The sequence below is a fragment of the Mesorhizobium sp. P2_A12 genome (assembly GCF_056405075.1).
Genome location: NZ_JBFUCU010000022.1, coordinates 1 through 100,320 on the forward strand (window position 1 = coordinate 1; position 100,320 = coordinate 100,320).

At 59.5% G+C, this 100,320-nt stretch carries 98 protein-coding genes and 17 pseudogenes; 55 read left to right on the forward strand and 60 right to left on the reverse strand.

Going from position 1 to position 100,320, the window contains the following annotated elements:
• Both AC1DZU_RS29960 and AC1DZU_RS29965 read left to right on the forward strand, forming a co-directional pair.
• A pseudogene (locus AC1DZU_RS29960) lies at positions 1 to 138 on the forward strand (IS630 family transposase); the annotation flags it as partial.
• Positions 139 to 353: 215 nt separating this feature from the next.
• Entirely contained in the window at positions 354 to 494 is a 141-nt protein-coding gene (locus AC1DZU_RS29965; RefSeq protein WP_457155277.1) for a hypothetical protein, read from the forward strand.
• A gap of 586 nt (positions 495 to 1,080) precedes the next feature.
• Here the strand turns inward: AC1DZU_RS29965 and AC1DZU_RS29970 are convergent.
• On the reverse strand, positions 1,081 to 1,353 hold the full coding sequence (locus tag AC1DZU_RS29970) for a hypothetical protein (protein ID WP_477290354.1): 273 nt from the start codon (positions 1,351 to 1,353) through the stop codon (positions 1,081 to 1,083).
• Positions 1,354 to 1,456: 103 nt separating this feature from the next.
• On the opposite strand from AC1DZU_RS29970, the gene AC1DZU_RS29975 reads away from it, so the two are divergent.
• Entirely contained in the window at positions 1,457 to 2,326 is an 870-nt protein-coding gene (locus AC1DZU_RS29975; RefSeq protein WP_477290356.1) for an ATP-dependent DNA ligase, read from the forward strand.
• 12 nt (positions 2,327 to 2,338) lie between these two features.
• Positions 2,339 to 2,521, forward strand: a complete 183-nt coding sequence (locus AC1DZU_RS29980) for a hypothetical protein (RefSeq protein WP_457155793.1) — start codon at positions 2,339 to 2,341, stop codon at positions 2,519 to 2,521.
• A gap of 1,720 nt (positions 2,522 to 4,241) precedes the next feature.
• Here the strand turns inward: AC1DZU_RS29980 and AC1DZU_RS29985 are convergent.
• On the reverse strand, positions 4,242 to 4,532 hold the full coding sequence (locus AC1DZU_RS29985; RefSeq protein WP_477290358.1) for a hypothetical protein: 291 nt from the start codon (positions 4,530 to 4,532) through the stop codon (positions 4,242 to 4,244).
• Complete coding sequence (locus tag AC1DZU_RS29990) at positions 4,529 to 4,972, reverse strand: Ros/MucR family transcriptional regulator (RefSeq protein ID WP_477290360.1); 444 nt, start codon at positions 4,970 to 4,972, stop codon at positions 4,529 to 4,531. The genes AC1DZU_RS29985 and AC1DZU_RS29990 overlap by 4 nt, the downstream gene beginning before the upstream one ends.
• A gap of 537 nt (positions 4,973 to 5,509) precedes the next feature.
• Here AC1DZU_RS29990 and AC1DZU_RS29995 point away from each other — a divergent pair.
• The 3 genes from AC1DZU_RS29995 to AC1DZU_RS30005 all read left to right on the forward strand — a co-directional run bounded on the left by AC1DZU_RS29995 (position 5,510) and on the right by AC1DZU_RS30005 (position 7,001).
• Entirely contained in the window at positions 5,510 to 5,719 is a 210-nt protein-coding gene (locus AC1DZU_RS29995) for a hypothetical protein (RefSeq protein ID WP_477290362.1), read from the forward strand.
• Between the two features lie 252 nt (positions 5,720 to 5,971).
• The gene (locus tag AC1DZU_RS30000; protein WP_477290364.1) at positions 5,972 to 6,304 is read left to right on the forward strand and encodes a hypothetical protein; all 333 of its coding nucleotides are present in this window, start codon (positions 5,972 to 5,974) and stop codon (positions 6,302 to 6,304) included.
• Between the two features lie 520 nt (positions 6,305 to 6,824).
• Positions 6,825 to 7,001, forward strand: a complete 177-nt coding sequence (locus AC1DZU_RS30005) for a hypothetical protein (RefSeq protein WP_477290366.1) — start codon at positions 6,825 to 6,827, stop codon at positions 6,999 to 7,001.
• Between the two features lie 3 nt (positions 7,002 to 7,004).
• On the opposite strand, the gene AC1DZU_RS30010 is transcribed toward AC1DZU_RS30005, so the two are convergent.
• On the reverse strand, positions 7,005 to 7,193 hold the full coding sequence (locus AC1DZU_RS30010) for a hypothetical protein (RefSeq protein WP_457155345.1): 189 nt from the start codon (positions 7,191 to 7,193) through the stop codon (positions 7,005 to 7,007).
• Positions 7,194 to 7,496: 303 nt separating this feature from the next.
• Here AC1DZU_RS30010 and AC1DZU_RS30015 point away from each other — a divergent pair, with 303 nt between their 5' ends.
• The 3 genes from AC1DZU_RS30015 (at position 7,497) to AC1DZU_RS30025 (ending at position 8,808) form a co-directional block, all read left to right on the forward strand.
• Positions 7,497 to 7,736 carry a hypothetical protein gene (locus tag AC1DZU_RS30015; RefSeq protein WP_477290368.1) on the forward strand — a complete coding sequence of 80 codons (240 nt, stop codon included), beginning with the start codon at positions 7,497 to 7,499 and terminating at the stop codon, positions 7,734 to 7,736.
• A 138-nt stretch (positions 7,737 to 7,874) separates the two neighbouring features.
• Positions 7,875 to 8,081: a hypothetical protein gene (locus AC1DZU_RS30020; protein WP_477290370.1), complete on the forward strand. Its 207-nt coding sequence runs from the start codon at positions 7,875 to 7,877 to the stop codon at positions 8,079 to 8,081.
• Positions 8,082 to 8,466: 385 nt separating this feature from the next.
• The gene (locus AC1DZU_RS30025; protein ID WP_477290372.1) at positions 8,467 to 8,808 is read left to right on the forward strand and encodes a c-type cytochrome; all 342 of its coding nucleotides are present in this window, start codon (positions 8,467 to 8,469) and stop codon (positions 8,806 to 8,808) included.
• Between the two features lie 19 nt (positions 8,809 to 8,827).
• Here the strand turns inward: AC1DZU_RS30025 and AC1DZU_RS30030 are convergent, their stop codons facing one another.
• Positions 8,828 to 9,055 carry a transcriptional regulator gene (locus AC1DZU_RS30030; RefSeq protein WP_477290374.1) on the reverse strand — a complete coding sequence of 76 codons (228 nt, stop codon included), beginning with the start codon at positions 9,053 to 9,055 and terminating at the stop codon, positions 8,828 to 8,830.
• Positions 9,056 to 9,170: 115 nt separating this feature from the next.
• Between AC1DZU_RS30030 and AC1DZU_RS30035 the strand changes: the two genes are divergently transcribed.
• Complete coding sequence (locus tag AC1DZU_RS30035) at positions 9,171 to 10,235, forward strand: NAD(P)H-dependent flavin oxidoreductase (protein WP_477290376.1); 1,065 nt, start codon at positions 9,171 to 9,173, stop codon at positions 10,233 to 10,235.
• On the opposite strand, the gene AC1DZU_RS30040 is transcribed toward AC1DZU_RS30035, so the two are convergent.
• From AC1DZU_RS30040 to AC1DZU_RS30060, 5 genes and pseudogenes are all read right to left on the reverse strand, one after another.
• Positions 10,232 to 12,262 carry an acyltransferase family protein gene (locus AC1DZU_RS30040; protein ID WP_477290378.1) on the reverse strand — a complete coding sequence of 677 codons (2,031 nt, stop codon included), beginning with the start codon at positions 12,260 to 12,262 and terminating at the stop codon, positions 10,232 to 10,234. The genes AC1DZU_RS30035 and AC1DZU_RS30040 overlap by 4 nt on opposite strands.
• Positions 12,263 to 13,261: 999 nt before the next feature.
• Positions 13,262 to 13,561, reverse strand: a complete 300-nt coding sequence (locus AC1DZU_RS30045; RefSeq protein ID WP_477290380.1) for a hypothetical protein — start codon at positions 13,559 to 13,561, stop codon at positions 13,262 to 13,264.
• Positions 13,562 to 14,158: 597 nt separating this feature from the next.
• Positions 14,159 to 14,521 (reverse strand): RES family NAD+ phosphorylase, encoded by a 363-nt coding sequence (locus tag AC1DZU_RS30050; RefSeq protein ID WP_477290382.1) that lies wholly within the window; start codon positions 14,519 to 14,521, stop codon positions 14,159 to 14,161.
• On the reverse strand, positions 14,421 to 14,684 hold the full coding sequence (locus AC1DZU_RS30055; protein ID WP_477290384.1) for an RES family NAD+ phosphorylase: 264 nt from the start codon (positions 14,682 to 14,684) through the stop codon (positions 14,421 to 14,423). Before AC1DZU_RS30055 ends, AC1DZU_RS30050 begins: the two co-directional genes overlap by 101 nt.
• Positions 14,681 to 14,893: pseudogene (locus AC1DZU_RS30060) on the reverse strand (hypothetical protein); the annotation flags it as partial. The pseudogene AC1DZU_RS30060 and the gene AC1DZU_RS30055, both read right to left, overlap by 4 nt.
• A 482-nt stretch (positions 14,894 to 15,375) precedes the next feature.
• On the opposite strand from AC1DZU_RS30060, the gene AC1DZU_RS30065 reads away from it, so the two are divergent.
• On the forward strand, positions 15,376 to 16,023 hold the full coding sequence (locus tag AC1DZU_RS30065; RefSeq protein ID WP_477290386.1) for a type IV secretory system conjugative DNA transfer family protein: 648 nt from the start codon (positions 15,376 to 15,378) through the stop codon (positions 16,021 to 16,023).
• A gap of 639 nt (positions 16,024 to 16,662) precedes the next feature.
• Here AC1DZU_RS30065 and AC1DZU_RS30070 read toward each other — a convergent pair.
• Complete coding sequence (locus AC1DZU_RS30070; protein ID WP_477290388.1) at positions 16,663 to 17,364, reverse strand: Crp/Fnr family transcriptional regulator; 702 nt, start codon at positions 17,362 to 17,364, stop codon at positions 16,663 to 16,665.
• 466 nt (positions 17,365 to 17,830) lie between these two features.
• Between AC1DZU_RS30070 and ligD the strand changes: the two genes are divergently transcribed.
• Positions 17,831 to 19,729, forward strand: a complete 1,899-nt coding sequence (gene ligD, locus AC1DZU_RS30075; protein ID WP_477290390.1) for a DNA ligase D — start codon at positions 17,831 to 17,833, stop codon at positions 19,727 to 19,729.
• Between the two features lie 107 nt (positions 19,730 to 19,836).
• Complete coding sequence (locus tag AC1DZU_RS30080; RefSeq protein ID WP_477290516.1) at positions 19,837 to 21,498, forward strand: PHP domain-containing protein; 1,662 nt, start codon at positions 19,837 to 19,839, stop codon at positions 21,496 to 21,498.
• Positions 21,499 to 21,518: 20 nt separating this feature from the next.
• Here AC1DZU_RS30080 and AC1DZU_RS30085 read toward each other — a convergent pair.
• Both AC1DZU_RS30085 and AC1DZU_RS30090 read right to left on the reverse strand, forming a co-directional pair.
• Positions 21,519 to 22,156: pseudogene (locus AC1DZU_RS30085) on the reverse strand (hypothetical protein).
• A 303-nt stretch (positions 22,157 to 22,459) separates the two neighbouring features.
• Entirely contained in the window at positions 22,460 to 23,170 is a 711-nt protein-coding gene (locus AC1DZU_RS30090; protein ID WP_477290392.1) for a winged helix-turn-helix transcriptional regulator, read from the reverse strand.
• Positions 23,171 to 23,467: 297 nt separating this feature from the next.
• Between AC1DZU_RS30090 and AC1DZU_RS30095 the strand changes: the two genes are divergently transcribed.
• Positions 23,468 to 23,770, forward strand: coding sequence for a YdhR family protein (locus tag AC1DZU_RS30095; RefSeq protein WP_477290394.1), 303 nt, complete (start codon positions 23,468 to 23,470; stop codon positions 23,768 to 23,770).
• 586 nt (positions 23,771 to 24,356) lie between these two features.
• Here AC1DZU_RS30095 and AC1DZU_RS30100 read toward each other — a convergent pair.
• The 3 genes from AC1DZU_RS30100 to AC1DZU_RS30110 are packed head-to-tail and all read right to left on the reverse strand — an operon-like array spanning position 24,357 to position 28,087.
• A complete protein-coding gene (locus AC1DZU_RS30100; protein WP_477290518.1) occupies positions 24,357 to 25,790 on the reverse strand; it encodes a sensor histidine kinase in 1,434 nt (477 codons plus the stop codon).
• Positions 25,791 to 25,829: 39 nt separating this feature from the next.
• A complete protein-coding gene (locus tag AC1DZU_RS30105; protein ID WP_477290396.1) occupies positions 25,830 to 26,198 on the reverse strand; it encodes a response regulator in 369 nt (122 codons plus the stop codon).
• Entirely contained in the window at positions 26,195 to 28,087 is a 1,893-nt protein-coding gene (locus tag AC1DZU_RS30110; protein WP_477290398.1) for a PAS domain S-box protein, read from the reverse strand. The genes AC1DZU_RS30105 and AC1DZU_RS30110 overlap by 4 nt, the downstream gene beginning before the upstream one ends.
• Before the next feature lie 556 nt (positions 28,088 to 28,643).
• Between AC1DZU_RS30110 and AC1DZU_RS30115 the strand changes: the two genes are divergently transcribed.
• Positions 28,644 to 29,555 (forward strand): ankyrin repeat domain-containing protein, encoded by a 912-nt coding sequence (locus AC1DZU_RS30115; protein ID WP_477290400.1) that lies wholly within the window; start codon positions 28,644 to 28,646, stop codon positions 29,553 to 29,555.
• 604 nt (positions 29,556 to 30,159) lie between these two features.
• Here the strand turns inward: AC1DZU_RS30115 and AC1DZU_RS30120 are convergent.
• A complete protein-coding gene (locus tag AC1DZU_RS30120; protein ID WP_477290402.1) occupies positions 30,160 to 32,391 on the reverse strand; it encodes a relaxase/mobilization nuclease domain-containing protein in 2,232 nt (743 codons plus the stop codon).
• Positions 32,388 to 32,795 (reverse strand): hypothetical protein, encoded by a 408-nt coding sequence (locus tag AC1DZU_RS30125; RefSeq protein ID WP_477290404.1) that lies wholly within the window; start codon positions 32,793 to 32,795, stop codon positions 32,388 to 32,390. The genes AC1DZU_RS30120 and AC1DZU_RS30125 overlap by 4 nt, the downstream gene beginning before the upstream one ends.
• A gap of 496 nt (positions 32,796 to 33,291) precedes the next feature.
• Here AC1DZU_RS30125 and AC1DZU_RS30130 point away from each other — a divergent pair, with 496 nt between their 5' ends.
• Entirely contained in the window at positions 33,292 to 33,972 is a 681-nt protein-coding gene (locus AC1DZU_RS30130) for a nucleotide-binding protein (RefSeq protein ID WP_477290406.1), read from the forward strand.
• Positions 33,969 to 34,376 carry a hypothetical protein gene (locus AC1DZU_RS30135; RefSeq protein WP_477290408.1) on the forward strand — a complete coding sequence of 136 codons (408 nt, stop codon included), beginning with the start codon at positions 33,969 to 33,971 and terminating at the stop codon, positions 34,374 to 34,376. Before AC1DZU_RS30130 ends, AC1DZU_RS30135 begins: the two co-directional genes overlap by 4 nt.
• A 117-nt stretch (positions 34,377 to 34,493) precedes the next feature.
• Here the strand turns inward: AC1DZU_RS30135 and AC1DZU_RS30140 are convergent, their stop codons facing one another.
• From AC1DZU_RS30140 to AC1DZU_RS30165, 6 genes are all read right to left on the reverse strand, one after another.
• On the reverse strand, positions 34,494 to 34,835 hold the full coding sequence (locus AC1DZU_RS30140) for a hypothetical protein (RefSeq protein WP_477290410.1): 342 nt from the start codon (positions 34,833 to 34,835) through the stop codon (positions 34,494 to 34,496).
• A 58-nt stretch (positions 34,836 to 34,893) separates the two neighbouring features.
• Positions 34,894 to 35,217 carry a DUF736 domain-containing protein gene (locus tag AC1DZU_RS30145; protein ID WP_006205585.1) on the reverse strand — a complete coding sequence of 108 codons (324 nt, stop codon included), beginning with the start codon at positions 35,215 to 35,217 and terminating at the stop codon, positions 34,894 to 34,896.
• A gap of 707 nt (positions 35,218 to 35,924) precedes the next feature.
• Entirely contained in the window at positions 35,925 to 36,458 is a 534-nt protein-coding gene (locus tag AC1DZU_RS30150; RefSeq protein WP_127416414.1) for a hypothetical protein, read from the reverse strand.
• Between the two features lie 254 nt (positions 36,459 to 36,712).
• On the reverse strand, positions 36,713 to 37,654 hold the full coding sequence (locus AC1DZU_RS30155; RefSeq protein ID WP_127415421.1) for a DUF2493 domain-containing protein: 942 nt from the start codon (positions 37,652 to 37,654) through the stop codon (positions 36,713 to 36,715).
• A gap of 243 nt (positions 37,655 to 37,897) precedes the next feature.
• A complete protein-coding gene (locus AC1DZU_RS30160) occupies positions 37,898 to 38,947 on the reverse strand; it encodes a DUF7146 domain-containing protein (RefSeq protein WP_477290413.1) in 1,050 nt (349 codons plus the stop codon).
• Between the two features lie 12 nt (positions 38,948 to 38,959).
• Positions 38,960 to 43,513 (reverse strand): strawberry notch-like NTP hydrolase domain-containing protein, encoded by a 4,554-nt coding sequence (locus tag AC1DZU_RS30165; protein WP_477290415.1) that lies wholly within the window; start codon positions 43,511 to 43,513, stop codon positions 38,960 to 38,962.
• A 185-nt stretch (positions 43,514 to 43,698) separates the two neighbouring features.
• Between AC1DZU_RS30165 and AC1DZU_RS30170 the strand changes: the two genes are divergently transcribed.
• Positions 43,699 to 44,892, forward strand: a complete 1,194-nt coding sequence (locus AC1DZU_RS30170; RefSeq protein WP_477290417.1) for a DUF1173 domain-containing protein — start codon at positions 43,699 to 43,701, stop codon at positions 44,890 to 44,892.
• 36 nt (positions 44,893 to 44,928) lie between these two features.
• Here AC1DZU_RS30170 and AC1DZU_RS30175 read toward each other — a convergent pair whose 3' ends face one another.
• On the reverse strand, positions 44,929 to 45,612 hold the full coding sequence (locus tag AC1DZU_RS30175; protein WP_477290419.1) for a transposase: 684 nt from the start codon (positions 45,610 to 45,612) through the stop codon (positions 44,929 to 44,931).
• A 246-nt stretch (positions 45,613 to 45,858) separates the two neighbouring features.
• Between AC1DZU_RS30175 and AC1DZU_RS30180 the strand changes: the two genes are divergently transcribed.
• Positions 45,859 to 46,317 (forward strand): hypothetical protein, encoded by a 459-nt coding sequence (locus AC1DZU_RS30180; RefSeq protein ID WP_477290421.1) that lies wholly within the window; start codon positions 45,859 to 45,861, stop codon positions 46,315 to 46,317.
• A 265-nt stretch (positions 46,318 to 46,582) separates the two neighbouring features.
• Here the strand turns inward: AC1DZU_RS30180 and AC1DZU_RS30185 are convergent, their stop codons facing one another.
• The 4 genes from AC1DZU_RS30185 to AC1DZU_RS30200 form a co-directional block, all read right to left on the reverse strand.
• Positions 46,583 to 46,705, reverse strand: a complete 123-nt coding sequence (locus AC1DZU_RS30185) for a DUF1419 domain-containing protein (RefSeq protein WP_477290423.1) — start codon at positions 46,703 to 46,705, stop codon at positions 46,583 to 46,585.
• A 132-nt stretch (positions 46,706 to 46,837) separates the two neighbouring features.
• Positions 46,838 to 47,230 (reverse strand): hypothetical protein, encoded by a 393-nt coding sequence (locus AC1DZU_RS30190; RefSeq protein WP_477290425.1) that lies wholly within the window; start codon positions 47,228 to 47,230, stop codon positions 46,838 to 46,840.
• Positions 47,231 to 47,348: 118 nt separating this feature from the next.
• On the reverse strand, positions 47,349 to 49,499 hold the full coding sequence (locus AC1DZU_RS30195) for a ParB/RepB/Spo0J family partition protein (RefSeq protein WP_477290427.1): 2,151 nt from the start codon (positions 49,497 to 49,499) through the stop codon (positions 47,349 to 47,351).
• Between the two features lie 286 nt (positions 49,500 to 49,785).
• A complete protein-coding gene (locus AC1DZU_RS30200) occupies positions 49,786 to 50,982 on the reverse strand; it encodes a DUF932 domain-containing protein (protein WP_477290429.1) in 1,197 nt (398 codons plus the stop codon).
• 372 nt (positions 50,983 to 51,354) lie between these two features.
• On the opposite strand from AC1DZU_RS30200, the gene AC1DZU_RS30205 reads away from it, so the two are divergent.
• A complete protein-coding gene (locus AC1DZU_RS30205; protein WP_477290520.1) occupies positions 51,355 to 51,597 on the forward strand; it encodes a DUF982 domain-containing protein in 243 nt (80 codons plus the stop codon).
• A gap of 721 nt (positions 51,598 to 52,318) precedes the next feature.
• Here AC1DZU_RS30205 and repC read toward each other — a convergent pair.
• From repC to AC1DZU_RS30225, 4 genes and pseudogenes are all read right to left on the reverse strand, one after another.
• Positions 52,319 to 53,524, reverse strand: a complete 1,206-nt coding sequence (gene repC, locus AC1DZU_RS30210; RefSeq protein ID WP_477290431.1) for a plasmid replication protein RepC — start codon at positions 53,522 to 53,524, stop codon at positions 52,319 to 52,321.
• Between the two features lie 154 nt (positions 53,525 to 53,678).
• Positions 53,679 to 54,713, reverse strand: coding sequence for a plasmid partitioning protein RepB (repB, locus tag AC1DZU_RS30215; protein WP_477290433.1), 1,035 nt, complete (start codon positions 54,711 to 54,713; stop codon positions 53,679 to 53,681).
• Complete coding sequence (gene repA / locus AC1DZU_RS30220; protein WP_477290435.1) at positions 54,710 to 55,891, reverse strand: plasmid partitioning protein RepA; 1,182 nt, start codon at positions 55,889 to 55,891, stop codon at positions 54,710 to 54,712. The genes repB and repA overlap by 4 nt, the downstream gene beginning before the upstream one ends.
• A gap of 921 nt (positions 55,892 to 56,812) precedes the next feature.
• Positions 56,813 to 57,789: pseudogene (locus AC1DZU_RS30225) on the reverse strand (site-specific integrase).
• Positions 57,790 to 57,875: 86 nt separating this feature from the next.
• Here AC1DZU_RS30225 and AC1DZU_RS30230 point away from each other — a divergent pair.
• Together AC1DZU_RS30230 and AC1DZU_RS30235 are read left to right on the forward strand one after the other, a co-directional pair.
• Positions 57,876 to 58,265 (forward strand): MbcA/ParS/Xre antitoxin family protein, encoded by a 390-nt coding sequence (locus AC1DZU_RS30230; RefSeq protein WP_477290437.1) that lies wholly within the window; start codon positions 57,876 to 57,878, stop codon positions 58,263 to 58,265.
• Positions 58,262 to 58,780 carry an RES family NAD+ phosphorylase gene (locus AC1DZU_RS30235; protein WP_477290439.1) on the forward strand — a complete coding sequence of 173 codons (519 nt, stop codon included), beginning with the start codon at positions 58,262 to 58,264 and terminating at the stop codon, positions 58,778 to 58,780. Before AC1DZU_RS30230 ends, AC1DZU_RS30235 begins: the two co-directional genes overlap by 4 nt.
• Before the next feature lie 43 nt (positions 58,781 to 58,823).
• Here the strand turns inward: AC1DZU_RS30235 and AC1DZU_RS30240 are convergent, their stop codons facing one another.
• Positions 58,824 to 60,023 carry a site-specific integrase gene (locus tag AC1DZU_RS30240; RefSeq protein ID WP_477290522.1) on the reverse strand — a complete coding sequence of 400 codons (1,200 nt, stop codon included), beginning with the start codon at positions 60,021 to 60,023 and terminating at the stop codon, positions 58,824 to 58,826.
• 125 nt (positions 60,024 to 60,148) lie between these two features.
• On the opposite strand from AC1DZU_RS30240, the gene AC1DZU_RS30245 reads away from it, so the two are divergent.
• Both AC1DZU_RS30245 and scpB read left to right on the forward strand, forming a co-directional pair.
• Positions 60,149 to 61,105: a DUF1403 family protein gene (locus tag AC1DZU_RS30245; protein ID WP_477290441.1), complete on the forward strand. Its 957-nt coding sequence runs from the start codon at positions 60,149 to 60,151 to the stop codon at positions 61,103 to 61,105.
• Positions 61,106 to 61,107: 2 nt separating this feature from the next.
• On the forward strand, positions 61,108 to 61,803 hold the full coding sequence (gene scpB / locus AC1DZU_RS30250; protein ID WP_477290443.1) for an SMC-Scp complex subunit ScpB: 696 nt from the start codon (positions 61,108 to 61,110) through the stop codon (positions 61,801 to 61,803).
• A 213-nt stretch (positions 61,804 to 62,016) separates the two neighbouring features.
• Here scpB and AC1DZU_RS30255 read toward each other — a convergent pair whose 3' ends face one another.
• From AC1DZU_RS30255 to AC1DZU_RS30265, 3 genes and pseudogenes are all read right to left on the reverse strand, one after another.
• Entirely contained in the window at positions 62,017 to 62,307 is a 291-nt protein-coding gene (locus tag AC1DZU_RS30255) for an RES domain-containing protein (RefSeq protein ID WP_477290524.1), read from the reverse strand.
• Positions 62,304 to 62,603: pseudogene (locus AC1DZU_RS30260) on the reverse strand (hypothetical protein); the annotation flags it as partial. The gene AC1DZU_RS30255 and the pseudogene AC1DZU_RS30260, both read right to left, overlap by 4 nt.
• A gap of 436 nt (positions 62,604 to 63,039) precedes the next feature.
• Positions 63,040 to 63,733 (reverse strand): annotated as a pseudogene (locus AC1DZU_RS30265) (Crp/Fnr family transcriptional regulator).
• 556 nt (positions 63,734 to 64,289) lie between these two features.
• Here AC1DZU_RS30265 and AC1DZU_RS30270 point away from each other — a divergent pair.
• Positions 64,290 to 64,454 (forward strand): DUF3309 family protein, encoded by a 165-nt coding sequence (locus AC1DZU_RS30270; RefSeq protein ID WP_457155385.1) that lies wholly within the window; start codon positions 64,290 to 64,292, stop codon positions 64,452 to 64,454.
• A gap of 66 nt (positions 64,455 to 64,520) precedes the next feature.
• Here AC1DZU_RS30270 and AC1DZU_RS30275 read toward each other — a convergent pair.
• Both AC1DZU_RS30275 and AC1DZU_RS30280 read right to left on the reverse strand, forming a co-directional pair.
• A pseudogene (locus AC1DZU_RS30275) lies at positions 64,521 to 64,625 on the reverse strand (DUF1236 domain-containing protein); the annotation flags it as partial.
• Between the two features lie 415 nt (positions 64,626 to 65,040).
• Entirely contained in the window at positions 65,041 to 65,319 is a 279-nt protein-coding gene (locus AC1DZU_RS30280) for a hypothetical protein (RefSeq protein ID WP_457155384.1), read from the reverse strand.
• Positions 65,320 to 65,830: 511 nt separating this feature from the next.
• Here AC1DZU_RS30280 and AC1DZU_RS30285 point away from each other — a divergent pair.
• Together AC1DZU_RS30285 and AC1DZU_RS30290 are read left to right on the forward strand one after the other, a co-directional pair.
• On the forward strand, positions 65,831 to 66,013 hold the full coding sequence (locus AC1DZU_RS30285; protein ID WP_477290445.1) for a hypothetical protein: 183 nt from the start codon (positions 65,831 to 65,833) through the stop codon (positions 66,011 to 66,013).
• A 40-nt stretch (positions 66,014 to 66,053) separates the two neighbouring features.
• A complete protein-coding gene (locus AC1DZU_RS30290; RefSeq protein ID WP_477290447.1) occupies positions 66,054 to 66,464 on the forward strand; it encodes a DUF427 domain-containing protein in 411 nt (136 codons plus the stop codon).
• A 46-nt stretch (positions 66,465 to 66,510) separates the two neighbouring features.
• On the opposite strand, the gene AC1DZU_RS30295 is transcribed toward AC1DZU_RS30290, so the two are convergent.
• Entirely contained in the window at positions 66,511 to 66,930 is a 420-nt protein-coding gene (locus AC1DZU_RS30295) for an HD domain-containing protein (protein WP_477290449.1), read from the reverse strand.
• A 25-nt stretch (positions 66,931 to 66,955) separates the two neighbouring features.
• The gene (locus AC1DZU_RS30300) at positions 66,956 to 67,351 is read right to left on the reverse strand and encodes a GFA family protein (protein ID WP_477290451.1); all 396 of its coding nucleotides are present in this window, start codon (positions 67,349 to 67,351) and stop codon (positions 66,956 to 66,958) included.
• Positions 67,352 to 67,540: 189 nt separating this feature from the next.
• On the opposite strand from AC1DZU_RS30300, the gene AC1DZU_RS30305 reads away from it, so the two are divergent.
• Complete coding sequence (locus AC1DZU_RS30305; RefSeq protein ID WP_477290453.1) at positions 67,541 to 68,149, forward strand: cysteine hydrolase family protein; 609 nt, start codon at positions 67,541 to 67,543, stop codon at positions 68,147 to 68,149.
• A gap of 150 nt (positions 68,150 to 68,299) precedes the next feature.
• Here the strand turns inward: AC1DZU_RS30305 and AC1DZU_RS30310 are convergent.
• The 3 genes and pseudogenes from AC1DZU_RS30310 to AC1DZU_RS30320 form a co-directional block, all read right to left on the reverse strand.
• Positions 68,300 to 68,572: pseudogene (locus AC1DZU_RS30310) on the reverse strand (PPC domain-containing DNA-binding protein); the annotation flags it as partial.
• A 68-nt stretch (positions 68,573 to 68,640) separates the two neighbouring features.
• On the reverse strand, positions 68,641 to 68,958 hold the full coding sequence (locus tag AC1DZU_RS30315) for a plasmid stabilization protein (RefSeq protein ID WP_127262154.1): 318 nt from the start codon (positions 68,956 to 68,958) through the stop codon (positions 68,641 to 68,643).
• 75 nt (positions 68,959 to 69,033) lie between these two features.
• Positions 69,034 to 69,972: an MFS transporter gene (locus AC1DZU_RS30320; RefSeq protein ID WP_477290456.1), complete on the reverse strand. Its 939-nt coding sequence runs from the start codon at positions 69,970 to 69,972 to the stop codon at positions 69,034 to 69,036.
• A 238-nt stretch (positions 69,973 to 70,210) separates the two neighbouring features.
• Between AC1DZU_RS30320 and AC1DZU_RS30325 the strand changes: the two genes are divergently transcribed.
• From AC1DZU_RS30325 to AC1DZU_RS30335, 3 genes are read left to right on the forward strand one after another with little or no spacing between them, the layout of a single operon-like run.
• Positions 70,211 to 70,915: a DNA ligase-like domain-containing protein gene (locus AC1DZU_RS30325; protein ID WP_477290458.1), complete on the forward strand. Its 705-nt coding sequence runs from the start codon at positions 70,211 to 70,213 to the stop codon at positions 70,913 to 70,915.
• A gap of 60 nt (positions 70,916 to 70,975) precedes the next feature.
• On the forward strand, positions 70,976 to 71,128 hold the full coding sequence (locus tag AC1DZU_RS30330; RefSeq protein WP_477290460.1) for a hypothetical protein: 153 nt from the start codon (positions 70,976 to 70,978) through the stop codon (positions 71,126 to 71,128).
• 8 nt (positions 71,129 to 71,136) lie between these two features.
• On the forward strand, positions 71,137 to 71,403 hold the full coding sequence (locus AC1DZU_RS30335) for a hypothetical protein (RefSeq protein ID WP_477290462.1): 267 nt from the start codon (positions 71,137 to 71,139) through the stop codon (positions 71,401 to 71,403).
• Between the two features lie 815 nt (positions 71,404 to 72,218).
• Here AC1DZU_RS30335 and AC1DZU_RS30340 read toward each other — a convergent pair.
• From AC1DZU_RS30340 to AC1DZU_RS30350, 3 genes and pseudogenes are all read right to left on the reverse strand, one after another.
• Positions 72,219 to 72,434, reverse strand: a complete 216-nt coding sequence (locus AC1DZU_RS30340; RefSeq protein ID WP_477290464.1) for a hypothetical protein — start codon at positions 72,432 to 72,434, stop codon at positions 72,219 to 72,221.
• Positions 72,435 to 73,309: 875 nt separating this feature from the next.
• Entirely contained in the window at positions 73,310 to 73,549 is a 240-nt protein-coding gene (locus AC1DZU_RS30345; protein WP_477290466.1) for a DUF6894 family protein, read from the reverse strand.
• A 130-nt stretch (positions 73,550 to 73,679) separates the two neighbouring features.
• Positions 73,680 to 73,790 (reverse strand): annotated as a pseudogene (locus tag AC1DZU_RS30350) (Crp/Fnr family transcriptional regulator); the annotation flags it as partial.
• Between AC1DZU_RS30350 and AC1DZU_RS30355 the strand changes: the two are divergent.
• From AC1DZU_RS30355 to AC1DZU_RS30365, 3 genes are all read left to right on the forward strand, one after another.
• Entirely contained in the window at positions 73,746 to 74,132 is a 387-nt protein-coding gene (locus AC1DZU_RS30355; RefSeq protein WP_477290528.1) for a hypothetical protein, read from the forward strand. The pseudogene AC1DZU_RS30350 and the gene AC1DZU_RS30355 overlap by 45 nt on opposite strands.
• 712 nt (positions 74,133 to 74,844) lie before the next feature.
• Positions 74,845 to 75,252 carry a response regulator gene (locus tag AC1DZU_RS30360; protein ID WP_477290468.1) on the forward strand — a complete coding sequence of 136 codons (408 nt, stop codon included), beginning with the start codon at positions 74,845 to 74,847 and terminating at the stop codon, positions 75,250 to 75,252.
• A 475-nt stretch (positions 75,253 to 75,727) separates the two neighbouring features.
• Positions 75,728 to 76,105: a response regulator gene (locus AC1DZU_RS30365; protein ID WP_477290470.1), complete on the forward strand. Its 378-nt coding sequence runs from the start codon at positions 75,728 to 75,730 to the stop codon at positions 76,103 to 76,105.
• Between the two features lie 249 nt (positions 76,106 to 76,354).
• Here AC1DZU_RS30365 and AC1DZU_RS30370 read toward each other — a convergent pair whose 3' ends face one another.
• Positions 76,355 to 76,648: a hypothetical protein gene (locus tag AC1DZU_RS30370; RefSeq protein ID WP_477290472.1), complete on the reverse strand. Its 294-nt coding sequence runs from the start codon at positions 76,646 to 76,648 to the stop codon at positions 76,355 to 76,357.
• Positions 76,649 to 76,753: 105 nt separating this feature from the next.
• Here AC1DZU_RS30370 and AC1DZU_RS30375 point away from each other — a divergent pair, with 105 nt between their 5' ends.
• The gene (locus AC1DZU_RS30375; RefSeq protein ID WP_477290473.1) at positions 76,754 to 77,617 is read left to right on the forward strand and encodes an ATP-dependent DNA ligase; all 864 of its coding nucleotides are present in this window, start codon (positions 76,754 to 76,756) and stop codon (positions 77,615 to 77,617) included.
• 10 nt (positions 77,618 to 77,627) lie between these two features.
• Here the strand turns inward: AC1DZU_RS30375 and AC1DZU_RS30380 are convergent, their stop codons facing one another.
• Positions 77,628 to 77,879, reverse strand: a complete 252-nt coding sequence (locus AC1DZU_RS30380) for a polymerase (protein ID WP_477290474.1) — start codon at positions 77,877 to 77,879, stop codon at positions 77,628 to 77,630.
• Between the two features lie 230 nt (positions 77,880 to 78,109).
• Positions 78,110 to 78,409 carry a DUF1236 domain-containing protein gene (locus tag AC1DZU_RS30385; protein WP_477290476.1) on the reverse strand — a complete coding sequence of 100 codons (300 nt, stop codon included), beginning with the start codon at positions 78,407 to 78,409 and terminating at the stop codon, positions 78,110 to 78,112.
• An 811-nt stretch (positions 78,410 to 79,220) separates the two neighbouring features.
• Between AC1DZU_RS30385 and AC1DZU_RS30390 the strand changes: the two genes are divergently transcribed.
• Together AC1DZU_RS30390 and AC1DZU_RS30395 are read left to right on the forward strand one after the other, a co-directional pair.
• Positions 79,221 to 79,349, forward strand: coding sequence for a hypothetical protein (locus AC1DZU_RS30390; protein WP_477290478.1), 129 nt, complete (start codon positions 79,221 to 79,223; stop codon positions 79,347 to 79,349).
• Positions 79,346 to 79,471: a hypothetical protein gene (locus AC1DZU_RS30395; protein WP_477290480.1), complete on the forward strand. Its 126-nt coding sequence runs from the start codon at positions 79,346 to 79,348 to the stop codon at positions 79,469 to 79,471. Before AC1DZU_RS30390 ends, AC1DZU_RS30395 begins: the two co-directional genes overlap by 4 nt.
• A 381-nt stretch (positions 79,472 to 79,852) precedes the next feature.
• Here AC1DZU_RS30395 and AC1DZU_RS30400 read toward each other — a convergent pair whose 3' ends face one another.
• Entirely contained in the window at positions 79,853 to 80,137 is a 285-nt protein-coding gene (locus AC1DZU_RS30400) for a hypothetical protein (protein ID WP_477290482.1), read from the reverse strand.
• 287 nt (positions 80,138 to 80,424) lie between these two features.
• Here AC1DZU_RS30400 and AC1DZU_RS30405 point away from each other — a divergent pair.
• Positions 80,425 to 80,696: pseudogene (locus tag AC1DZU_RS30405) on the forward strand (hypothetical protein); the annotation flags it as partial.
• 445 nt (positions 80,697 to 81,141) lie between these two features.
• Here the strand turns inward: AC1DZU_RS30405 and AC1DZU_RS30410 are convergent.
• Positions 81,142 to 81,738, reverse strand: a complete 597-nt coding sequence (locus tag AC1DZU_RS30410) for a GFA family protein (RefSeq protein WP_477290484.1) — start codon at positions 81,736 to 81,738, stop codon at positions 81,142 to 81,144.
• A gap of 713 nt (positions 81,739 to 82,451) precedes the next feature.
• On the opposite strand from AC1DZU_RS30410, the gene AC1DZU_RS30415 reads away from it, so the two are divergent.
• Entirely contained in the window at positions 82,452 to 83,522 is a 1,071-nt protein-coding gene (locus tag AC1DZU_RS30415; protein WP_477290486.1) for a DUF1236 domain-containing protein, read from the forward strand.
• Positions 83,523 to 84,188: 666 nt separating this feature from the next.
• Here AC1DZU_RS30415 and AC1DZU_RS30420 read toward each other — a convergent pair.
• A pseudogene (locus AC1DZU_RS30420) lies at positions 84,189 to 84,386 on the reverse strand (PAS domain S-box protein); the annotation flags it as partial.
• A gap of 203 nt (positions 84,387 to 84,589) precedes the next feature.
• Between AC1DZU_RS30420 and AC1DZU_RS30425 the strand changes: the two are divergent.
• The 3 genes from AC1DZU_RS30425 (at position 84,590) to AC1DZU_RS30435 (ending at position 86,688) form a co-directional block, all read left to right on the forward strand.
• Complete coding sequence (locus tag AC1DZU_RS30425) at positions 84,590 to 85,195, forward strand: BA14K family protein (RefSeq protein ID WP_477290488.1); 606 nt, start codon at positions 84,590 to 84,592, stop codon at positions 85,193 to 85,195.
• A gap of 156 nt (positions 85,196 to 85,351) precedes the next feature.
• Positions 85,352 to 85,912: a DUF2062 domain-containing protein gene (locus AC1DZU_RS30430; protein ID WP_477290490.1), complete on the forward strand. Its 561-nt coding sequence runs from the start codon at positions 85,352 to 85,354 to the stop codon at positions 85,910 to 85,912.
• A 530-nt stretch (positions 85,913 to 86,442) separates the two neighbouring features.
• Positions 86,443 to 86,688, forward strand: coding sequence for a hypothetical protein (locus AC1DZU_RS30435; RefSeq protein WP_477290492.1), 246 nt, complete (start codon positions 86,443 to 86,445; stop codon positions 86,686 to 86,688).
• A gap of 385 nt (positions 86,689 to 87,073) precedes the next feature.
• Here the strand turns inward: AC1DZU_RS30435 and AC1DZU_RS30440 are convergent.
• Positions 87,074 to 87,584, reverse strand: a pseudogene (locus AC1DZU_RS30440) (Ros/MucR family transcriptional regulator).
• Between the two features lie 1,472 nt (positions 87,585 to 89,056).
• On the opposite strand from AC1DZU_RS30440, the gene AC1DZU_RS30445 reads away from it, so the two are divergent.
• On the forward strand, positions 89,057 to 90,208 hold the full coding sequence (locus tag AC1DZU_RS30445; RefSeq protein WP_477290526.1) for an extracellular catalytic domain type 1 short-chain-length polyhydroxyalkanoate depolymerase: 1,152 nt from the start codon (positions 89,057 to 89,059) through the stop codon (positions 90,206 to 90,208).
• Between the two features lie 96 nt (positions 90,209 to 90,304).
• Here AC1DZU_RS30445 and AC1DZU_RS30450 read toward each other — a convergent pair.
• Together AC1DZU_RS30450 and AC1DZU_RS30455 are read right to left on the reverse strand one after the other, a co-directional pair.
• Positions 90,305 to 90,899 (reverse strand): annotated as a pseudogene (locus AC1DZU_RS30450) (hypothetical protein).
• A gap of 25 nt (positions 90,900 to 90,924) precedes the next feature.
• A pseudogene (locus tag AC1DZU_RS30455) lies at positions 90,925 to 91,628 on the reverse strand (DUF4142 domain-containing protein).
• Between the two features lie 276 nt (positions 91,629 to 91,904).
• Between AC1DZU_RS30455 and AC1DZU_RS30460 the strand changes: the two are divergent.
• The 5 genes from AC1DZU_RS30460 (at position 91,905) to AC1DZU_RS30480 (ending at position 94,345) form a co-directional block, all read left to right on the forward strand.
• On the forward strand, positions 91,905 to 92,147 hold the full coding sequence (locus AC1DZU_RS30460) for a hypothetical protein (RefSeq protein WP_477290494.1): 243 nt from the start codon (positions 91,905 to 91,907) through the stop codon (positions 92,145 to 92,147).
• A gap of 510 nt (positions 92,148 to 92,657) precedes the next feature.
• Positions 92,658 to 92,966, forward strand: coding sequence for a hypothetical protein (locus AC1DZU_RS30465; RefSeq protein ID WP_457155907.1), 309 nt, complete (start codon positions 92,658 to 92,660; stop codon positions 92,964 to 92,966).
• A 150-nt stretch (positions 92,967 to 93,116) separates the two neighbouring features.
• Positions 93,117 to 93,563, forward strand: coding sequence for a cytochrome b (locus AC1DZU_RS30470; RefSeq protein ID WP_477290496.1), 447 nt, complete (start codon positions 93,117 to 93,119; stop codon positions 93,561 to 93,563).
• Positions 93,542 to 93,658 carry a hypothetical protein gene (locus AC1DZU_RS30475; protein WP_477290498.1) on the forward strand — a complete coding sequence of 39 codons (117 nt, stop codon included), beginning with the start codon at positions 93,542 to 93,544 and terminating at the stop codon, positions 93,656 to 93,658. Before AC1DZU_RS30470 ends, AC1DZU_RS30475 begins: the two co-directional genes overlap by 22 nt.
• 360 nt (positions 93,659 to 94,018) lie before the next feature.
• On the forward strand, positions 94,019 to 94,345 hold the full coding sequence (locus AC1DZU_RS30480; protein ID WP_477290500.1) for a hypothetical protein: 327 nt from the start codon (positions 94,019 to 94,021) through the stop codon (positions 94,343 to 94,345).
• A 180-nt stretch (positions 94,346 to 94,525) separates the two neighbouring features.
• Here AC1DZU_RS30480 and AC1DZU_RS30485 read toward each other — a convergent pair.
• Positions 94,526 to 94,675, reverse strand: a pseudogene (locus AC1DZU_RS30485) (ATP-dependent DNA ligase); the annotation flags it as partial.
• A 14-nt stretch (positions 94,676 to 94,689) separates the two neighbouring features.
• Here AC1DZU_RS30485 and AC1DZU_RS30490 point away from each other — a divergent pair.
• The 5 genes and pseudogenes from AC1DZU_RS30490 to AC1DZU_RS30510 all read left to right on the forward strand — a co-directional run bounded on the left by AC1DZU_RS30490 (position 94,690) and on the right by AC1DZU_RS30510 (position 97,753).
• Positions 94,690 to 94,926: an ATP-dependent DNA ligase gene (locus AC1DZU_RS30490; RefSeq protein ID WP_477290502.1), complete on the forward strand. Its 237-nt coding sequence runs from the start codon at positions 94,690 to 94,692 to the stop codon at positions 94,924 to 94,926.
• Positions 94,926 to 95,159, forward strand: a complete 234-nt coding sequence (locus AC1DZU_RS30495; RefSeq protein WP_477290504.1) for a hypothetical protein — start codon at positions 94,926 to 94,928, stop codon at positions 95,157 to 95,159. The genes AC1DZU_RS30490 and AC1DZU_RS30495 overlap by 1 nt, the downstream gene beginning before the upstream one ends.
• A 540-nt stretch (positions 95,160 to 95,699) precedes the next feature.
• Positions 95,700 to 96,531 (forward strand): annotated as a pseudogene (locus tag AC1DZU_RS30500) (ATP-dependent DNA ligase).
• On the forward strand, positions 96,528 to 96,728 hold the full coding sequence (locus tag AC1DZU_RS30505) for a hypothetical protein (RefSeq protein ID WP_477290506.1): 201 nt from the start codon (positions 96,528 to 96,530) through the stop codon (positions 96,726 to 96,728). The pseudogene AC1DZU_RS30500 and the gene AC1DZU_RS30505 overlap by 4 nt, the downstream one beginning before the upstream one ends.
• Before the next feature lie 806 nt (positions 96,729 to 97,534).
• A complete protein-coding gene (locus AC1DZU_RS30510; RefSeq protein ID WP_477290508.1) occupies positions 97,535 to 97,753 on the forward strand; it encodes a hypothetical protein in 219 nt (72 codons plus the stop codon).
• Positions 97,754 to 98,011: 258 nt separating this feature from the next.
• Here AC1DZU_RS30510 and AC1DZU_RS30515 read toward each other — a convergent pair whose 3' ends face one another.
• Positions 98,012 to 98,611: a hypothetical protein gene (locus tag AC1DZU_RS30515; RefSeq protein WP_477290510.1), complete on the reverse strand. Its 600-nt coding sequence runs from the start codon at positions 98,609 to 98,611 to the stop codon at positions 98,012 to 98,014.
• A 222-nt stretch (positions 98,612 to 98,833) separates the two neighbouring features.
• On the opposite strand from AC1DZU_RS30515, the gene AC1DZU_RS30520 reads away from it, so the two are divergent.
• On the forward strand, positions 98,834 to 99,055 hold the full coding sequence (locus AC1DZU_RS30520) for a DUF768 domain-containing protein (protein ID WP_477290512.1): 222 nt from the start codon (positions 98,834 to 98,836) through the stop codon (positions 99,053 to 99,055).
• 135 nt (positions 99,056 to 99,190) lie between these two features.
• On the opposite strand, the gene AC1DZU_RS30525 is transcribed toward AC1DZU_RS30520, so the two are convergent.
• Positions 99,191 to 99,643: a Ros/MucR family transcriptional regulator gene (locus tag AC1DZU_RS30525; RefSeq protein ID WP_477290514.1), complete on the reverse strand. Its 453-nt coding sequence runs from the start codon at positions 99,641 to 99,643 to the stop codon at positions 99,191 to 99,193.
• Between the two features lie 289 nt (positions 99,644 to 99,932).
• Positions 99,933 to 100,320, reverse strand: a pseudogene (locus AC1DZU_RS30530) (hypothetical protein); the annotation flags it as partial.

Here is a 100,320-nt window from a genome sequence, read left to right on the forward strand (position 1 = left end):
AAACACTGGATGCGCCAGGCTCAGAAACGCACCGTCGAGGAAACTTGGCGCCACATCGGCCACCTCGTCGAAACGATCGAGGCAGCCGAATGCAAGAACTACTTCGTAAATGCCGGATACGCTTCCGTCAAAACGTGAAGGACTCTAGCGGTTTTTCTCCGATCTTCTGGAACCACGAATTCACACCGAAATTATTCGGTCGGACGGTAACGCCTGGCTAGCTGCTCCCGCTAGCTGGCTCGCGTGCGCCCGCCATTGCACGCGAGCCACTTGCTCTGTTTGGTGGCAGTGGCTGGTCCTAGGAACTGGTTGCCAATCGCAGCGTTAGGCCTCCAGCCAATCGGAGGACAGTCATGGACGACGATCTGCGCCTGAAGTTGAAAGAACTCAGCACCACCCTGCAGACCAGGGTGGCAGAACTCGCAATGCCCGGCGGCAAACCCGATATTTCCGCGCTGATGTCTGGCATTGCAGTGACCCTTGAGGCGCTGTAGGTAATAGCCGACGAGAGCAAGACCCACGGTCTGGACCGTCGGTCGAGCCTGTAACTTCGCTAAGCTGGTTGGCTGGCAGGTGGGGATCACGGATGATGGCAAAGGCGACTGGGCTCCCAGCCCCGCAACATGCTTCAACCCACATGGAATACGAGAGAGGATGCAGAGAAGTCCTCTCGCCTTTGGTTTCAGAGATGATCGAAAGAGCAGAGGCCGCCGGATGGGATCGCAGACAGGTGGCAACGGCGCTCATGTATCTCGCGGCAAAGGAGATCAGTGCGACGTCCGTCTGAGCTGAATGCGACCGGTCGGCAGGTGACGGTGGAGGTGCCTCTGGCAAACGCGGAACTTCCTTCACTCAGCGTAGTGTGAATTAAGGCGAGCCGCGATGTGCGGCCTCTTTCCTTTCAGGCGTCCAGTTCAAGCGGCTCGTGACCCGGCTTTTCGTGCCAGATGACCTGCCGTAGGTCATGCAAATCGATTGTCTACCCGCAGGCACCGCATTTATGGAAATGATCTCGCTCGTTGGCGTGGTCTTTGCCATGCTTCTTGCTAAAGATCGGCGGGCCAAGGTCCGACAGTTTCGTCAACCCGTCACCTTCGCCGCTACAGTTTCCCTGTCCACCGTGATGATTCCGCCGCCATCCGTCCGCACTGTGATCTTGCCCTCCTCGGCCTCAATGCGCGTCACGAACCCGGTGATCTCGACCCTGTCGCCCGGCTTGGCCTTCTGCGGCGTGTCGATGGCGAAGGGGTAGTTGTAAGAGGGGATGTTGACGCTCGACAGGCCGCCCGGCAGGACTTTCATGATCGTGGCCGTAAGTGTCACTTCGTCGCCCAGCTGAAAGCCTTTGGCCATTGGTTTGCGTCCCGTTTCCCCATAAACATTCAATTCAGCTAAAATGTTCCGGAACGGAATCGAGCGTCACGGCTTGAATCGCGTTCCTGGGCGGGTTCTGTGCATGATTAAGGCCTATCGGCTGTCGTTCATTTCCCCGATGATGCCGACCTTGGTGGAGAAACCTCCCGAGGGCGGCGACTGGATTCACGAGGTCAAGTTCGACGGATACCGCTCGCAGCTCATCATCGATGCCGGCGGGACGCGGATCTTCACTCGTCGTGGTCTCGACTGGACATCGAAGTATCGCGACCTCGCAAAGGCCGGCACTGGACTCGACGTAGAGGAAGCCATCATCGACGGCGAAATCATCGTGCTGAACGATGCCGGCCTGTCCGATTTCGGAGCGCTGCGCAAAGCAATCACTCGGCGCCAACATGACCTCTATTTCGTCGCCTTCGACCTCCTGCACGTCAACGGCTACGATCTGCGAAACATGCCGCTCGAGGATCGTCGCGAGATCCTGGCAAAGATGATCCCTGATGGCAGGCGTATCCAATTCAGTCAGGTGCTGCCCGGTGATGCGGCCAGCATCTTCCACCTCGTCGACAAGGCCGGACTGGAGGGCATGGTGTCGAAACGACGAGACAGCAAATACCGCAGTGGTCCGACCACAAACTGGCTGAAGGCCAAGAGCTATGCGGTCGGCGAGTTCGATCTCCTCGGCGTCGAGCGAGAGCCAGGCAAGCCGGCATTTGCTCTCATGGCCGAGCGAGGCACAAGGCGCTATGTCGGCTCGGCTTTCATCACCTTGAACCGGGATATGCGCGAGCGACTGTGGAAGCGTGTCCAAGACAACGCAGGCACCGCGCCGAAGGGCATGAAGCATCGGGCAACGCAATGGGTTAAGCCGGGGCTGATCGGCCGCGTGAAGCATCTGCGCGGCGAGGAAGACCTACGCCATGCCTCGCTGCAGGATTTTCGGGAAGAATGAGCAAGCGCGGCGGTGATTTTCTCTACCATTGGATCGGACCATTTACCGGACGACCCGATCATCGACCCGGTGCTTCTGGTGATCGATATGACTGTGGATGCAAAACGGGCGGCGGAAACCCAGGGCATTGCCGGCCAAGAGATCGATGAGGAAATCGGCGCAATGTTCGAAGTCGTCATGCAAGGGTTGCGCTAAAGGTACCTATCACCTTCCGCACGGTGTTGGAGACAGAACCAGTGGGACGGTCCCTTTGGTCTGGCAAAGACGAACGGTGCGCGCGGGTGGCTGAGTCGCCGACACAATTTTGATGCACAGCTATCGGATCATACTGGGCCAGTACAGGGGGTCCCCGCTGGCTTCTGGGTGCCCCGTCACCTTGTTCTGACCCGGGTGACGGGCTTCTTTGTTGTTAGGAATCCACACGGGTGGTAGCGTTACCATATCAAAGAGGACAACCCGACGCGCCACGAGTGAGGGACGGCACGGTAGTTCAACGCCTTGTCAAAGAAACAGGCATTTCTGAAGCGGAAGCTCGCGAGCTTGTCAGCTTTTTGGGCGGCAGTAATTGGGCCTCGCTCGTGCGCGAAGCGCGAATGCTGAACCGAACGCGGCTATAAGGGCGTGCTGATCACGCCGAAGGTGAACCGCTGAGATTTTAGCTGCCCCCTGCCTTGCTGAATACAACAGTGCCATCATCTTTGCGAACTTCCACAGCTACGATACCGGACTTTCGATCGGTAAAGGTCGCTAGAGCGTAGTCCCGTGCCACTTTCTCCGCATCGAAGTGCGTCTTTTCAAGGATGCCCTGTTCCCGTACCAGATCACCGTGTAGGCCACTGCTGCTATCCCCTTGTGGCTTCTTCATGAGCACTTATTCAATTCGCCGGATACGGCCCTTTTCGAGGTGGAACACTCCGGAGTTACCGCCTTGCTTCTCGAAGTCGGTCTGCAGTTCATCCCGGGTGCCGAGGTACTCTCCGCAATCATCGCAAACGATCGGGGTCTCCGGGCGAGCGTCGTGCGGGATTCTCAGCCGTATTGTGAGACAGTAGGGACATTCTAATCGGTGGTTGAGGTATTGTTTCTGGGACATTGCAATGGAGAATGCACAAAGCGGGGTAACCCTGCAAGGTGCCCCATAATTGCCCGCTTCTTTTTGGGTCGAATGCGGTCAATTCTTGATCTTACCAGATTGCTCAATCTCAGCCATCAGCCTGTTGAAGGCCGCGGCGTCCGCCTCTTGCTGTGGCTGTCCCGTCCACCGATAGGATGACAGCCAGGAACGGAAAGCCGAGCATTGGCGGCCTGTAGACGGCGTATGATGGGCTCTTTTTCATAGCCCTCTAATAGCGCGTGGGTTCGCATTAGCCAACGTGGACCAAGTGCTTAGAATAGCCCCCTCGCGTTGGCGTCTTGGTCCCGCAGATGGTGGACAAGCGTTAAGTGTTCCATCTTACATCGCCTCTGACGGCGCAAAAAAGCAGTTTTCGTGCTCCTCTGTCGGATGTAGGCAGATATGGAAATTACCATCGCCAGACGGAATTACGGCATCGTAGGGAACGAAGTAGCGATTTTGGTGAGTGACTTTCTGGTGGTCGCCAGGCCTCAAAATGATGACGTAACCATCAGGTCGCGGTGTCACAGTTGTGCTGGGGATCTTCCCGCATTCACCCGTCACCGTATCGCCGTGACAGCAGGCCGGTGGATAGGTCCAACTGCCATGCGCACTGTGTGCTAACGCAGAACCATCCTCAAGCGCCGCAGCCGTGGCTATCACGCCTGCCAACCCCACCATGTGTCGTGTTCCGACCGCGTGCACTCGAATGGTCCCCGAGCGGCGACCGACGTCGTCAGAGGTATTGTACACCTAAAATAGAAATGCGCCTTGGCGCAATCAACTCGCGCTTCCCAGTCGCTAAGCGCGCTCGTCCGTCTCGCTTTCCTCGTCGATCATCCGGACCGGCAGGTAGGCGTTCGTTTCCAGCCACTCGCGCAACACGATCTGAATTAGGTCCGACCGGCCGATCTTCATTTCGGCGGCGATGGAGTTGAGCGCATCCTCCGTCGCAGGCTCCAACGGCACGCCAGCGACGTTCCTGAGCATCAAGGCAGCACGGCGAAGGATGATTTGCAGATCCGCCCGCGATATGTCCGCAATGCGGTCGGCGGCACTCTCGAGCTCTTCGGCGATAGAAAGGCGTGTCACTTTGCCTTTCGCTTCGCAGGAGCCTTCTCTACCGGAGCGGCCTTGGACCCCAAGCCACTTGCTTTCGCCAAAGCCGACCGCGTTTTAGAGTAATTCGGCGCCACCATCGGATAATCGCGCGGCAGCCCCCACTTCACTCGATACTCGTCGGGTGTCATGCCAAGTTGGCTGAGATGACGCTTGAGCGATTTGAATTTCTTACCGTCATCCAGACAGATGAGGAAATCCGGCGTGATTGATTTCCTCGGGGACACTGCTGGAACCTGGGGCTCAACGGATGGCGCAGGGGATTGGGCCAAACCGGAGAGGGCGGCGTTTACTGACGCTATCAATTCCGGCAAGTTCGCCACTGGCACCGAATTGTTGCCTACGAACGCCGAGACGATATCAGCGGTCAGCTCAGTAAGGGCTAAGTTTCGGTTATCTGCTTCGTCGACCATGCTTCAGTTCCTCTCATCAGACCTAGCTACCTATGGCCTAATTCTCGATCAAGCAATTCTGCGCAACGCGTGCGTGTTCGTGCACGTCTTCTCTTTTCAGCCTAACGCTTGGCCATTTGCAAGCCGGCGCCGATCCCCAGGATGTGCCACACGACAGCCGTTTTAAAAAAGACATCCCAAGACACTTCCCTCCCAAAAATCCTTAGGCGCAGTCCTCCAATTAATCCGCTGCCGTGGCGCTGTTTTGAACAGGCTGGTCAGCATGTCTTTTGGGTGTACCTTTGTCGAACCGTCTCTTTGCATCAAAAAGCCGCGCAAGGCCGCCGTGCGGAGATGCCCTATCAACGGCAACTTAGTACCCCTTCATCAAAGCCGGCGGTCATCTTACGGCCCCAAAGAAGTCCTGGCTGCTTCGCGCCTCGGCAGATATCATTTCAGTTGCCGAGCTCACGCAAAAGCTGTTCGCCGACGCCAAGTCGAAAGGCATCTCTAGCACAGAGATCGAGGAAGACATCGGCAGTGTCTATGAGACAATCCTTGACGCAATCGTTCACCATGATGCTGGCGTGGCGGACTGACGAGGAGCGGATGACCGACAAGCCGGCCACGACCTACATCGTCAGCGTATTCGAGAAGCCGCATTGGCGCGCTGTCCTGACCACGACGGACATAAACAAGGCTCTAGCCAAGGCAAAGGAAATCGGCGACCAGGTGCGGATCGAGCGGCGCGTTCAAACCGGTGGATGACACGAGACGGAAAACGGGTGCGGGTGAATTATACCCCTCGCCGACACACTAGGGGACTTCAGTCTTAGTTGAGCTATTGCTAATATGCGTTTAGCTTAGGCAATGCGGGGGATCCCAAACGACTGACCCGCAAGTGGCCTGTGCGGCTCGCTTCACCCAAGCATCCCATGCACCGGCCAATCCCCCCACACGGTAGGCACCAGGCTGCCAAACTGGCGCTCGGTAGCTCAAACAGGGAGTGCGGAGGCTCAAATGGCCGGCGATAAGCGCAGGCAGGATGCTATTCACGACCATCAGGTCGAATATTTCGCCTCGGAGAACGGTCTGACCCCGGACCTGGCTTGGGAGTTGATCCTAAAACACGGCAACAGCCGCAAAGCCGTGATTAAAGCTGCACAGGGTTTGAAAGGTGATGTCAGGCAACAGCGGCCGACCAGTCCTCACTTCCCGCTAGAGTCCGCGCCCGGTGACAAGGTGCGCGTCGACGCCGAAGGTGAAGCGCCAGGCTTTCTCATCGTTTCGCAAATTAACCTTGACCGAAGGAGGCAGTCATCTATCGCCAGCCATCACTTGCGTGGTTACTAATATAATGAAACGTTCCGCCCATATTGGGGAATGGGGCGATGGAAGAAAGCCCAGTTAGATTTAGTTGTCTTCTTGAGCCGACAGGCGACTGGACGGTTTGGGATGAAGTCACCGGCGAGCCGGCAAACTTGGGTGGGAAATTACTGATCGGCTGCACACGGGAGCGCGCCGAGTCTGCTCGCGACGTGCTCGCGCGGATTTACAAAAGCGGGCTGCACGCTCGACCCGCTGGCCAATCTCGCGCTTGAGAACGAATTTGAACTTGTAGGCTATGGCGGACGAAGTCTCGTATTCCTGTCCAGCGCGGACGAACGCGCGGCCGGCACATGGGCCGCCTGGCTGGCCTTTCACCTGGCCGCTGGTGTCGTGCCGGCGCTGGCTTAGCCGTTTTAGCCGGTGCCTGCGGTGCCGTGCCTTCGGCCGCCTATATTTCCTCACAAGCTCTGTGCTGGTCTCGACCGGGACGCGCCCGAGCGCAGGGGAACCAGTAACGGTAAGGGGTCATCTAAGGATTGTTCCGATGACTGACGAACAGGACAAGACACCCGGCAAGCCTAACGATCTCGTAACCCAGCGCTTGGTGAATGAAGCCGGTATCACCGAAGAGCAAGCTCGGGCGCTTATCGCCATTCTTGGCGCGCACAGTTGGTCATCGCTCATGCGGGAGGCCCGCATTATGGCCGCCCAAAAACGCTAAGACCTACTTCCGCACAATCCATTCCAGCAAGTCGGAATCAATGTCATCGCTGCCGGTAAAGTCGCGGACCATTTGCGCGGCGTAGTCCCGCCATCGATCCTCGGGAATGTTCTTTTCGATGACGGAATTTTTGAAGGCGCCGCGAATGATATCGCAGTCGAAAGACGATACCGAAACACCCAGCTTGTCCATGGTGCAACCTCCCATCCAAGGGCTGGAAACAGAATGGTGATTGGGGGATTTAATAATGCGTTCAAAGCCGCTTTCAATAGGTTTCGACTGTACGTTTTTATCCAAGGAATTGCCGGCCAACTGGCGCGCGATAGGTCCAGCGACGCGGCAACCCCTCAAGGAGCCGCAGTGACCGACGCGGTTTAGGCAATGCTTTAATCGGCAGCCGCGTCGGCCATTTAGCGACGGCTTGCCAGCGCGACCGATATCAGGAATATAATCCTCTCCGTTGCGGCGATCCACCCCTCAATATGGAGTCGCCAAATGGCCAGATCAAAGCCGTCAAAGCAGCTATCGCAGGCTGAAATCGAGCGCTTTCTGGTGGCAGCGGAAGCGCTGCACAGGAGCATCGTGAAGCCGTTCATATCGCCACATTGCGACCACTACCGGCAGACGCGCGTATTGCATGAGGTGCTGTTGAAGGCCGTGCGGGACGTCACCGGGAAGGAAGTCGAGTTCATCCCGTGGAACACTACAGGACCGGTAAGGCCGCCGCCGGCCTGACGGAACATTAGCCGTTTCGAATAGTTGAGATCCTGTTCCGGGTGTTGTCACTGGCATCCGGAATAGGCTGGTGGGCTATCAGCCGGCCCGCGTCATTGGTCACTCCGTGGCGCGGGCTTTCATCGATCGGGGGAAGAGATGACTGACAAGCCGGCAACAACCTACATCGTCTCGGTTTTCGAGAAACCGCATTGGCGCACCGTGTTGACCACCCAGGACAAACAGAAGGCGTTCGATCTAGCCAAAGAGATCGGCGACATAGTGCGGATCGAGACGATCACCCCGAAGCCGAACAGAATCGCAAAATTGTACGGAAATAACCGAGACCCGGGCTGTGGAACCTGATGTCCGCCTTCGCATTATGTCGGCCAGAAAAATAGGAGCGCCGGCTATGAGAACCTTAGGTGTATGGGTTGCAGTCGTCACGTTCGCCACGGCGCTGCTTTATCTGGTCCAGGAGTTTGGCTCGATCAAGATGTAGGGTTCTGGTAAGGCGAGCCGAAGAGGCGTCGTCATCGACGCGCCGTCGCACTGTGGCTGTCACAGCCACCAAGTCTCCGATGCCAATTCCCCGCACCATGCAGAAGATTCTGGAGCGCGAGGGGCATTAGTCAAGCGCTTGCTAATATTCGACTGGAGGCGCAAACTCGCTTGCCGTCGCTCATAGCTGGACCGCGCTCGGACAGCTCTTAGATTGAACATTTGTTTGTCAACCGATGGGAGGACTTCGATGCATAGTTTGCGTGTTGTGATCCTCCTGGCTGGCATCGTGGTCACCTCGTCATTTGCGCAGGCAGCAGGCGACAGCATCGCCGGTCAGAAAGTCATAGTGAAATGCCAAGGGTGCCACGGCACGGATGGCCTCGGCAGAGCTCTGCCCACCGGTGGCGAAGCGCCCAATCTCGCCGGGCAGAAGTACGACTATCTCGTCCACTCGCTGATGGCTTACAAGGCCGGAGAGCGCAAGAGTTATATGATGTCGTTGGTCACTAAGAGCCTGAGCGATGAAGACATCGCCAATGCTGCGGCTTACTATGCCGCGATCAAGATTACCGTCGAAGCTCCGCAGTGACAGCGCAAAAATAGCACCGTCAAGCCTTCCGCAATCTCATCCCGGCGCCGCCGCCATTCTCGGCGATGAACTCGACGCCGGCGGCTTCGAGGGCGGCGCGCACGGCGGCGAGGTTGTTGACTGACGGCCATGCCGAACACCAATGTTCCGGCAGCCGGCGAAGTGTGGCCGCTGCCCAGTCAATGGCCGCAGCCGCACTGCAGATCGAGCGCAACGCCGCCATCATCACCGCAATGGCGCTCTTCATCCTTTTAGTCTCCCTTTGCGGCGAAATCCCCGTTGATTCCGTGCCTCCTTTGGAACCACTGTCCCAAAATCGGGCAAAAGGCCGCGCCCGGATAAAGGATTCAGGGGGGAGCGCAATGCCCAACGCCTTCACCACTCTTGTCGGCATAGAATTTCCGATTGTCCTGGCGGCCATGGGTGGAGCTACTTCTCCGCAATTCGCCGCCGCGGTGAGCAATGCAGGCGGTCTCGGGATGCTCGCCCTCGGCTGGAGCCCGCCTGAAGCGGTACGCGCAGAAATTCGGGCCACCAAGGCCCTGACCAAACGGCCGTTCGGCGTCCATCTCGTGTTGACTTATCCGCAGGAGGAGCGCCTCGCGATCTGTTTGGAAGAAGGCGTGTCGGTAGTCTCATTTTTCTGGGGCCAGGCAGGTTCGCTGATGGCTGCGGCGCATCGTGGCGGGGCAAAGGTCCTGCATACGGCAGGAGGCGCCGAACAGGCTCGGATATCAGCCGCAGATGGTGCCGACGCAATCGTCGCGCAGGGCTGGGAGGCAGGTGGCCACGTTTACGGTACAGTTGCCACGATGGCGTCGGCGGTTGTTGACCAGGTCGCGCCAGTCCCCGTTCTTGCTGCCGGTTGCATTGCGGATGGACGCGGTCTAGCCGCGGCGATGGCACTTGGTGCCGCGGGCACTTGGATCGGTACCCGCTTTCTCGCGAGCATCGAAGCTCCAATCCACCCGCGCTATCGCGACCGCATCCTGACAGCTAAGGAGACGGACACAGAATACGGGACTGTTTTCGATGTCGGCTGGCCCGACGCTCCGCATCGTAGCCTTCGCAACAAAACGATTGAAGCTCGGGAGGCAGCCGGACGCCCGCCGGCGGGTAGGCTCCCCACGAAGGCGCGGTCGTTGCAAAGTCGTCATATGGCGACGTGGTTGCATACCAATCTCATACGCCGGGATTGGGTGACGAGGGCGATATCGACGCCCTTGCCCTATGGTCAGGCCAAGGCGTCAGCCTCGTCCGCCGCGTCCAGGCGGCCGCCGAGATTGTCCGCGAAATCAGCGACGAGGCGCGGGCAATCCTCGCACGGCTTGGGAACGATCCGTCTTTCTAAGGCCTGCGTGGGAAGTACCGCCGATCTCAATCGCGAACTTATGGTCCGGACCCTAGTCGAACCCAAGCTGCGCTAGTCGCCTCCGGCAGTGCCTTCGGTCCATAAAAGCCGGCAATCGTCGGGTGTAAGCACGCCTTTCGAGTCGATTTCTTTCAGGATCCTTGTGACCATTTCTTCAGTAGTGAAAGACAGGCTTTTCAGCTGGGCAGAAGAAAGTCTTGTCGATGAAGGAAGGCCAAAGTGGCTCGTGACCTTGCGGATCTGCTCGTCATTCATTCCGGTCCCGACATTGGTCAAATGCAGAGCGGAATCCTGCGATCCTTTCCATGGAAATTCTACCCAGCGCTTTTGCGTCTTTATGTATTTGCTACCGACCCGCTGGCCCATCCAGAACAGCCAGATATCATCACCTTGGGGACAGAGTTCGATGAACTTGTCTTCGTCGACCGCTTCTGGCGATAGTGACTTGGGACCATAAAGAACCCCTCCCACGCCGGTGGGAAAGAGCATAATGGGTGTGTCGGAGACGTCATATGACCAATTAACATAAGGCGCGATTTGCCCCGCATCATCGAATGCAACCGAGTGGCCTCGATGACAAACGATGGTGCTTTCTCCAGCCCTTTCGACGAGCTCTTCGAGCCACCGCTGCCCATAGTAGACATCGTCATCTGCCGTGACGATGTAGGCTTTAGGAAACGCCAGCAACGCTGGAATAATCTTCTTGTAAGAACGAATATCCTTACAAAAACGGATCTCAAGGCCATAGGCTTTCAGGTCCGTAACTGAGGGTGGCAGCTGCGCCGCATGCTCAGAAGTAAGCCACAAGACAACGCGATCTGGGGCGACCGTCTGCGACAAGAGACAGCGCAGCGTCAGATGCAGCGTCTGGAAACGCTTAGGATATGAAGTTAGCGAGACGATCAAATCGCCAGGCAACCGATGCGGCCGGCCCTGTCCTCGAAGCGGCCATCGCAAAGCGATCAGAACTTGGGCGACGTATGGCTTGGCAACGCGAATAATATCATCTCGATACTTTGCAACGCGCCAGCCAGCCCCATTTTTGAGCCATGCAATTGCGCGACCCGGTGTGCCGGCACCGGTCCCCAAGAACCACGGCGACAGCCATGGGGATCGTTTCAAAATCAGGTAGATCGCGAAAGGACCGGAGACTGCGATCATAAAGATCGCCGCCTCGTTGGAAACACCAACGTCACGAAGAGAAAATTGGAAAAATTGATGCAGGAACATGATCACCAGCGAGGCTTCGCCCAGCTTCGCCATGTGTGCTGCAAACGTCTTCAGTCTGGCTGCTTGCTGCACCCCCATGAGCAAGGCCAGGGACAGAGACAAAGCAATCAGAAGCCCCAGCACAGGCGGGCCGAAAATTGAATATTTCATGTTGAACTGGATGTCGGCTCCGCGTCCTGCTGCGGCCAAGGCCAGCGCTCCTACAATCGCAATGAAAATCAGTCGAGTTGGCGAGCGGAATTGATAAGTCCTAAGCAGATGACCAAACCAATAGCAGCAAAGCGCGATCGGCACTGCTGCGACAGCCCAAGGCGAGCGATTCATTGGCCACTCGAATGCGATCGCGTAGCCTATAGTGACGCATAACGCGACGAATCCTAGCATCCGGGTGCTGCCAGGACCTCTCGCCCAATTCGCGAACTCGTTGTAAATAAGCTGGGTAAAGAAGAGGCAGGTTACGAACCAGAAAACGCCAAAATCACGCCAGAGGCGCATGCCTCCCAAAACGTCGTTCACGGCCATTTCTCGTAGCTGCCAGCGGGAGGGAACATCGCCGAGCAGAATTCTCCTGGATATGACCGCTAACGTCAAAACCGCCAGGAACGCTACGTATGGTACGGCCAGGCTGGAGACTTTCTTCCAAAATAGCTCGGTACGTGAGGCAGGCTTATAAACGTAACCGGATACGACGAAGAACAGGGGCATATGAAATAGCAGCACAGAGTTGGCGAAAACGGAGTCCCAAGTACCGGTCCTCGCTCCGGCGATGTGGGCCGCCACCACAAGGAGAATGCCAACGCCCTTGGCGGCATCAATCCAAATTTCCCGCCATAGCTTGCCCCAGTCGCCCATCAGGGCGAACTAAACAAAGGCAAGCTAAACTAGGCGCTTCGCACCTGCAATACGAAATTGTGCAATGCAGCATGTTCCCCTTGGCGAGCCGTTAACGGATTTGCTCAGCTGCGTCGCTGACACCTGCATTGCTCAGAGGACTGATCTTCGCGCCGACCGAGTGGGGCCGGAACCCAGATAGTGCTGGTGCCTTGGTGCGGGTCCGTTTCCGACCCGCACTAAATGGGTCCGACGCCGACCCAATTAGCCCGCTGCCTCACGGTGGCGGGTTTTTAACGGGCGCTATGGGGGCGATCCGGTTTCAGCGGATGAGAGGAAGTGGGTATGCAAATAAAAATCAAAGATCGGCCACCTAAGGCCCGACCCGAAGAAGACACCTGTCCGTCGTCCCGACAGTGAAGCGTCGCCAGAGCCTAGACACGTCGATCCGCCACCACGGGACGTGGAAGAGGCGCCGGTGCCAAATCCAAACGGCGATAAGAATTCCTGATCGCAGGGGCGCGACGAAGGGCCTTCTGCTTCACGGCGGCGGGCTTTTCACTTGCCCATCGACGGCTTCTTTTGAAGCCGCAGATCTTGCAATGGTAAGCATGGTCTATCTCCACGAAAAGGAGCCACGTAATAACGCCGCGTTCCTGCCAACAGATTGGGCAGGCGTAATCGCTTCCGTACTTCGGCTTGGAGAGCAACGGGTGAACAGGCTGCGAACAAACTGCTACGCTTTTTGCAACGCAACGCTACGGTATCGTGCGGGATAGGAAGGCACGTAAGGTGCAACGTAGCCCCCCAAGACGTTGACAATAAATGACTTAATGGGATGAAACGGAAGGGGGAGGTATGCGCGTAACCGAATTTCAAGACCGGTGCCTTCAGTATGAGCGATATACAGCGGCATTAGTCGCGACCATCCCGGCCGCACTTGGAATCGCAGGAAGTGCTCATCGGCTGACCAACCGGCAAACTTGCCGCTTGATGGCCCGCAGCCTCACGGTGGCGGGCCTAGCTAATGGCCTTGATCGTCCCGCCCACAAAGCCGCCAAACAGCGCACCAATCTTCACGTATGTCGAAGGCGCAAGGTCGCTCTTCTTATTATCTGAAAGCGTTTCCACAACTGTCTTTTCATCCGGTGCGGATCTCACTTGGAGCGCTGCAATGCCTTTCGAGGTGAGCTGAACGCCTATGTAGGTGGTGCCGTGCGCCAAAGTTCGCGACACATTCATGGCTCGGATGAGGCGCTCGTCGAGCATCCACTTCAGAACGTCATCCAAGACCTTGGTGGCCTCTTTGACGTTATCCATCTGCAGTAGGTTTAGGCCGTCCCTGTACGAGTCGAAGCCTCTCGTACCGAGCCTCCTTCAAGCAGAACTTGTAAGACTCGGCCTATAGCTTCCTGATCTTTCTCCAACTTTGTCGGCACCGTTTGCTCCCGCCTTTCATGTCGCGTCCATGTCGCATGGACTTGCCGATAGTCGCAGGAAACCCTTGGAAATCAACGGTAGTGGTTTGCAACACGGTGCGACATAGACACAGCAGCAGAGGCGCGTTAGACGGCACCTAAGCGGCTGATTTAATTTGAAGAATTTTGGTAGCGGGAGAGGGACTTGAACCCCCGACCCCAGGATTATGATGCCTTGTGTCGAAGACATCGAAAAGCGCCGTGGCATCATGCCAGCGCTGAGAAGCGTACCGCCGAGCCCTGTACGGCATTCCGCCAAAGGAAGTCACCGATCCGTTTGCCATCATGAACTACGTGGCAACAACGGAACGGGTGATCCTCATAAGGCCGGAACCCGGATCGATCTCAGCCGTATCCAGTTGAACGAGCAGGTCGGCCGCTCAGTGGAGTCTCCTAAGAATTGATACGGAATGCGTATCCCTCGCGTTGGCTCATGGCTCTACTGCCATGAGGACTGATCGCGGGGCAGTCGGCCATCGGGATCATAAACTTCTATATTGTCGTCGGCCGTCAGATTTGCGTTGAATACCACCAGATTGGTGCCTCCGGCATGCCGAAGCGACGGAAAGAGCAAGCCGCGACGTCCGGCGGCGATCAGGGTGTCGGAAAGTATCCACGATGGCGGCGTCTTCTTGTCGATGCGCGCGATCCTGCGCCAGGGACAGTCCCATTCCGCCCATTCGACAGCCCAGTCGCTGGGATCATATCCTACCGACAGATCCACAACCTGATCCAAAGAGACCTTGTAGGCCGCCAGTGTCGCCGGTTGGTGTGATCGAGGCTCCCTGGCGATACTCCTCAAGTGCGGTTTGCGGCGCTCGCGCGAGATAAAGCGCTTCGACGCCTGGCCTGTTGAACCTGCCTCCGTCGATCGCCGCCCCGGCGCCGCTCGTCGGCACATGTGCCCATTTTGGCGTCAGATATCGATGGAAGACCTCGTCCGGCCCGAGGCGGACGAGCCTCATCCGCGCGCCCCGTTCTCCAGATCGCGGAGATAGCTCAGCACCGCTTCAAAATGCCCTTCCGCAACCAGTTCGGCTGCGGTCTTGTGGTCATACTCAGTGATCGGCTCGTTTCGATACCAGTAGATCGCTTTGCTGATGTCCCCGGTGAGCAGCGCGGCAGCCGTGATCGCCTTGATCATTTCGCGCATCCGGCTTTGCAGGCGCTCCGAGTGCATATATTGTGCATATATTGTGCGTATCGAGTGCAGGAGAATGGTCATGCCCATCGCTCGGATACCCAGGCTACAATGGTGTCGGGCTTCGTGGAGAGCCTCCAGGAACCTCGCACGCCCTATATTTCTCCAAAGCGCTTTTCAAGGGCGCTTGGCGTCCAGGTGACGAACCTGGCTGACCTGACCGGAGTTCACCGCAATACAGTGCTCGCGATGGAGGCTTCAGTGCTTAGTTCCAATGTAGGCAGGTTCGCACTTTGTTGCATTCTCTGTCCGCGAGAATCGCACATGTTTCCAATACTTTAGCTGACTTTTGCGCCAGACCTGTTGGATGAGCGTTGCAGTGAGGGTTTCCCCGACGATCGTTGCAATCAGGATGGAGTGTTGTCGTCGACTTTGGAAGGCAGGGCACCCATCTCAGTTAGTCTTGTGATGACCCGCCCGTAGCCGTCAAAGAAACGTCGGACGTGCAAAAGGACGTGACGCGCACCAAGGCAACGTTGTTCGACACATATTACACGCGCTCGGAGCACCGCAAGGAAGTGCGGCGGCCCCTGATGCGGCCAGATGAAATCCGTACGCTGGACAAGAACAAGGTCATCATATTGCCGCGTGGCGAACTGCCAATCCTCGGCACCCGCAATTTCTATTTCGCCGACGGCCAGCTCGCCAAACGCGCGTTCATGCCCCTGCCCGCCTTTGCCGACGCTTCGCGCACGAAAAAACCTGCGTTGGACGCTTCCGCGGCGGTTCCATCTCCTGCGCTCCCGACGATTGTGCCGACAGCACCGGCGTACCGCTCGGGCCTCTTGCAGACTCGCTTGCGGCGCGGCGCGACATTCGCCGCAAAAGCTGGCGCTATGGCTCCGCCGCCGGGCCGGCGCGCAATCGTAAAAAAACGGCTGAAAGCTACAGACGCTGCAGCCGTGCCCGCTTATGCCGCCATAGATTTTTCCGCTTTGGCGGCCAAAGCGATGACAACACGCATAGCGCCCGACAAAGAAGCGGCGGTTGCGGCGATCCTGAACAAGGTGCGGTCTCTGCGCTCCAACGCGTCCGATATCGAGGCTTTCGATCGAAATCTCGGCATCGTCGAAGATGCTTTGCCTGATCTAGTCGACGGGTAGGCTAGCATTCCGATGCGGCAGAGAGAGATCACCGCACACGTCATGGCGGCGGAGGACATTGGCGCGTTTCGGGCAGTGCCGAGGTCTCAATCGAGTTCAAGCGCAAATCCCGCGTCGACCGCGCTTCGCGCAATGAGATCGCCAAGTTCCCAGTCCGTGAGTTCGCAAAGGGAAGCATTCTCCTCACGGAGTGGCTAACCTCGGATATCGAAATGATCGGGCTGCCGATGTTGTCGATCAGATGACGGACAATCGCCTGGCGAACGTCCGATAAGGTAGGCGTCTGCGCGAGCGCGGGCAATCTCCGGCCCTATGAATGGAGCCGTGGTTGTGCGGCCACGGCTGTTTTTAAGTCGAACGCCACGGGCACACCGTGAACAATGGATGCTGCCGCCAGTAACTCCTCCAGGTCGATCGGTAGCTTTGCATGCCGGCATGAGCGTTCGGATGGCGCGGATCGCCTGTGCGATGGAGAGGAAGTGGGCTTTTCCCCTGGAGAGGACATAGGCTTCGGCGGCTTTTTCGAGCGTGATTGTATGAAAGGTGCTGGCCATCGAGAATTTCCTCCCTGAAACCCTGATCGGTAGGATTTAGAGCAGAAATTCGGCGCCGTTCAAGCTTTCGTCCGATACCAGACAATCAGGCCGAGACCAAGCCGAAATGGCGCTGCTCCTCCTCGCCATAGGCACCATGTGTAAGTTTTATCATCCCGGTGCGGTCGACGATCGTGATCTCGCCGCGATTGGCGTGAACCAGCCCCCGATATTCAAGCATTTGGAGGGCAACGGTAACACCAGGGCGCCGAGCGCCAAGCATGGTCGCCAGAAATTCATGCGTCAGGTAGATTTTGTCTCCTTCACCGCGATCGTGGACCATCAGCAACCAGCGGGCGAGGCGTTCCTCGATTTTCGAATGGCCGTTGACCAGTGCCGTCCGCGATGACTGAACAAGGAACGCGTGGGCATAGCGAAGCAGTGACTCACGAAGGGACAGGCTTTCTGCAATCCCGGAGCGAAGATTGCCAACCGGCAGGATCCAGCCATTTCCGGCGACCTGGATATAAGTTTCATTGGAGGACGCGTTCTGGCCGAGTATGACCGCTACCCCTGTCATGCCGTCGTAGCCGATGAGGCCGACTTCGCTTTGCCGCCCTCCGGTCATGGTGGCGACCACCGAAGCGATGCCAGCCTCTGGAAAATACACACGCTCGATCGGCTGGTATGCGATCTCGAGCTGCGCTTTAATGCCCAGTTCGATGTGACTCATTGACGGTTGCAAAAGCGCGAAATCCTCTGGCGAGAGAGATTTCAATACTTGGTTGCGAAGAAGCGATTGGGGCATGACTCTCTCCCAAACGGGCAAGAGCATGTACCCTCTTACTGTCGGCGGCATCCGAAGCGCTGGCGGCCGATGGGCCAGCATAGGCTTCAAATGCGCGATTAGCAAAGGATCCGTCGCTGGCGAAAAGCTGGGGAAAGCCGGCTCTCTCGGTGGAGGCCCAACCGGGCTTCTAAGGCCGATGGCAGAAAGCCGACACGCTGCGGCGGCAGTTGAGGGCACGTTCCTGCTCTTGATTATTGCCAGCGATCTGTGTGCGCAAACCGGGAAGATGGAAAGGCCAGAGGCAGGCCGCGGGATACAAAACCTCCGGCTGCACCACCTCGGCCGGAGCAGGGCCCTCAGCCCAGGCGCCAATCAAGCGGGTCGGCAAATGATCGCGAAAAGCTCAATACGGCCTGCAACGAAACTAAAGAAGTAGTCGCGCGTTGGACGCGGAACGCTATTCGTCTCTGAGGTTTAGGTCAGAGTGGTCAAGCCAACGTCGCGTAAGGCAATCAATGAGTCGGGCGCTGGTCAAGCGAAGTCGCCCGCTCGTGACGAGGTCTCTTTAGCGCCGCCCGCCTTCCGACCGGTCCAGCTCGCGACGCTCGTGGATACGGTCCCCGCCGGCGATCGTTGGATCCATGAGATGAAATACGACGGCTATCGTATTCTCGTTGCCGTCGGCGGTGGCGACGCGCGAGCCTACACACGATCTGGTCTGGACTGGTCTGGCCGTTTTCCCTCGATCCTCGCCGAGTCTCGCAAGCTCAAGGTGCGCTCAGCCTTGATCGACGGCGAGGCCGTGGTTATCGATGCTGAAGGAAGATCTAACTTCCAGGCGCTTCAGAATGCGTTGAAGGGTGCGCCGGCGACTATCGACTTTTATGCCTTCGACCTGCTGCAGCTCGACGGCGAAGATCTGACAAGGCTTCCTCTGCTAGAGCGCAAGAAGAAGCTCGAGGCAATTTTACCGGCGAAAAATCCGGTCCTTCGTTACTCTGAACATATCCTCGGCCGCGGAGAAGAGCTGCTCGATCGATTTTGCGCAGCCGGCCTCGAGGGCGTCATCTCAAAGCTCGCGGATTCGAGTTACGTGGCGGCGCGCGGCACGAGCTGGCTGAAGATCAAATGCATCAGGCGACAGGAATTCGTGATTGTCGGCTGGACACCATCCGACAAGGTCCGCGCGTTTCGATCCTTGATCCTGGGTGTGCATGACGGCGGCAAGCTGCGTTACGCCGGGAAAGTCGGCACCGGATTCGATTCCGCTGAACTTCTTCGACTCTTGAAGATCATGGCGCCACTCGAGCAGGAGGCCGCGACCGTCGACGCGCCACGGGCCGAAGTGCGCGGCGCGCACTGGCTGCGTCCGAAGCTGGTCGCGGAGATTGCTTTCACCGAAATGACAAATGAAGGGACGTTACGACATCCGAGCTATCTTGGTCTTCGCGAAGACAAGAAGCCGGAGGCGGTCGTGCTCGAGACGGAACGTCATGCAGCCGATCTCGCCGCGTCTACGACAACCACCATCGCGATAAGTAACCGTGACCGCGTCATCTATCCGGAGTCCAACATCACCAAGGGACAACTCGCCGACCACTACGCAGAGGTCGCGGCGATCATGCTTCCTTGGGTCGGCAGCCGGCCAATCAGTCTGGTTCGATGCCCACAGGGCCGCGCGAAGAGGTGCTTCTTTCAAAAACACGACGCCGGCAGCTTTGGCGACAAAGTCCACCACGTCTCCATCACGGAGAAGGATGGGCACGAGGAACCATATCTCTATGTCGACGATGCCGACGGGCTGATGACTTGCGTCCAGATGGGGACGATCGAGCTGCATGGATGGGGAGCTCGGATCGAGGATGTCGAAAAGGCCGACCGCCTTGTGTTCGACCTCGACCCCGATGAAGGCCTCGATTTTGAGGCCGTCCGCGCCGCCGCCTTTCAGTTCCGCGATATACTAAAATCGCTGGGGCTTACGACTTTCCCGATGCTGACGGGAGGCAAAGGGGTGCATGTCATCGCTCCCCTCACCCCGCGCGCCGAGTGGCCAGAGGTGAAGGACTTCACGTCTCGCCTGGCGCAGGCGGTCGCCCAGAGCGATCCGGCCCATTTTACGGCTGTGTTGTCAAAGGCGCGCCGCAAGGGTCGTATCTTTGTGGACTATCTACGCAATCAGCGCGGGGCGACCGCGATCATGCCCTACAGCGCAAGATCACGACCGGGCGCTCCTGTCGCGGCCCCGATCACGTGGGCGGAGATGAAGACAATAGATGCACCCTCTCACTTCCATGTCGGCGATGCTCCTGAACTGAAGAAGCGCGCAGCCTCCAAAGCTCTGGCGGGATGGGGTCGCGCAGACCAATCCTTGCCCAATCTGTAACGTGCGACGCGAGGAGAGGCAGCAAGGCCGGGATCTGGAGGGCAACGCGGCGCTCATGGCCTTGCCTGATTGGAACCTGAGGAGATCGGCCTCGTTTGGCTGAAGCCATGGCAAAAATCGATCCCAGGACCGTAGCCAGTCTTTTGAGGGAATACGCTCAACGGACGTCTCTGCGCGGCGACAATCCCTATCGCACAAAGGCATACTTGCGCGCGGCAGACAGTCTGACAGCGCTGTCGCAGCCGCTTGATCGGATCATCAACGCGGGCGCCCTCACCACGATCCCCGGGATCGGTGACGCGATCGCGGATATCGTGACCAAGCTCCATGAAACCGGCATGCATCCAGGCCTTGAGAAACTGCGGGAAGAGGTGCCGGCGGGTGTGATGGAGCTGTTTGCCGTACCGGGTCTTCGGCCCGACAAGATATTGAAGCTATATCAGGCGCTGGGCGTGAACTCGCTGGCCGAGCTCGAAGCTGCGGCGAAGGAAGATCGGATACGGCCAGTCAAAGGCCTCGGCGCTGCGCTTCAGACAAAGATCCTGCAGAACCTGCCCATCGCTCGAAGCGGCGAAACACGACTTCACCTGCACAAGGCCGCCGCTCTTCTCAAACATGCGGTCAAGTTGGTGAAGCAAGAGCACCCAGAATTTTCGCGCGTAGAAATTGCAGGTGACTTCCGGCGCGGTTGCGAGCTCGTTTCCAACTTAGCCCTGGTAGCACAGGGCAAAAAGCCGACCGGAATCGAGGATACGACTCTCCTGCTTGTTGTCACGGACAGGAAGCACTTTGGCGCGAGCCTGCTCGAAGCAACCGGTTCGGCAGACCATCTTGAGCAACTGAAGACATTCGCGGCCGACAAGGGATTCACTCTTAACGCTGACGGGCTTCACCGCGGCAGAAAGCTGATCGCGTCAGCGACAGAAGAAGAAATTTACCAGGCTCTAGACCTGCAGTTTATCGAGCCTGAATTGCGCGAAGGCAGGGACGAGATTGAGCGAGCGGCAAAGCACAAGCTACCCGCCCTCATACGGGATGAAGATCTGCATGGCATCTTGCATTCTCACACGACGGCATCCGATGGCGCCGAAACGCTTGAGGCAATGGCTGAAGCCACGCGCAGCCGCGGTTTCGAATACTATGGTGTCGCCGATCATTCGCAGTCCGCTCACTACGCAGGCGGTCTTTCGTTGCAGGAAATTGCTGAACAGCACCGCGAAGCTGACCAGCTGAACAAGGCATACAATGGAAAATTTCGCATCCTGAAGGGCATCGAAGCGGACATCCTGGCGGATGGCACGCTCGATTACCCGAATGATATCTTGGAGACGTTCGATTTCGTCGTCGCGAGCGTGCACAGCCGCTTCAAGTTGCCGAAGAAGGAGCAGACGGAGCGTATCATCGAGGCGATCGAAAATCCTCGGACGACAATCATCGGGCACATGACCGGTCGCCAGCTGTTGCGCCGGCCCGGTTATGATCTCGACGTCGACAAAGTCCTCAAAGCGTGTGCGAAACACGGCGTCGCTGTCGAAATCAACGCTCATCCGTGGCGACTCGACCTCGACTGGCGCTGGCATCAAAAGGCACTCGATCATGGCTGCATCTTCAGCATCAACCCGGACGCTCATTCGATCCGGGAGCTCGACCACATGCATTGGGGTGTCGAAATGGCGCGCAAGGGCGGTGTCCCTGCGAAGCGAGTCCTGAATGCAATGCGTTTGCCGGCCCTCCTTGCGCATCTCGCACGGCGCAGGCAAACGTCCTGACCTGCTTGTGCGCCCGCCTATCAGCGCAGAAGTCCGTCCTTCTCAAAATCTTCCCAGCCGCGCAAACTGGAGTGCGAGTTCTCATCGGGGCCATAGCCAGCTGACGCTGCAGTTCCGCGACCGGTTCTTTGAGCACGTTTCATGCGACCTTCCCCGCGGCTCGCCGCCTATTATCTGCAGCTGTCGCTGCATCCTGTTCGCGCCAGACCGTAACCAGGTCGCGGTCAAGCACATCCTCCACGTGCTGCGGGTCGAACACGTGAAAGGTGATGTTCCTTGCCCGCCCGCGGAGTTTCACCGTTTTGGTCCCGGCGCTCTGCAAGCGACCATCTTTCAGCCAGCGGTGCCGTTCGGCCGTCGAGATCGTCAGAATGTCCTCGATTTCACGGGGAATTACGGGCAGCTCTTCGATCTTCTGCAGTGCTGTGGATACGATCCCCATTGCCACCTGCACAGCATTCTCGGCACCCTCAGACACGCGCAGGGTGAGCACGCGGGACTCGATATGGAGCAGTTTCCTGAACTCTGTTGGAAGGCAGGCGCGTATCTCGAGAAAAATTCCCCTCGCTCTGACGGACGATCCAAGCGTTGCAGCCGGGGTCAAAGGCCATTCGCCAATCAGCTTCGCTACTGCATTGATTTTTCGGCGCGCGGACATGCCCGTTTATATAGGTCACCGATTGTCAGCAGCGATGAGCCGATCGCAAAGCCAATAATGAGTTCTAATCCGCCTGCGGTCTGAACCACGATGCCCTAAAGGCGCAACCACAATTTTTCGGCTAACAGGAAGCGGCAGAGTTTATCTCACAATGCCTTGCCGCGTGGCAGCTTGAGCCGAATACGGACTGGCGGCTTCAGTGCGCAACAATCAACAACTGAAGTCTGCGCTATAGCTTTTTGAGGCCCAGATGGCTTTGTCGTGCCGGGGCGGGACGAACAAGGCGCAACCCCAATATGGCTTTCAAGAAAGCTGGACGATTCCCTCGAGCCCTGCATAGACCGAGGTTCGCAGCCAGCGGTCCATGCTGCGGGCAAGGCCGGGGTCGCCGCTCAGGAAAAGGCGGCCCCTTTCTTTCTCGCGCTCGATGCTGGAGTGGCCCTCGATGATTGCCCCCAGTGAAACAAAGCCGGTCTCGACGTAAAGGTCGACGTCCCGGCCGGGGTCGAGCCAGCATAGCTCGGGGAAGTCCGCGCCTGGCTCGACCACAAACCAGCAGTTGGGACACTTCGGTGGGGGATCGTCGCGGAAATGAAAGCGGATGACGGCGCGCCGCCGCCGCGGCAGTTCGGCGAGGTCGATCATTCGCCGCACGACCCACATGATGGTCGAAGCATCCGCACCGCTGAGCGCGATCTCCGCCTCAATGTTGCATAGCGCCCATTCCGCCAACGCGTTCATCGCCGGCTCGAGCTTGATCGCCTTCTCGGTGCGGAAATAGTCGACGGTGCCGGCCGCCTTGTCCTCGATGCGCTCGACTAGGCCCGACGCCTCCATCTCCTTGAGCCGCCTCGACAGGATGGCGGATGAGATGTTGCCCAGCCCCCTGCGAATGTCGTTGAAGTGGGTCGAGCCATTCCAGAGCTCGGTCAGGATTTGGATCGTCCAGCGCGGTTCCAGGATCTCGCAGGCGAGCGAGATCGGGCAGATCAGTCCGTAGGGCCGTCGCGTCATGGCAGAGCAACTCCTTTGCGCAAGTTAGTGCTTGCGGAGGTCCAAGGCCAGTTCACAATCTGAAGCGTAACACTTCTGAAGCTGCCCTAGCGCCTGCCCGCCTTTTGCCGTCATGGTGATCGTCATTCGAGCAAGCTCAACCATCGGAGGTTACTTGATCGAGCATAAAATGACGCAAATGCGACTAGGCCGGACCGTAGTGCGTGTCCGGCACTTTTGTTGATAGTTCGCTCGGACGCAGCGAGAGACGCATAGACTTTTAGCGTGCAACATTTACCGAGGATAAAGAGGAAAGACATGTCGGCCAAAATCCTACAAATCAACTACAAGCTCAACGGGCCGAGGGCCGAGTATGAGAGAGAAAACCTACCCTATGCTCACACCATCGCGGACATACCAGGCCTGCGCTGGAAGGTCTGGATCATAAACGAGGCCCAAAGCGAAGCCGGCGGGATCTATCTATTCGACGACGATGCCGTAGTAAAAGCCTTCTTGGACGGGCCAATTATTGCGGAGATGAAAGGTGACCCGACGTTGAGCACCAAGGCGTTTGACGTGATCCCAGAACTCACGACCGTCACACGTGGCCCGGTGAAGTAGTATTCTCGGAGGTTGGGAGGGCGCATGTTGCGGAGGAAGGGACTGGGTATCTTCATGCGCGATCACGTAGCCGAGCCTCGCGATCCAAGAAAAAGCGGATCGCCATACCTGTCTCGGCTTTGTATCGCGCCTCAGTGCTCTCAGTCCTTCGGGTCGCGCGAAATCTGGCCGTGATGGAAGTCTTCGCGCATCGTGTAGACGATCTCGTCAGCGATCCGATGTGCGACCCGCGGCAATGGCGATCATTCGCGCTGCGAGCGGCTGGCCACCTTACTTTCGCCGTTCCGAGTGTGTCGACCTCAAACAGTTGAACGGACATTTGCTTCTCCTCGTGTTTGACTCGCTTGCGTCGACAAGGAGATTGCATCGGCGCCCCCCCGTAGGTCGTGGTGTTGGGTCTGAAAATGTTCCAAAATGACCCTAAGCAGTCTACGGCCGAGATCGCCGCGCAAGGTTGCCGGATCCGCCAGTTGGATTCAGATAGCCATTTGCAATACTACCTCACCGGGCCAACCGACCCGGCCCCGGCCATGCGTTTGCTCTGAGCAATGCTATAAGCGTCAACAGCCCTGCGGTGAACTCAACGTCAATATGAGGCTGACTCTGGCGGCAAAATTGTCCAGCCGGTTTGGGCAATAAGGATATGACACGCAATTCCGGACGGGAGCGGCTCAATGTTGGCGCTGCCGAACTCCACAGGCAAGACATCGAGGATCAATCTCAGGCCGAACCCCTTGTCAAGCTTTGGAGGAACGGGAGGTCCACCAGTCTCCTGCCAATGGAGTTCAAGCCCGTTAGTTGTGATCTCCCACCGGATGCTGATCGATCCGGTTGCATTCGAAAGCGCGCCGAATTTGGCCGCGTTGGTGCACAGTTCGTTGAAGACAAGGGCAAGCGGTACATTCAACCGTGCAGGCAACCTGATGGCGGCGCCCAAAATTTCGAATCTGTTTGGAGACCGAAAAGGTTCTGTAACGCCGACTATCAGTTCAGGTAGTCCAAAGGGCTCGCCCTGTTGCGCAACAGCCAGATCAGTAGCCTTGGCCAAGGCGGCGAGCCTGCCGAGAAAACCGTTCAGCGCATTCGGATCGGCGGCACCACGTCCAAATGACTGTGTAGCCAGCGCCTGTATGATGCTGAGTGAGTTCTTGACGCGGTGGTGGACCTCGCGGAGCAGCAAGTGCTTCTGCTCGTCGGCTCGGTTGCGCTCGTCAATATCCATCAAGACGCCGATGATGCGCCTCGCCTCTGCGCCAGGGGAGGTCTGGACCTCTGCCCTCAGCAGTCGCCAGCGCAAGGAGCCGTCCGGGAATCGGCAACGGAACTCTGCTTCAAAGAACGGGTCATTGGCAGCAGCAGCTCGATTACGAATCTCCATGATCCGGTCGAGATCGCCCGGCGCCAGCAGCTTACGCAGTTCTGCAGCCGTGGGACAAGCATCCGGGGCCAGACCGAACATACGATTGAGCTCAGCGGAGACGATGAGACGGTCGTTGGGTACATCGAGCTCCCACACAGCCATTCTGGCTGCGTCAATGGCCAATCGCTGTCTGAGTTCCGCCTCCCGCAAAACGTTCTCCGCGAGCTTGCGGGTGGTGATATCTTGAATTGTGCCGAGGAAGCGTACCGCCTGTACGGTATCGCCAATCCTTCGAAAAACCGCTTCTCCGTGAGCTAGAGCCCAACGAACCTCGCCGGTATCAGCGCGCACGATTCGATACTCATAGGGATCATTGTTTCTGACATGAGGATCCAGCGCCATGCGGGCCAAGGCGCTCGTGCGAGGCAAGTCCTCCGGGTGGGTGACGGCGCGAACCTTCTCGATCGTAATTGGCTCGTCTGGAGAAAAGCCTGAGATCGCTCGAGCCCGGGGCGAATAGTTCATCTCCCCAGTCTCAAGGTTCCAGTCCCAAATGCCTATGGGGGCGGCCCGGAGAGCCAGCCTTAGCTTTAGATTATCATCCCGAAACTTGTCAGTCGCCCGACGCGCGTTGCCCCACAGCAGAAGGACTATTCCGATGTTGCACTTAACCCGAACAGTTCTTAGGAATGAAACCGGTCACATCGGCCCCGCCGAGAGAGCTGATTGCAGCGAACTTTCCAGCTTCTCCCTGGAATAGGGCTTGTCGATGATCGGCGAGCCTCTGGCGAACTCCGCCGCGCCCTCTCCGTATCCGGTGGCGCATACCATCGGGATTCGACGAACCCTCAAGGCGTCGGCGACGCGCTTACTCAACTCCCCACGAATGTTCAGGTCTAGGACAGCGGCGTCGATATCCTGGGTTGATATCAACGCCAAAGCGGCGTCGATCGATGTGGCGGGGCCGATGACCGTCGCCCCGAGATCGGTCAGAAAATCGTTGGCCATCATGGCAATCAGGGATTCGTCCTCGACCACGAGCACGCGCCTGCCGGATAGTGTCGTCATTGTGCGAGCATCCCCTCTGGCAGTGGAGCATCGATCCTGCAAACAAGCCCTTGAGGCTGGAACTCCATCGCGACCTCCGCCTGCAGATCTGCAGCCAGGCCCCCGACTATCAGCCGAGAGCCAAACCCACGCCGTGATGGAGACGAAACCACCGGGCCACCCAATTCGCTCCAAATCAGCTTCAGCCGGGGCTTGGGTCTGTCGGTGCGAGACCACTCAACTAAGACTTTGCCGGCTTCGTTCGAAAGGGCTCCATACTTGACCGCGTTCGTTAGCAGTTCATGGAGGGCAAGGGCTATGGAAAGCGCCTGATTTGGCTGCAGCAGAACCGCAGGCCCGCTACTGGCTACACGATTGGAAAACGTGCCTCTAATCTGGAGGCTATCGGAAACGAGCTGGTCCAACGAGGCATGTTCCCAGCTGGTCTGCGTAAGTACATTGTGGGCAGCCGAAAGCGCCATGAGCCGCCCCTCAAAAGCGGAATAGGCCTCTGTGGCCAGCGTTCCCCTGAATGTCTGATGAGCAATGCCCTGGACCACTGCCAGAGTGTTCTTCACACGATGGTTGAGTTCGGCCATCAACAGTTCTCGTTGCGCTTCCGATCGCTTCCGCTCGCTGATGTCCACGACCGAGGCGAGTGCCATCAGCCCTTCGCTCGTCTGAATTGGGCTGAGCCCGATCTCGACCGGCACTTCGCTTCCATCCTTGCGCCTTGCGTAGAGATCCCTGCCTGCGCCCATGGGGCGCGCCAAAGGGCGGCTGCCATAGGAGTCACGAAACACCGGGTGCGCGCTGCGAGACCGGTCTGGGACCAGCATTTCGATGCCTTGGCCGATCATTTCCTCGCGCTGGTAACCAAACACAGCTTCGGCATGCAGGTTGACAAGGACAATGCGGCCATTGCGATCCGTCATCACCATGCCACTGGGGGCTGCTTCCACTGCTGATCGAAATCGCTCTTCGCTGTGGCGAAGCGCTGCTTCCGCCCGTTCGCTTTCAGTGACGTCGACATTGACCCCTATCAATCCGCGAAATTGACCTTTGGTGGAGAAGTGAGGGCGAGCGGCCGTAAGCAGCATGCGATATTCGCCTTTGCTGTTCTTGTAGCGACCTTGAACAGAGACGGTCGATTGGTTTGCCAACGCTTCCGCCATCCGGCCTCCGATATCCGCAGCGTCCTCCGGGTGAATGGTCGAGTGCCAGTTGAAATGCGGGATATCTTCGCTCTCGACGCTCCAAAAGTCACGAAGCATGCTGTTCAGATTTGTGCATTTACCCGAAGCATCGCACGTCCAGATCATGACCGGCGCGTGTTCCGACATCAGCCGGAACTGCTGCTCGGAGGCTCGCAATTCCTCTTCGGCCAGTTTTCGGGCCTCTTCCGCCCGCGTCCGTTCGAGATAGAAACCGACTTGTCTGGCTATCGTCGTGGCAAGGTCAATCTCGTGGCTCGCAAAAGAGTGCTTCTCTCCATAATAGGTCATGAATTTGCCAACGACTTCGCCCTGCGCCACCAGCGGGATGAACGCCAAACCGACAATACCTTCGCTGGCGATGATGTCTTTGACCCTCGCGGGTTCTTCGGTCTCGGCGATATCCGGTACGAAGATGGGCCCGGCGTTGCGTTCGCCTACCTTCCAAGGCGAATGTCCGGCTAGGATGTGTCGGTAGGATTCCGAGAGACCCCGCCAAGCCACGAAGCGCATCACCCCGGCTTCATCAAACAGCAGCATCGATGCCCGCTGGCACCCCAAACCATCACGAATGGCGTCCAGGCCAGCTTCGAATGCCTCTTGGTTGGATTTTGCCCGATAAAGCTTGTCGGTCAGCACATATAAAGTGCTGAGCTCATCAAGCCTGTCCGTGAGCTTCTCCCCGCTTTCCTGCACCGACGACCCCTCCGTTGGCGAGTGATGTTAGCATCACGTTAAATAACGATCGCAATCCATCTTTGTTCCAGTCTCAGTGGTTGGGTGTCAGCCGATTAGGTGTAGCGACTAGAAAGGAAGTTCAGCGTGGATCAACGGACAAGCTCCGTTCACGCGTTTCGCTCAACGGGTCGGCAATCGCTCTCATTAGTGAACCACCCGATCATCGGCTCTGCGATCAGGGGTCACACGCGTTCGTAGAAGAGGCCGGCCGCCTCCGCCGCGGTGCAAAATTGTGCTTCTTTACAATAAGATCGACCGTTTTGCGATATTTCGGCGTGGACATCAATGAAATGCGATGACCGCAGATAGAATGAATTTGAATAGTTACACGCCTCGGCCCTTCTAACGGTCGCGGCCGAGCCAGCATTTGGCCGAAAAGCGAGGCAGCTTCGGACTAAGGACTTTTTGAGCAGACATTATGTCAGTGCCCGCATGCAGGAAGCGCTCCGGGCTGTTCGGAGGGTTCGATCGGGTATACTCTTCCCGATCATCGTGTCTGCCCAGGGAGAGCCAGATGCGTGAATTGATTGGAAGCGTGCTCATCTACTTGGGCGCTATCACAGCCGTCCAAGGCGGTCCGCTTCACGATTCGGCCAAGAGCGGCGACCTGGCTGCCATCGCAGCGGCCCTCGATGCAGGCGCGGACGTTGAGGAGCAGGAGAAGGGAGCCACGCCGCTCTTCCTGGCAGTGCGTAGCAGCCATCCCGAAGCGGCTGAACTGTTGATCGAGCGCGGGGCCGATGTGAGCAAGGAGTCGACGCTCGGCCTGCCGCTTACCGTTGCCGTCCTGAAGAACTCCGTCGATCTCATGCGACTGTTGTTGGCGCATGGTGCTGACCCTAACGCCGTGGCGAGGGGTGAGACGATGTTGCACTTCGCGATCGATAACGACTGTCTCGATTGCGTCAAGGTGCTGGTTGAAGCCGGTGCGGACATCAACGCCATCTGGATCCGGGGCGACCCCGCCCGCCTACCGGGAATTATCACGCCCTACCACCTTGCCAGGAACGAGGACCATGCCGACATCGCCGCTTACCTCAAGGCTCATGGCGTCGTCATTCTGAAGCCCGAGCCGATTTCCGCGAAGCTGGCAATGGCTAACCCGGCAAAGGGCGCGGCGTTCTTTGCCGCCAACTGCGGCGCCTGTCATGTCAAGCGTGCACAGGATGTATCCACCATCGGGCCGAATTTGTGGAATGTTGTCGGACGCGACAAGGCATCAACAAAGTTCGACGGCTACTCCAAGACCCTTCTGGCCTGGGAGGGTGGCTGGACCTACGAGGATCTAAATATTTTCCTCGCCGGGCCGACATTGACGACGCCGGGCGTAAACATGGATGTCCGCGGCGCGCCCGATGAAGCGGATCGGCTGAACGTGATCGCCTATCTGCGAACGCTCGCCGACTCCCCGGTTCTGCTGCCCTGAATTGCATAGCGCGCCCTGCGGTACGCGACTAGCGACAGCCGCATAGACGAACTCGCGATCTGACGTCGGGGTCGACCGCAAGCCCAAGCGGCCTTGGCCCATATTGCTATATTAGGGCTTGCGAATAATATATGGTGGGTTGGCCCGATATCGGTGGGCGCCTGGAGAATTCGGTGCACTCGGTCGAAACACGACGCATAGTATGCTTGGCAGGCGTGATCGTCGTGGCTGCAGCGCTTGAGGATGCGTCTGCGCACAGCGCCGATAGCTGGACTTATCCACCGGCCTGCTGCCACGGCGACCCGTTGACGGGAGAGTGCGGCAAGATCCCCAGCATGACAGTAACACCGCGACCCGATGGCTATGAGATCGTCTTGCGGCCAGGCGACCATCAGAAAGTCACTCACCCAAACAGATACTTCGTTCCGTATGACAGGCATTCCGTCGGGCGACGACAACTTCCACATCTGCTTGCATCCGACCGAGGAGCACGAAAACTGCTTTTTCGCGCCTGCGGACGCGATTTAGGTGCTGCCCCCGGCGCTTCTGTGACGAATGCGTCGTTTTGATAGACCACCTCGCGACGACGCTAGGTGGCCCTTGCTCAGCGCTCGTAATCGTTATCGTTCGAGCGCTGCGTCTTGCGGTCCTGCTCTTCAGCCTGCTGAGCCTTTTGCTTTTTGGTATCCTTCCGCTTGGCTGTCTCCTGCTCGGTGCCGATGCGCGGCTGCTGCGGCTGGCGGGGATCGTTCCCGGTTGGAAGGTCTCGCCCTCGCGCCTCGCGTTCGGGGAACGGCTCCCCACCGCCACCACCACGACGCTGCTGCCGCTCGAATTGCAGCCGCGCGAGACGGTCGTGCATCTTGTCGTTGACCTCTTCGCGATACTGTTCGAACTGTCCTTGATGCGCCGGCGGCAGCGTCTCGCGCATGTTGTCGAGAGCCTGATTGACGCGCGCCATCTGACGCCGCATTTCCAAGGGGGTCTGCGCCATGTCCAAATCTCCTACCAGTGCATTCAACTCTCTCATACCGGGATGGGACAGGAAAGACTTCTGCCCCGATTGATCAGCTACGCGCCCCGCGGCAGTACCTGGCTGCCCCTCCCCTGCTAGATCGCGACGGAACTGCAGAAAATTGTTGCCGATCGACTCCGCTGCCGTGAGAGCCTGACCGAGTACGCCTGCGGTCCGCATCGTCGTCACAGTCTTTTGCCATGCGGCAGCGATTGCATCGCCGTTCACGACAAGGGATTGTCCATCCAAACGGCGTTGCCGTTTGGCCTCCACCCGCTCGATCGTCCTGGCGCTGACCTGGTAGCGCGAATCCCTCTGGGCGCGGCTGTAGGCTCCGGCATGCTCCTTGGTGAATGGCCGCGTCATCGCATGATCCATGCGCCGCGTCGCCACCATCGCAATGCCGTTCTCGCGTGCTTTTTCCGCAAATGTCTCGCGCCAGGCTGCCAGATCTGGCTTGTAGAATTTCAGGCGTTCGCCGTCGGCCGAGCGTGCCTGCACCATCGCGTGGATATGGACGTGCTTGGTGTCCTTGTGATGCGCCAGGACGAACTTGTATCCTGGCGCGCGCTCCTCCATCACGGTGCGCGCCGCGGCCATGACGGCGTTGGCATCGGTGCCGGCCTTCGCCGAGAAAAGCAGGTGATAGGCATTGCGGCGTTCACGCCCCGAAAACTGCGGGCGCCATTGTTCATAGACCGAAGCCGCCGCCTTGGTGGAATTCTTCGCCCCAGGCAAAGGCTCGCCATTTGCGTTGCGGACCTGGCTGTGGGTGCGGATGAACTTCTGCAGGAAATATTTCGCTTTGGGCTCACGGCTGACGGTCGCCGTTACCTCTGCCTTGGCGACCACGCCCACCGCGCCCATCGCCTCGGACAAGCGTGCCTCGATCTTATCAAGCGCCTTGCTGCGCGAATTTTCCCGACCACCGGCCAGGACTCTCGCAAGCGGTCCGGCCCGCTCATCGGTGTGCGCGTATACCTCCACCGCCTGACCACCCTGCGCGTAGATGAACGGTTTCGCGCCGAAGGCCTTATTCAACGCCTCGCTCAAGGCGGCATCGGTGACCTCGCCGGCGAGCTCAAAACGAACCTCCAGAAAATTGGTGTTTTCCAAAGGCGGTTCGAACGTCTCGCAAAACGTATCCAGGAACGCCTTTCGTGCGGCGCCTGTCGCAAGGACCTGTCCATCCTCGTCAAAAATCTCGATGTCGTGTTTCTCGCCTTTTTCGTCTTCGCGCTTCCCGATGTAATTGAGCAGCCGAGCGGCGGCTTCCTTGGTCGATGGCGGATTGGGCATGACCTTGAACACAGCAGGCTGCGCGCCCGCCGCATAGCCTGCGCGTGCCGCCACGGCCCGCGCCTGATAGCCCGCTCGCGCCGCTCGGCCAGTACCGCTCGCGCGACCCGCACCGCGGCCGCCGCCGCCGCGCCGCTTCCAATCTTCCTCCTCCTCTTCCGGCCGGAAACCGGCGAGCGTAGCGCCATAGACCATGATCGGCGCGCTAGCGCCGCTGGGGGAGCTCGCGGCCGCAGTGGACTTCGACGTCCTGCTGGACATAGAGCTCCCCGCCACTCCTGTTACTCCCGGCGACGAACGAGGGACGTTCCTGCCGCCACCTACCACCGAGCCGGTTTGTCCTTGCCCGACGCGTCCACCGCCACCGACCCGCCCATGACTTTTCATCGCCTGGAATTCGCCGGCCTCGCGTCGGGCGCCGGTCAGTGAATTGTCGTCGTCCAGGTCCTCACGTTTTATGCCGGCCTCGCCCCGCAGATAGCGTTCGACTTCGGCCGCGTAGCCGGCAAGGCGACCGCTCATGGCCTGGCTTCCCTCGTCTTGCGAGAGCCGACGGTCATCGTTTTCAGTTCCTCGCGAAACTGCCGCACGAGCTCGCCCACGGCGATCAGCGCCTGCCCAAGATCCTCATCATGGGCAACACGGCCGTCGTTCATGGCGCGCACGGCCTGATTGAAATTGATGCCTACGCGCCGCAGCTGATCGGTCATGTCCACGATCGCCGGCCGCAACGCCTCTGACGCGATAGGCAGATACCCGGCCTCTGCCCGCACCAGACGCCGGACGACCTCGCTGACGGTAACGCCGTCCCGCTCCGCAATGGCTTTGAGGTTGGCCAGCTCGCCAGCCGAAAACCGGATGTGCGTCACCTCGCCATAGCGTCGTGACGCGCTTTTCACCGCTGCTTTCTGGGCGTCTGCATCCATCTCTCAAGCCCGCTTGCGGGCGCTAAGGCCCGCCCGGGCCGCGCCGCCTATTTTGTGTGTATCACAAAATAGGCTATCCTGCCAATAGAAACCAGAGAGGGGGGAGGGCAGTGAAAATGGCAACGGACGTCCCCCTCTCAACTAGCCCAGTTTTCAAATTGCCGACCGCCGGCACGTACCGTCGTGACGTTTCCATCGCGATTTGTCGTGATGTGTCCATGTTGCGTTGAGGACTTGTCTCCATGTTAACATGGAGACATCCGAGCGGTTCGCAGGCGGGGATCGGCCCACCGGATCTGCTCCTCACTGAAGATAGCAGCGCGCAAAAATTGCGCCTGTGATCGAGCCTTTATGATGCGCGCCTGGGTTGCCAAACCGGTCTGCCGCGTTGACTATGTCACCATGTTTCGACCGTGACATTAATCCATGTGTCCATGATGACTTGTTTCCATGTTAACACGGAGACAAGGAGACAACGCCCGGAAGGAGGCCCCCCATGATCATCTCCGCTGCGATCCCAAAGGGCGGCACTGGCAAATCGACGCTGCTGCGCACCCTCGCATCCGTCGCGCTGCATCGCGGCTATTCGGTCACTCTTATCGACGGCGACCGGCGGCAGAATATGAACCGCTGGTTCCAGATGCTGGGCGAAGCTGGCAATCGTCCTGACAGGCTCCAGCTGGTAAGCGCGATGACCCCGCAGGAAATCCTCGACGCCGCAGCCACTCACAACGGTGAGCGCTCCGTCGTCTTGATCGATACGGAAGGCACCACGAATGACAACCTCATGGCCGGACTCTTCGCGGCCGATATTGTCGTCGTGCCGGTCTATTTTGCCCTCGACGATGTGACCGCCGCCATCCAGATCACCGACCACTACATTCCGCTGGCGGTCGAGAGCCGGGGTAGACCGCTGCCTGCGACATTCGTGCTGACCAAGCAGACCATCATCGATGGCAGGGCGCGAGCCCTGACCGAACTGCGCGCCATCATCCAGGCCAACGGCACGCCAATTGCAGAACACGTCCTGCACAACCGCGTTGCCTATCGCGACCTCCAGACCGGGCAGACCCTTTACAGCCCCGCGGTGCCCGATGCGAAGGCGGTTGCCGAGAGCGAAGGAGTCTTCGACGACCTTCTGCAAACTTTCATCGAAGCCACGAGGAATGCGGCATGAGTGAAGAAACCGCGCCGAAACCCGGTGACGACAAGAAAGCCCGCATGATGAAGGCGATTTCCACGCAGCCGCCGGCGCTGCCGAGCATGTTCATCACACCGAAGGTCGAGACATCAGGGACCAAGGAGCAAGCTGCGCCACAGGTGCAGGTACCGACAAAGCCGTCCCCGGCAGTCGGGCCCGATTTTCGCAAGCTGCTGCGACAGGGTCAGAAAAAGGATCCCATCGCCGGCAAGAAGATTCGCGAGGAGGAGATGGTCCGCTGCGGCTACTATCTGACGGCCGTGGAGCAGCGTCAGTTCAAGTTGCTGGCGATCAGCAACGGGCACAGCATGACTGAACTGCTACGGAAGGCCGTGCAGGATTATATCCGCGTTCATAAGCACAAACTGCCGAAGGAATAGCTCGGCGGTTTGGAGTCGCTGTCGTATGCTGTGACGCCTGATGTTCGTGGCTCTTTGGCGACGCAAAAAAAGGGCCCGCGACGGAGCGCTCCGTCGCGGGCCCTGAGACGTGTTTGCCTACTTGGGTTGGTTGAGGTGTTTCAGGAGTTCCCCGAGGATGCCGTCCCGCTCCGGACGACCGCCGGCTGCCGCTTTGTCGTCGACCAGCTTTGCGGCCAGTTTGGGCGACAGCGGGATAAAGTCGTAGCCGTTTGCGATGGCTACGCGGTGAAGATCCTCAAGCGTTTCGAACGCGCGATCGTGGGTGCCGAGCCAAAGACCGGGCTCGTCGGTTTCTTCGTGCGGGAACGCTTGCAGGAAGTAGGTCCGGAGTGGTGGATCGTAGCCGATGACAGCGTCTGGGTCCGAGCGGGCCTGTCCGGTGACGGTGCCAGTGACAGTGATGGTGTAGCGGCTCATTGCAACCTCCTTTTGCCGGTTGGGAAGCCGGCCCCTCGAAGGGCCGGCTTCCCATGCCTCACTGGGGGTTGTTCCAGAGGATGACCTTCTTGTTTTCCTCGCCACCCGGGGCGGGAGCGAGATTGCCGAAGATCACGCCGATCTCGGGGGCTTCCAGCTTGACCGAGAGGTATTCCTCTCCCGAACGCTGGGAGATGCGATGCCAGCCGGCTCCGATCTCGAAGCCCGTGCGCTTGTTGACGATCCGGTAGTCGGGCGCGTCCTCTCGCGACTTGTTGGTGTTCGGGATAAGGGTGATCGGGGCGTTGACCCGGAGCGTGGCAAAGACGCCTTCCATCGAGCCGTCGGCCTTGGTGGTGAGGTTTGCGATCGTGGTGGCCATGATAGTTCTCCTTCGGTTGCATCGGGACCATTCCCGATGGCGCCAAAGGAGAGGGCCGTCCTGCTGCGGTCATCTCGGCGAAAATTCTTGAAAATTCTATTTGCCGAAAAATTGCGGGCAGGCCCTTCGCCTGCCCGCAGACCAAAAACAGAAATCGAATTTTCCTGAATATTCGCCGAGTGTACCCCCAACGGGGGTTGACCGCACAAAGCAGGCGGTCGTCTACAAAGGCGACATGAAACGGGAATGGCCCGGATGCGACCGAAGGAAAGAACTCAGGTCGCCATCGCTAGACCGCCGACGCAACGGTGCCGGATCGCAGGAACATGCTGCAGCCTCTCGGGTCATGTCGTCGGCATTGCCCACACATCGAAAAGCAGCCTGGCGCGTGACCGCCTTGCGTGTTCGGTATGGCGGCATAGCGGTTCGATATCGGGGCCGGCTGGCAGCGGCCTTCACGCCCCCCCGGGGATGATACCGCGCAGTCAGGTTGGATGACCCGGCAAGCCAGCATGTTGTTCGGCACGCTTGCACCGCTTCAGAGGCGAGACGGGTCAAGATGATCATCCGCACAACGCCCCGCAGCTCTGCGCGTGGACCGGTTTCGAAAGGGGCCGGCAGTCCGCTCATACAAGTGGATTAGGCGACGAGAAGCCGGACCAACATATCGGATTGAACCCGCCGGGCTGTCGGCAGCACCGCATCCATCATTCTGGCAACGCCAGACGCTCCTCCGGCGTCATGCGGGCTTCGGCTTGGCGGCGAATGTCCGGACCGGCATGGCGGAGCATGGCACACCAGTCTTCCACATTGTACGTGGTCGCCATGCTGCCCCTGGCCAGATCGTAAATGACGCAAGGCTTGTTCGCCATGGCGAGCCGAAGCACGTTGACGGCAGTGCCGGGTGACGCGCCATCCCAGACCATCATGCCAAAGTCGGCGCGCCGCGCCATCTCCCGGTCTTTGGCGGCGTGGACAAAGTCCCCTTTGGCATCGTCAGGAGAAGGAACATGGTAGGCGGCCCAGTCGCCCAGATTATTGCGGGGTTCCTTGCCGGCATGGAAGACGCCGACATGTTCGTACTTGTAGCCCGCGAGTAGGCCCTGCGCCTCGGCATCGGCTCCCGAGGCGTCGCCAATCAGCACGCCGTGCTCGGCAGCAACGATTGCGCCAATGCGAGTGACGGCAGGTTCCGGCAGCTCGAATACTTCGATTGATCCACCTATGAATATCATCGACATCGTGACTTTCCCTTCTCTCCAGCGTCCCCCGCCCCCGCGCCGGCCGCCCTCTCCCTCTGGCCCTGCGGGCCCTGAACCGCTGCCGGAGGTGCTACGCGCGCGGACTAGCGGCCTTCGGCCAGCCAGAGGCTCACGTCCTGGATCAAGTGGATCAGGATAGACGGGTTGTCCCGCGACGACTTTAGTCCACGTCCCAAGGGCCGAACCCGACCGCGCGGTCGGGTTCGGCCCGCGGATGCGAGGAAAGCGGCGCTTCACGCGCCGCCCTCCGCGAACCGCCAGACGGGGATGCCAAGCCGACGGGCCTTGTCGGCAAGGTTGTCGGTGATTCCGGAGCCGGGAAAGACGATCAGGCCGTAGGGGACCACCGAGAGAAGCTGGTCGTTGCGGCGGAACGGAGCCGCCTTGGCGTGTCGGTTCCAATCCGGCTTGAAGGCGATCTGGGTGATCTTCCGGTTCTCTGCCCAGCAGGCGGCGATGCGCTCAGCGCCGCGCGGGCTGCCGCCGTGAAGCAGCACCATGTCGGGATGCTTTTCGCGGGCCTTGTCGAGTGCGTCCCAGATCCGGTCGTGATCATTGCAGTCGAGACCGCCGGCAAAAGCAATCTTGGTGCCGGCCGGGACGAGCACCTCGGTTTCGGCGAGCCGGCGGGCGGCGAGGAAATCGCGGGAGTCGATCACCGCCGCAGTCATCGCCTGGTGGGAGACCTTGGAGCCGGTGCGTGGCCGCCATGCCGATCCGGTTTGTGCCTCGTAGAGGTCGGCAGCCTCATCGCGCATGATTTCGAGCACGTTGCGGCGCTCGATATAGGTGATGCCCTCGGCGGTGAGCCGTTCGAGTTCGACCGACTTCACCTCGGAGCCGTCCTGCTCCTGCTGGCTCGAACGCTGCGCCTCCTCGTTGCGATCGAGGGATCGGGCGACTCGCTCGGCGGCACGGTGGAAGACGTTTGCGAAGGACCAGAGCAGGTCATCGAGATCGGGTTCGAGCCTGGTGTCGCCGAGCATGCCGGCGAAGGTCTCGACGATCCCGGCAAGCCCGGCCCGGATCACCTCGTCGTCGGGAAGTGGCCGAGCATCAGGTTCGTCCTGATGCGGGCGATGGCCGTACATCTGCAGTTCGAGGATGACGCGGTCGGTCGGCGAGGAGGCGTGGTAGGGCTCGTAGACATCGTCGAAAGGAAGCTCGTAGGTCATGGCGTGTCTCCGTCGGTTGCGGCCGCGCCTATCGCGGCCTGACAGCGCATCCCGGCCGCGCCCCGGACGCGGCCGCACCGAAGGCCGGAGCGCGAGCGGAGGACGGCGCAGCCGTTGCGGCCGTGACCGGGGCGTGGCAGGGGTCGCCTCTCGGACAGGCCGCGGGAGCGGCCTCTCCGGCGGACCGCCGCCATGCCTAAACGTCTTCCGGTGACGCCCCCGCCCGCCTGCCGCCCCGGCCGTTCATCCGGACGGCAGGAAAAGACGGGAATCCTCCGGGACGAGCTGATCGCTGAGCCGTGCCGCGAGATGGTCGGGGCCGAGATGGCGCAGATCGTCGTTGAAGTCGCCGAGCTGCGGCCGCAAAACCAGGGCGAGAATCCCGGCCTCGCCTGCGCGCTGGCTGAGACGCCCGATGCCATGCCGGCCGGCGGCGTCGGCATCGGCTGCGATGTAGAGGCGACGGCAGCCAGGCGGGAAGGTCAGGCCGGCGAGGTGATTGGCCGAAGTGGCGGCGGCCACCGGCAGCGCCGGCATCACCACCTTAACCGACGCCATCGTCTCAAAACCCTCGCCGGCGGCCATGACCGGGACGGGCTCATCTGGCTGGCGGCCTAGCCAAATGCCGTTGCCAAGGAGATCTCCCAGCGAGCGGCGTGGATCAGTGAGTTGCGCCTTGCCCTGACCCGAAGGATCAAGCCAGGTGCGCTGCAGGCCGGTAATCTCCCCGTCGAAGTTGGTGACAGCGGCAATCAGCGCAGGCAGGGTCCGCGTCTCGCCGGTCACGAGATCCCTGTAGTAGCAGCCGGGATGGAAACGCAGCGCACGCTCATGCGTGGAAAGCAGGATGCCGCGGCCAGCAAGATATCGTTCGGCCAGCGTACCGGCGATCGGCTGGGACATGGCGAACAGGCGACGCGCGGCCTCAGGCGAGCCGCGTGCCGCGGCAGATTGGCGCCCGGCGACGGATGGTCTGGACTGAAGGTCTGGCTGTGGCATGGCGAGGAAACGACGTGCTTCATCCGTGACCTCGCGGAAGTCGACCAGACCACAGCTCTGCTCGATGACGTCAAGCAGGTCGCCATATTCCCCCGATGACTCATCGACCCATTTTCCAGCTGCCTTGCCGCCAACCGCTTTGAGCCGCACATGCATGGAACGGCCGCGCGTGTTGCGGACATCGCCGACCATCCAGTAATTGCCGGAGCGATGGCCGTTGGAGAGATATTCGCGGCACACCGCCTCGGCATGTTCGCCAAGGCGGCGTGCCAGCTCGGACGCCGAACCGGACATGATCGCCTCCCCTCAAGCCGCGGCCGTACGGTCGGTGACCCCGACCAGCGTATGGCGCTCGAGAAGGGAGGCGAGGATGGCGCAACCTTGCGCGGATGTCGGGATGAACAGCCGGAGCTTCCAGGAGATGATCTCGGATATCAGCCCCAGCGCCTTCAGTCGGGGGACCATCGCGTCGGTGAAGCCTATCAGCTCGGCACGGTAGTCGTTCATGACCCGACTGCGGCGCAGGATCAGGCCATCGGGGAGTTGCAGTCCGATCTTGCCTTCCACGAGGCCCGTCCATGCATCTTCCGGCGCGAGGGTCGGCACATTGTCGATGCCCAGATTGCGGAACATGGTCGCAACAAGGGTTGGTGCGATGTAACGCCCGATGATGCGTTCGCCGGCATCGGTCTGGATCCGGTAGACCTGACAATCATGGTCCGGCAGCCGACGCCAGATCGGCAGGAGCAGACCCGTTACGATGTGGAAAGTGTTGGTGGTGAACTCCGGGACGGCTGCGACCTCCGCCTGCCATAGGTCGCAGAACAGTTTTCGGTCGGCGGGTTGCCAGTGGGTTTCGGCTAGGGCGTCGAGACCGAAGCGCAGCTCGTCGATCGGCCGCAGCAGGCGCACGCGCTGCTCTATCACGCCATCGTCGAGCATTAGGCTTGCCGTCGGCAGCCGGATCGCCGCGCGGTTCGACCGCGTGTTCACCAACAGAACCGATTGCGGTTCCGCCCGAACGATGGCCAGCGCGTCGACGAGACGGAGCGGCAGAATCCGGTCCTTGCGCGCGACGGTCAGCACATGCGACTGCGCGCCGGAAACCGGGTGCGCGTAAACGGTGCGGCGATCGGTGACGACAATGCTTTCAGCCGTGATGGTCTCCAGTCCTCTGTCATAGGAGCCGGCGGCGATGGCGCCTTCTATTTTTCCCGCCATCAACTGCTCGAACACGTCGAACAGCAGATTCTGGGTTTCGATGCGCAGCGCCAGCAGGCGGTTGAGCCAGGTCGTGATCGGCGGCAGGTCGTCACGCAGCCCGCCCTCGTCGGTCGTCAGCGACAGGCCGGTCACGGTTTCGAAGGTGGTGAGCGAACAACCTTCGATCCTGCCCTGATGCAGCAGCATGTAGAATTGTCGAAGTGCGGCCCGCGCGCAGGGGCTTTCGAGATTGTCCTCGGCACGGAACAGCCCTGCCCCGCCGGTCTGGCGCTGGCCACGCGTGATCGCACCCAGCGTGTCGAGCCGTCGTGCGATCGTCGACAGGAAGCGTTTTCCGGCCTTCACATTGGCGGCCATCGGCCGGAACAGCGGCGGTTGTTTCTGATTTGTGCGGTGGGTCCGGCCGAGACCCTGGATGGCGTTGTCGGCGCGCCAGCCGGCTTCCAACAAATAGTGCTTGCGTAGGCGCTGGTTCTTCACGCCGAGATCGGCGTGGTAGGAGCGCCCGGTGCCGCCGGCGTCCGAAAAGATCAGTACGCGCTTGTCGTCGTCCATGAAACTCTGGGTCTCGGCGAGATTGGCCGAGCCCGGGCGGTTCTCGACGGCCAGCCGGTCGATACCATCGCGGCCGGTCTTCTTCACGATGCGGCGCGAGCGGCCGGTCACCTCGGCGACGGTGTCGGTGCCGAAGTGATGGATTATCTGGTCGAGCGCGCTGCCAACCGGCGGCAGCGAGGCGAGTTTTTCGACCATCTCGTCGCGCCGGCGAACGGCCTCGCGGCATTGAACCGGATTGCCATCTTCGTAGTGGACAGGGCGCGAATAGACGTTGCCTTCCGCGTCTGAATATTCCTCGAACAATTGGGTGGGGAAGGAGTGCATCAAGTACCCGCCGACATACTCGCGCGGCGTGACGTCGACATGCAGGTCCGACCATTCCTCGGTCGGGATTTCGGCAAGGCGTCGTTCCATCAGCGCCTCGCCGGTCGAGACAATCTGCACGACCGCCGAATGACCGTCGGCGCGGTCCTGCTCTATCGCGCCGATCAGGGTCGGCGTCATCATTGAGGTGATGAGATGGCTGAAGAAGCGCTGCTTGGTGCTCTCGAAGGCTGAACGCGCCGCCGATTTTGCGTCGCGGTTCAGCGTGCCGGCCTCGCTGGTGATGTTGGTCGCCTCGAGTGCGGCGGTCAGGTTGTTGTGAATGACCTGGAATGCATCGGCATAGGCGTTGTAGATGCGGATCTGTTCGTCGCTCAGCGCATGCTCGAGCAGGTCGTATTCAACCCCGTCATAAGAGAGCGAACGCGCCGCGTAGAGGCCGAGCGATTTGAGATCGCGGGCGAGTACTTCCATCGCCGCGACACCGCCATCCTCGATCGCGGCGACAAAGTCGGCGCGGTTGGCGAATGGAAAATCCTCGCTGCCCCAGATACCGAGACGCTGCGCATAGGCCAGGTTCTCGACCGCGGTCGCGCCGGTCGCCGAGACATAGACAATGCGGGCATCGGGAAGGGCGTGCTGCAGCCGCAGTCCCGCCCTTCCCTGCTGCGACGGGGCGACGTCGCCGCGCTCGCCTTTGCCGCCCGCGGCGTTGGCCATGGCATGGGCCTCGTCAAACACGATGACGCCATCGAACGATTTTTTCGCTCCCGACGGGTTTTCTCCAATCGCTGTCAGGCTTTCGGCCCTCCCCGCCGACTTTTCTGCGTACCCGGTCGGGTCTTCGGCCCTCCCCGCCTCTTGGCCCACCCAGTCGAGGATCTGGGCAATCCGGGATTTCTTGCCTTCCCGTTCCTGCGAGCGCAGCGTCGCGTAGGTTGTGAACAGGATGCCCTCGGCAAGGCGGATGGGTGTGCCCTGCCGATAACGTGAGAGCGGCTGCACGAGAAGTTTTTCCTGACCAAGTGCCGCCCAATCGCGCTGGGCATCTTCCAGTAGCTTGTCCGACTTGGAAATCCAGATCGCGCGGCGTCGCCCCTGCAGCCAGTTGTCGAGGATGATGCCGGCGACTTGCCGTCCCTTGCCACAGCCGGTTCCGTCACCCAAAAACCATCCACGGCGGAAGCGGACAGCGTCCGCAGCCCCTTCTGGTGCGGCCGAGACAACATCGCAGGTCTCGTCAACCGTCCAGGCGCCCGTGAGATGGCCGCAATGGGCTTCGCCGGCATAGACGACGCTTTCGAGCTGGGCGTCCGATAGCAGGCCTTCGTCGATGATCGCATCAGGAAGAAGCGGCCGATAGGAAGGTTTTGGTGGCGCGACCGCGGCCATGGCGGCCGACTGCACGAGCGGCGTCGGATGCGGCTTTGCGCGGGGAATGTCGATCGACTGGAGCGCGTAGGGTTCGTAGATCGTGTCGGTGAACCGGCCGCCGTCCTCCGGCATCCAGTCGCGCAGCTCATAGGCGAGGGGAACAGCCGGGGTGGTGCTCGCGATGATGGGGCGAGTGGGCTTTGCCCGGAGGACAATAGGGCGGACTGGCCGGATGAGCTGCGGAACGGCCGCAACGGGTCCGGCTCTCGCCGCGGATCGGGCGGCCATCTGCATGGCGGCATTGCGCAGGATCCCGTTCGATAGGGTGCCGATCGAATCGGGAAAGCCACCCGGTGTCCGGGGCGGCAGATCCGTGATCCAGGCGAGCAGCGTTTCGACATCGGTGGCTTTGCCCGGCGACCGGACGAAGTTTTTCGGTTCGGCGGCCGGTACCTTGTCGATAACTGTCAGGCGCGTATCAGTGGTGGTGCCATGGCGGGCGTAGACACGGCCGTCGATCGCCGCAGTGAAGATGACGATGCCCTGCTGCTGCAGGCGTTCGAAGGCCGGCCGCCATTTGGGGTTTTCGGGAGACAGCCCGGTGCCGGTGATGGCGACCAGGCGCCCGCCGGCGCGCAGGCGGGCGAATGCGGAAAAGAGATGCCGCCATGCCGCGTCAGTGACGTGGCCGTCGACATGGGCGCCGACGCTGAACGGTGGATTGATCAGCACGACGGACGGCTCGATGGCCGCGTCGAGATGATCGTCGATATGGGCCGCGTCGTGCCGCGAGACGGGGACCCTTGGAAACAGCAGTCCGAGGAGATCGGCCCGCGTCGCGGCAAGCTCATTGAGGGCGATCGAAGCGCGCGCCATCTCGGCATGGACGGCGAGCAGACCGGTGCCGGCCGAAGGTTCGAGAACCAGGTCGCAAGATGCGATCGCCGCGGCGTGCGCCGTGACGAAGGCGAGCGGCAGGGGCGTCGACAGCTGCTGCATGGCCTGGCTCTCGTCGGACCGTCGCGTATGGGTGGGAAGAAGATCGGCGATGCGCTTGATCATCGCCAGCGTTGCCTGGGGCGTGGTGGACCGGGACAGGATCGCAGGGCCGAACCGGCGCAAGAACAGCACCTGGGCGACTTCGAGCGCCTCATAGGCGTCCTTCCAGACCCAGAACCCCTGAGCATCGCTGCCGCCAAAACCTGTCGTCATGGCGGTGCGCAGTGCGGCGGTGGTGACAGGCTTGCCCTGCTTGAGGAAAGGCAGAAGCAGCGTTGCCGCTTGATGAATCGCCTGGGCGGTGTCGATGTGGGCCGGCGTCGGCGCGCCGATTGGGGTAGCCGCCCGGGCAACGGCAGGTGTGGTCGAAACGATGTTCATGGAAATGTCCTTTGCGAGAGGGGAATGGCGCCCGCGCCGACACTCTCTCCGCGCCAGCCGGGGCACGCTCCTCCCGGCTCCCCTCTGCCTCTGGCGCCGATGCACCAAAGGGGTTGCGCTCTTTGCAAACCCGTGACTTGAATGCGCGCACAGGGATGCGGCGGCGACCTGGAGCTGTGGAGGTGATGCGACGGTTCAGAATTGGCAGTGCGGTCTACGAGGAGGCAGCGCCTGACCTGCAGGCGGCGCTGGCGAGTGCCTATGCCCGCACCGAGCGTCCGCTATGCCTGTGCCGCGAGCCGGGCTGCCCGATGTACATCGCCCGCATCGGCGATCTTCATCTGATCAAGCGCATGCCGCTCAGCGGCGGCGGGCATGATCCATCCTGTGATTCCTATGAATCGCCTTACGAACTGTCCGGGCTGGGCGCCCTGATGGGCAGCGCGATACAGCTCGATCCGCAAAACGGCTTGGCCGCCCTCAAGTTGGACTTCAGCCTGTCGAAGACGGGGAGCCGTGCGGCATCGGTGCCTGCGGGGCAAAGTTCCGCCAGCGTAACGGCCGATCCCAGGCGGATGTCGCTGCGTGGCCTGCTTCATTATCTCTGGCACGAGGCCGAACTGACGGTCTGGACATCGAGGTGGGCCGGCAAACGGCATTGGTGGAATGTCCGCTGGCATCTGCTCGAGGCTGCCGGGCAAATGACGGTGAGGGGCGGCCCACTCGCGGATATCCTGTTCGTGCCCGAGCCGTTTCGCGCCGAGAACAAGGAAGCCATCGAGCAACGTCGCAACGCGGTTCTCGGCACGGCCCTCCCGCCGAAATCAGGTCCCCGAAAGTTGCTCGTCCTGGTGGGCGAGATGAAGGAGATGGTTCCCGCCCGCTCCGGTCAGAAACTCGTCGTCAGGCATTTGCCCGGTTTTCCCTTCATCATCGACGATGCATTGCATCGCCGCTTGCAGGCGCGTTTCGAGAAAGAGTTGTCGCTGTGGGCAGCGGATTCCAGCTCGCATCTCATGACGATCGCGACGTTCGGACTGAACCCGGCCGGCCTCGCCATTGTCGAGGAGGTCGCATTGATGGTGGTCTCCGAGAACTGGATTCCCTACGAGACGGTCCCGGAGAAAAGGCTCGTCGATGGGCTCGCCCGCCTTCGCGAGAAGAGCGTCAAGGGGTTGCGCTTTGACCTGCAACCCGACCAGCCGATCGCCAATGCGTTGCTTCAGAACAGGGACGACCCGATAGCGCTCTTTGTCGTTCCGGCCGGAGCGGACGAAAACTACGAAGCGTCGCTCGACGAAATGATCGCCGCACGACCGGAGATCGGCTCCTGGGTGTGGCGGGTCGGCGAAGGCGATATGCCGCCGCTACCGCCTTGAGTGTCGGGCGGAATTTCCAACGCGCCTGAGTATGCCCTAGGCCAGGCCGAGCTTCTTCTTGAGCTCGGCATTTTCCTTGCGCAGACGGTCAGCAAGCAGGTTCTTGAGGCGCTTGTTTTCTTCTTCGAGCGCGACAAGATCACGGAGATCGCCGCTGTCAGAGGAAGGTGCGGCAGCCCTCTTCCAATAATAGTAGGTCTGCTCCGATATGCCGGCCTGGCCGACCGCAATCTTGCTGGTCGCGCCGGCAGCGATCGATTTCTCGATCTGGGCAAGCTTCTGGGCGCGTTCATTCTCGGAATATGTCTTGCGGGCGGTCTTCGCTGCCACGGGAGCTTCCGCCGCCTGGGGTGTAGGTTTCGCTCCGTTCTTGCGGACCGGCTTTACGAGCTCTGCCTTCGCTTTCTTTGCTCGCGGAACTTTCTTCTTCGAATCAGGCACTTCCACTTTGGCTGGCACTACTGTCGTCTGAACAGTCTGAGCGTCCTGAAAATCGGCCATCATATACTCCGCTTGTGGTGTTTCCCCTTCTTCAGCATCGAGGGGTCTAATACTGAAGTCAATGACCTGGGAATTTGGGAGCGGAGCAGCATGAGCCGGTTGCGTCATCTCCGTGGCAATTTTGGTCAGGTCGAGATCGCCCCAGATCGAATGGCTAGGCTTCTGCTTACCGCGCCTCTGTTTCATTTCCACGATGAATGGCCGGATCTGGCGCTTCATAGTCTGTTCCTTGATGTGAGCATGACTTGCAAGTCAAGTCGCTGTTCGTGTTAGCGAGTATCCGACCTATCTTATCGCTCTCGTCGTGCTTTATCGGAGAAACCCCGCAACTAGCAAGCGGTGTGTCATGGGCCTTGGGCAACCTGCCCAATCAACGGAGGCAAACATCCCTGCTGAAAGGTGATGGAGTGATCTTCAGAGCTGCATCATACACACTATGCTCAGCCGTCTAGCCGGCGGAGTGCGATGACTGTGCACAATCTGGCTGGAGCGATTGCAATCCTCATTTTCTTGGGAGCTAATCTGCTCATGGCGGCGGATGAGCTGGACGCGCTTGTTTTCGGGATGGCGGTCGACAGCGTTCGTGCGCTTTCTGCTCCTTTCGCGGAAAAAGTCGCGGAAGTCGCCCACAGAAGCCAGGGCGTGCTGCTTTTCAATTTGCGCATCGATGGCGACATGGAACTTCAGCGCGTCGCCGCCATCCGGTATCCAAGCAATCAGACAGGGGTTCTGGTGCTGGATAAGCAGGGCTTGTTGACCAGCCATTGCATGGTCAATGGCACTTTCTCCAACTTTATCGCTCCGTTGGAGGACTGGAACACGCTGCCGCTCGCAACGCAGGCCAGGACGAGTATCGCCGGCCCGGCCAGCCTGTTCATCGGCGCTTTGCGCAATGCCGGGTACTTCCCGCGTGGCAGGCACTGAAGTTTTGCTGAAGGCCGGATGCTTGTATCCTCGTTGCAGTTGGCCATACGGTCTCGCGTGTCTCAACAGCTTGAGGATGGGCCGTATGCGGGTGCATCCATTGAGCGAAGGTCGGTCACCGTGATGGAGATGCTTTGCCGCCGAAGCGCGGTTCTTATAGATGCCCATCGTCGTCTTCCTTCGTCAGCTCCGACGCAATCGCATTTTGGACAGGTACTCGGCGATCTCGAGATCCGACAGATCATCGAGCAGCCTGAAGGCAGCATCACGGAGTGCCTGAATTGGGATCGATGCAGGGAGTGTCTTTGTGACGGCTGAACAGTTGGAACATCTGCTCGCGGGTGGCGACGCCGTCGAGCACCTTCCTGAAGGGTGGATGTGCGGTCATGAGGTTCTCCTGAAGGCAAGTCGGCCACGCGCGGCATCGCCGCGCCATGGCAACTGCTTGCGGTGTTGTGGCTGGCGACGGGCCGAGCCTGCGGCCGGCACGTGCACTGGCGATGATGGGGTTTGCAGGGGTTTAGGCGGCGCGTCGCTCGGAGGAACACGAAGCGTCTCGACCAACCCCGGTGATGGCACGGACGGCGGCGGCGAGCGCCGGGATATCGTCGAGCATGCCGAGTGCGACGAAGTGGTTGGCCCCGCCGATGTAGTCTTTACGGCCCTTGCAGGTGCGGATCAGGATACCGTGATCTGAGGACAAAACGAACTGGCCGACCTGGATGTAGGCGTCGTCGTGGTGCAGGGTAATTTCACCGGAAACGGCTATGCCCGCCTTGTTCGAGCGCAGGTCAAAGCTTCCCTGCGGCAGGGCAAGTTCGGCGGCGAGTTTCTTCAGCCGTGAACGGGCTATCGTGTGGAAACGTCTCTTCTGCTGCTCGTCGTAGGAGCAGCTTCTGTTCCAGTCGAACATGTCGATCTCCATGAAACGCAAGCGCCCGGGGTCGCGATGGCGATCCCGGGCTCGAGAGTGAGTTGGAACTGAAAAGGGCCCGGCGGGAGTGCCGGGCCCTGTGCGAGCGTGAGGCCGGTTATTCGGCGGCCTGGAGGTGGTCCGCCTCGTCGCTGTCTATGGTCACCGGCTCATCGGAGGACGGATCCGCATCGTCGGCGAGGAAGGCCGGCAGCTCCGCGGCATCGCCGTCGAGAGCCGCCTCGTCCGACATCTCGCTGGCGGCCGCGTCGCCAGCATCGGCAGACCCTTCATCGACCTCAACGCGCAGCGGCTCTGGCAGCCAGTTCGATCCTTCGAGAAGACGGGCAGCTTCACGGGCCATGATGTCCTTCTTCATGTGGTCGATCAGCTGCGCGGAGTCTGCGCCACGCGCTTCACGGACAGCCTGTAGAATCCGCGCCTTGGTGAGCCTCCCGAGGAACTCGACCGTGGGCGTCCAGCCGGCGTCGACCATGTCGAACTGGAGCGAGCGGCCAAGCACGTCTACATGCTCGAGCGCCTTCGCTCGCCTGTTCCAGGGTTCGACCACCGCATTGAGGGTCAGCGAGACGCAGTGCGCGAACAGCGCCTTGCGGCTTGCTTCATCGAGGCCGAGAAGGAAATCCCACAAGCCTTCCGCCTCATCGGGCAAATCGCGGTCCCAGGCTTCGTGCCGCTCGGCGATCTCCTTGGCCCACGTTGTCTCGGCAAGACCGTCGACCTGGCTGAAGCTGCCGCTCTTCATGCTGATCTCCAGGCACGTGTTCGGCGCGAAGCGATAGAAGACCTGCAGGACGAAGGCATGGAGTGCGGCTGTGGTGGCGATATTGACGTCACCGGCGAGCGCGTTGCGTAGCGCCAGCGTGCGCTGCGCGGTCAGGTCGAAGACGAGCCGATCAGGCAGTGGCTTGATGCCATCATCCTCGCCGTCGTCGCCAGAGCCGTCATCCACCGGATTGCCGTTGACGACAACACCATCGCCATCGTCGTCGCCATTCGGTCGGGTTCGGCCCTCGGTGCCCCCTTCCTCGACCTCATCGACGTCGCTGGTTTCGGGCCGCGGCTCGTCCTCGGACCGAACGAAACCGGCGTCGACCTGGAGCCTGCCATTCGCGGCAAGCGTAACGAACACACCGGCGATGGCCTTCTGGGCGGGATCGTAGCTGTGAGGACGATCATCGATCGCATCGAGCTCGGCACCCAGCCGGTCGAGCTTCGCCTCGATTTCTTCGTCGGCTTCTTCGGCTTTTGCATATTCGGCATCGAGCTTCTCGTACTCGGCCTTCAGCGCGTCGTAGCGTTCGATCTCCTCGGCGCTGAGCTCCTGCGCCTCGGCGTAGATGCGCCGCATGCCGGAGGTGTGGCCATAGGGAAAGCTGATCGCCGCCTCAGCCCATTTCCAGCCTTCGGCGCGGATCGCCTCGGCATCCACCTTCAGCCTGTCGAAGACAAGCTGCTCGAGGAGTGCGGCATCCTCTAACCAGCCGCCGGAATCCTGCTCGAAGAGATCACGAAGGATGACCCCTCCAGCCGCTTCATAGGCTTCCGCGCCGACATAGACGGCCCGGCGATCGTCGGCCCGGACCGTCGTCTCCGTCAGCAGGCGCCTGATGTAATAGGGTTCCTGCATGTGCGAGCCGGATATCCGTTCCCAGACCTGCTCCTGGCGTGCGTGATCGTCCGAGATCGAGAACGCCATGATCTGTTCGAGCCGGATTTCGTCCTTCTCGTAGAGACCGAGAAGTTTGGGCGATACCGATGCTAGCCTCAGGCGCTGCCTCACCGTCGCCGGCGATACGAAGAAGCGGGCGCCAATCTCCTCTAGATCGAGGCCTTGGTCGCTGAGCGTCTTGAAGGCCCGGAACTGGTCGAGCGGGTGCAGGTCGGCGCGCCGCAGGTTTTCGGCAAGCGAATCCTCCTCGGCCGAGGTCTCCTGCCCGCGGTTGACGATGCAGGGGATTGGCTCGTTCTTCGCCAGGCGCTTTTGCTTGATGAGGATGCCGAGCGCGAGATAACGTCGGCCGCCGGCGGGCACCTCGAACGTGCCGGTCTCCTCGCCCTCGCCGTCGAGCACGGGACGGATGTTCAGGCTTTGGATCAGCTTTCGCCGTCCGATGTCTTCGGCCAGCTGCTCGATCGACACGCCGTCCTTGATGCGCCGGACATTCTTCTGCGACAGCATCAGCTTGTCATAGGGAATATTCTCCGCGGCGTTCATCGCGATCTTCTGAATGGCGTTCTTAGCCATGGTCAGGTTCTCCATGACGGGCGGCCCGGGGCCTCTCCCCGAACCTCCAAACCCGTCAAAAACCCTCCCCTCCCCCCTCTGCCTCCAGGCCTCACGCCGACCCGGGACCGGCTCGCGGATCTCGACTCGACCGAGCCGCCCGAGGTGCCTCCAGCATGTTGGCGTTACCGGGTTCTCAAAACGAAAAAAGCGCCTTCCTCTTGCTTCGGAGGACCGCGCTGGGATTGATGGGGACTGCCCGGAGGCGAGGCCGGCGGCGAGAGTTTCGCCGCCGGCCTGCGCAGGATCAAGCGGCGAAATCGAGAAGCTTCTTGGCTTTGCCCTCCATTTCCAGGCGGACATCCTGATGCGGCTTGTCACGCGCGATCCGCGTGATGCCCTGCACGAAATCAAAGATCGATTCCGGTGGTTGGCCTTCCTCCATGAGAACAGTATCGATGATCTTCGTGGTCTCGGACTTGGAGAAGCCGCGCTTGCGCAGGAAGTTTTGGCGGTCTTCGTCATCTCGGGCCACGATCCTTTGCCGCGCCGTCTTGATGCCGTTGACGAACGGCATGGGCGAGGAATCGGCAAACTGGATCAGGGCGGGCTCGGCCTCAAGGGCGAAACGCGAGGCCGCGTATTTTGAATGGCGGATGGTGATTTCCTCGAAATCTTCGACCCCCCACAGATTGCGATTCTGACACACCGCGCGCAGATAGAAGCTGGCGATCCCGAGGGTGCGGGCTCCGACCTCGGAGTTCCAGCAGTAGAAGCCGCGAAAATAAAGATCCGGTTCCCCATTCGGCAGCCGCCCGGCCTCGATCGGGTTCAGATCGTCGACGAGGAACACGAAGATATCGCGATCAGATGCGTAGAGCGTCGTGGTGTCGCTGGAGATGTCGACGTGCGGATTGTAGATTCCCGTAGACCAGTCGAGCACTCCGGGAACCTTCCACCGCGTGTCTCCGGTTCCGTTGCCGGCGATTTTCTGCACGGCGTCGACGAGTTCTGAGTCAAATATTCTGCCGTAATCCGGGCCTGTCACCGCCCGCAACTCGAGGCGCCCGTTCTCGATTTCCAGCGTCTTAACCTGTTCGGCGCGGTGGTTGAGGAGACCGTGCTGAAGGTTGATCGCCGCGAGCGGGGCTGGAAGCTGCCGCAGATAGGTGGCTGGTGCGCCGACCAAGGAGGCGAGTTGGCCAAAACTCCAATGCGTGGGGGCAACAGGGCCAGGCGCATCGGGCAGCATTAGCCTCAGACGCTCCGGATCGTCGCGGCTGGCCTCGACGCGGATCAGCTCACTTTCGACGATGCGGATCTTGCTGCGCTCCGACCGGCTCTTCACCGCATTTCCAAGGTCGTTGAGCGACAGGTATCGCTCGTCCGCTGGCCGGTTGAACCATTCTGACGACACGCGGCCAATACGCTGGCCGCGGCTGACGTCGACCTTGTAACCGGCACGCTCGTTGCGCTCGGGCGCAAGAATTTCCATCTGCGTCATGGGTGTTGCTCCTTGGCGGGCGCCGGGAGACTCTCTCCCGGACCTTTACCCGCCACCGCAACCCACCCGCCCTCTTCCTCTCCGGTACCAGAGCGCCCTATCAGCGTCGCCATTGCAGCAGCCGCCGCTTCAAGGCTGGCACCCAGGAAGGAAGGCGCGGGCTTCGGAAAGCCCGAGCCTGGGACCAAGCGCCGTTCACCTTCCGGCCGCGACAGAATTCCGCGCTGCTTTCTTGGGCAACGAGACCGTCCGGAACTTGTCTTGAGATTGGGCAATTGCCAGTTCTGTTCTGGCCCTAGCCAGAAATGTATAAATTGACCCGACGTCATGATACGCGAAGACTTTATCGAGGTCGGGATTGAGAGGACTTGGATGTCGAGCAGGTTCGTCCGGCCCGTCGTGGTGCAAGTTGGCCGGCATGACCGTGAGCGCATCATATTCGATGTGAACGACGCAGCGACGATCCTGCTGCGGAGTTTCCCTCATCAGACGGAGAAGCGAAAACTGGCTATGGATGCATGTCTTCAGGTTCTGCGCGGTGAAGCTCGGACGCCGGTTGCGAGACGGGCCTTCGTTGCAGCGGCATTGGAAGCGAACATCCTACGCAGCGACTGAAGGTCCAAGTTGATATAGCCTCAAATGGCTTCGAAAGTGACTGTGGAAAGTAGAGTTTCACGCCAGCACAGCGACGACCGGGATTGTTCGGCCGGCAGAGCATCGAGTCCTGCCATCGCGGCAAACAACTCGACGTTCATCTGCTTAACGCGACGTCGGTCAGGAAGAGCGTAAAGTAACGCGATCGGAGATGGGATATGCGAGATTTGCCGGGCAACATCGTCGAGATGGCGTCTAAACGTGGATTGCCCATGGTCTTCGACAAGCCCACATGACCGGAGAGAACGGCAGGCCCGCGAAAACGGCCATGTACAAGTCTTCGCCTGCCGGGCTGGAGAAGATAAGCCGTCGGCTTGACAGCTCTGACATTTCTCAGTTCGCCGGTGAAGTGGCAACGCGATATTGGACGATCTTGGTAAGGGAGACGACCTACCTGGGCCGGACGTCGTCGCCCCGGCCTTTTTCTCGCGCGCAAGAAAAAGGCCGGACCAAAGGCCCGGCCAGATATGAAGGTCAAAACCTCCAGAGGGGAACGCGCCAGACGAATGGGAGGAAACATCCGACGCACCGGGCATATGGGTCAGCAAAGGTGACACTTCAACGACATGCCGTAGGCCACCAGACTTGTTCTCTTGGTGCACTGAAGCTTGCGTGCCTGATGGGATTGCCGAAACGCTTTGAGCTTTAAGCGCAAAGGGACAAGCTGCGGGATGGGCGGTCGTCATCCCGTCATCCTCGCGGTGGGGCCGTTCGCCTTGAGCGCCGCCATCAGCATCGGCCCGACTGAGAACTGCCCTGCCGTCGCCTTTTCGGTCAATACCCGCAAATAGCCGCCGGCCGAGTTGATGTGCTGTGCCCTTTGCAGGATGCAGGCAATCACGATCGCCGCGATCTCCTGGCCCATCACATGGCAAGCCTCCTCATACGCTGACGGCGAAACGCCCAGATATCCCCTCACCTGGGCGGCGGTTATCATGAGATCGCGCCAATTGCCGATCCCGTCGACGGCATAATCCACAATTTCGGGGCAGGCCTTCAGCACCATCCCCAGCGGGTATGTTTTCGGCGCCTCTGCGGCTCTCGTCCTGGGCTCGGCCGCCGCCCCGCTTTTCTCCAAAGCAGGTTCAAATTCAAAAGTAGAGTCGGTATTTGAATCAGATTGCTGCCGCTCGTTTTGAGAGTCATTGCCGCTCGGATTCGTGGATTTCATATGGATTTCCAGCAGCTTATCCACGTCATCACGCAAGGCGGCCATATCCGCAACGATAGGCTCGAGTTCGGCAATGCAAGCTCGGCGCGGAATTGCCTCCACAACACCGCGGAAACGCTTCCACAGGCCTCCCCAGTCGCCCGGGACATCTTCGTCAAGGGCCGTCTCTATCAGCTTGTGGATGTCACGGCGGTGCAAGGTGATCCGCTCGCGCATAAGCCTGAGCGCCCTGTTGTCGGCGCGAATACGCTCGGCCGCCGCCTCGAACTCGTAAGCACGGGCCAGCAGGGGCGCCAGCGAGAAGCCGAATGCTTCCTCGATCTCCCCTCCCCGGCCCTTGCGGGCGTAACGCTTGCCGTTCGGGCTATCCCGACGAATGATCAGCCCGCAGTCAACAAGAGCCGCCAGGTGTCGTCTGACGGTAGGCTCGGGCATTCCGTGCGCCCTGAGCGACAGCTGTGCGTTCGAGGGAAAAACGATGAGGTCGTTCTCTCCACTCAATTCGCTGTCAGGATAGAATGATAGCAATGCATTCAGCACGGCCAAAGCGCGATCGCCGATGCCGACGATGCTCTTACCCTCGCACAGGTTGCGGTAAATCTGCCACTTGTCGACGACCCTGCCCTCGGGAATTTCACGTGAATCGTTTTGCGCTGCCAGCATGGCAAGCGACATTGGCCGCCGCCCAAAGGGCGTCGTTGCAATACCCGTCTCCATTTTCTTTCACCCTCTATCAGGCAAAAGAAATCTGCTCGCCAAAACGACGCCAATGACTCTTGACAGTGATTCGTGGAGATGCGATTCTCGGAGTGCTTAGTTCAGAGAGAGGCTTCCACGGCTTGCCGTTCGGGGGCCTTTTTCTTTTGCGGTTTCAGACTCCTTGTTTCGTGGTGGACTTCCGAAAGGCCTCAAACAGGTCGTCCAGTTGTCCGGCGATAAACGCTGCGAAACGCGATCCTTCAGCCTCTCCCACGGCAATCATGGTAGTTTTTCCGTTGTCTTTGAGGCTGACACTCACTGTTTTGTCTGGTGCAGCCCAGGATTTCATAGCGATCTTGGGCTTTGATGGCTTGACCAGACCCGCAGGTTCTTTGATCGCATTACGATCCGATGGCAGCGTCTCAAGCAGAATAACGAATCTGTCGTCGGACGTTGCCTCGCGGAATTTGTTTTTGCGAATAAGATCGAAAGCTTTTGCAGGTGAGCCGTCGACGGAATAGCGGTTCGAGAATTCCTGCCATCGTCCTCGACCAATCCCGGGAGCTTTACCAATCGACTGCAGTATCTCCTTGTCGACCGAGGAGGCGATTTTGATCATCTCGGAGACATGCGATTTTCCTATCGACAACGAAGCGCAGATAGTGTCCCGTTTGTATCCCGCGTCCTGCTGCGCAAGCGCAAAAGCGCACTTTTCAATGTATGAAAGGTCCTCTCGAGCGGTGTTTTCTTCGCCTTGGAAAATGACTGCTTGTTCATCAGTTAACTCGCGGACGGCCGCTTTGAAGCCGATCCCAAGCTGCTTAGCTGCCGCTAGTCTTCTGCGACCATAGACGATTTGAAACTCGCCATCCTTGCCTTGTACTGGCCGAACCAATCCAGGCACAATTTGACCGCGCTCCCGCATGGATTCTGTGATCTCAGCAATGGCGGAAATCTCGTAGGCGTCATCATATCGATCGGTGATAGATGATGGCCGTATTTTGTCGGGATCGAGTTCAATGATCTGTTCGCCTGACTTCAGTAACTTGTCGGCGATATCGCTACGCTCTTGCATTTGGCGAACACCAGCCGCTACCTTCATCAGGTGCGGCGATGACGTGCGGCGGCTAGCGCCCTCCTCCGAATTCTCCTCCCCGAGTTGCCCCAAAACAGCAGCAAACATGCCCTTAGAATCTTTACGGCTCACTGTTCACGCCTCCATGCCATTGTGATGAGGCTTTCTATTTCCGCGTTCGCGGCATTGATCGATTCGATTGCACGATCATAGGTTTTAGGTGCCGAGAACCTCGATCGTTGCACTTCATAGAGGCTCTGCTTCCAAGTGAGAGCGTCCGCAACCGCAGTGGATTTGGAGACTGAATTCAGGAGTAGATCCTCGCCAAACACTTGGCGCATTAGGGCCTGCATGTTGGCTTGCGGGTGGTCGTTGGCCTCAAACTTTGTGATGAGGAATTTGGCGAAATCCCAACGCGCGCCTGCACCAGCCTCGTCCAGGATTTGCATATAAGATGCGGCCAGCTCCAAAAACTTCCCTGTGGAGTCGACATCGAGCATGTGCGCTGGAACTGGGATTAGGACTCCGGTAGCGGCAGTAAGCGACGAAAGCGTCAGGAAATTGAGTGACGGCGCACAGTCGAGAAGAACGATATCGTAGCTATCGACGATCTGTTCGAGGGCCTGTGACACTCGAAGCAGGAAACTGGTTCCACCGCTCTTGCGCATCTCAAGGGTAACGGCCGTTTCGAATTCTGTCAGCTCAAGACCGGCGCAGATGACGTCGAACCCGATGATATGCGTCTGATGAATAATCTTTTCCGTTGGCACCGGATCATCAAACCGTATTGCCGAGTAAAGGGTGTCACCTTCTCGGTAGTCAAATCCGGGTAACGCTCCTTGCAGGCTTGTTAACGACGCCTGGGGATCCATGTCGACCGCGAGAACACGATATCCACGTAGTGCCAACCAATGACCCAAGTGAATAGTGGTCGCTGTCTTGGACGATCCACCTTTGAAGTTTGTGATCGCGATGATCTGGCAATCTTCGCCTTTGACACGACGAGGATTGATCCATTTCTTCCGCGCCTTTTCCGCTAGGTGCATCCGAAGGTCCAGCACCTGCTCCGCGGAATAGAGGCGCTTTCCGGTGGTCGTTGTCTCTGGCTCGGGTCCCTGCCCTTTTAAGGAGACCTGCCGTATGTAAGCTTCGGTCACTCCTAGCAATGCTGCCACTTCCGTCGAAGTGAATTTGCGCATCGTGCGAACCGCGTCAGGAGGATACTGAGCCAGCGAAAGATTGTTGAGTGCCTTCTCGAGCTTCGTCGAGAAGGTATTCATGAACTGAAGGCTACTTAGATGCCGCGTCACCCAGATTCTCCTCTTGCACCCAGCGCCTATTTGATAGCGTCTGTGGTTAACAAGCTGTTAACGTCACGCCAACTACGCCAACTTTTCGAATTACGCGGTTTTTCCGTTACTGGGCTTATGCCCGATTCGTAGAATTCGGGCAAATGGAGATAAGGCAGTTCCCAGCTGGGAACTTTTCGTGACGGCTGGCTTCCTGTACCGTCAAAGTTGCAGTCGACGTCGGTGTTCTGGTTGGACTCTACACCGCGGCGTACGGCGGCGAGCGACCGACAACAGCGCGGGCAGATTTCGGCGCCTGGAGAGTTCCCCACATTGGCGTGGCGGGGAAATTCCCGTTGTGATGGCAGGCGCGAAGCTAGCGCAGTCCTTGGCGTCGGAGGCGATCGGTTGTGTTTTGATGCAGCCATGCCACGCCGCTTCCAATATCGCTTCGGTGATCGCCCCTACCAGGCTGGCCAGTTAGACGCCCCACGGCCCCCTTCCTGCAACAAGGCATTCTTTCCGGGCCGAGCGGTTCCCGGGAATGGCAATTGCTAGGATTCGTCGCCAGCCGTCACACGCGATCTGACAGCAATCAACACCGTTTGGCACATGGGCATCGTGTCCACGCGCACCCTCCTCCGGTGCGTAGACGATGCGGCAAGCAAGTAGCTACTGCAGTCGCCAGGCAACGCCCCCTCTGGGTCTAGTCCAAGTGTTGGCGAAGGACCCTGAAGACGTATCGAGAAGCAAACTTCTCGCACAACTCTTAGCCTAGCACGCACCACCCGTACTTTGAGTTCCCAGCTGGGAACAGCTTCGAGTTGGAGGCTTGCACGGCACCTATAAACCTTAGACACCCATCAACTTATGGTTGGGCATGTGGCTCTCGCGTGGGTTGGCGCATGCGGAGTCATCTGCGGTAGGGGGGCGAACCGGACCCTACAATCCTGCCGCCTTAGTTGGATCGACTCGAAAACGGTCACGCCGTCCCCGATACTTGCGTGTCATCTCCGCAGAGGCGTGGCCAAGCTGCTTCTCCACATAGCGTTCATCAATCTCGGCGGAGGACGCGAGGCCTGTGCGAGCAAACGGCCAGAAAACCTTTGGCCGCGCTCGCCCTCGGAAAGATCCGCGCGCACGCCAGCGGCCAAGGCCGTGCACTTGACTAACCAGGCCACCTCCTGACCGTTGGGCCGTTCAGCGCCGGCCGTTTTACCCTGACCATGAACACGGCGGAACAATGGGCCATTGGCGATGCGGGCAAGTTTCAGCCAAGTCTGCAGGGCGACGACCGGCAGGTGGCATCAGATGAGCCACAGCCGACCTCCACTTCACGCCACCTGGTTTGCCGCGCAGCGTAACCAGCACGCCCTTGTCCGGCAATAAATTCAGTCCCGCGGCGACCGTCGTCGGTTTAATCGCGCGCAACATCGAGGCCGACGATTTCGGATCAGCGCAAGCCACCGTCGAAGCCCAAAAGCAGTATTGCGCGGTCGCTCAGACTGCGCCGTGTGCCGCGGTCGAGCGTTTCCAGCATGGCGAGAAGATCGTCGCGCAGGATGGCTTCCTTTTGTTGGCGAGGTGAAGCGGGTTTGTTGCGGATGCCGGCGAGCACTGTGGCGATATGCCGGTCCTACGGTCGAGCGGTTGGCCGCGTTGGGTATAGTTCCAGGTCAAGGACGACAGGCGTCGCTCGATGGTCGACACCGACTTTTTGTCCCTGTGTCCGACTCCGAGGCCTGGGCCGTGATGTAGAGGCCGACAACTTGCGGATCCGGGGCAGCGGATCAAACGACTGACGCCGGCAGCAGGCGCAAAAATGGCTTCCAGTCGGCAGCATCGGCGCGACGGGTGTTTGCCGAACTTGCTGCCTCGACATAATCGCGCGCATGGTCTGCGGGTGGCAGCAGCTTAATTGGTTCGGCCCTGGGCTTGAAAGCTGCCGAGAACTGCCATATCTTTTGCACAAGAAATATGACTCTCGATATGGTAGGATGACACTATGGGCCAGGCACTCAAGATAGCCGAGCAGAATGGACCGCTCATCTTGTCCTACATGGACGGGAATGGGAAGATTGCGATCGAGCAGGTTGCGGACGGTTTTGGCATGTCCAAAGGCCAGTTAGCCCAGACTGCCGGTCTTGCGCGCGAGACCCTTTATCGGTCAGAGCGTAGCGCCACGGTAAAGACCCAGGGGCGTCTGCGGGAAATGCTCGAGATCATCAGCCGCGTGACGGATTGGGCGGGTGGCAAGGAGCAGGCGATGGCTTGGTATCGGGCTCAGCCGCTTCCAGCATTTGGGGGACGCACCGCTGAGGCGCTGGTGAAGGACGGCAAGGCAGCAGCGGTCCGTGATTATCTCGATCACATGGCCGTTGGCGGGTTTGCGTGAGGTTCGTCAGAACCTGCTACCGCGCACACGATCCACGTTGGGCATTCAAGCCGACTTCCGGCGAAGGAGCGGCGATCCGAGGCGCCCGATTCAATCCCAAAGGCGTGCCGGCACTCTATCTGGCACTGACCATCATGACTGCGATCAAGGAAGCCAACCAGGGCTTCGCACAGCGGATCGATCCATGCGTCCTTTGCTCCTATGAGATTGATTGTGACGACATCGCGGATCTGACAACGGAAGAGGGGAGGGGAGAGTTTTCTGTGACGCGCGAAGAGATGGCCTGTGCCTGGGCGACGGCTCTCAGCGACGGAGAGCGCCCGGCGTCCTGGTCTATCTACGACCGGCTGCGGCCTCGAAATATTGCCGGCATTGTGGTCCCAAGTTTCGCGCCGAGCGCCGAGATGGAGGATCGCAACCTGGTCCTTTGGGACTGGGGTCCGGGTCTTCCGCACAAGGTAACTGTATTTGACCCGAGCGGCCGGTTGCCGAAGGACCAGCTATCTTGGCGATAACGCATTCTCGGCATCCGAAGCGGCAGGGAGGGGCCCTTGCAGCCTACAGTCCACTAGCCTTGGTGAGATTGACCCGGAACCGGTCGCGGCGACGCTGATAGCGCCGGGTCATCTCGGCGGAGGCGTGGCCGAGCTGCTTTTGCACGTAGCGCTCGTCGACCTCGGCCGAGGAAGCCAGGCCGGCGCGCAGCGAATGGCCGGCAAACTTTTGTTCTCGCTCGCCTTCCGACAGATCGCCGCGGACGCCGGCGGCGAGCGCCGCCCGTTTGACCAGCCGCGCCACCTCCTGGTCGTTCAGCCGCTCGGCGCCAACTTTTTTGCCTTGCCCTGTTACCCTTCGGAACAAAGGACCATGGCCGATCCGCGCTAGTTTCAGCCAGGTCTGCAGGGCGACGACCGGGCAGGTGGTGTCGGATGAGCCGCGGCCGATTTCGACCTCGCGCCAGCCGGTCTTTCCGCGCAAGGTCACCAAAATCCCTTTGTCGAGAATCTCTATCCAGCCGAGACCGTCCTCGGTCTGATCGCGGCCGACGTCGAGACCGACGATTTCGGAGCGGCGCAGGCCACCGGCGAAACCCAAGAGCAGCATGGCGCGGTCGCGCAGGCCACGCAGCGTGCCGCGGTCAAGCGTCTCGAGCATGGCAATCAGGTCTTCTGGCAGAATGGCTTCTTTCTGCCGGGGAGGGGAGGCGTGGCTGTTGCGAATGCCGGCCAGCACAGTGGCGATATGCCGGTCTTTTCTGTCCAGCGGCTGGCCACGCTGAGAAAAATTCCAGGTCAGCGAAGAGAGACGTCGCTCGATTGTCGAGACGGCGTTCGGCTTCTTGTCCCCCGTTACCTTACCGGACGCGCAGGCCGTGATGTAAAGGCCGACGACCTGCGGATCGGGCGGCAACACATCGAGATGCTGGCGGCGCGCCCAGGCGCAAAAATGCTTCCAATCGGCGGCGTAGGCGCGCCGGGTGTTGGCCGAGCTTGCTGCCTCGACGTAATCGCGAGCGCGCTCGGCGAGCCCCTCCAGGTGAGCCGGAAGGCCAAAAATCGGCTGCTCGGCCGGTGCCGTGTTCTCCCCCGGAAGATCGTCCGCCTGCTGTCCCATGGCGAGCACGACATCAACGATATCGGGAAGATCGTCGACGATCGCCTCTGCAGGGGAATGATCAATGACGGCGGCCGTGCTGGGGGACGGTCCGGAGGTCGGGTCGACGTGTTTTTCCGACTTCTGCGCGACGAAAACGGCCATTTCCTCTATAAAGAACAAAACGAACGATAATGCAACATTATCGTTCGTTATGTATTGCCGACAGGCTGTGCGTTTTGGCGCGAAAATCATGGCGCAAAGCGCACCGGCACTTTACCCTTCAAATCATGATTCGCCTCGATCCCGCCACCGCCCGCTCCTCTGCGCCGCCCTCCGTTCCGGCTTGGGCGATCACAAGCGCCGGCGCGCCGAGCTATGGCGACGCCGCCTTCCAGGCCGGCGCCGCCTTGGGCGCCCTCGACACGCTCGCCCGCGCGCAGCCTGCCTGGGCCGGCGCCTGGCGGCAGCGGCTGGCGCTTCGCTGCGCCGCCGCCAGCATGCGGCTCGGCGGCCGCGCCGAGGACGCGGCCGCCTTGCGCGATGCCTGGCACTTGCGCCCGCCCGGCGCCGACCCCGGTCCCGCCGGCGCTATTTTTGGCGCCTGGCGGCAGCTGGCGCTGCAGCCGCCCGTCGCCACCGCCGATCGTTTGGCCAAGATCGTCGAGCTGCTCGGACTCCATTGGGATGGCGCGGCGCTTGCCGCGCTTTGCACTGAGATCGAAAAACTGGCGGCATCCCTGCGGCCGGCGCCGTTCGCCGCGGCGGCGATCGCCGCTCACGTCGTCGCAATGCGCCCCGATGCCGAGCTTTTGGCTTGGTGGCTGGCCGACCTGGTGCTGGCGCAAAGCCTTGGCTGGCCGCAACCCCTGCCGCTCCTAATGGCGCAGGTTTTTGGCCCATCCTTCCGCACCGAGGCCAGCGGCGGCAAGCGCATCCGGCCCGGCGAAAAAACTTTCGAGCGTGCGGTCTGCATTGCGCTGGTTCGAGCGGCTGCCGATGCCTGCCGGCTGGCCGCCGCGTTGTCGCGTCGTGCCGAAAGGCTCATCGCCATCGCACCAAAATTGCGCGCCAAAGGGGCGGGCGATGTGATCCAAAGACTGCTCGACGACGACGCCGTCTCCGGATCGCTAACGACCAAAAGCCTGTCGCGCTTTGCGGCGAGACGCCTGTTCGAGCGGCTGCAACAGCTGGATACCGTGCGCGAGCTTTCCGGCCGCACCACTTTTCGGCTGTTTGGGCTGTAGCGATGAGCGAAGCGTCCGCCCGCCGCAAGCCGAACGAACAGCCTGTGCTGCTCGACACCGAACTCGACCACCTGCCGCCGGAGCTGCGCTGGCGCGAATGGATGGGCCGCGTCGAAGCGGTCATTTTTGCGGCAAATGAACCGGTGACACGTGATGTCCTCGCGCGGGTGGTGGGAAAAAACTGCAATCTCGAGCTGATGATCGACGACATTCGCGCCGAGCTCGCCGGCCGCCCCTACGAGCTGGTCGCGGTCGCCGGCGGCTGGCAGCACCGGACCAGAAAGATCTTTGGCGACGCCATCCGCGCCGCATTCGGCACGGCAGCGGGCGAGCGGGCAAAAGAACTGTTGCAGGCGGAGGCGCTGGTTTTGATGTGCATCGCCTATTTCCAGCCGATCACGCGTGGCGAGCTGTCTTCCTTCTTCGGCAAGGAGGTGTCGCGCGACCTGATCGGTGTGCTGCGGGGGCAGGAGCTGATCGCCTCGGGGCCGCGTAGTCCGCAGCCGGGCGCGCCCTATACCTATGTGACGACCAAAAATTTTCTGTCGCAATTCGGGCTCGACACGCTGCGCCAGCTGCCGGATTTCGAGGCGGTTGAGGATGCTGGGCTGCTGTCGAAAGAAAAGCTGCTGGCCGGCGGTATTCCACCCGTTTTGGCTAAGAGGGAGGACGATGTCGTTGAGGACCAAGTGTCGTGAGCGGGCGTTGTGGCGTTGCGACCACGAGATGGTCGATGACTCAGAACCAGGACGACTGGTCGCAAGGGAGCCGGTCATCGGGACCGTGAACTGCGACATGATCCTCGTCGACAAGATTGGCGGCCGGCGTGACGCAGCGACGGGAACAGGATGCCGCGAAGCCCGGTCGTGACGATCATGTTCGCAAGCTTCCACGATGGCGGGATCTTCTTGTCAATGCGAGCGACCTGGCGCCGGCACAATCCCGTTCCTGCCAAGCGCCATCCCAGATGTCCGGGTCGAATCCCTGGCCGGCGGGACATCGCTGGCAGCCTGCTTGTATTCGTCAAGAGCCGTCTGGGTCGAACGGGACAGATACAGATGCAGATAGAGTGCTTCGACGCCTGCCCGGTTGAAACGACCGCCGTCGATTGCCGCGCCTGCACCGCTGGTGGGCAGGAAGGCCCATTTGGGTGTCAGATAGCGATGGAAGATCTCGTCCGGCCCGACGGGGGTGACCTTCAGCCGCGCGCCCCGTTCTCGAGAACCCGGATGAAGGCCAGGACTGCTTCGACCTGGCCGTCCGCGACGAGTTCGGCCGCCGTCCGATGGCCATCGGCTCATTGCGATACCAGAGATTGCCTTGTCGACGTCGCCGGTGAGCTGCGTCGCCGCCGAAATCACCTTGACCATCTCGCGCATCCGGCCTGCAGGCGCTCTGATGACCGGTTGCGGAGCGTGTTGCGGTGGACGCTGGTCAATTGCGCCAGGTTGGCCACCTTCACGCAAAGCGCCCGCGACAGGCGCTTCGGTTTGGTAAAAGCGGGCATGTAAGGAACCGTTTGGTAAGATCCGTACAGTGAGAACTCATCAAATTTGAATGACGGAACCGCGGGGTCGTTGAAGCGTGCGGTGAGTTTTCGTGCGTGTGACAAACGATAGCGAGGAACCCACTAGCCAGTTCGATCTCAAATCCCTCGCGCTCGCCTACGCCGAAGGCCGGAGGCGGTCAGATGGAGCTTGGACCATGGCGATAATTCTGAACCGTCCAACGTTGCTGAATCAGTGGATACGGTCCTCGATGAGGGTTGGAAAATCCCTTCCTGTCGATACAGGCAGCCATAGCCATGTTACGCAAGCGGACCGAGACAAGCCGGTCGGATGCCGACCTAAAAGGTTTGATCACCAAGAAAGGCAGCCGTGTGGGGCATTCAATTCTTCGACGACGGAAGCAGCGCAGCGACTTGAACCGGCGTTTCACCTGGGTTCGGTGTTCATGCTCAGATAAGTTGGATCAAACTCCGCAAGCTCTGCAAGCTGATCCCAATCCAGAATGGTGACGGTGTGGTTCGTCCAGGTGATGACCCTGATTTTTTTCAGGGATCCGATGACCCGGTTCATATGCACCACCGACAACCCCAGAACATCTGCCATTTCGGCTTGCGAAAGAGGCAGATTGAAACTCATGCCGCTGGTGCGCTTGACCACCTGCAGGCGCACGAAGAGCTCGCAGACGAGATGAGCCAGATGCGAGGTCTTGGAGCGCCGGCCCATTGCCACGATCCATTCGCGGTGAATGGCGCCAGCGGGTCAAGGTGCGGCGCCCGTTCGGTAATTGTCCTCAATTTGCTGTGGTCCGCGAACATGACACGGCAAGGCGAGAGCGCAACGATGCCGTGGTCCATTGTCTTCAGCAGAAAGGCGTGGAGGTCGACGAAGTCGCCAGGCACCTGCAGGGACGTGAACTGCCGGCCGCCGTTTTCGAGGACCTTGTAACGTGCTGCCAGCCTATCAAGCAGCATAGTGCTGTAGGCAGGCCGCGACCCGGTTGAAACGAGGTCTTGGCCCTTTTCAAATCTCGTCCCAAAGAGATTGTCTCGGCCAGCAGAGCCTTCTCTTCGGTCGACAATTCATCATGCTGTCCGAGTTGCAGATAAAAGAATTCAAGCACGGCAGCCTCGAAGCAGTTGGGAGGTGAGACGCCGATCGCTATGTGTCAGGAGCGGAAACCTTAGGCCTTCGGAAGATGACAAACGCTATCATTTGAAAGGCTGCGCCAGTTTTCGCGCAAACACCAGTGCGGATAGGGGACCATACATATGGCCATGAATTTAGCACGCTAGAGCTATGTCGTGTGGCAGGAATGAAACACTACCATTTCGATCGTTCTAACAGGGCTTCACCATCCCCGCCAATGGCGGGCTCGACTGGGTTGGCGAGGCCATGGGGGACGTCAACTATGTCGACCTGCCAGGAACTCCGGGAAGGTCGCGGATGCGGTCGTAATGGCCTCGCCTCAAACGCTGCCCATCTCGCCGGATTGTTGATAGGCCGGGACAACTCGGGCGTCTCTGAATGATCTTGTTCACGCAAACACCATTGAGCCGGCAGATTCTCTGCCAGCCTATTGATCTCGCTCGGGAACAGGAAGGCTTTTGGCGAGTTCATATTCTCATCCGCCGGCGGCCGGCCGCTCCGCTTATAAAGCCCGCAAAAAGGAGAAAGCTATGAGTCTCGGCACCATCCTTATCATCATTCTGGTTCTCGCATTGCTTGGCGGCTTTAGCGGGCTCGGTGGCGGGCCGTTCTACGGCACGGGCTACTATGGCGGCGGTGGCCTCGGTCTTGTGCTGCTTATAATCATCATTCTGGTTGTACTCGGGCGCATCTAGTTGGCTGGTGCAGGTGGTTTGTTCTGCCTTTTTGTTCTTGGCCGGGTGATACGGTTCTGTAAGGCAAGGGTCGACGATGACGATCCGCCCGTCGGCGAGCAGGAAATACTCATAGGTTTCGCAAGCCGGGACGATCTTGACAATGCGCGCCGGCGAGCGATGCAGCCCGATCGGCGAAGGATGGCGCCGCCGCCGATGAAGCCGACGCCGTCGGCACGGCGAGCGGAAAGCGCAGCACATCCATGAGGCAAAGGAACCGGGATCCTTGCGGCCAAGTGCCGGCAAAATGTTTGCCTGGAGCATCGTGAGGGCGTCGGCCAGTCCGACCAGGATAGTCGTCGTGAAGCCCGCCGAATGGCCGTGCGCTTCGCGGTTCAATCCAAGCAACGCACTGGCAAGCACAGTCAAACCAATCGCGCCACGATATCTTGCCAGTCTGGCTTTCGAGGCGTTGCAGGCACCTTTGAATTGGAAAGTCGGTAATCGTGCAATCCAATTTTCGGCGCGCGTTAGGTTCCCCAAAGCCGCCCTCGGATCGCTCAACCACACTCGGATGGAATCGAGGCCGTCTAGCGGCGTGGGCGACTCAATGGGATGCGTACGACATTCTCGGATCCAGGCAGATCAAAAGGCCATGGCCAGTTGGCGTACAGAGGCCATCTCCACGATCAGTTCTTCGATGGAACGATCTGGCAAACCGGTCCTTCACCCGCTGCCTAACCCTGGTCGCAAGGTCATGAACCCGTAGCGGGACGAAAAGCGGGCTGTCGTCCAGCAGCTTGCTGATTTCGATGACGACATCGGCGTCAATGTCTTTCGGCAATTCCCGCATGGGCGTCACCTTGCTCGAAGCAATGGCCGTCATTCTTTTAATCCGACGGGCGTTCAGGCGTTGCGCCAGGCGTGGGGAGGAAGAGTAGCATGCCGCGCACGGATCGATAGCCGGATTCATAAGTCTGTCGACGTCGGTGTGTCACCAAAATAATGTTGGTAGTTACCGAGCGGGTCCATCACGCAATCAACAGGCGCCTTGCCCGAGATCGCGGCTCCGGCGGCTGCGTCTGCCGAAGGGAACAAAAAATATCATCTGGAATTGAGACTGATGATCGGAGGATCGAGTCATGGACAGCAGGGAAGAACGCAAAAACGCGAGCCTATGAATCTGGGAGCGGGAAGGCTGTCCAGCCCGGCCGAGGGCCAGGAAAACTGGGACCAGGCTATGCAGGAAATAGAGGCGGAAGGCCCCGAGACCGAACGCGGAGCGACCGCTCCGATGGTTGGAGTTGGCTCGAAAAGCACCCGCGGTTGAAGACCCAGCAAGGCAACCAATACGCCTGAGCTTCGTTGGTCGATATCAACCAGAGGAGGCCTCGACAATGAAAACCTTGTCATCGCTGATCTTGGTCGCTGGTCTGGCGCTTGCTGCCTGCGACAACAACACCGAGCCGATGAAAGCCAACACCGACGCGGTCAACAAGAACCCGCAGGTGGATCAGGACGCCAGGCCACAGTCCACGACTGGCGGTAATCAGCCAGTTACCGTGCCTGCGAGCAAATGACTTTCGATCTCATAACGCCCTGTTGGCAAGGAGAACCAATATGCAAGCTTCAGTCGCAACTGCAACACGCCACCCAGGCCAACTGACCATAGAGCCCTTTGCCGGCACGGTGACGGTACGATTTTCCGACGCCATAGTCGCAGCCACGGACCGAGCCAAGGTGCTGCGGGAAGAAGGACACGAGGCTGTCTTCTACATCCCTTTCGAAGATATCTATTTCGACCTTTTCGAAAGGACCAACACCACGAGCGAAAGCCCGATGAAGGGCACCGCCAGCTACTGGCGCGTTCATGCCGTAGGAAGCTCGGCCGACGATTTCATGTGGGCATATGAAACTCCCGACACCGCGGCGAGGGCAATCGCGGGTCACGGCGCGTTCGATCCTGAAAAGGCGCGCATTGATGTCGAGCCGTCGGAAGACAAGCGGCATACGCCCCACGTCTTGGAGTAAATCGCTTCGTGCGCACGCCGTGCCGGGCTGAAGCCCCGGGTAAATGCTAGCGGCGCGGAAACTCCTCATCAAGAATGCGTAGTGCCTCTTCGTATTTGACGGTCGATGCCCCAACTTGTCGCGCCTGCCAAATATTGTCTTCCAGATCCGCACGCTTCACCGGCAGCGCCAATGGGTTCGATGCAGCGCGTCGCACAAACGCGAAGTAATCCTCGCCGTCTCTGCGTGATATGGCGTCAACTGCCGAAGCAATCGCCGGTCCGAAGCCCGCATTTTCGACCTTGGTGCGGTTCCAGCCTTCGCCCTTTTCCAGCACGTCATGAAGGTAGGCAACGACCTTCTGATCCATGGTTTCGACAGCATCAACGACACGCCGGCAATGCTCGATGTAAGGCTGCCCGGTCTTGTCGCGTTGCGACGCATGGACCTCTTCCGCGATCTTGGCCGCGCGGTAAAAGATACTCATCTGGCTTCCTCTTCAGGCAATGGTTTCACCATCGCTCCTCGGTATCGTGGTGCGGCAGGTCTATTCCACAGCAAACCCAGCCAAGTCGCTGCCCCGACCCATAGTTGTAGCGCGGCTCCAGGTGGGCCGGATCGTCGAACCTCCCAACATGCAGCGCGATCTCGCCGGGCGATGCGTCATAGGAAAGGCTGAGCGGCGATCCGCAGCTGGAGCAGAACCCCCTCTGGGCGATCGGCGAAGACCTGCGATAGGTTGGCGTCACATTGATCCAGACGACGCTTTGAGAAGATACCCAAGCCAAAACCGCGAAGGCGCTGCCAGTCGCTCGCCAGCACATGTCACAATGGCAGTAATGCACTCTCGGTTGGCCTCCGACGCGAAAGCGGATCGTGCCGGAGAGACATCCTCCGCTCAGTTCCATGGTGGTGTCCCGGCTGATTTACGGCCCCCGTCGCGTGGTTTCATGCGAGTAGCTCCATTCGCCTCGGCGGAAACGCCACTCATTTGCGTCGGTTCCTGTGCTATCTCAGGAACCAGTCCCGGCACGTGGCGTTGCCTCTCTTTGCTAGGAAGCTGTTGTGGACACATACCGCCGGTCGGAGACGCGCTGATGTCGATGCCAGGCTTGGCCTATGGTCCCCTTGGCGATCGATGCATGCATGTCTGCGTGGATATGCAGAGGTTGTTTGCCGAGCCGTCTCAATGGGCAACACCCTGGATCACCCGTGTTCTGCCACAAGTCGAAAGACTGGTCGAAAGACGCGCGCCGCAGACGGTCTTTACGCGGTTCCTGCCCGCCCCAAAGGCGGGGCAGGGCGTCGGCACGTGGAAGCGCTACTACGAGCGTTGGGCTTCGATGACGATCGAGACGATCGGACCCGAAATGGCCGAACTGTTGCCGTCATTGGCCGGTTATTGCCCGCCAGCGGCAATCATCGACAAGCACATTTACTCGCCCTGGTTCGAAGGGAGCCTCAGAGCTCTTCTGATGGCGCGCGATATCGATACACTGGTCATCACGGGTGGCGAAACAGATGTATGCGTTCTGGCCACGGTGCTCGGGGCCATCGATTTCGGCTATCGCGTGGTTCTGGTCACGGACGCGCTGTGCAGCTCTTCCGACGCAACCCACGACGCGCTGCTGACCGTCTATCATCAGCGGTTTGCGCAGCAGGTCGAGACAGTCGAGATGGAGACAGTTCTCTCGAACTGGACATAAACCCGCCCTGCCGATCGGTCCTTGAAGCTCAAGCGTCCAGATCGATAAGCGCAACACCGAGTTCCGGACGCTTGCGCGGCGCAGATGGCCTGGGGCTTCCACCAGCGTGACTTCCAGCGTTGGCCGAACGATGCCTTCAAGCAGGTGCCCGCCTCTTGTGGTTCCGTCGCTCAATCCGAGCACCGCATGGACATGCAGGCTGGGCTTGCCATCGTCGCCCAGCGCGATATCGCCGATCGCGCTCAGCACTTCGCATTGTTCGTCGATCGGGATTTTGCGGTAGGTCTTCGCTTTCAGGTCAAACCAGCCGACGGTCGCTCGCTCGAACGCACCGATGGCGGTCAACGAAGCGCTGCCGATCTTCTGGTCGACAGCGAAAGCGGTAAGCCCGCCGAATGCTTCTTCGCCGGGCTCCAGCACCACAACGAATGTCTTTGTCCGCTAACCTCGTTGACGAGTTGGGATTTCATCTCTGTACTCCGAGCACCCATTTAATGCGCGCGGTGTTCAGCGTTCCGTTTGCGGGTGGCTGCGGCCTTCTTGGCCGACTCCGATCGGCTTGCAGATGAGCGCGACGCCGATGCCTTGCCGCCAATCCTGCCGCCCTTGTGTGCAGCCGGATTGCCTGTGTGCTCACCGCGTCCGGAGCCGCCTTCCTTCTTGCCGCCACCATCGTCCTTGTTGACGGTCGCCCAGGCGCGACGTTCGGCTTCCTTGTCGGAAACCCCGCGCTTCTCGTAGCCTTCTGCAATGTGGTCGGCCTTGCGTTCCTGTTTGTCGGTGTATTTCGATTTGTCGCCGCGTGGCATGATTGTTTCTCCCTTTGTTGGATAGGGTCTGAACGAAAAGCCAGCGACGGAGTTCCAGCGCCGACGATATTTCAGCTAGCGCTTGTCATGCTTTGGAGACCGCAGCAGCAAGGCGAGGGGAACAAACAACGCCGTCACGATTGCGCAGTAGCGAAAGACGTCGACATAAGCGAGCAGCGAAGCCTGGCGCGCGATCAACTGCCCAATCCAGCCGACGGCCTGTTGCTTGGCCTGGAGCATGGTCGATCCCTGGGCAACGAAATGCTCGGTCACCTGACGCAGCGCCTGTTGGTAGGCGGGAGACGATTGTGCCGTATGACTGACAAGGTTTGCCTGGTGGAGCTGCGCGTTCTGAGCGATCACCGTGTTGGACAGCGACACGCCGATGCTGCCGCCGATGTTGCGGGCAACATTGATCAACGCCGACGCCTGGTTGGTCTTCTGCGGAGCAAGGCCGACGTAAGCCGCTGTCGAAATGGGGATGAACAGGAACGGCAGGCCGATCATCAGGAAAATGCGTGCAAGGCAAAGAAGCGGAAGCTGGGTCTGGGGCGAGTGACGTGATGACGGCGATGCCATAAAGCGCGAACGCCTGCGAGCGTTTTTCGGGGGAAAGGTGTCGTTAGGGATGGATTGTTCGTTCGGGGCCATGCCGCCGCCGCCGAGGCCTTGCAGGATCCTGAAGACGATGAGCATCTCGAGATTGGGCGCCAGCCCGCACAGCAGCGATGCTATGGTGAAGGTCGCCACGCAAAACATGTAATAGCGCTTGCGGCCGATGACGCTGGCCAGCCAGCCGCTGACCGGGATGATCACGGAATTAGCGACCAGATAGGTGGTGATCACCCAGGTGCTCTCATCCGTCCCGGCGGCCAGGCTGCCGGCGATGTTGCGCAGGGCCACATTGGCGATCGAAGTGTCGAGCACCAGCATGAAGGTCGAGACGATGACCGCGATGAGCCAGGGATTGCGGCCACCGGCGGCGGACCGGCTTTCACTCGCGCGACTGGCCATTTCGACGGCACTCATCTCACCTTGACTGTCGGCACTACCGACAGGCCTGGACCGAGCAGCACGCCCGGCGGTTGGTCGAAGACGATCTTACCGGCACGCGCTGCATCCGCAGCCCCCGGTGAAGTAAGCACTGGCGCCGGCTCTCCGGGGGCCGGCGCGCCTTCCAACCGTGAAAGCGCAGAAACAGATGACATCGAAGCTTGACGATATCTCGGAGGCCATCGGAGCGTGTGAGTGCATGCGTAACGCCGAACCGCGATTGAAGTTCATCAAGCCGCAGGAGCCTTTGCTGGTGCTCGAGCCGCCCGTCAGCGACGATTGGCTCCACGAGATCAAGTATGACGGCTTCCGCACCCAGCTCATCCGGGATTGGGCAGAGGTTCGCGCATTCACCAGGACCGGCATCGATTGGTCAAAGCGCTACTGGCCTGTCGTCGACGCGGCCGAGAAACTGCCGGCGATTCTATGGGATCTGGTGGAGCCGGCCGACGGGATCATCCAGTATAGCCAGTATGTCGAGGGCGACGGCGCCGCGTTCTTGGCCGCCGTCGACAAGATGGGGCTCGAAGGCATGGTGTCGAAGCGCCGCGGCAGCCCCTATCGCAGCGGCGAATCCGATGCGTGGGTCAAAACGAAATGCTGGGATGTCGATGACCTCGACCTGATCGGCGTCAAGCGGGAGGCCGGCAAGCAGACCGAGGGGCTGTTCGCCAAGGACGGCAAATATGTCGGCAAGGCCGTCATCGCCACCACGCGCGCGATCAAGGACCGGCTCTGGCAGCGCATCGAGCGCGATCGTGCCGAGCAACCTGGTGGTGGTGTCCCCACCACGATCGCCGATGACGACGTCGACTGGGTGAAGCCTGGCATCACCGCCCGCGTCCGGCATCTGCGCGGTGAGCCGAAGCTACGTCACGCCTCGGTGCAGGATTTCAGGAGGTAGGTCATGCCGATTCGATGAAAGGCAACTGACGCCGGCATCTTCGACGAATCCGAGCTAGCCTTGCTTGAGCGGGTTTTTGAACAATTGAAGCTAGACAATCAGTCGCCAGACGCTCGCGAGGCAATCGCCTCCCGCATTATCGCGAACTTTATGGCCGGCATCACGGATGAAGATGAGCTGGTCTCGCTCTCCAAGCAGCCGTTGGGAAGGTAGGTGGCAAAATGGCGGTGGCTAAGAAGGACCAGGAGCGCATCACCTACGCCTGGATGTATGGCGCCCAGGCGCGCAAGGACGCCAAGGAACGCGCCGTGCCTGACTACTGGAACGAATTCGCCGATGCATGGCTAAAGGGTTTTGATGGCGACCCCATTGCCGGTGCCGCCAAGGCCAAGCCGGTCAGCGACCAAATGGAGGCGGAAGTCGATGAGGTGGCAGTGGATGAGCCGCCGCTTGCGGATGGCCCGCGCGGCGCGGATCCGGCAAAATGAAAAAGCCCGCCACCTTTCAGCAGGCCAGCTCCCACGGGGAATCACTGATAGGTCAGTGATCCAGCCGAACGTTACCGGCGCGACAATGTTCCTTGTCTTTGAAGCGGCCACGTCACCTTGCCCAAGGTGGCGAGCTTTTTACATTAGACGCAACTAATGTCTCTATGGCGCGTTTCCGCATCGGCCAGACAACGTCCCAAGCTGGCCATTTCAAACCCGTCATCGTCCTACGGTGGCGGGAGCCCCCCACGCTTCCTCCGTGACGGGCTTTTGCGTGCTCCCTCAACAACAACGCCTAGTCGATCCGCTTGAAGCGGCCCTTCTCGATTTGAAATATTCCGGCGTTGCCGCCTTGCTTCTCAAAGTCGGTTTGCAAGTCATCCGATGCTTTTTTGCGAAGACATCAACGTCGTAGGGACCATCGTCGGTGTCAATGGCTATCAATTTCCTCCTCGCTGCAGTGAGGAGCTCGGCTTCATCGGTGGTCCCGTTTTGGTAGCTGAAGAGGACGTACGAAGCGAGCGTCTCGGCCGCAGGGCTATTGAAATCGAAACCCCGCTGGTGGCGAACTTGTTCATATACGCGATGACAGATATCGAGATCGCTGGGATAGAGCAGACCGCGATCGGAGTGACTGTCCTGCATCCGACGCTCACCTTGGAACCGGTTGCTGAGAAGGAAACTCAACTCCCGCTGGTGTGCGGAGTCAATGAAGCGTTAAAAACGTACAATTCGCACCGGCTTTGTTCCGCCACGAGTCATCGGGCGCTGGACCCTTGCATTCATAATCTAATGATCAAGCTGGCCGACGGTCCTTACTTACGATCAAAACGAACATTAAGCCCATGCTCGACGGCGCATTTTGCGATCAGGTTGTCAAGCGCATCTTCGCCGATCGGTGGGGAAATGAACTGGCGGATCGCTCTGCTGGCAAGTTCGGTAGACACGAAATCGTGGTTCTTTTTCCTGGCTTCGACGTACTGTTCCACCAGAATTTTCAGTCGACGTTCCGCAATATCCCCTGCCAACATAGCGTTTCCCTTTCGAAGATGCGCAGCCAATTAAGCTCGATCGGAAGCTTCCGTTCCACGCTAACTTTGTACGATCTTTACCATTGATTGGCCTTGGCCTGACCGAGCGCGAGAGGAGCCCACGGCGAAAATCACATCCGCGTTTAGCAATAACAAACGAGACTGAAATCGAATTAAATTGTTGGGAACATTTTCTTCACCTGACTCTTTTTGGGCCGTCAGATGCAAGGGAGAGGCGGCATGAAACGGCGCGTCGATCGGGAAAAAATTGAGAAGGCGGACCGCGAGTCCCAGACTGGTCGTGGATGCTGAGCGGCAGGTTAGGGAAGCCAAGACTGCGCGTCTACGAGAGCAGCGGCTCAACGCCGTCGATCCGATCAGAATCCGTTTTGGTTCGTCATTGCCAGAGAAAGCCACTTAAACGGCCGGGGTTACTCGGAGACCGACAGTGCCTAAGAACCGAGGATCAATTCTCAAACCGGTCCTTACACAACCCAAGTCGTGGGAAGACCGTTTGTTGGGCGTGGTGCGTTCGGCGTCTAAATATCTCTCTCACAAGACAGACCGAGTGCCCGCTCAACATGCTCGTCCTGTTGACCCTTCACCCGCCTGGCTGGGTCGCCCGTCAGTAACAACGTTCAAAGCGCATGAACAAATACGCCCGGGTCGGAGCACGCAAGTTGGTGCCAAATGAAGTTGCGAGACGGTGCCAAACAGCGCGCCATGGCAAGCCGCCGGCCTACGGAAGGCTGTCGCATGTGACGCCCGGGCATCAGCAAGCTGCGGTCGCTGCTACGAACCGAAGCTGCGCTATGCCTCGCTGCAGGATAAGAAGGAACACCGCCCGCAATTAACGGCCAATGTCAGGTCCACGCTCAAACTCGATCCTCAACCACTTCGTCAAAGGGCATCACGAGCACGCTTCTGCCGTTCTCGTCCGTTACCTCGAAGCTGCAGTCGAACCAACTGCGCATCGTTTGCATGCGAGTGGTAAAGACGAGCTCGCGCGCGGTCGCCAACGCATGGGCTCGCAAGGCCGCCTCCTCTGCCAGTTCGTCTCCTTCGTGGTCGGGGATCAGCCGGCCCCGGTAGCGCACGTTCATGAAATAGCGCAAGTGCCCCTCTCATCGCTCTCGCTTGATCGGGAACTGGAACACATTCGAATATTCCCTCTCGGCAAAACCATAGTTTGGTGCGATCCTTCAGGAGAATTTGGCCACGTGTGTTCTTGGTCGCACCGACGCCTTCCAGTAGCTGCACCGCGATTGTCACACCCGGACGACGCGTGCCCAGCATAATGCTCATGAACTCATGCGTTATGGGCATGGCGTCGTCCTCCAGCCGATCGTGGGTCATAAGCAGCCAGCGCGCCAGTCGCTCCTCGGTGGAGTAGCCGGCATTGGCATAGGCGGTCTGACTGATCTGCACGAAGCGAAGAAGTACCGCGCGAAGCGTGTGGCTGCGGTCCATCGCCACCTGCAGCTCGCCCGCCCCAATTCGGAATGCTTCACCCGCAGCCTGAACCATGCAATCGTCGCCGACACGGAGGAAGGGCGGTTCGAGGTTGGTATGGTCGGATCGGAGGGTCTGGTGGGAACAGCTGTCGTGCTCGGCGTCGACCGCACGCCCACACCTGCCCCGTTCCGGGAAGGTTACATGGGAGATCTTATGTTCCGCTCTGAACAGGTGTTGACGTAGCTCAAACGTGACTGCTTCAAGATGCGGCTCGACGAGCGCAAAGTCATCGGGCGACAGAAACGTCAGTAATCGATTACGGATGTGTGGTTGATGAAACTGAGCCATGCGCTCCGCCTCCATATTGGGGCAAGAGCACGGCACCTCTGCTATCTCTCGGCCGCTTGCGCCCATACAATTCGGCAAGCGATGGGACACTATTTACGCCGGGGCGCAAGCAACATTTTGAGTTCCGGTGGGGAGTTGGATATGAATTCGTACAGTTCGTCAAAAGGGTTTTCAAATGCCATTCGCGGTTCCGTGGGTTCTTATGACCGCGACCTTCGCGAGCTCTGCTTGCTTATCTCCCGTCCGACCCGCGCGGCGGCGGGCTTTTTAACGCATAATTCACCATGCGGCCTCCGTATCTGTCTTGCGGCGTAGTTACAGTACCGCATTCTTAGGCAACACGGCCCACTCGGCGCGCCCGCGCCCTTCGTCCAAAACCCTGCCGTCCTGTGCCTTGCAATCTGTTACTCTGCCGGGGTATTAAAAACCTGTGCTGGGTTGATCCCTGGCCACTTCAAACTCAGCCCGCTGCCTCGCGGTGGCGGACTTTTTGCTTTCAGGGGTGGGGCTTGTGGAAGGTTTCGGTACGATTTTTACCAACCCGTGCGAAGCCCTGCGAAAAGTGGTTAATTGTTCTCCAAGAAAGGCAATGCCAGGGAGGGCGAAAATGGCCACCAAGGTTGTTATCTTGGAGGACGAAGCGCTTATTGCGGTCGACCTAGAGGACCAGTTGCGCGACGCAGGCTTCCAAGTCACCGGCACTTTCTCATCCGCCGCTTGCGCACTGGATAGACTTCGGCATCAATTACCCGATGTGGTCGTCATGGATATCGAGCTGCGGGATGGCGACTGCGCAAAAGTCGCGCAATTGCTCCATGCGCACAACGTTCCCTTCGTCGTACATTCGGCCAGTGTGGCCACCTCAGGGTTACATCATCCGATTTTTTTTAGGGGCGAGTGGGTTGAAAAACCTTGTTCGCCAGTGGATCTGATCAGGGCCATCCGTTTGTCTCTTGCTATAGCGAACGAGGTTGAAATTCCCCGTACGGCCAGCTTGGGCAGGGCTCGCGCATAGACAGGTGTGGATCGCCAGCATTCATGGTCCCCTCGCTGGCTTAAGGGCCCGTCACCCCTTTTACGCAAGGTGGCAGGCTTTTTTGTTCATTAGCGGAACCTCATATTCCGCTAATGGTTTCTGTGACGGCTTCCCTCGCTGAGGCGGGTCCCACGATCCGCCTCATCAGAATAGCGGTCGCGCCTCCACTGCACCGGTTATTCGCCTACAGCCGCGTTGACCAGTCTGGCGCATCCGCGGCCATAAACAGATAGGTGCTGACCAACACCAGCACTATCAGCACCGCCACAGCTATCCAGAGCGCGAGTTTCGTTTTGTTCATGGGGAGCAAGTAATCAGTCACCGCCCGCGCCGCAATGCAAATGGCCGTGTGGAAGGGGCGGTTACGACCTTTTGCGCGTGGAACCAATCTGCGGCTGAAAGCGTAGTAAGCCGGATTGGGGGAAATAGCAGAAGTGTCAGTGCGATTCTGGTCGTGGAGGACGAACCACTGTTCCTGCTCGACCTTGAATCGGCATTGGAAGAAGCAGGCTTTCTAGTCGTAGGGGTGCCCAACGCCGAAGCGGCGATAGAGGCATTTGATGAAGATCCAAGCAAGTTCACCGGTCTGCTTACAGACATTCGCCTTGGATCTGGAAACTCGGGATGGGAGCTAGCGAGGCACGTAAGGCGAGCTAATCCAACCCTACCAGTGGTTACATCAGGCGGCGACAGCGCGCCTCACTGGGGCGCTGAAGGCGTCCCGGAAAGCGTGATGATCACCAAGCCGTTCTTCCTGCCTCAAATCGCTACAGCGCTGTCCATGCTTCTAAATCAGCAGCACGCGACTCCAGCAAGCGAGGGTAGCAACTAGCCACTTGGTCAACGGTTGGACGGCAAGGTCAGCCTGGAAACCAGAGTTGGCCCTAGCGGTTTGTGCCCCGGCTCTTCATGCCAGATGACTTTGCCGCAGATCACGCATGTCGACCTTTTGGCCACAGGAGGGGCAATTGTAGAAAATGGTCCCGTTCATCGGCCACCGGTACGCCGTGCCGCTTGCCGGGGACCGGTGATCCAAGGTCCGATATCTTCGTCATTGAGTGCTTTTGCCTCATCCACATAGCTACTCGCGAACGGTCACCCGCGATGTCGTTGAGAGGTTGGTGATCGTATCGGCATCCACGGTTACCAGACCACCACCATCGATCCGTACCGTTACCTTTCCATCTTCGTCATCGACGCGCGTGGCAAAACCGCTGATTTCGATCTTTTGACCCGCCCTGGTTTTTTTCGGCGTATCGATGGCCAGGGGGAAATTATAAGTCGGAATGCTGACACTCGAAACGCCGCCCTCCATCACCTTCAGGATGGTGGCCGTTAGCGTGATTTCGTCACCAACTCTCGGACCTCGGGGCATTTGTCGCTCGTTTGATCGCGGTAATGATTGAAATTTCAATTTGCCTAAAATGTTCCGGAACTATTTTAGCGCGTGCTAATTTGAGTCGCGGGAGCGGGTCAGTTCATGCGTCTGAAGTTCATCAAGCCGATGGAGCCTGAGTTGTTCGACAGCCCGCCCGACGGCGAGGACTGGAGCCATGAAATCAAATTCGATGGCTATCGCACCCAGGTGATCAAGGATGCCGATGGCATCCGCCTGTACACCAAAAATGGCTACGACTGGACTACCCGATATCGATATCTCGCGGAGGAGGCGGCTTCGATCGAGGCCGAAAACTTTATCGTCGATGGCGAAACCATCATGGTCAATGAGGCGGGGCTGTCCGATTTCCATGCCCTGCAATCGGCCATCACCAAGCGCCGGCCGTCACGGGATCTTTATCTGGTGGCGTTCGACCTTCTGCACTTGAACGGCCACGATCTGCGCGACATGCCGGTGGAGGACCGCCGCGAGATCCTGCAAGAGATGATCCCTGCCGTCGGCCGCATTCAATTCAGCAAAGCAATGCCTGGCACCGGTGACTTCGTCTATCGGCTGGTCGATCAAGCCGGACTTGAAGGCATGGTCTCGAAGCGCCGGGACAGCTTCTATCGCAGCGGCCCGACGATGAACTGGCGCAAGATCAAATGCTTTGACGAAAAGGAAATGGACATCATCGGGGTGAAGCGGGAAAGGGGCAAGCCAGCCATGGTTCTCATGGCCGAAAACGGTCGCTATGTCGGCGGGGCCGTTGTCACATTCAAGCATGACAAGCGCCAGCGGCTTTGGGATCGCGTGCAGGGTAAGGTGGGCGCCCCGCCGCCTGTAGCCCTGGCGAAGAAAAGCGCCGAATGGCTCAAGCCTGGCCTTGTCGGCCGCGTCAAGTTCCTGAAAGGCGAGGAGCAGCTTCGGCACGCATCGCTGCAGGATTTTTGGGAAAAAAGTTAGCTCTGGGGACCTAGGGGCTGCCAGAGTTTTGATTCTGTTCGGGTCTTGGCAGCGCCAGCTTGATGTCAAACGTTTCCGGCAAATTGGAATGAGTGCCGGTCCTCATTGAAGCCGTGGTCGCGGCATCGACTGGTAGAAGGATGACCATTCGCACTTTAGGTTCAGGCCTAAGCGGCCGGTCAAATAGAAACAACATGATTGCCAGCACGCACGTTAGAAGGGCAGCGGTTAAGACATTCGCTATGACCTCGCCGAATTGCATGCCCGCTCTCCCGCAATAAGATGCGCGCCATATTGCCCAACATGGCGCGCACCCTGGCCAACCGACGATGAAGGGAAACTTTGCTCGCCGCATTCTGGCTTGCAGATCGGCTAGGCGGACCACGAGGGCATGAGACGTCTCGAGTTCAAGGTTCATCATCTTCAATCGTCCTCAATGGATTCCGACATGCACAACCCGCCGCTGACTGGCGGCGGGTTGTCATTCGAAGGTCAGTTGTAAACCTTCACAATTTTGCGGGTGCCCGGATCCACGAGAACCGTCCGGTTGTCGACGACGACATAGCGGTATTTGACGTTGGGCACTTCATGAAGCTCGACTGTGTCGGGCAGCGCTGTGCCGACATTGAGTTCGACGCCCGGAATCTTCACAGACGCCAAGGGCTGCTTCTTCACATACTCATGTATGACGGTATCCTGTTCGGGCGTGATGATCACGTCCTCCGCAGCAACCGCGCCGATACCTGCGACAATCAGAAACGCCGCTGCGGCGCCAGTGAGATACGCTTTCATGGATTTCTCCCTTGTGAAAATTGGCACAGACAACCTTCGTCGGCCAAGCCAATCGAACTTGGCAAGGCAGCAAACGTTCCCCCGATTGGGCTTCGGTCGGACCGTTTTGGGACCAAGGTCTGGTCGCTGATATCGGAACCTAATACGGTAGGGCAGCTTGTCTGTCATGGACGACCGACCGAAACCCCAAAAACTGGTGCCGAGCCCTCCACCGAGATGGCAGAACCGCAAGGGCGTATTGATACCCGCCGCAGTTTTGTTGCTCGCGGCTGGCGCGCTCGCCGGATGGTGGATCATCGTTCGATGAGCACGCGCGCGGGATCCCACAACGAACGGGGCACCAAATCCGGTATCTCGAACGCGCTCATACGCAAAGGCGGGTCCGACGCCTAAGGCTTTGGGAACTCCGAGACGCCGGACCCTTGGAGGGTGAAATCTCCTCAGCCCCGGCTCCTAATATCAGCCGGTGGCAAACGCCGTCGGTGCAACGGCCGACGCAGAAGTGCCCCTGCGGCTGGTAGCGTCGACAGCGGCTTGACGGCCGACGCATCAATCAGGGCGCTGAAATCTGTACGCAAATGCAGGCGGCGGAACAATTCTTCGGCAGAAGCCGTTTAGTCGCTGGCCGGATGCCCTTAGCCCAAACGCCTCCAGTTCGTTCGGGTCATGGGTACGAGCCGCCCACGTCTCAATTCAATTGCCGTGTGCGCCGGGGTATGGTCATCTTCGCTTAGATCGTGGTCCGCCAGATGTTGAATGAACAGCTGATGCCAGGGGTAACCCGGACCGCGCCGTCAACTGTGAAGTAGCCTTGGAAGCCGTATTCTCGGCCTTGGTGACTGCCTCAGAAGCTGAGGGGTGGACGCCTCAAGAGACGGCTGCAGCATTGCAGATCGCCGATACTGCCGCAAATGAAGATGAACCAGAAGCGAAGAAATGACCAACAAGCCGCATTGGCGGACCGAGACCAACAAAGACAAGGCCAAGGCGTTGGCCTGGGCGAGAGAGATCGGCGATAAGGTGCGGGTTGAGGAGATCACGCCAAAGCCGAAAGGGCGCTAGCGCGCAGCAAGGTTCCGTCCCACCACCGTCACTCAAATTCCGTAAGTTAAACATGCGAAAGGAGAGGAGACCACGCCCGGAGGTAGGCGCCAGCCTGCTGGCTTTATTTGCTAGCAGTTTTTGACGCCACCGTGGCCCGATGTCCCTCCATGTCGCTCTGAGCGCTGCCCAGGAAATGATGCTGAACAATCCGAACTCCAAGCAACCGCTGATGTTGCCCTTGGCAAGCAATAGGATCGCGGTTGCTGGGTTTGCAATCCCGGCGAAACCTGCGATCATCAGCCACACCCAAAGAATCACCCTAGCGATCACAGCTTTCTCAACCTCACTCCGGCGCCGCCGCCATTCTCGGGTATGAACTGGGTGGCCCTCTAAGGCGACCTACGAGGTTCCGTCTGTCTCGCCTTCCTCATCGATCATTCGGACCGGCAGATAGGCGTTGGTTTCTAACCACTCGCGCAAAACGATCTGGTTGAGATCCGACCGGCCGATCTTCGTCTCTGCGGCGATGGAGATAAGCGCATCCTCCGTCGCCGGCTCCAGCGCCACACCCGCGAGGAGCATCAGGGCAGCGCGCCTAAGGATGATTTGAATATCCGCTCGCGACATATCCGCAATGCGGTCGGCGGGGCTCTCAAGCTCTTCGGCGATAGAAAGGCGGGTCATTTTGCATTGCGCGTCGCAGTAGCCTTTTCTGCCAGAGCGGCCTTGGCACCCTATGAAGCGGGTTCGGACGCGGTGGCCCTGCCTGAGCCTGGCGCGTCCGAGTGATGCCCCATCTCCCGTCCGAGCCGCACCGCATCCGTATGATTAGGTTAGCATGCTTTAAGCTGGTTGATCCCAGCGCACTTCAACTTGCCCGCCCCGTTCCCATAGCGGGCGGGCCTTTTCGTTAAGCCGAGAAACTTTTCCCAAAGAGCGAAGTTGATGCAACAAGCTGCCGCTTAATTTCCATGAAACTCAAGATGCTCACGATGGGCGCGATGGCGCTTACGATGACGGCTGGTGCCGCACTTGCTGGCACAGGAACGTCCGCGCTCGACGATCCGGCAAAGATGTCGCCCTTCTTCACCGATGCCGGCATGAAGACCATGAAGTCCGAGGCTGACTTCAAGACCGCATGGATGGCCATGGACCCCGTGAACAGGCGGTGTTGAAAGACTGCGGAGATACCACACTTAACAAGTCGCACGCAGATTTCTGCGCGATGGCAAAGAGGATGGGGCGGCTGAATCTAAGCCGAAACGTCGAAGGCGGACCCAGCGCCCGCCTTCGGCCATTCTCTGTCGAGCCCCTGGGTCACCCCGTTGCCGGATTTTCGGGGGGAAGGAACCTAATCCCAACTTATGGCGAGATGCTGAGCCTCGTTCCGGTCCTATTTTGCAGCTCGCTTTCAGGCTCAATCCTGGCAGCCGTTCGGTGTCAGGCAGCTGGCTTCACATTCGATGTGCCCCCGGGTTTTGTGCCGACCAGCGTTCCGACCAAGGCGCGGGTTTTCGGGGCGAAAACAATGCCTTCCTTGCAGTGTGGGGACTCGGCAACGCCAGTTTTCGCGCCGAGAGGCTGGGTGGAAGCTGACCTATCGCGTCACCCCGAAGTGGGGCGGAAGGATTGCTAGCAAGCTGTGAGCATATGCGGACCCCTTTTACATTCTCGCTCGACAGACCGGATCAGTTGCTCGGTTGCTGCGATGGCTCGGGAACGAACGCCGGCGCGTCAGCTGCCTGTTGGGGCCTGTCATTTTGAAACTGGTCCGCCCACGGTAAGTCCATAAGCCATTGCTCCCGTCGGCCTACCCAAAGTTCGTATTCGGGAATTAGATCGGTCGGTGCTTTGTCGAGACAGCCGACCAGAACCTCTGCTTCGTCACTCCGCAGGTTCGCCACCCTTGAGCCGCATTGCTTGCAGAAAGATCGACCCTCAAAGTTTCCCAGCTCTCCCGTGCCTTGGTAGGCAGCCAATGGCCAAACGGCGAAGAATGTGAACGCACTGCCACTCGCTCGGCGACAATCCTGGCAGTGGCATATCACTATCCTGAGGGGCCGCCCTTCGACGCTGAACCGTGCAGCCCCGCAGAGACATCCGCCTTCGCGAATAACCTTGAAGCCGTTGGCATGCTGAGGTTGCTGCGTCTGCTGCTTGATCGGCGCAGATGCAGCATTGCCTGAGCAAGATGGGAAATGCGTGCTGGCTGGTTGCTCGATCATCAGATTGGGAGGCATCGGCGTTCGGTGTGGCATTTCAGGTCGTCGCTCTCTTCTCGCCATGACAGGGGCAGCACCCTAGTGCGGTCGCGGTATATTCCCTGCGCAACGAGCAAAGTCTCCGGATTTTCCGAGAATTTAGGTGGTAGGCCTGATCAGGGGATAGCGGCGGGCCTCTACGATGTGGTCCTTGCCGCGCTCGCTCGGGCCCGGTGCCGGTTCAGACATCACCACCCTTACATTGTTCCGGGGCTTCGCGAGCGCAGCTAGTTGTGGAGCCTCAACAGAGCCTGGTAACTCCAGTCTCCCCGGTCCGGCTCTCCCGAAAGCTCACAGGCTAATCTGCGGAGATGCCGGTTTGGCGATGGCTTGGTGGCCGGGCATTGCCTGTGGCTACCGCCGGCGTACACGTCTCGGGCGCCCATCGCCAGCGCCTGGGGCAAGCAAGGATAAGAGCCGCTAGCCAGGGCATTACCCAGCCGTCGCACCCCCCTAGCCCGTGCAGTGCTTCCTTTGGCAAACCGATACCCGGCCACCGGCACGAGGGATCGCCAGCCATTTCATCGGCTGGCTGGTCTGCGGCCACCTGTTCGATATGTGGGATTTTCGCCAGGTTGCTTCCACTTTCTTGAGCGCTTCAGCCACGGCCGGGCCATTCCTGAAAAATTGCCGCCCGCGTCCACAAAATGTCACCGGGGTTTGCGCACAAATTCGGAACAATGCCTTTCGCCCGTGATTTATCGGAGTGAAGGGACCGGTTTTCGAGGAGAAATCAGATGAAACATCTTCTGATCACGAGCATGATCGCGCTCGGCGTCGGTTGCGGCGCCGCGATGGCGCAGACCGAATCCGCACAACCGAGCGGAGGCGACAATTGTGCCGCCGGCCAGGCCGACTGCCAGAAGGGCGGCAAGACGGGCGAGCAGGCCCAGGGCAAGATGAAATCGCAGACGGAGCAGAATGCCCAGGGCAAGGCCGGCGCCAACACCGAGGAGCAGGCGCAGGGTAAGGCCAAGGTGAAGACCGATCAGCAGGCCCAGGGCAAGGCAGATACCAGCACCGAGCGGCAGGCCCAGGACAAAACCAACATGAAGACCACTGAGCAGGCCAAAGGTCAGGCTGGCACCAAGACCGAGGAGCAGGCTCACGATACGGCCAAGTGCCAGACTGGCATGGCAAACTGCCCGAAGGGTTCGAAGATGAACGAGCAGGCCCAGGGCAAGACCAAGATGAAGACCACTGAGCAGAATGCCCAGGGCAAGACCGGCACAACCACCGAGCATAACGCCCAGGGCAAGATCAGCACCACCACTGAGCAGAACGCCCAGGGTACGACCAAGATGCAGACTCAGCAGAATGCCCAGGGTAAGACCGGTACAACCACCGAGCAGAACGCCCAGGGCAACACTAACGTCCAGACCGACCAAAACAAGACGGCCTCGATAAACAACGTGACGGTCGAACAGAAGACCCAGATCACGCAGATCATCCATGAGACCCACGTCCGGCCGGTCGCGAGTGTCGACTTCGACATCTCGGTCGGCGTCGAGGTGCCGCGGCACAAGATCCGCCTGCATCGGCTGCCGGCCCGTATCGTCAAGATCGTCCCGGCTTATGAAAGCTACGAGTATTTCGTGCTGGCCGACGGACGTATCGTCATCGTCGATCCGGACACCTACGAGATCGTGGCGATCCTGGAGGCCAAATCGCGGCTGACTTTCACTCGCTTTTGTAAGGCCACCAACACGTGGTCGTCGACGTCTGCGGATTTGTGTCGAACTTCGCGGTCGAGATCCAAAGCGGCCCCTGGTGCCGTCTTTTCGGTGGAGACTATGCAATCTCGTTGAGAGCATCTGGTTCCGCTATCCAGAGCGCAGTATTTCTTGACGTCAACAAATCCACTGGAAACCCGTTGCGTTTCTCGTCGGGAGATGTCCCCACGACGGCCGGCACCATACCAAGCCCGCTGATTCTTCCAGGCAGCGGGCTTTTTGTTGGAACCAATCATTTCGGTGGGGAGGTTCTCATGGGCGCGGCATCTTGCTCTGGCTCCTCCGTATTCCGATTCCAATTATCATCCTCATTATGCATTCAACAAGTTGATGCGGAAGCGAGCACCCCGCAAGGTCAGGCATTGACCTGGTTTGGATGTAAGAAAGCGCAAGATTCACGACCGGATCCGGTTGGATACTGGTAGGCGAAAACGCGCCCACGACCTTCCAGCCTTCTTCGGGAGCTGGAACACCGTTTTCAAGCGCTACCCGGCTTGGCTCAAAGCTGATGTTTTCATCGACTTTTCGAGCCTGTTCGGATGAACCGGATATGGAATCGTCAAGGTCCACCGCAGGGACAGGGCGCAAAAGGGGGACTTAAAGCCAGGCCATAGGCGGCTTGACAACCAAAATCCTGGCACTCACCGATGCACTTGGCAATCTTGTGCGCTTTGTTTCTTTGCGCAGCCTGCGGTTCGATCCCGTGGGTGTCGCCCCGGCCGACTCTCATCGATGATGTCATTCCGTATAGAAACGCGAGAAATGTTCGCCGATGATCTCACCAGCGGTGTAGCCCTTGATTCGCTCTGCACCAGTGTTCCAACTCTGAATCCTGCCCTCGGTATCGAGCATGAATATTGCATAATCGACGACACTTTGAACCAGCTGCTCTGCAGCGGTCTGGGAGAGCTGTGGGTTTCGGTGATTTTTGTCAGGCATCTGCGCTATTTAGTGCTTTGCACTCATAAAGCTACTGAGCACTTTGTTCCACGCGGCAACAGCTCATTGTGCCTCTGACGTCTTTACCGCGTGATCTGGTATACGCTCGTGCAGGGAGACACGCCAACACGATGCGCGGTCGCGCTTGCTGGAACCAGTCCCGACGCTCCGCATTCTATTAGCTGGGTCTCAAGGAGTGTGTGATGAAAGCGGTTTTGGCACTGGTCAGTGGCTTCATGCTGACCCTTGCGGTCTTCGCCAGCGGGCTAGCTTTCGCTGCTTGGCTGATTGTCGCAAAGCCCGTGCATCAGGCGAAGCCTGCCGACAGTGTCTCGCAGCTTTGGACCAAGGACGCACAGGCCGTCGATAAGGCCGCGCAGGGCCTGGAGCGCGTGGCTGCCGCGCAGCCTGCGGCGCCCGACGTCGCCGCGACGGTGCAGGCGCCCGATCCGACCAATACGAGCGCGGTGGCGCCAGGCGCTGGCGAGCAGGAAGTCAGGCTGCCACCTGCCCATGTCAGCTGGTGCGCGGACCGCTACCGCTCCTACAATCCCGACGACAACAGCTACAGGTCCTATAGCGGCCAGCGGCGGCCCTGCCTGTCGCCCTATCTGGACATCATCGCCGCCGACCAGGGCGCGCAACAGCCCACCGAAGTTAGCTATGTCGAAGGCGCCGGCCCTCTGGTTGCAACAGCAGACCTTTCGGACGACCACGTCCAATCCTGCTTCAGCCGCTACCGATCCTACCGTCCCGAAGACAACAGCTACCAGCCCTATTCCGGCGGGCCGCGGCGCCAGTGCGAATAGGGGCACGCTGCTTGCCGACTCACCGGCAAGGCGGTGCCCGATCGTGCTTGCAATCCTCAACGGGGCTCCTGGCTGGTTCAAATTCAGAAGGTTGTTTTTTTAAAGAGACGACATCAATCGGATCAACTCCAGACTGCATTGTAAGTGGGCAAGAGAGTGCTCTTTAGACGCCGAAATCCTGATGGTCTCTTAGAGCGCTTACGCACTTATGTGTGGCCGCGCCGGTCGTTCTCACGCTCGCTTCAATATTTTTCGAAGCGCATTCTGCGCCTGAATGCCACTCCACACGCAGTAGCGGCCGGGGTAGCGGCTGGGGTTTTCGCGTCGTTCTTTCCGGTAGGATCCCATTTCGCCATTGCCGCCTTTGTGTGCTGGCTGATCGCGGGAAACATGGTGGCGGGAGGTTTAGGAACATTTGTCTTTGGCAATCCGCTGACCTTCCCACTTGTTGTGGGAGCGTCCTGGGAGACCGGCAAGATCATGTTGAACAACCACCTGCGAATTCACGGCCCGCCAGCCCATCTGAGTGAGATGTTGCAAACCCTTTCAATTTCGCAACTGTGGGAACCGGTGCTAAAGCCGATGTTGTTCGGCGCGGTGCCACTGGGGCTGATTTTTGGCCTGTTATTCTACGGGATCACTCGCTATGGCATGACAGCCTTCCGCGAACAGAGACGTAAGCGACTGGCCGAAAAAGGAAGCCGCCTCGTTCAGTAAGACGTCGCGTGTCAGCCCTCTGCCTGTTCGAAATCGCGGGAGGCGCGTCGGATCGCATGCGACTTTTTCGGCATCAATGGCGCCTTCTCAACAATGCCCTGCTTCCCGTACCAAATTATCGTAGCGAACCGTGGGGGTGGCGCCCAAGATTGCGGAGAGCGCAACAGGACGTTCGGAAATTGGTGCTCTGCTTCGCACTCTCGGTGCCAAGGAATGATCAGCTTATCGCCATTCTTGGCGCGCACAGTTGGTCATCGCTCTTGCGAGAAGCCCGCATTATGGCCGCCCAACAAGGCTAGTTTCATAGTCATTCCTGATTACGAAGGCATCAACGCGAGATGCAACCGCGACTGGAAGCCGACGTTCGTGCGGACCAAACCGGCTTGAACATTAGCCGTTTCGAATAGTTGAATTCCTGTCCCGTGTGTTGTCACTGGCACCCGGAACAGGCTGATGCGGCATACATCATCAGCCGGCCCGCGCCAGCGGTCCCTCCGTGGCGCGGGCTTTCTGGGGACATTGGGGAAGCGATGACCGACAAGCCGGTCACCACCTACATCGTGAGCGTGTTCGAGAAGCCGCATTGGCGCACCGTGCTGACCACAAAGGATGCGGCCAAGGCCTTGGATGGCAAGGAAGATCGGCGACAAGGTGCGGGTCAAAGAGATCACGCCGAAGGTGAAGCGTTAGCGAAACAGGACATGGGCCCCCCAATGCCGGCCATCAGGAGGCAAGCGGGCCATACCGAACATGTTGCGCTGTCTGTGTGGCGCTAGATTATTGGACTGTCGGCTTCGGTATGAACTTGGGCGATTGTAGATCGTGGCCCAACATTGTTGCCTGAGCGGGTCTAAGTATGATCGGGACAATATCACCTTCGGTCGGAAACAGTAGTAGAACGACGCCTCCGACTGCTTCACTCATGGCTACCTCCCACTTGTCGATGGCAATTGCTTGCTTCTCGCTCTTGATCTCGGCTGCCATGGATTGCCCCATCCCTTTATTTCCCCGAGGGCAGCATCGCGCAACCTGTGCGCGAACGCAAGCTTCGCCCAACGGCGCTTGACGATTTCAGATCGAGGAAAAAGCCGGCGCCGCTCGCTGGAGGTTGCCTGAAAGGCGCCGGCCAAAGCGGACGCCAAGTCCGCCGCGGTTCACCCTTTAGCTGAATCTTGACCTTGCGTCATGTCGAGGTACGAAGAGAGAACTAAGCCGACTTAACCTTCTCGCAGGCGCTTTTACCGGCGGCGCCTTACGGGCCAGGCCTGCGGCTTTTGCTAGCGCCGAGCGGGCGGCAGCATAATTAGGAGCTACCATGGGATAGTCAGTCGGCAGGCTCCATTTCTGCCGGTTACTGATCGGGACTGAGATTGAAGTGAGTAGCAAGATGTCGCTTCAGCGACTTGAATTTCTTGCCGTCCTCCAGGCAGACGATGTAGTCGGGAAACACCGACCTCTTCGGATTTGCCGCCGGCACGAGAGGCACAGCAGGCGGATCTGCCGGCCTGTTGAGGCCCGACAGGGAAGCATGAACAGAAGCGATAAGGTCCGGCAATGCGGCGGCAGGAAGTGGGTTCTTGCTCACATATGCCGAGACAACTTCCGCTGTTAGTTCCGCGAGCGTTGCCAGCCGCGCAACTCTGGCCTGAGGTCTACAGTGCGCTTCCTGCATGCCGCAGGCGGGCGCCAGGACGCGCGGGGCACTTCGGCAGCCTAGGAGAGCGGCCAGGGGAAACACGCGCCGGGCCTGCACACAGATACCTGCGCGAGCGAGTTATCCACAGGTAGCCCACAGCCATCGGCGACAGGCAATCCCGTAACGACAAAGCCAGCCTTCCCGATCTAATATCACGTTGGGCTTGGTGCGGCTCGCTTCGCCCAAGCATCCCCTGCACCGGTCATTTCCGCGTCGATATCGGGAATTGTCAGATTGGATGCTGCACGCATTAGCTTCAAGGCCAGGCAACGGGCGGACTCGGTCGCGCCGCCGCCCCGATTTGATCCTTTCTGGGCTAGTATGGCGGAGGCGGCGATAGCCGGCAGTGTGGTTGCTGTTTTTTGGTTCTTGGCGGCGGCAGTCACATGGCGGGTGCAATCGGCATAAGTATGATTTTGGCCTTTGCGTTGCCGTATTTCTATCTCCAGGGAATGGAGCGGAAGAGTAGTAAAGGGAGTTTTTGGCGGCGCTGGCCTGAGGTTCGGGATCAAGGGGCAACCTCCTGTGCTGGTTTGAGCTACGGGCAGTGAAACATATCCCGGGTGTCTAGGTTCCGTCACAGTTGGCTACAGCCTGTCACACGTCATCGCCGGGCGGTTGCCATGAGCGCATGCCTCGCCGTCGCGGGGACAGAATCACATGCCGAGCGTCTCAGTGTGCTTCCGGCAGGCCGGACAGTCTCTCTCCGCTGCTGCCTGGAGGAATTTCTGACCTTCTCGACGAATTGCGTTTTGAGTGGGACTTGCCTGAAGACAAGCCCATCCGTGATCGGTCGCGTCTGGCTAAGGCGCTGCAGACGGACGGGAGCGTTCCTCGATGAGATAGAGCATCTCGAGAAGGGTGTTGGGTTGCTCTCTATCCTACGCTCTCAGGCCCATTGAACAACAAGGACGCCGTCGCAGCATCCCCTCTGCACTCCGCAAGGCAGGTGCCCGTGCATGGCATCAAGCCATTTCCGTCGTTACTTCTGCGCCTTCTTCCGAGCGGCTTGCTGGTTTTGCCCAGTGGCAGCGGAGGTTCTTGCGTCCTTGGAGTGTGCCGCTATGGCTGGCCCGGCGCCTGTTGCCTTGCGCATGTCCCCTGTGGTCTTTTTGTCATGTGCTCTCCTGCCGGTTAGGCCCGAGAACACCTTGCCGAAAAAGCCCATTTCGTCCTCCTGCATGTTCGATGCGCGCTGTCGGGGCGCTCAATGATTGAAGCTCCTCCCGCGACTTTGGTTCCTTCGAATAAGCCAAATGCTGTCCCGCATTGGGCTCCAACTCGAGGGCCCGGGGTTCCTTACAAAGTCGATTTGGCCGACCGGAGCCGCTCATGAGCCGGCTGGACTATGACCTCACGTAAGCTTGCTATTGTGCAGTGCAGCGACGATGTTGTTGCCTGTGCATTGTTGCGCGGTTTTCGTCACCCTGGCGGCTAAGGATCTCGATTTGCGAAACCTGTCAGACACAATCACTCGCCTGGCCGCGATACGTGGCCGACCGGGTTTGTCCGCTCACCGCGACGACCGCTTGTCCGACATGGCCGGTTTCGGATCCAATCCCGGTGCCTTGCGGGGGCGGTTCTACGTTCCTGAGAATCTCCCGCGTGGAGCCGCGTTGGTTGTCGTCCTGCACGGTTGCACGCAGACGGCGGATGGGTACGATCATGGATCTGGATGGTCGAAGCTGGCGACCGACCAGGGATTTGCGCTGCTATTTCCGGAGCAGCAGCGTGGCAACAATGCCAATTTGTGCTTCAACTGGTTCGTGCCCGAAGATATCACGCGCGACCGTGGAGAAGCGCTCTCCATCCGCCAGATGATCCAAGCCATGGTGACAAAGCATGGCCTCGACAACCGGCGCATTTTTATCACCGGTCTTTCTGCCGGCGGCGCCATGGCGGCGGCGATGTTGGCAACATATCCGGAAGTGTTCGTCGGCGGCGCAATCATAGCAGGGCTCGCCTACGGCAGCGCGTCGACGATCCCGGAAGCCTTCGATCGCATGCGTGGCCATGGCGGCCCAACGAAAACTGATCTCAAGAGACGCTTGGCCCGAGCTTCGCCTCATAAAGGGACTTGGCCGAAGATTTCAATCTGGCAGGGCTCGGCCGACACCACAGTGGTCCCGTCGAACGCGGATTCCATTCTCGCTCAATGGCAAGGAGTTCATGGTGTTGGCGCCAGCCCCACCCGAAAAGAAACGGTCGATCGACAGATACGTCAGGTGTGGTGCGACGCGGACGGCAATGAGTTGATCGAGAAATACACGATTGCCGGCATGGGCCATGGCACGCCACTGCGGACGCTCGGTGACGATGGCTTGGGCGTTGCCGCCCCATTCATGCTGGACGTCGGTATTTCATCAACACGCCATATTGCGGATTTCTGGGGTCTTACAAGCCGAACTGAAGCCAGATCTGCGGAAGCGCCGGTAAGATCGGCGGGCAAAGAAGTGAGGACTTATGCACCTGCGGGAAATCCGCGAGCAGTACGCGCCGATGCCGCAAAGGCGCCTCAGCCTGATGCTCGCGGTGGTTCGGCCACAGGCATTACCAAGGTGATTGAGGACGCTCTGCGCGCAGCCGGCTTGATGCGTTAGCTCAAAAGCTCTTTGGCTGGGTAAGACCGACAGGCTTGATGCCAAGAAGGTCTCCCGGCCGAAAAGTCGAAATTCCGGCCGGGAAGTTTCGCGCGGTTAGATGCGATTGACGCGACGAGCGCCGTCTCGCCCAATTTCATTTGAGGCGTAGTTCTCGGCATCGGCGTCGAAACCTGTCCATCCGCCGGCCTGATATTCTCCACGACGCTCTTCCAGGTTCACGGACTTGGTCTGCCCCAGAATCCTTTCGGCGTTTGCCACCAGCGGGTCGTCTACCTTGGCGGTGACCAACGTGCCGCCACGACGCACACCCTCTGCATAGACGTGGGCATCGTCCTCTGCGACGCCGGAATCAGTAAGGGCTCCGACGATGTCCCCGGCAGCGCCACCGACGACGGCGCCTCCAACCGCGCCGACTGCAGTGGCAGCCAACCATCAGGCGGCCACCACCGGACCAACGCCCGGAATGGCCATGAGGCCAAGCCCGGTCAGCAGTCCGCCAGCGCCGCCGACAACGGCACCTAGTCCGGCGCCGCCAGCGGCATCGTCTCCGGCCTTGGATCTGTCATGGTCGCGCCGATTGTCCGCATTGTTAGCGACGATGCTGATGTTGGAATGCGGAACACCCGTCGCTTCCAGCTCGCCAGGAAGCGTCGTCATAATTGTCGAATAGTCCGGTCACAGTTTTCATTTTGAATCTCCTGATTTCTGTTTTGTTAGTTGGTGCCGGCAACGACGTTGCCCTGATAGTCGAGCGCCACCGCCGTGGTCTTGCCGCCCTTGTTCGCCTGACCACGCCAGATGCCCTGATCATCCTTGGCCAGCTTGGACACATCGGAGAAGCCGGCGTCCTGAATGCGACCCTTGGCCTGATCCTCGGTGAAGCTATTCGCACCAGAACGGGGGCGGAGGGGTTCGTGGTTTCGGTGGTGGCTACCGCCGGGGTCGTCGAGGTCGTGGCCGCCGACTTGTCACCGATCTTTGGAAGCGATTTTTTCGATCATCTCCTGATGCATCTTGAGTGTCGGGATTGTCTCTTGGGCGAAGGTCTTTAACTGAGCGTTGTCGCCATCCTTGGCATAGCTCTCAAACAGCTTGGCGGCATCGGAATGCGCATCGCGCTGCATCTGGACGTAGGGTGCGTCGATCGGATCCTTGCCATTTTGCAGAGTGTCGACATTGCCCTTTTGCTTGCCGTCCAGTTCCTTCGGGACCGTCAGCATCTGCTCGCCGGCGATTGTCACGAGCTTGGCGTTGGCCGCGCCATGATCGTCAATCATCTTGTGCGCGAAATCCTTGGACGCTCTGGTCGTGTGCTTTGGTTTCGGCAACCTTGCTGGAATCCACTTCCGCCTGCCGCGGCCTTGTCGACAAAGTGTTGCGCGCTGTCGGCAGCAAGGGCGGGCAGGGCGAAAGACATAGCTGTAGCTGTGGCCAGTGCGGCCTAAGCGCCTATTTATGGCTAGGAGAGTGGCGACCGCGCTCTGGACCGGTCGGTTTGGCTGTCAAAGGATTGCTAATATTCGCCGAGGAACATTCTCATCGGAGTGAAGTTTTGACTGTGCCTTGGTTTGCTCCCCGTGGCCAAGGCATGGAAGTTGCCTCTACAGCTTCCACAGCCCGTCTCGGGGTGGGGCAAAACAAACCGAGGCGGGCATTTTCGGATTCGCGAGGAGAGGGGTGGAGGTAGACGAAAATGGCCTTGGCTAAGAAGGACCAGGAGCGCATCACCTACGCTTGGATGTATGGCCTGCAGGCTCGAAAGGACGGCAAGGAGCGCGTGGTGCCCGAGGTCTGGTACGAATCCGCCGATGGATGGCTGCAAGGATTTGATGGTGAACCCATCATCGGCGCGGATAAGGCCAGGTTGGTCGGCGACCAGATGGAAGCGGAAATTGACGAAACTGGCGTGAGCGAGCCGCGTCAATCGACCAGTTGATGGATTTAGGAACATTTTTGCCGGCTAGGAATTCATGGTCTCTTGGCGGTGGAGGCTTTCATGACCCGACCACGCGTCGACAAGGAACGGATTGGGCGTGCTTTCGCGAATCGAAACTGACAATTGAGGCTGAGCGTCTGGCGAGAGAGGCCAAGACGGCGCGACTGCGAGAGTAGCGCCTTTCCGTGGAAGCGTCTGGCGAAGACGACCGCGAATAGGCGATCAAATGCGCTATGACCAATCGGGCGCGTCCGCTTGTAAAAACAGATATATACCGACCACGATCAGCACCGCCAGCACGATCCAGATCGTGAGCTTCATCTTGCTCATGCCGGGCGGGTGATCAGTATGGGTCCGCGCCGCAATTCAAATGGCCCTGTGCGAATTGAATTGAAAAGCCCGCCACCGTGAGGCTCGCGGTATCTCATTCGGGTGTACCTCATAGGGCCATCTTGCATTCCGCGTGGCCATTGCCCTCCATCAGCAATGGTCGGCTTCAGGGAAACCCTCATGCGCGACGCCGAGCGGTTGGCTTTCGACGAGATGAAGAAGGCCGGAGACCTCAGGCGCAGGCTGGACCTGCACGATGAAGCCAAGGCAAAACTGGAATCCGATCTGGACGACAAGGTCGCTGCGGGTGCCCGCTTAGATACGTATCAGCCCCTTATAAACGATACGCCTCAACGTCCGCGCTGCTGGGTATGGCGAGCAAGGCAGGAGCCCATGGTTGACCAGTGGAGAGATGACCAGGGCTTCCTCAAGTGCCGTGAGTGTGGCTACCTCGCGTTCTCGTGCCTTGAAGAGGCCCGCCACCGTTAGGCCGTTAAGCCCCCGACAGTCCGCGCGGCTGGACACCTTGGAAAGGCAGACCGGGCCGTGATCGTTACAAAAACCGTAATTTGGCGGCCACAAGTCGGCCAGGAAGCCAACGGAAGAAGGTATCCATTTTTTAACAGGAGCCCTCGCCGGATGACATCTGGCGCGTACACTTCGACCCAGAAGTTTTTGCACTGGTCTCTCTTCGTGCTTGTCCTTTTGCTCTACGCACTGACCTACGGGGAGGACCTGTTGCCTCGTGGCGATCATACGGTCGATTCCATCTGGCGGCTGCATATTTCGTTTGGCCTTCTTTTGGCCGGTCTCGTGCTTTGGCGGGTCGTCCTGCGCGGCCTGAGAGGAGCGCCCGGTCTTCCGGAAGAGATGTCGGCGCCAGAGTGGGCGGCGGCCAAGTTTGGTCACCTTGTCCTGTATGCATTGTTGATTGCGATCCCTGTTCTAGGCATCTTTTTGACCTGGTTCAGGGGTAACGAGTTGAGTTTCTTCGGCCTGTTTACGATCCCGGCTCCTTTGCACCTGACCGAACTACGGCTCGCACGATCCGAGAACTTCACTCATTGTGCGCGGATGGCATTCTGATAGCCGTCGGCCTGCATGCCTTGGCTGCGCTGTACCATCATTTCGTCCGCCGAGATGCGATTTTGACAAGGATGCTTCCGAAGGGGGCAAAGTAAGTCTCCGCTTGGCCACGGATGGGTATTGGGCCGCTCGGGACGCTGCCGCGCTGTAGGATAAGAACGCGCGCTGGCGGGCCAGAGAAGCAGCATCCTGTAGCGATGCGGGGGATCCATGCTCGCAACCAACCCCTACGCCGCTCGTTGACCCTGTGCTGGCTCGATCCCCAGCATTCCATAAGACCCTGGCCCGCTGCCGAAAGGTGGCGGGCTTTTTTGTGTTTTAGATGCCACTCGTAGACCGCTGGTGAAGATCAATCCCTAAACGACCGACGCGCCGTGGCAACGGAACCAAAGCGGTCGCGCCATGTTTACCCCGCGAAGGGCAACTCATTTTTTGGAGAATTCGAAATGAAAGTCATGATCCTGAGCGCGCTGGCACTCTGCTTGGCCGCGCCTGCGGTGGCTTCGGCAGACGAAACGTTCGTCATCCAGACCCACCGACATCATCGCCATCATTGGAGCGACAACAACAACAACGACGGTATGGCCATCTATCGGGACGGACAGCGTCTCCATCACCGCCATCATGGTGAGCAGGCGTTTTACGACAATGGCCAGCGCGCCTGGCAGCGCCGGCATCACGGCGGCCGCGATGCGGTCGTCATCACGGGCTCGGCCGACCGTCCGATGCATCGGCATCGCCACGTCATCATCCAGCAGGACGACAACAACAACGACTACTGATCTTAGCCCTATGGCCCGGCTCCTCGAGCGCGAGAGCCGGGTCATCTTATCCAATTTGCCTAAATTGTTCCGGAACCATTTTAGCGCATGCTAATTGAAGCGCGGCTTGCGAGACAGTTCATGCGTTTGAAGTTCATCCCCGATGATGCCAGTGGAGAAGCCTCCCCGAGGGCGACGCTGAAATTGGATGTGACCTCCCTTCGGGATCATCTCGGCCAGGATCTCGCGACGGTCTTCAAGAGGCATGTCGCGTAGGTCGTGGCCCTTCAGGTGCAGAAGATCGAAGGCGACGAAATAGAGGTCTTGCTGGCGCCGAGTGATCGCCTTCCGGCTAGATTCACGAGGTGAAGTTCGACGGCTACCGCTCCCAGATCGTTCTCGACGGCAACATCGTCCGCATTTTCACCCGCTGTGGGCTCGACTGGACGTCGGAGTATCGCGATCTAGCCGCCGCTGCCGCCTTGCTCGATGTGGAAAGCGCCACCATCATCGACGGCGAGATCATCGTTCTGAACGACGCCGGCTTATCTGACTTCGCCGCGCTACGAAGCGCGAGCCCGGCAAGCCAGCCTTCGCGTTGATGGCCGATCGGGCAACCGGCAAGTATGTCGGTTCTGCCTTCATCAACTCCAGCCGCGCCATCCGCGAACGGCTATGGAAGCGAGTCCAGGAGCACGCAGGACCGCCTCCCAAGGGCATGAAGCGGCCGGCCACGCAATGGGTCAAGCCGGGCCTGATCGGCCGAGTGAAGCACTTGCGCGGCGAGGACGATCTGCGGCATGCCTCGCTGCAGGATTTTCGGGAAGAAAATTGAGGTTTGGGGCGCAGGCCTACGGCGCTTGTGCTGGCGCGAAAAAGCAGTTTTCGTGCTCCTCGGTCGGGTGTAGGCAGATATGAAAATTGTCATCGCCAGACGGAATTACGGCATTCGCCGTGGCAGCAGGGCCTCTATCGAACGATCCTCGACAGCTGGACGATGCTCTTATGAAGTCGTTCCGCCTCCACCAGAAAGCGCTCGATTTCAGCCTCTGAAAGCTGCTTGGAAAGTTTGGTTCTAGCCATCGCGCCATGGCGGCTTTTTGCATTCATGGTCCGAGATCGAGGGGTTTATGCCCGGGCCTTTCATGCCAAATAATTTGCCGAAGATCCCGCATATCGACCAACTGGCCGCAGGTTGGGCAGGGATAGAAATTCTCACGCTCGTCCTCCGGTTCGCCGCCATGACCCTGGCCGGCAATCGGCGGGCCGAGTTCGCTGAGTTTTGTCTTCACGCCATCAGAACATTCAATTTGCCTAAAAAGTTCCGGAACCATTTTAGCGCACGCTAATTGAATCGCGGGTTGCGGGTCAGTTCATGCGTCTTAAGTTGTTCCGCCTTTGATGCCGACCTTGGTGGAGAAGCCTCCTGAGGGTGATGGATGGATTCACGAAGTCAAGTTTGACGGGTACCGCTCTCAGCTAATCATCGTCGAAGACGGCACCAGGATTTACACGCGCAACGGCCACGACTGGACAGCCAAGTATCGCGACCTGGTGAAAGAGGCGGCGAGCCTCGGCGCAGAGAGCGCCATCGTTGACGGCGAAATCATCGTGCTCAACGACGCCGGCCTGTCAGACTTCGGCGAGCTGCGCAAGGCAATCACAAGCCGGCAGCACGACCTCTATTTCGTCGCCTTCGACCTGCTGCACCTCAACGGCCATGATTTGCGCGACATGGCACTGGAGGAACGCCGCAAGATCCTGGCAGGCATGATCGAGCCGGGCGGCCGGATTCAGTTCAGCGAACCACTGCCAGGTGAAGCCAAGGCGGTCTTTCATCTGGTCGATCAAGCCGGGCTCGAGGGGATGGTGTCCAAGCGGCGCGATAGCAAATACCGCAGCGGCCCGTCGACGAACTGGCTGAAGGCGAAATGCTACACGATCGACGAATACGAGCTGCTCGGCATCGAGCGCGAGGCCGGCAAGCCTGCGTTCGCGCTGATGGCCGATCGCGTGACCGGGAGGTATGTCGGCTCGGCCTTCATCAACTCTCGGGGCGCAATCCGTGACCGGCTTGGCCACCGCCGACGGGCATGAAGCGGCCGGCGACGCAATGGGTCAAGCCGGGGCTGATCGGCCGCGTAAAGCACCTGCGCGGCGAGGAAGACTTGCGGCATGCTTCCCTGCAGGACTTCCGGGAAGAATGAGCAAGCGCGGCAGTGATTTTCTCTACCATTGGATGTCGGACCATTTGCCGGACGATCCGATCATCGACCCGGTTCTGCTGGTGATCGATATGGCTGTGGAGGCAAAACAGGCGGCGGGAACGCAAGGCATTCCCGGCGAAGAGATCGATGAAGAAATCGGCGCAATGTTCGAAGTCATCATGCAAGGGTTGCGCTAAAGCGGACATGCGACCGCTTGGCCGGTGCACATTAAGACAAGCTCCAGCGTTTGCCGCGCGGGCCTCATCCAAAAGGCTGTATTCCAACAACTCTGGCGAGAGCGATACACTCACTACTCGGCGCCGTTTCCCTCAAAGTGCCGCCGGCAAAGGCTCGGTACCCCTCTGGTTTGTTCAGTGTCAAAAGCAGGGGCGCCAGCCACCTTTTCCAGCACTTGCCACCGGCGGTCCGCTGGTGCGGTGGTGACCCGTAATGGATCAATAGGTTTGGCACCGCAATTGCATTTGACAGATTGGGTGGGGTGAAGACCCGTCGCTTCGCAAATGGAGTGGCGGGTCTTTCTGCCGAGAGGGGTTTGAATTGGGCGGCCCGGCACACTTGTTGGGTGGGGCGAGGGCACCGGGCCTAACCGGCGGGATGTGCTTGCGAGGAACATCGCCGCCAGCTGGAAACCTTATGCGCTTCTGCTAATTTAAAGTGAAGCAGAATGAAGGAACGCAACGGTTCTGGCGATGATCGACCAGCCGGCCACAACCTACGTCGTCAGCGTGTGAAGCCGCACTGACGCACCACGCTGACCACGAAGGACAAGCAGGCTGCTTTCGATATGGCCAAAGAGATCGGCGACAAGGTTCGGGTTGAAGAGATCACGCCGAAAGCCGAATAGGCGCTAGGCATGACGGAAGGCGCGGGCTTCCTTCTTATTGATGATGCTGTGTTTCGGCTGTCAGTTGTATAGTGGTCTCAGTCATTTCAGTGCGATAAATTCGGGAAGCAAGGTTCGGGTGCCACGGGAGGGTGTGCCATGCGAGAATTGCCATTGGACATCGATGCAGATGCCGTGATTGAAGTGGGTCGATATCTGGATGACGCGAAGACCACCGCAGTTTCGATATCTGAAGCGCTCCGTGTAATCAGGCGTCGCGTCAACAAATCGCGCGTCGGCGACAGCGGTTTGGAGGAACTGATTGTAGAAGGCGCCGCAGCCAGAAAGCTTGCACTCTTGTTGGACACCCACAATTAAGGAACGCCAATGGCGCCGGCCGAGCAAACCGCGCGGTCTGGCTTTCGGTCCTGGGAACTTTCCGACGGGTTTGCGGCTGGATATATCTTTCAGCCGACGGAACGTTTGTACCCGCCCGGTGTTATTGCTCCCCGCATAGGGATCATAAAGGGCCTTGCCCCTCTTGGCCCCTGCGCTTTTGGAGCCGTCGACAGCGGACCCGACGCATTTCAATGATCCCTCTAGGAAGTCAGCTTCAATGATCCTCTAGGAAGTCAGCTAAGGGACCGCTGGTCTGCCTCTGCGGTCCGATCCTGGCAGATCACGCAGGCGGATCGGCAATCTGGGCGAAGCGAGCAATTCGGCGCAGCTCGCCTCCCATCGCCCGAGATATTCGGCGATCGGTAGGCCGCTGCGGCTGGGCCAGCGGTTGAGTGCGCCCAGCGCCTCGACGCAGTCCGGCGCGCTGTCGTATTCGGCAAGGATGGTCACAGACATCGCCCGGGCGAACGGATTGAGGGCGGGCATTTCGATCTCGCCACGATGGTCGGCGAACCACGCCGCGGCGTCGCGCGTCAGCCCCTGGCTGTCGGCGAGCGCGGTATAGCCGCGGGTGATGTTCTCGCGGTAAGCGGCAATGGCATCGCCGAAAGCATTGTCGCCGGCGAACGGCGGGTTCTCCTTCCAGTCCTTCGCCAGGCGCCCCAGGCCTCGCAGCGAGAATGCTTCAACCAGGGCTTCCTCGAGCCACTGGCAGGGAGTCGCCGGCTTGGCATCCGGTTGCCAACTGTTGGCCGTGACATGGCCGAGCTCGTGCCCGAACTGGTAGGCGAGCTTGGACCAGTCGCGCTCGCCGATGTCAACGATGATCCAGGCCATGCTGCTGCCAGGCGGACGCCGTCAAGGCATGCATGCCGCATCCGCTCGACAACCTGATCGGCCGCGCCCTCAAGCATGCGTCCCCAGTCGCCGGCAAGCTCGATCGGCGCGGTGAGGAGAGTCGACGGTGGACCGGTTGGGGGAGATCTTACGGCCATTGGCTTTCCTTTCTCGATCGCGCCAACATACGGAACCTAATATTCGTGCGCAGATTATGGACCAATGAGCACACACGGAATAAACTTCCTGGATCAATGGTTTGCCAACAACGTCCACGAGACGACGAAGGCCGATTTCATTTCGGTCGACGAACTCACGCACAAGTTGATTGCTGACGCGGCGGTGGTAGGAATTCGGGGGATCGAGATCGGCGATGAAGTCGACAGCCTCCATCGAACGATCCTCGACGCGATTGTGCACAAAGATGCGGGTTTGCCCGAATAGACCTTGCCCGCCACCTACGGTTGGGTAGCGCTAGCATCAAAGCAGCGCGGCGAAGGATGATCTGCAAATCCGCTCGCGACATGTCCGCGATGCGGTCTGCGGCGCTCTCAAGCTCTTCGGTGATGGAAAGGCGCGTCACTTCGCCTTTCGCTTCATAGTCGCCTTCTTAGCTGGCGTGTCCGGCGCAGCCTTACGACCTAGACCACTTGCCTTTGCCAGGGCTGATCGTTTCGCGGCGTAATTCGGCGCGACCATTGGATAATCATGCGGCAAACCCCACTTGGCGCGATACTCATCTGGCGTCATGCCAAGCAAGCCAACGTGGCGTTTCATCGACTTGAATTTGCGGCCGTCTTCCAAGCTGACGATGTGGTCGGGAAACACCGACTTCTTAGGGTTGACCGCTGGTGTTTGCGGCTCGGCTGGTCTTGCCACTGGCCGCATGAGATCGGACATTGACTTGTGAACCGACGCGATCAGGTCAGGCAGACTTGCTGCGGGGATGGGGTTGTTGCTGACAAATGCCGATACAATCTCGGCCGTCAGTTCTGCCAATTCAGCGGCGCGGTGGTCGGCTTCGTCGGTCATATGCTGGTGCCCTTCGTTCTCTAATCAATGTTTTATTATTAGAGCGCCCTCAAGTGCGCAACCTGCCGCCCCGCCGGACGAAAAAGCCGCACTGAGGTCGGCGACAAGGCGCGGATCGAGGAGATCACGCCGAAGGTGAAGAATCGCTAGGGTATGGTGGAAACCTCGAAGGCGCTGGTGTGGCCAACTTGTCCACTCCAGAGACCCCAGCTTTCGCAACGGCTACAGCCAACATCACTGGCCAATCCGAACGCCGCACGCCTACTCCCATCGTGTATTGGGATGTTCGTTACTTCTTCGGCGTCTGAGGTGGCACTAGTGTGACATAGGGTGTCCTCGGCTCCTTGCCGGGCTCCCGGTAATACGGTGCCGACTCGCCGGGTGGTCCGAGCGATTTGATGTAAACATACACCGAACGCATGTCGCTTTCGGTCATGGCTTGGACTTGGTACCAGAGCATCGGCGGCAATTGGACCTTGTTCTTGAGGTGGTCGACCCAAGCGTCCTCATCAAAGCCCCTTGCCGAACCCCTGAGATTTACAGCGTAGGTCGTGCCCCAGGGACCCTGCCAGCCAATGGAGGAGCCTTTGAGCGCCTTGGCCGGATCGATTTTCCCATCGGCTTCACGGTATCCTTCCGTGTGGCAGAAATGGCAGCCGCCGATGATCGAAATATAC

Coding starts and splice junctions, on each gene's coding strand:
- AC1DZU_RS29965 (WP_457155277.1), top strand. CDS start 354: ATGGACGACGATCTGCGCCTGAAGTTGAAAGAACTCAGCACCACCCTG.
- AC1DZU_RS29970 (WP_477290354.1), bottom strand. CDS start 1,353: ATGGCCAAAGGCTTTCAGCTGGGCGACGAAGTGACACTTACGGCCACG.
- AC1DZU_RS29975 (WP_477290356.1), top strand. CDS start 1,457: ATGATTAAGGCCTATCGGCTGTCGTTCATTTCCCCGATGATGCCGACC.
- AC1DZU_RS29990 (WP_477290360.1), bottom strand. CDS start 4,972: ATGGTCGACGAAGCAGATAACCGAAACTTAGCCCTTACTGAGCTGACC.
- AC1DZU_RS30000 (WP_477290364.1), top strand. CDS start 5,972: ATGGCCGGCGATAAGCGCAGGCAGGATGCTATTCACGACCATCAGGTC.
- AC1DZU_RS30005 (WP_477290366.1), top strand. CDS start 6,825: ATGACTGACGAACAGGACAAGACACCCGGCAAGCCTAACGATCTCGTA.
- AC1DZU_RS30010 (WP_457155345.1), bottom strand. CDS start 7,193: ATGGACAAGCTGGGTGTTTCGGTATCGTCTTTCGACTGCGATATCATT.
- AC1DZU_RS30015 (WP_477290368.1), top strand. CDS start 7,497: ATGGCCAGATCAAAGCCGTCAAAGCAGCTATCGCAGGCTGAAATCGAG.
- AC1DZU_RS30020 (WP_477290370.1), top strand. CDS start 7,875: ATGACTGACAAGCCGGCAACAACCTACATCGTCTCGGTTTTCGAGAAA.
- AC1DZU_RS30025 (WP_477290372.1), top strand. CDS start 8,467: ATGCATAGTTTGCGTGTTGTGATCCTCCTGGCTGGCATCGTGGTCACC.
- AC1DZU_RS30030 (WP_477290374.1), bottom strand. CDS start 9,055: ATGAAGAGCGCCATTGCGGTGATGATGGCGGCGTTGCGCTCGATCTGC.
- AC1DZU_RS30035 (WP_477290376.1), top strand. CDS start 9,171: ATGCCCAACGCCTTCACCACTCTTGTCGGCATAGAATTTCCGATTGTC.
- AC1DZU_RS30040 (WP_477290378.1), bottom strand. CDS start 12,262: ATGGGCGACTGGGGCAAGCTATGGCGGGAAATTTGGATTGATGCCGCC.
- AC1DZU_RS30045 (WP_477290380.1), bottom strand. CDS start 13,561: ATGGATAACGTCAAAGAGGCCACCAAGGTCTTGGATGACGTTCTGAAG.
- AC1DZU_RS30055 (WP_477290384.1), bottom strand. CDS start 14,684: ATGAGGCTCGTCCGCCTCGGGCCGGACGAGGTCTTCCATCGATATCTG.
- AC1DZU_RS30070 (WP_477290388.1), bottom strand. CDS start 17,364: ATGCCCCAATCGCTTCTTCGCAACCAAGTATTGAAATCTCTCTCGCCA.
- AC1DZU_RS30080 (WP_477290516.1), top strand. CDS start 19,837: ATGGCAAAAATCGATCCCAGGACCGTAGCCAGTCTTTTGAGGGAATAC.
- AC1DZU_RS30090 (WP_477290392.1), bottom strand. CDS start 23,170: ATGACGCGACGGCCCTACGGACTGATCTGCCCGATCTCGCTCGCCTGC.
- AC1DZU_RS30095 (WP_477290394.1), top strand. CDS start 23,468: ATGTCGGCCAAAATCCTACAAATCAACTACAAGCTCAACGGGCCGAGG.
- AC1DZU_RS30105 (WP_477290396.1), bottom strand. CDS start 26,198: ATGACGACACTATCCGGCAGGCGCGTGCTCGTGGTCGAGGACGAATCC.
- AC1DZU_RS30115 (WP_477290400.1), top strand. CDS start 28,644: ATGCGTGAATTGATTGGAAGCGTGCTCATCTACTTGGGCGCTATCACA.
- AC1DZU_RS30120 (WP_477290402.1), bottom strand. CDS start 32,391: ATGAGCGGTCGCCTTGCCGGCTACGCGGCCGAAGTCGAACGCTATCTG.
- AC1DZU_RS30125 (WP_477290404.1), bottom strand. CDS start 32,795: ATGGATGCAGACGCCCAGAAAGCAGCGGTGAAAAGCGCGTCACGACGC.
- AC1DZU_RS30130 (WP_477290406.1), top strand. CDS start 33,292: ATGATCATCTCCGCTGCGATCCCAAAGGGCGGCACTGGCAAATCGACG.
- AC1DZU_RS30135 (WP_477290408.1), top strand. CDS start 33,969: ATGAGTGAAGAAACCGCGCCGAAACCCGGTGACGACAAGAAAGCCCGC.
- AC1DZU_RS30140 (WP_477290410.1), bottom strand. CDS start 34,835: ATGAGCCGCTACACCATCACTGTCACTGGCACCGTCACCGGACAGGCC.
- AC1DZU_RS30145 (WP_006205585.1), bottom strand. CDS start 35,217: ATGGCCACCACGATCGCAAACCTCACCACCAAGGCCGACGGCTCGATG.
- AC1DZU_RS30150 (WP_127416414.1), bottom strand. CDS start 36,458: ATGTCGATGATATTCATAGGTGGATCAATCGAAGTATTCGAGCTGCCG.
- AC1DZU_RS30155 (WP_127415421.1), bottom strand. CDS start 37,654: ATGACCTACGAGCTTCCTTTCGACGATGTCTACGAGCCCTACCACGCC.
- AC1DZU_RS30160 (WP_477290413.1), bottom strand. CDS start 38,947: ATGTCCGGTTCGGCGTCCGAGCTGGCACGCCGCCTTGGCGAACATGCC.
- AC1DZU_RS30165 (WP_477290415.1), bottom strand. CDS start 43,513: ATGAACATCGTTTCGACCACACCTGCCGTTGCCCGGGCGGCTACCCCA.
- AC1DZU_RS30170 (WP_477290417.1), top strand. CDS start 43,699: ATGCGACGGTTCAGAATTGGCAGTGCGGTCTACGAGGAGGCAGCGCCT.
- AC1DZU_RS30175 (WP_477290419.1), bottom strand. CDS start 45,612: ATGAAGCGCCAGATCCGGCCATTCATCGTGGAAATGAAACAGAGGCGC.
- AC1DZU_RS30180 (WP_477290421.1), top strand. CDS start 45,859: ATGACTGTGCACAATCTGGCTGGAGCGATTGCAATCCTCATTTTCTTG.
- AC1DZU_RS30185 (WP_477290423.1), bottom strand. CDS start 46,705: ATGACCGCACATCCACCCTTCAGGAAGGTGCTCGACGGCGTCGCCACC.
- AC1DZU_RS30190 (WP_477290425.1), bottom strand. CDS start 47,230: ATGTTCGACTGGAACAGAAGCTGCTCCTACGACGAGCAGCAGAAGAGA.
- AC1DZU_RS30195 (WP_477290427.1), bottom strand. CDS start 49,499: ATGGCTAAGAACGCCATTCAGAAGATCGCGATGAACGCCGCGGAGAAT.
- AC1DZU_RS30200 (WP_477290429.1), bottom strand. CDS start 50,982: ATGACGCAGATGGAAATTCTTGCGCCCGAGCGCAACGAGCGTGCCGGT.
- AC1DZU_RS30205 (WP_477290520.1), top strand. CDS start 51,355: ATGTCGAGCAGGTTCGTCCGGCCCGTCGTGGTGCAAGTTGGCCGGCAT.
- repC (WP_477290431.1), bottom strand. CDS start 53,524: ATGGAGACGGGTATTGCAACGACGCCCTTTGGGCGGCGGCCAATGTCG.
- AC1DZU_RS30230 (WP_477290437.1), top strand. CDS start 57,876: ATGGGCCAGGCACTCAAGATAGCCGAGCAGAATGGACCGCTCATCTTG.
- AC1DZU_RS30240 (WP_477290522.1), bottom strand. CDS start 60,023: ATGGCCGTTTTCGTCGCGCAGAAGTCGGAAAAACACGTCGACCCGACC.
- AC1DZU_RS30245 (WP_477290441.1), top strand. CDS start 60,149: ATGATTCGCCTCGATCCCGCCACCGCCCGCTCCTCTGCGCCGCCCTCC.
- scpB (WP_477290443.1), top strand. CDS start 61,108: ATGAGCGAAGCGTCCGCCCGCCGCAAGCCGAACGAACAGCCTGTGCTG.
- AC1DZU_RS30270 (WP_457155385.1), top strand. CDS start 64,290: ATGAGTCTCGGCACCATCCTTATCATCATTCTGGTTCTCGCATTGCTT.
- AC1DZU_RS30280 (WP_457155384.1), bottom strand. CDS start 65,319: ATGACGGCCATTGCTTCGAGCAAGGTGACGCCCATGCGGGAATTGCCG.
- AC1DZU_RS30285 (WP_477290445.1), top strand. CDS start 65,831: ATGAAAACCTTGTCATCGCTGATCTTGGTCGCTGGTCTGGCGCTTGCT.
- AC1DZU_RS30290 (WP_477290447.1), top strand. CDS start 66,054: ATGCAAGCTTCAGTCGCAACTGCAACACGCCACCCAGGCCAACTGACC.
- AC1DZU_RS30295 (WP_477290449.1), bottom strand. CDS start 66,930: ATGAGTATCTTTTACCGCGCGGCCAAGATCGCGGAAGAGGTCCATGCG.
- AC1DZU_RS30300 (WP_477290451.1), bottom strand. CDS start 67,351: ATGGAACTGAGCGGAGGATGTCTCTCCGGCACGATCCGCTTTCGCGTC.
- AC1DZU_RS30305 (WP_477290453.1), top strand. CDS start 67,541: ATGTCGATGCCAGGCTTGGCCTATGGTCCCCTTGGCGATCGATGCATG.
- AC1DZU_RS30315 (WP_127262154.1), bottom strand. CDS start 68,958: ATGCCACGCGGCGACAAATCGAAATACACCGACAAACAGGAACGCAAG.
- AC1DZU_RS30320 (WP_477290456.1), bottom strand. CDS start 69,972: ATGGCCAGTCGCGCGAGTGAAAGCCGGTCCGCCGCCGGTGGCCGCAAT.
- AC1DZU_RS30325 (WP_477290458.1), top strand. CDS start 70,211: ATGCGTAACGCCGAACCGCGATTGAAGTTCATCAAGCCGCAGGAGCCT.
- AC1DZU_RS30335 (WP_477290462.1), top strand. CDS start 71,137: ATGGCGGTGGCTAAGAAGGACCAGGAGCGCATCACCTACGCCTGGATG.
- AC1DZU_RS30340 (WP_477290464.1), bottom strand. CDS start 72,434: ATGTTGGCAGGGGATATTGCGGAACGTCGACTGAAAATTCTGGTGGAA.
- AC1DZU_RS30355 (WP_477290528.1), top strand. CDS start 73,746: ATGCGTTATGGGCATGGCGTCGTCCTCCAGCCGATCGTGGGTCATAAG.
- AC1DZU_RS30360 (WP_477290468.1), top strand. CDS start 74,845: ATGGCCACCAAGGTTGTTATCTTGGAGGACGAAGCGCTTATTGCGGTC.
- AC1DZU_RS30370 (WP_477290472.1), bottom strand. CDS start 76,648: ATGCCCCGAGGTCCGAGAGTTGGTGACGAAATCACGCTAACGGCCACC.
- AC1DZU_RS30375 (WP_477290473.1), top strand. CDS start 76,754: ATGCGTCTGAAGTTCATCAAGCCGATGGAGCCTGAGTTGTTCGACAGC.
- AC1DZU_RS30380 (WP_477290474.1), bottom strand. CDS start 77,879: ATGCAATTCGGCGAGGTCATAGCGAATGTCTTAACCGCTGCCCTTCTA.
- AC1DZU_RS30385 (WP_477290476.1), bottom strand. CDS start 78,409: ATGAAAGCGTATCTCACTGGCGCCGCAGCGGCGTTTCTGATTGTCGCA.
- AC1DZU_RS30395 (WP_477290480.1), top strand. CDS start 79,346: ATGACCAACAAGCCGCATTGGCGGACCGAGACCAACAAAGACAAGGCC.
- AC1DZU_RS30400 (WP_477290482.1), bottom strand. CDS start 80,137: ATGACCCGCCTTTCTATCGCCGAAGAGCTTGAGAGCCCCGCCGACCGC.
- AC1DZU_RS30410 (WP_477290484.1), bottom strand. CDS start 81,738: ATGGCGAGAAGAGAGCGACGACCTGAAATGCCACACCGAACGCCGATG.
- AC1DZU_RS30415 (WP_477290486.1), top strand. CDS start 82,452: ATGAAACATCTTCTGATCACGAGCATGATCGCGCTCGGCGTCGGTTGC.
- AC1DZU_RS30425 (WP_477290488.1), top strand. CDS start 84,590: ATGAAAGCGGTTTTGGCACTGGTCAGTGGCTTCATGCTGACCCTTGCG.
- AC1DZU_RS30435 (WP_477290492.1), top strand. CDS start 86,443: ATGACCGACAAGCCGGTCACCACCTACATCGTGAGCGTGTTCGAGAAG.
- AC1DZU_RS30460 (WP_477290494.1), top strand. CDS start 91,905: ATGGCCTTGGCTAAGAAGGACCAGGAGCGCATCACCTACGCTTGGATG.
- AC1DZU_RS30465 (WP_457155907.1), top strand. CDS start 92,658: ATGCGCGACGCCGAGCGGTTGGCTTTCGACGAGATGAAGAAGGCCGGA.
- AC1DZU_RS30470 (WP_477290496.1), top strand. CDS start 93,117: ATGACATCTGGCGCGTACACTTCGACCCAGAAGTTTTTGCACTGGTCT.
- AC1DZU_RS30480 (WP_477290500.1), top strand. CDS start 94,019: ATGATCCTGAGCGCGCTGGCACTCTGCTTGGCCGCGCCTGCGGTGGCT.
- AC1DZU_RS30495 (WP_477290504.1), top strand. CDS start 94,926: ATGGCCGATCGGGCAACCGGCAAGTATGTCGGTTCTGCCTTCATCAAC.
- AC1DZU_RS30505 (WP_477290506.1), top strand. CDS start 96,528: ATGAGCAAGCGCGGCAGTGATTTTCTCTACCATTGGATGTCGGACCAT.
- AC1DZU_RS30510 (WP_477290508.1), top strand. CDS start 97,535: ATGCGAGAATTGCCATTGGACATCGATGCAGATGCCGTGATTGAAGTG.
- AC1DZU_RS30515 (WP_477290510.1), bottom strand. CDS start 98,611: ATGGCCTGGATCATCGTTGACATCGGCGAGCGCGACTGGTCCAAGCTC.
- AC1DZU_RS30520 (WP_477290512.1), top strand. CDS start 98,834: ATGAGCACACACGGAATAAACTTCCTGGATCAATGGTTTGCCAACAAC.
- AC1DZU_RS30525 (WP_477290514.1), bottom strand. CDS start 99,643: ATGACCGACGAAGCCGACCACCGCGCCGCTGAATTGGCAGAACTGACG.